This is a genomic window from Sphingobium sp. TomTYG75 (assembly GCF_054771635.1).
Map to the genome: position 1 here is coordinate 2,530,868 of NZ_BSRE01000001.1, position 112,077 is coordinate 2,642,944.

A 112,077-nucleotide genomic window follows, 5' to 3' on the forward strand; every position below is an offset into this window, starting at 1 on the left:
CCCGTCACCGCCACGACATCAGGATAGGATGCGGGATAGGCGGGTGGCGCAGCCGGACCGTCATTGCCGACCGCCGCTACCACCGTAACGCCCTTTTCACGCGCCAGCCGGATGGCTCCTGCCAGCAGAGGATTATCGGGTCCGACCAGGCTTAAGGTGACGACGTTGACCCCGCGCGCCGCCATCCATCCCAGCGCTCGCACGATCGCGAAGGCACTGCCGCCCGCTGGATCATCACCATAAACATCTGCGACCAGCAGCGGCGTACCCGGCGCCGCGCCCCGAATGGACCCGGTTCCACTGATCAAGGACGCCACCGCCGTGCCGTGCGAACTGGCACGAGGCGCGCCGCGAACGAAGCCGCGCTGCTCGACCGCGCCAGTGAGTGACGCGTGACGGGCGACGCCACCATCGATCATTCCCGCCGCTCGAGATCGGACAGGCCCTGTCCCCGCCAAGGCTGCACTCCCCGACTTGGGCGCCGCACCGCCGGGGAAATAGAGATTATCCGCGCTCACCTCCGCCTCTGGTGCGATCGAGCGCACCTGCTTCAACGCGCGGGAGAGGCTCCGGCCGGGCGGCACCGCGAGGCGCGTTAGGGGCAGGTCGATCCCCTCAATGGCCTCGCTTGCCACCGCATAGCCCGCGCGACGCAACGCTTCGATGCTGGTCTGCTTGGCACCCGTCAGCAGGATGACGCCACGCCGCGCGGCCTCTTTCCGATCGTCCAGTTCCACGCTGTCGCCATGCCGTCGCAGCAGATCACCAATCCGTGCCGCTCTCGCCGCCACGAGGCGTTCTGCCAAGCGGGTGGGAGGAACCCTATTCAGCGCGCCTTCCGCGTCGTTGAGCAAGTCCGGAACCATCCCTCCTATCTGCCCCAAGGCCCCATTGGGGGACGGCAACAATTGTGCTTGTGCCGCCGGACCTGTCAGCAGCAGTCCCGCAACGATCCAGGAACGTAGGGCCTTCATCTCTGTCTCTTCATCCTCGACTGGCGCGGAGGCGAATTTTCCGCTCCTTTCGCATCCATAATGAGTCATCGCGAATTTATTTCCGGTAGATATACCTCTTCGGGGATGAAACGAACGGGCACAGCCGTTTCATCCTTGAACAAGTGATGGAGACCGGATGTCGTTCGAAAACGATCTGTTGGCGATCCTCCCCCGGCTGCGCCGCTTCGCCGTCAGCTTGTCGAGGGACCGCGCCGATGCGGACGACCTTTGCCAGGCGGCGCTGGAGCGAGGGCTGCGGGCGCGCCAACAATGGCAGCCGGGGACAAGGTTGGACAGCTGGATGTATCGTATCATGCGCAACCTCTGGATCGATGAAGGCCGTTCGCGGCAGCGCGCCGTGCGGACTTTCGCACCCGAAGAGGCCGGTGAGCATGTTGGCTATGCAGGCGATCAGCATGTGGAGGCGCACGTCATGCTCTCCGACGTCGATCGCGCGATGCAGGCTTTGCCGGATGAGCAGCGCGAAGCCATCGCGCTCGTTCTGGTAGAGGGCCTGTCCTACAAGGAAGCCGCCGAAATTCTGGGCGTGCCCATGGGTACGTTGACCTCGCGCTTGGTTCGTGGACGCGGCGCCCTTATCGAATTGCTGGGAGAAGCAGCATGACCGACATTGATGAAGCCATGCTGATCGCCTGGGTCGATGGCGAGCTGGACGAAATCACTAGCCGCCGCGTCGATCGCGCCGTTGCGGACGATCCTGCTTTGGCCCAGCGCCTGGAAATGCACCGGCATTTGCGGCAGCGTCTTTCCGGTCACTATGCGCCGGTTGAAGCTGAACCTGTGCCACAGGCTATGCGTGCGCTGCTGGAGGAACGGCCGAAGGTCACGCCCATCACCCGTCCCGCGGCTCCCAAATGGCGCAGTTGGGGCATTGGCGGCGCGATCGCTGCCAGCCTTGTCCTGGGTCTCGGCATCGGCCGTTTGTCGAGCGGCCCCGCTGGACCTGTTGCAGTCAGCGATGGCGTTATGGTGGCGAGGGGTGAACTCGCCTCCGCCCTCGAAACACAACTTGCCTCGGCCCAAAAGGACACATCAATCCGCATCGGCCTGAGTTTTCAGCGCAAGGGCGGAGGCTGGTGCCGTAGCTTCGAAGGCAGAGCCCTGTCGGGAGTGGCCTGCCGCGAGGGGGAAGGCTGGCAGGTTCAGCAACTGATTCCCGGCGCCGCCCAATCGACGGATTACCGTCAGGCATCCTCCACCGACGCAAGCATTATGGCGACGGTAAGCGCCCTGATCGAAGGCTCCCCCGCCGACGCGACCCAGGAGGCTGCCGCCAAGGCCAAGGGCTGGCGCTGAACTTCGGACGTCTTTCCGTTCCGGCTAAGTCTGCAAATACCAGCGATCTGTGCCCTCAAGGCCGATCGCCGTCAGTTTGCCGCTGTTCCAGGCACCCGTATCTATCCCTATCCGGTTGGCCTGCTCATCGACTTCGCTGGTGATGCTGTGTCCATGGACCACCATATAGGGATGGGCTTGCCGGTCATGCAGGAACTCACCCCTGATCCAGCGCAGGTCGGCTGCATCCTGCTTCTCTAGCGGCAGACCGGGCCTGATCCCGGCATGAACGAACAGATAGTCGCCCATCACAAGACTATCCGGAAAACCGTTCAGGAAATCGACATGCTCGCGGGGCACATTTTCCAGCATCCATGACGCGATGTCCTTGTCCGTCATCGCTGTGCCGACGCCGGATTCCAGCCCATAGCTTTCAAGCGCGGCCACGCCCCCAATGCGGCGGCAATAGCCCGCATATTGCGCATCGCCCTTCGCGGCGCCGACAAAGACCTCCTCATGATTGCCTTTGATCAGGTGAAAATTCGGGGATGCCCGCCACAAGGATATTGCATGCTCTATGACGGCGGCGGATTGTGGCCCGCGATCCATCAGGTCGCCCAACAGGATGAGATGACAGGGTAGGGGAGCGCGTGCCGAGTCATCCTCATCGATCAACCGCAGCAGTTGTTCGAACAGGTCGAGCCGCCCGTGGATGTCCCCGATGGCATAGACTCGCCGATCGCTGCCTATATCGGGCACGAACGATGGCGCTGGCGACGAGCCGCGGCGGAAAAACTTCAGCATGACTGGCGCCGATCGATATTCATCCTCGCCCTTGTCGCACGTCCCCTAGAGTCGAGGCAATGTGACGCCTTGCTGCCCCATATATTTCCCCGCCCGGTCGGCGTAGCTGACCTCGCACGGCTCATTACCCTTGAGGAAAAGGAACTGGCAGGCCCCCTCATTGGCGTAGATCTTGGCGGGGAGGGGCGTGGTGTTGGAAAACTCCAGCGTCACATGGCCTTCCCAGCCCGGCTCCAGCGGCGTCACATTCACGATGATGCCGCATCGTGCATAGGTGGATTTGCCAAGGCAGATCACCAGCACATCGCGCGGCACCCGGAAATATTCGACCGTCCGGGCCAGCGCAAAGCTGTTGGGCGGAATGATGCAACAGTCGGTCTTGCGATCGACAAAGCTGTTCGCCGCGAAATCCTTCGGGTCCACCACCGCGCTGTCGACATTGGTGAAGATCTTGAACTCGTCTGCCACGCGCGCGTCATAGCCATAGGAGGACAGGCCATAACTGATGCAGCCGTCTCGCCGCTGATTTTCCACGAAGGGCTCGATCATCCCTTGGGAAATGGCCTGCTCGCGAATCCACTTATCCGACAAAATCGACATGACTATTCTTGACTCTTACTGGAAGGATCGTGGCCCAAATCATTGGGTCCGAACGAAAAAGGCAGAAGCTCGGTAACGCTGTGTTGGGCCACGGAATCACCTTCGCTCGCCGCACAATAAATGGCGATGGGCCGCCCCGCCACCTGCTCTGCTTCGTTCAGGATCTGACGGCATCTTCCGCAGGGCGTGACCGGGTCAGCACCACCCCCGACGACCGCGATTGCCTCGACGTCGCCAAGCCTCCCCTGCGCATTGGCGGCTGCCAAAGCCACCGTTTCAGCGCAGAGCGACAGGCCAAAGCTCGCATTTTCGAAGTTCGCGCCGACGACCACCTCGCCATCGGACAACCGCACGGCGGCCCCGACAGGAAAGCGGCTGTACGGAGCATAGGCATTTGCCCTCGCCGCGCGCGCTGCCTCGATCAGGCTTTGGACATCCGTATCAATAGTCATGGCGCGACCACGCCCCATCTAACCGGGCCATCGATGCCATCGATATGACGCATGTCATTCGCCGTCCACATGACCCATCGGCGGGTAGCATAATCAGGCGGGAAGAAGTTTCCATCCAGCCAGAGCGTCCGGTTTATGCCCGACGCGATGTCATATTCTTCCTCGAAAGCCTTTGAAATGTTGAGGAGCACCGGCTTGCCTGCATTGCTCTCAACCAGGTTCACCAGCGTATTGAGTTCAGACAGCACCGCGTCCCGCCCCGGCCGCGCAGTGCAGCCAGGATCAAAATCGAGCCGGATCACCGGGGGCAGGGCGGCATTGTCCCGTGGCACTGTCGTGACAAAGCGTGTCGCCTGACCGGCGGCGCGGCCGCACAGGCTGAATTCCAGCATCGCGCCATAGCGCAAACCGGACGATCGCGCCGCAGACCAGTTCCGCGCAAAGGCGGGGTCGCGGCCCTCCGTGCCCTTGGCCGCTCTTATATAGGCGAAATCGACGCCATTGGCCGCCAGCGTGCCCCAATCGATCGCGCCTCCGTCGGCGGAAACGGCCACCCCCTGAACCGGGTAGACGTCGCGCCCCGGCGCCCAGCGGCAGGCATAGCTCCACGCACCCAACACCAACAGGGCGATGACCAGCGCGCCCGCAAGGATGCGGACCAGAAACCGGCCGGAAGAATGCTGGCGAATGTCCCCTTACCCCTTGATATGCAGCACGCAGATGAGCGTGAACAGGCGTCGTGCCGTGTCGAAATCGACCTTGATCTTGCCCTCCAGCCGCTCGATCAGCATTTCCGCCGCGTCATTGTGGATGGCCCTGCGCGCCATGTCCACCGTTTCAATCTGTTGCGGGGAGGCATTGCTGATTGCCTGATAATAGCTGTCGCAGATCGCGAAATATTCCCGGATCGGGCGCCGGAACCGGCCCAGGCCGAGGATGATCGCCTCCAGCGGCTCGCCATCCTCCCGCTTGATCTCGATCACCAGCCGCCCATCCTCGACGCGCAGCAGCACGCGGTAGGGGCCTGCATAATCATCGGCATGGGTGCGCTGGGGCGCGAAATAATTATCTTCCAGCAGGTCGAATATGGCGATCCGCCGCTCCTGCTCGACATCCGCGTTGCGCCAAAGGATCGTCCGCTCGTCAAGCGTGATGTCGATGATGCGCGGGTCGGTCATGGGTCCATAGTCCCTGCTGCTGCCGACGGCGAAAAGCAAGGGGGAGTTCTCCACAGCTTTGCCTGTCGGGACACAGCTTGCCCCTTGCGCAGAACCCCGGCGAGCGCGATGAGAGGCGCATGGTCGAACTGGTGCAGATTAATCCCGCCGCAGAAGCAGGCATCCCCGAACTCCCGCGCAACGTGGAGGCGGAAGCCGCGCTGCTGGGCGCGCTGATGATCGACAATCGCATTGCCGAGGATGTTCAGCTCAAGCTCAAGGCGGAGCATTTCTTCGAACCTCTGCATGGCCGCATCTATGAAGCCGTGATGAAGCTGGTTGAGCGCGACATGGTCGCCAATCCGGTCACGCTCAAGCCGATGCTGGAGCAGGACCCGGCGCTCAAGGAATTGGGCGGTGTCGGCTACCTCGCGCAGCTCACGGGGAACGGTGCCGCGCTGCTCGGCGCGCGCGATTTCGCCAGCCAGATTTATGACCTCGCACTTCTGCGTCAACTTGTGAATGTAGGGCGAGAACTGGTTGAAAATGCTCTCGATACCAGTGAGGATGTTAATCCGCGCGAACAGATAGAGATGGCCGAAGTCGCGCTCTATAAAGTATCCGAGGGCGAGGGTGAAACCGGCTCCGTCAAAAGCTTCGCCACCGCCACCACCATGGCCGTGCAGGTGGCCGAACGGGCGCTCAACAGTGGCGGTCACGTTTCGGGCATCACCACTGGCCTCAATAGCCTGAATGAAAAGATCGGTGGCCTCCACAATTCGGATCTCATGATCCTTGCGGGGCGTCCGGGCATGGGGAAGACCTCGCTTGCCACCAACATCGCCTATAATGCCGCGTCCCGCTGGATGCGCGACCATGTCGATGGCATCCCGCCTGAAAAGAATATGGGCGCGAAAACGGCCTTCTTCTCCCTCGAAATGTCCGCCGATCAGCTGGCGACCCGCGTGCTTGCCGAGCAGTCGGGCATCAGCGGGGAGGCGCTGCGCATGGGTAAGATCAGCCGCGCCGATTTCCAGAACCTGTCTCGCGCCGCGCGCGACCTTCAGGAACTGCCGCTTTTCATCGACGATACGCCAGGTCTGACCATCGCGGCGCTGCGCACGCGTGCGCGGCGGCTGAAGCGTCGTCATGACATTGGCCTCGTCATCGTCGATTACCTCCAACTGCTTCAGGGCAGCGGCCGGGGCAGCGATAATCGCGTGCAGGAAATTTCAGAAATTTCGCGCGGTCTCAAGACCTTGGCGAAGGAACTTAATGTTCCGGTTCTGGCGCTTTCACAGCTGAGCCGTGCGGTCGAGCAGCGGGAGGACAAGCGACCGCAGCTGTCCGACCTTCGCGAATCCGGCTCGATCGAGCAGGACGCCGACATGGTCTGGTTCGTCTTTCGCGAGGATTATTATGTCGCCGCGAAGGAGCCGGGTAACAAGGAGAGTAGCGAGCATCTTGAATGGGCGCAGGAGATGGAGCGGATCTACGGCCTTGCCGAACTGATCGTCGCCAAGCAGCGTCACGGTTCGACCGGCCGTATCCGTATGAAGTTCGACGCGAAGATCACCCGCTTCTCCGACCTCGCGGACGGCGGCTATATGGGCGATTATGAGTGATCGACCGAGTTCGGCTCTGCTCGAACTAAGGGGCGAGGGCGCTCAACCCGTAATGAGCGCCTGCAACACCAATATAAGACCAATCAGCCCAACCATATAAACCAGCGTCCGCACCACCGGCACGCCCATCGCGTAAAGCGGAAGATAGACGATCCGCGCGCCCAGCCACAGCCATGCGCCGATCGCCGTCAGGTCACTCGTCCGTCCCGCGACCACCACGCCGAGCAGCGCGACGATCGCGATGGGGTAGGTCTCAAGGAAATTCGCCTGCGCGCGCACCAACCGTCCTGCGACAGGCTCCAGCGGTGGCAAGGTCTCGTCCCGCGCGCCCATATTCCATTTCGGCCCATATTGCTTCGTCTTGAAATGCGCCGCCGCAAAAATATGCACCAACAGGAGCACGCAGCTCCACGCCAGTATCTTGAGCTCGATCGCCATGCGGTATCCCCTTTCCACAGGTAAGATGGCTACGTTATCGCCATTCCTGCGCTCGCGCCATGAGGCTTGCTCGACAGAACGATACCGTTCGATTATGCTTGGCGAATACTGATGTCCACTATCTGTGCGACGGCAGGATCGCGCCACTCAAGCTGACGGCGAACGGCGTTATTTCCTCCCGCTGGTGGAGGAAGCGGCCGAGTTCATCCGGCCCGAATGCGATTGATTTTGCGGGAATGAAGGGGGCGGGTGTCGGACCTGGACACTCCATCCCCCAAATTTTCCTTCGCCATGGGCAAAGCATTCTGAATTGAAACGGTTGCGCGCTTCCGCCATCTGGCCAGCATGGCCGAACAACTCCCTGCCACCGTCTTTCTCGTCGGCGCGGGTCCGGGTGATCCGGAACTGCTGACGTTGCGCGCTGCGCGCCTGATCGCGCAGGCGGATGTCATCGTGCATGACGGATTGGTGTCGGCCGAGATATTGGCCATGGCTTCGGCGGGCGCGGAACTGATTTCCGTCGCCAAGCAGCGCAGCCGCCATTCGATGCCGCAAGAGGGCATCAACGCCTTGCTGGTAGAACTGGCGATCGGCGGGCGTAGCGTCGTGCGGCTGAAGGGGGGCGATCCATTCGTATTCGGTCGCGGGGGCGAGGAAATGGAAGCATGCCGCGCCGCTGGCGTGTCGGTCGAGATCGTGCCGGGGATCAGCGCGGCGATCGGCTGCGCGGCGCAGGCGCAGCTTCCCCTCACCCATCGTGATGCGGCGAGCGCGGTGACCTTCGTCGCGGGCCAGTGCAAGGGGCTGACAGAACAGGACTGGTCCGGGCTTGCTGGCCATGGCCGCACGCTGGTGATTTATATGGGCGTGGCGACGGCGGCGGATATCGCCGACAAGCTTATCGCCGATGGCGTGTCGCCTGCCATTCCGGTCGCGGTGCTGGAAAATGGCACGCGTTCCGATATGCGCACGCTGCGCACCCTGCTCGCCGATCTGGGTGACATGGTGGCGCGTGAAAAAGTAAAAAGTCCGGCCCTGATTGTGGTCGGGGAAGTGGCGGCCTATGCGCTGGCGCAGGACGTGCTGGCTGGCTGGGCCACACAGGCGAACAATGGGGCGGAGATGCATTCGTGAAGATTTTGACTGGCAATGACCTTGGCACCGGGGACGTGATCTGGTGGGCGGGCGACGGCTGGTCGCGGCAGGTCGGCGAATCCGTCGATGTAGGCGACAAGGGCGACGAGCTTGCCCGTGCCGAGGAAGCCGCGCTGCGGGTGGTCGCTCCTTATGTGATCGACGCCACCCTGACCGACGAAGGCGTGCGCCCGGCCCATATCAAGGATCGCATCCGTGCCCTGGGGCCGACGGTGCGCCCCGACCTGACGCTTAAACCGAATGACGCCGATGCCGGCAACTGGGTGATCTGACCATGTATCGTTATGACAGCTATGACCAGTCCATCGTGGACGCCCGCGTTGAGGAATTTCGCGATCAGGTGCAACGCCGCCTGGCCGGGCAACTGACCGAGGATCAGTTCAAGCCGCTGCGCTTGATGAACGGCCTCTATCTCCAGCTGCACGCTTACATGCTGCGGGTCGCCATCCCCTATGGCACGTTGAACGGGCCGCAGATGCGCAAGCTGGGCGAGATCGCGCGCAAATATGACAGGGGCTATGGCCACTTCACCACGCGCACGAACCTGCAATATAATTGGATCAAGCTGGCCGACGCGCCCAACATCCTCGCCGAGCTGGCAACGGTCGAGATGCATGCCATCCAGACGAGCGGCAATTGCATCCGCAACATCTCGTCGGATCAATATGCTGGCGTCGCCGCTGATGAGGTGACGGACCCACGCCCTTGGGCCGAGCTGCTGCGTCAGTGGTCGACCTTCCATCCAGAATTCACCTATCTGCCGCGCAAGTTCAAGATCGCGGTGATCGCCAGCGAAGAGGATCGCGCGGCGATGCGGCTGCACGACATCGGCCTGAAGCTGGTGTCGCGCGATGGGCAGATCGGCGCGGAAGTTTATGCCGGTGGCGGCATGGGCCGCACGCCGATGGTCGCCCCTCTTATCAAGGACTTCGTGGCCGAAGATGAGATCGTACCTTATTTGGAAGCGTGCCTGCGCGTCTACAATCGCTACGGCCGCCGCGACAACAAGTACAAGGCCCGGATCAAGATCCTGGTCCATGAGCTGGGCGTCGAGGAATATAAGCGTCAGGTCGAGGAAGAGTTTGCGCATATGCGGGAGCTGGGCCTCAACCCGCCACGTGAGGAACTGGACCGCATCCGGCCCTTCTTCGCCAATCCGACTTATGATCAGGGTCTGAGCGACGAGATCGACCGTAGCGACCCCGCCTTCGCCCTGTGGGTGGACCGGCAGGTCGCGGCGCACAAGCAGCCCGGCTATGCGATCGTCAACATCAGCCTGAAGCCGCGCGGCGGCATTCCGGGCGATGCTTCGGCCGAGCAGATCGAGTTGGTGGCGGACCTCGCCGAACGCCATTCGCTGGACGAACTGCGCGTCACTCATGCGCAGAACCTTGTCCTGCCGCATGTGAAAAAGGCGGACCTGTACGCCATCTGGCAGAAGCTGGACGAGGCCGGGCTGGCGGAGGCCAATCTGGACCTGATCGGCGACATCATCGCCTGCCCGGGCCTGGATTATTGCAGCCTTGCCAATGCGCGGTCGATCCCGCTGGCGCAAAAGCTTTCGGAACGGTTTGCGGACGCTGGCCGTCAGAAGGATCTGGGCGAGCTTAAGGTCAAGATCTCCGGCTGCATCAACGCGTGCGGGCATCATCATGCCGGGCATATTGGCGTGCTGGGCGTGGACCGTAAGGGCGTGGAGAATTTCCAGCTGTCGCTCGGCGGATCGGGCGCTCAGGATGCTGCCGTCGGTCAGATCACGGGGCCGGGCTTTTCGGAGGATGGCGTCGTCGATGCCATTGAGAAGGTCACCGACCTCTATCTCGCTCAGCGTCAGGAAGGCGAGCGCTTCCTCGACACCTATCGCCGTCTTGGCATGAAGCCCTTCAAGGAGGCGATCTATGGTTGAGTTCCTGACTTTCCGCGACGGTGAAGCCGCACAGGAACCCGCCGTCACGGTCGAATCCTTCACCGGCCAGTCCAATTCGACCGCGGTGCGGATCGAGGCGGGCGAGGATGCGCGCGAACTGCTGCCCTATTTGGAGCGGCTGTCGCTGGTCGAGGTGAATTTCCCGGCCTATGGCGACGGGCGCGGCTATTCGGCCGCCCGTATCCTGCGCGAGGCCGGTTATCAGGGCGAACTGCGCGCGGTGGGCGATGTGCTGGTCGATCAGATCAACGCCATGCGCCGCTGCGGCTTCGACAGCTTCCGCCCCGACAAGGCGTTGGACGATGCCGCCGTCGAACGTGCCCTTAATCGCTATGCCGACGTCTATCAAAAGACTGTCGATGGCCGCAGCCCGGTTTGGGCGAAGCGGCAACCGGAGAGTATAGATGGCTGAACCTGCCCGCCAGCTTGACGTAATCGACGCCCGACCTGCCTTCACGCAGGCCGACGCGGACGCGCTGAACGCGCGTTTCGAAGGGGCGGATGCATTAACGATGCTCAAGACCGTCTTTGCCGAAGGTCTGGCAGGCAAGGTGGCGGTTGTGTCTTCCTTCGGCACGGAAAGCGCCGTGCTGCTGGATCTGGTGGCGCGGGCGGATAAGAGCGTGCCGGTGATCTTCGTCGATACGCTCAAGATGTTCACGGAAACGCTGAACTATCGCGATACCCTCATCAGCCGGATGGGTTTTTCCGACAGCCGGTCGGTCACGCCCAATGCGGAAGTGCTGGCGAAGAAGGACGAGACGGGCCTGCGCTGGTCCTATGATCCTGATGGATGCTGCGACATCCGCAAGGTCGAGCCGATGCAGCGCGCCAAGGACGGGCTGGACGCGTGGATTTCCGGGCGCAAGGCGTTTCAGTCCACCACGCGCCAGAATATGCCGCGTTTCGAGGTGGAAGACGGCCGCCTGAAGATCAATCCGCTCGGCGATTGGACGAAGGACGATCTGGAAGCCTATTTCGCGGAGCATGACCTGCCGCGTCATCCTCTGGAAGCGCAGGGTTATCTGTCGGTGGGTTGCGAACCGTGCACGTCGAAGGTGCTGCCGGGTGAAGACCCGCGCGCAGGACGCTGGCGCGGTTGGGACAAGGTGGAATGCGGCATTCACTCGCCCGTGACGCCTGTCCCCGCGCCCGTGGTTGATCCGGAAGACCCGGCTAATCAGCCTGTGTTCTGATAAAATGAGCCGACTTCGATTGGCGAAATGAACAGGGCATCGCGTCGTCCCAGAGGAAGTTGGGATGACGCGATGCTCGGCCGATCCCGTGCGGCTGAGGATGTAAGCTTACGGCTTTCGCTGGCATGACGCCGGGAGAACTCCGCTCAATCCCCCATCCCACTGACATCCACTTCCTTCAGCCCAATCCCGATCGATGCCCGTGGCTGCTCGATTTCCGCCGATGAAACCGGATAGGCGCAATAATCGGCCGCATAAAAAGCGCTCGGCCGATGATTGCCGGAAATGCCTAGGCCTCCGAACGGCGCGGAGGACGAAGCGCCGTTGGTCGGCCGGTTCCAGTTGACAATGCCTGCCCGGATATTCGCCCAAAACTGATTATATTGCTCGGGCGACCCGCCGATCAGGGAAGCCGACAGGCCATAACGGCTATTGTTCGCCTCCGCGATCGCCGCTGGGAAATCGGGAACGCGGATTACCTGTAGCAACGGCCCGAACAGCTCTACGTCGGGCCGTTCCGTCATCGCGGTCACGTCGATAATAGCTGGGCTCAACAACGGCCTGTCTTCCGACAGGCGCACGAGATGCTTTATCGGCCGCCCGCCATGGCTCATCAGATAAAGGAAGCTTTCGGTTAGCTGGTCCGCCGCATGATTGTCGATGACCGGTCCCATGAAGGGGGCAGGGTCGGCATGCGGATGATCGACGATCAGCCGGTCGGCGATCTTCTTGACCTCGCCGATCAGCATGTCGGCCAGCTCTTCCTTGACGATCAACCGGCTCGCCGCCGTGCAACGCTGGCCGCTGGACAGGAAAGCCGACTGCACCACCAGGACGGCGGCGCTGGCGATATCGCCGGTGTCCCAGACGACGATCGGATTATTCCCGCCCATTTCCAGCGCCAATATCTTGCCCGGATTGCTGGCGAACTGCCGATTGATCGCCAGGCCCGTCGATGCCGACCCGGTAAATAGAATGCCGTTCACGTCGGCATGGGCCGCAAGCGCCTTGCCCTCATCCGGCCCGCCCAGCACCAGACGAACCACATCCTGCGGCACGCCCGCCTCATGGTAGAAGCGCACCAGCATTTCGCCCACCGCTGGCGTCTTTTCGGACGGTTTGAACAGCACGCCGTTCCCGGCCAGCAGGGCAGGAATGATATGGCCATTGGGCAGATGAGCGGGGAAATTATAGGGGCCTAGCACCGCCATGACGCCATGCGGTTTGTGCCGCACCGACTGGCGGGCGCCCATCGCCGATTCCAGCCGCCGCTGCCCTGTCCGCTCCGAATAGGCGGCCACCGAAATGTCGACCTTGTTCATCACGGCCGTGACTTCGGTTCGCGCGTCCCAAAGCGGTTTTCCCGTCTCCCGCGCGATCAGGTCGGTCAACACCTCTTCATTGGCGCGCACGACATTGACGAAGCGACGCAGCGTCTCGATGCGATAGGAAATCGGTTGTGCAGCCCAGGAGGGCCACGCCGCCCTGACCCGTGCGACCTCGGCCTCTACATCGCTAGCAGTCCCCTGCCACAACAGTGCGCCAGTGGCGGGTTCAATCGAAGTCAGCGTCGCGGACATACAGCCGATATGGCGGATAACAGCCCATTAGGGAAGCGGCGCAAAACAACTAAAACTCCTCTCCCCTTCCGGGGTCGATGAGAGGCGCGTGACTCTCATCGAGGCGGGGGAGAGGGGGGCGAGCGCAGCGAGCAAGCCCACCGCCTCAAGGCACGTCCGGACGATCCCCCATAGCCTCACCCATCCGCCGAACGGCGGCCACCTTCTCCTGCAACAGCGACCAGTCATCCCCCTCGACAATGGCGCTCCAGATCGCCTCGACCTCGTCGATATGCATCGAACAGGGCGCCGCATCGTTCCAATAGCCATGCTCCCTGCCGCCACTCGCCTCCATCCCCGCGACAGCCTCCCGGAACGCCGCCCAAGGTTCACCGGAATAGTCCGTCCCCTCGCGCGGCTCGCCACCGCGCCAGTCATGGAAAAAGCGATCAATCGGCGTTGCGCTCGCCGCCATGCCATTGACTGCCGCCTGGATCATGGCGTTCGTGTCTTCCGAAGGCACGACGCCCAGCCGCCAGCAGAAGCGACGCACCATTGCCTTCTCAAACAGGTCCGGGAACCGCTCCAGTTGCTCAATCAACGGTTCGGCTTCAACCAGCGGCCTCAGCGAAACAGCCAGCTGCGCCACGTCCCAATGGATCGCCTCTGCTTGTCGCCCAAAGGCATAAAGTCCGGCATGATCGAAATAGGCGGCCGTAAAGCCCGGCTCCCAATTTGGCGTGAAGCGCCACGGCCCATAATCGAAGCTCTCGCCGGTCACATTGATATTGTCGCTGTTCAGCACGCCATGCACGAACCCCGCGACCATGTAGCTTGCCGCCAGATCGGCCGTCCGTTCGACCACGCGCCCAAGCAATTGCGCGGGGGCGTTGTTGCCCGGCTCCTCATCATAGAGCGTCCGCAGCGAATAATCGGTCAGCCGCTCCAACAAGGGTTTGTCGTCGAAATAGGCGGCGCGCTGGAACGATCCAATACGGATGTGCGAATGGCTAAGCCGCACCATCACCGCCGCGCGGGTGGGGGAGGGTTCGTCATTACGCTCCAGCGCCTCGCCAGTCTCGATCAGCGAGAAGGTCTTTGACGTGTTGACGCCCAGAGCCTCCAGCATTTCGGTCGCCAATATCTCGCGAACCCCGCCTTTCAGCGTCAGGCGGCCATCGCCGAAGCGGCTATAGGGCGTCTGCCCCGATCCCTTCGTCCCCAGATCCAGAAGCCGTCCCGCATCGTCGCGCAGCTGCGCGAAAAGGAAACCGCGCCCGTCGCCTATGTCGGGATTGTAGGCCCGGAACTGATGTCCATGATAACGCAGGGCCAAGGGCTGGGGCAGGTTGCCAGGCAGGGGGGCGAATCGCCCGAAATGACGAATCCACTCGTCATCGCTTAGCGTTTCCAACCCCACACTGGCTGCGGCCCGGTCGTTACGGTATCGTAAAATCGTCTGTGGGAAGTCCGCCGGGGCGACCTCATCTGCGAAATCCGGCTGTAATCCGAAGATTTCCTTTGCCGGATTGTATCTGTTTGCTTGCGAGGATTTGTCCATGCGGCGATATGGGGGAGCGGGGCAGGAAGTTGCAACCGCTGGACATTTATTTGAGGGCGCACCGTTGACCAGCTTCACCGACGGCTATTGGTGGTCTCCCGATGGCCTCAGGCTCCATTATCGCGATTATGGCGGGGGCGAAGACGGTCGCCCGCCGCTACTGTGCCTGCCGGGCCTGACCCGCAACGCCCGCGATTTCGAACCGTTGGCCGATCGTCTGGCGGGCGATTGGCGCCTCATCTGCCCCGACATGCGCGGCCGGGCCGAAAGCGCTCAGGCCAAGGACCCGATGACCTACGTCCCGCTGACCTATTTGCAGGACATCAGCCGCCTTCTCGCCGACCTCGCCATCACCCGCTTCGTCGCGATCGGCACCTCGCTCGGTGGCCTCATCACCATGTTGATCGCCGCGACTCACCGCGAGTGGCTGGCGGGCGCGCTTTTGAACGATGTCGGGCCAAAGCTCGAGCAGGGGGGGCTGGACCGCATCCGGACCTATGTGGGCGTTGGCCAATCACATCAAAGCTGGGTCCAGGCCGCCCGCGCCCTCGAAGAGGCGAACCGCGACATCTATCCCCGCTATGGCCTCGAACAATGGCTAGCCATGGCCAAGCGCCTGTACCGCCTCAACAGCGGAGGTCGCGTCGTGCTGGACTATGACATGCGGATAGCCGAACCCCTCCGCTTGGCCGGAGGTGAGGCCGGGGTCGACCTATGGCCCGTAATGTCTTCCTTCCAGGGCATTCCTTCATTGATTCTGCGCGGCGAACACTCCGATGTTATCAGCGCCTCAACAGCCGAACGCATGCTGTCAGATATGGGCTCGAGCGCTGAACTGGTGACCGTTCCCGACGTCGGCCACGCGCCGATCCTGGACGAGCCGGAAGCTGCCGCCGCCATCGACCGCCTACTCGCTCGAGTCCTGTATGGCTGACGCTCATCAGCGGCCGCCCCGGCTTCTTCATGTTCACGGCAGCTTCTCCCTCGGCGGCAAGGAAGCGCGCGCCGTCCGTCTGATGAACCTGTGGGGCAATCGCGCCAGCCACACGATTGTCAGCGCGGCGCCCGAAGCAATGGGCGCCCGATCGGCGATCGCGCCGGGAATAGATGTCAGCTTCCCCGATCCTCCACGGCTCACCGGCCGTCCCGGCCCAGGCCGCTTCCGGGCTTTAGGACGGTTCATGTCCAGTTTTGACCTCGTTCTCACCTATAATTGGGGCGCGATGGATGCTGTCATGGCCCATCGTTTCTGCTCATCCTTTTTCCCGATGCCCCCGCTCATCCATCATGAGGACGGCTTCAACATCGAGGAGGCTGAGCGCCTCAAGACAGGGCGCAACCTCTACCGTCGGCTGGCGCTCCAGCGCGCCCAGGCCGTCGTCGTGCCGTCCATCCGGCTAAACCAGATTGCCCGCGCGATGTGGCATCAGCCTGCGCGGAAAGTGCATTTGATCCGCAATGGGATCGACGTCGCACAATATCTTCAACCCGTTCCCGGCGCCATTCCAGGGCTGGTGCGCTCACCGGGCAAGCTGCTTGTCGGCACGCTGGCCGGTTTGCGCGCGGTGAAGAATATCCCCCGGCTGGTCCGCGCCATCGCGCCGCACCGTGATAAGCTGCAACTGGTGGTCATCGGAGAAGGGCCTGAGCGCGACGCGATCATGGCTGAAGCCGCGCGGCACGGGCTCGATGACATCTGCATGCCCGGGTTCCTGCCCAATCCTTCGTGTTTCATCGGCTTGCTCGATATCTTCGCCCTTTCCTCCGACAGTGAACAATTCCCCATCTCCCTGGTGGAAGCGATGGCCGCGCGCCTGCCGGTGGCGTCAACCGACGTGGGAGATGTCGCTCAGATGGTCGCGCCGGAAAACCAGCCATTCATCGCCTCTGATGAGGCGGCGCTGTCCGACGCGCTAGGACGGCTGGCCGCAAGTTCCGAGCTTCGCAACCGTCTGGGTGACGCGAACCTGCACCGGGCTCAACGCGATTTCGAAGAGGCCGCAATGGTGGATGCTTATGCGACGCTTTATGGACAGGTACTATCCAGCCCCCATATTTTGCGGTAGGGCGCGGCCGTAAATTCGTCATCGGTCGTGAAAGCTGCTATAGAGCGGCCCTTAGTCGACGGGTGACCCAGCAGATGTTGCGCGGGAGATTAGGTTGTTCAAGGGTTTGAAGCCCATCATCTATGGTGGTCGTGAAGTATGGCCGCTGGTCGAGGGCGGGAAAGGCGTGGCCGTCTCCAATCACGCCAGTTCCGGTGCATGGGCCGCTGCGGGCGGCATTGGCACCGTGTCGGCGGTCAATGCCGACAGCTATGATAGCATGGGCAATGTCATTCCCCAGATCTACCACGGTCGTACTCGCCGCGATCGTCACGAAGAATTGATCGCCTATGCCGTCGATGGTGCGGTGGAGCAGGTGAAGCGCGCTTTCGAAATCGCTGGCGGTAAAGGCGCGATCAACATCAACGTCCTCTGGGAAATGGGCGGTGCGCAGCGCGTGCTGCACGGCGTTCTGGAAAAGACCAGGGGCATGGTGGCGGGCGTCACTTGCGGCGCGGGCATGCCCTACAAGCTCAGCGAAATCGCGGCCTCTTATGGCGTGAGCTACCTCCCTATCGTCAGTTCGGGCCGTGCCTTTCGCGCCTTGTGGAAGCGGGCTTACTCAAAGGCGTCTGAATGGCTGGCGGCCGTGGTGTATGAGGACCCGTGGCTGGCGGGCGGTCATAACGGCCTTTCCAATGCCGAGGATCCGCGGGAGCCTCAGGATCCCTATCCGCGCGTCAAGGCGCTTCGGGAAACCATGCGCGAAGGCGGCATATCCGACGAAGTGCCAATCGTCATGGCAGGCGGGGTTTGGCACCTTAAGGATTGGAACGACTGGATCGACAATCCGGAACTGGGCACCATCGCGTTCCAGTTCGGCACACGCCCGCTGCTGACGCAGGAAAGCCCTATCCCCCAGCTTTGGAAGGAACGCCTGACCCAGCTGGAACCGGGCGACGTACTGCTTCATCGCTTCTCGCCGACCGGCTTCTACAGCTCGGCGATCCGTAACCCCTTCCTGCGCCAGCTTGAAGCCCGGTCGGAACGCCAGATCCCGTTTAGCACGGAGCAGGCGGGCGATCACACGCATCAGCTTGATGCAGGCGTGAAGGGCAAGAATTTCTGGGTAACGCGCGGCGACCTGTTGCGCGCGCGCGAATGGGTGGGGCAGGGCCTCACCTCCGCTCTCAAGACGCCGGACAACACGCTGGTATTCGTCACCGAAGAGGAACGGGCGGAGATCCGCAAGGATCAGACCGACTGCATGGGCTGTCTCAGCCAGTGCGCATTCTCAAGCTGGATGGACAGTGAGACCAACTCCACCGGCCGTCTTGCCGATCCAAGGAGCTTCTGTATCCAGAAATCCTTGCAAGAGGCGGTGCATGGCGGGGACCTAGACAAGAACCTTCTGTTCGCCGGACATGGCGCTTACAAGTTCAAGCAGGATCCTTTCTATTCCAACGGTTTCGTGCCGACGGTGAAGCAGCTCGTAGACCGTATTTTGACGGGCGACTGATGGCTGAAATTCAGGGGTTGGCGGTGCTGGAATATCACACGCCACATTTCGACATAATGCGCCCGGGCCAGTTCGTCCTTTGTGCGATTTCGGGTGCACGTATAGATCTTGACGACCTTAAATATTGGAGCGCTGAGTTTCAGGAGGCCTATCGGGGTCCCGTTGAGGCGACCCAGTCCTTCCTGCGTCATCGCGGCTTAGTGACGGCCTGACCGGCGCCGCACTTTTTGTTCCCTTTCCTGGTTTGATGCGTTATCCTGTCCACGCAGGCGACATAGATCGCCGCGTGCGGAAGGATGTCGACGATGTCGCGAATTGATATCTATGGCGATCGGATATGTGTCGTCACCAGCTTCCTCATTGTGGGCTGGTTTATTTACGACATTCTATTTTGATCGAACCTCGGCAACAGCGGCAAGCGTAAGTGACTGCCGTTAAAGCAAAGCTATGTTTCCTTTCAAAAGCGGCATTGTAGAAAGGCGTCGAGCTTAAGGCTCCGCGGCTTTTGAAGGATGACAGCTTGCTCCGCGTCAACAACGGCTAAAGCGCACGGCCCCCATGCGACCACGCAAGGTTTCGTGTTCCTCCGCATAAGGAGAAGACGATGAGCCCTCGACCCATTCTTGCACGCCGCAAACGCCCTGGCGACACAGGGCGCGACATCTACATTCCACACTCATCCTGGTCGCGGAAGCCCAGAGCTACGGCTGATGCCGTGATTGCGCCCGAAGACTTTTGGGCCAAACTCGGCATCTGATCAGCGGAAAACGACGGTCTTTCGACCATTCAGGAGCACCCGGCGGTCAGCGATCCAGCCGACCGCTCGCGCCAGAACCTGCGCCTCGATGTCGCGGCCGATGCGGATCATGTCTTCGGCCGTGGCACGATGGTCGACGCGCTCCACGGCTTGTTCGATGATCGGCCCTTCATCGAGGTCGGCGGTCACGAAATGCGCCGTCGCGCCGATCAGTTTGACGCCGCGCTCATGCGCCCGGTGGTAGGGCCGCGCACCCTTGAATCCCGGCAGGAAGCTGTGATGGATATTGACGCAACGTCCTTCGATCTGTTCCACAAGCTTTTCGGACAATACCTGCATGTAGCGTGCGAGGATCAGATAATCCGATCGTGATCGGCTGAAGACGTCCAGCAAAGCGGCTTCCTGCGTTGCCTTATCTCCGTTCGCCGGAAGCTCATGATAGGGGATGCCATGCCATTCGGTAATCCGGCGCATGTCGGGATGGTTCGACACGACCCCCATGATGTCGATGGCCAACGTCCCTGTCTGCCAACGGTGCAGGAGGTCGGCCAGACAGTGCGAGCCCTTGGAAACGGCGAGCAGCATCCGCGGCTTTTCCTGTGCGGCGGTGATACGCCAGTCCATGCCGAAGCGCGCGCCTACGGCATCGAACTCGCCTTGCAGTTGCTCGGTATCCGTGATCCGGCCATCGGTTGCCTCAAAAGCCACCCGCATGAAGAAGCGCCCCGCTTCCCTGTCGGCATATTGCTGGCTGTCCGTGATGAAGCATCCGCGTTCCGCCAGGAACTGGCTAACCGCTGCAACGATTCCCACACGGTCGGAGCAGACAAGCGTCAGCACCCATGATGGGACAACCGGATTTTTCAAAGGGAGCCTCCGCGAATGATCGGGAAAGCCGTTGCCTTATGCCGCCCCCATGATCAAGCCGTTAAAGGACTTCAACCATTGGCGCTCGTCATCGCGAAAATTCCGGTGGCATTCCCCGCGTCGAATGACAGGTCCAGCAACCCGTTTGCGGGATCGACATCCCGGCTGATGAATTCGTAGAAAGAACCGGGTACTTGCCTCACCTTGTTTCCGGCAAATAGCCGTTCGATTGGGTCTGCGCGAAGGGCGGTCTGCTTCACGCGGCCATTGCGGGAGATTTCGACCTCATCCTTGATCGGCCATCCGTCAGCTTTCAGCCGCTGGGCCAAGGCCGCGACATCCGCCACCCGGTCGGTGGCATGGTTGAAGGCGTTGCCCTCCGTCGCGATCCACGCGGCTTCAGGCGACCGCGATAGCAACAGTTCATAGTCTTCCAACGTGGCAGGATCATGCTGCCGATCGAAGGCAGACACCAGGACCGTCAAGGTCGTCCGCGCATGCTCGAATGGGACAAGCTGTCCAGATTCATAGGCGCGCAATACTGCCCGCGTTTCCGGATCGATCGGATCGAGCGACGTGCCAAAAACGCGCGTCGCGACTGTAGCAAACTCGGCATCAAAACGATCCACATGCAGTTCCGAAACGAAGAATTGAGGAATGTCTTGGGGAGCGTCGGCATGCGCATAGGCGCGGCCGGTCATTTTCAGCCGGTCCAGAGGATAAACCCCAGCCAGCGTATAGCCCAATGGCTTTAGGATACGCGTGAAAGCGTCTTCCCCGGCGGGCAAAGCTCCCGTGGGGCCTTGGGGCAGGCGGATCGTTCTTAGTGCTCCATGATCGAACACCACTTTGCCACCGCTGGCCAACCTGTCCGCCACATAAGCAGCGCCGCTCGGAACCCGTTGCAGCAGGCCGTGAAACAGAATGACGTTCAAGGCCATGGCAAGCGCTGCCCGAGAGACATCAGGGCCGGTTTCCGCCAGCAAAGGCGGTACGATCGTAAGCGCCGCAAGCACTTGCTCCGCAGCACTATCGCCCAGCGTGGCCCTGACCAGCGCTTCTACATTTCCCTGATCGCTATCGACGGCCATGGCGCGCTCCATATCGAATATGGCTTTATCGCGCGCCGATCCGCGACTTCCAAGAGGCAGTGTTGTTCCCTGTCACATTTTCCGGGGCATGCAATCGGCACCAGCTGCCTTGATGGCACTGCATAGCCGAGACGCTTCCGCGTTGTTCGCCAACGGCCCAGCCTGCAACCTGGTCATTGCTCCGCCTTTCACCAAAAAAAGCTGATAGGCCGACAGGCCAGCCACTTTGCCGCGCAGACTGGTCCAAAGCGCGCGCGCGCGGGCTTCTTCGCTAAACGCTCCCAGCTGTACGCGCCAGGGTCCGTTGGCAGCTACCTTGGGCTCTGGCGTCTTGCTGGCCTTAGCCTTTTCAACGACTGGCTTCGGCGTTTGGGCGGCGGCCACGGCGGCCTTGGGCGCATCAGATTTCGGCTTCGGCAATGGCTTGACGGGCGTAGGCTTTTCCGGAGTGCGCACAGGTCGCAGATCGGCGCTCGCCATCGACGGCGCTTCTTCGCGCAGAATGGGCATGGCGGACAGGCGGCCATTGGCTTCCGCCAGCGCCGCTACCTCGTTCTGGCCCATCTCCCGCGCCAGCGCGAGCCCCTGCTGACGTTGATCATCAGGGATATATTTATCCATCTGCTTCAGGCTGGCCGTTGCCTGCGCCAGGCCCGCCGCCGCCGCCCGGCTCATCAGGGCATAGGCGCGGGGCCAGTTCTTGGTCGTCAGATCTCCGTTAAAAAGGGCCGTGCCGACGATATATTGGGCGCGCGGTTCGCCCCGCGCCGCGGAGCGCTGCAGATAGGGAAGGGCGCTCGCACGCTCCCCTTGCTGAAACATCAGCAGGCCGAGATTGTCCTCGGCCCGAACGTGCCCCTGCGCGGCGGCCTTCCGATACCAATCGAGCGCGACGGCCATGTCGGCTTTGACACCACGTCCAAGCTTGTTCGCCTGGCCCATGTTGAATTGCGCATCAGGATCGCCTGCCTGCGCAAGCGGCCGCCAGACGCTGACGGCTTTTTCATAATCACCCTGCTGCCAGGCATCGACCCCGGCTTTTACATCGGCAAGGGCAGGTGGCGCCAGACTCAGCATCGTTGCGGCGGCCAGGATGCCCCAGATGTACTTCATGTGCATGTGCTCCTGAAAGAACAGCGTAGCCCCAGCCTATGAGCGAACAAGGTTAACGCTCGCTTAGCATTAGGATGCGCATTCTTCATACCATGCTTCCTTTTGAAGGATGCGCCGAAGTTAACCAATTTTTAGGTGCCGCCGTGGCAGTCCAATAGGCAATTGGATTTTCTGGGGGAAACGCGCGTGCGCATACTCGCATTGGCATCGCAAAAAGGCGGATCGGGGAAGACCACCTTGTCTGGTCACTTGGCCGTTCAGGCGCAAAGGGCAGGCGCTGGCCCGGTCGTCCTGATCGACATCGATCCCCAGGGGTCTCTTGCCGACTGGTGGAATGAACGTGAGGCCGAATTTCCCGCCTTCGCCCAGACGACGGTCGCGCGTCTTGCAGCCGATCTTGAAATTCTGCGTCAGCAGGGCTTCAAACTTGCCGTGATCGATACGCCCCCGGCGATCACCATGGCCATTCAAAGCGTCATCTCCGTCGCCGAACTGATCGTGGTGCCGACCCGTCCCAGCCCTCATGACCTGCGCGCTGTTGGTGCGACGGTGGACCTGTGCGAACGGGCAGGCAAGCCGCTGATCTTCGTGGTCAACGCCGCTACGCCGAAGGCGCGGATCACATCGGAAGCTGCGGTAGCACTTTCCCAGCATGGCACAGTTGCGCCGGTAACACTGCATCATCGCACCGATTTCGCCGCATCGATGATCGACGGCCGCACGGTGATGGAGGTTGATCCCAACGGCCGTTCGGCGGGCGAGGTCACGCAATTGTGGACCTATGTCTCCGACCGCCTGGAAAAGAATTTCCGTCGCACGGTCTTCTCGGTGCCCAACGGCACGGCGGGGACCAGCGGTGCGGTTCGTCCAGCGACGGGTGGCTTCGGCCGCCGCGTCGTAGGTCAGTAAAGGGAGGGAAGACATCATGGCCGAACCCAAGCCACTCGCTTCGCTGACCTCCGGACTTCTCGCCCGCAAGGGCGCTGCCCAGCCCGCCATGCGCCGCCCCATCATGGGCTTCGGCCATCAGGCAACGGCAGCGCTGCTCCAGGATGATCTGGGCTGGAACGACATGGGCTTCGATGTGACCGAGCCTGAACCGGTCCCTGCCGAACCTCGCGCCGTTGTCGGTCTTACCCCGATGACGCTGCCGCCGGTAGCCGCGCCCATCCCTTCCGTCGTTGTCGAGCGAGAGGAATTGGCCGAGCGCATGGAAGAAGCGGTCAAGACGATCGCTCCCGCCATCCGCACCGGAACCAAAGGCCGCAAGGCCGCCTTCACGCTGCGGCTGGACGCGGATCGGCATCTGAAGCTTCGCCTTGCGAGCGCCGTCGCGGGCCGTTCTGCCCAACAGATGGTGACCGAAGCACTCGATATTTTCCTCGCCAGCCTGCCGGAAATCGACCGGCTCGCGCAGCAACTGCCGCGCGACGAAGCAGAGTAAGAAGGATCAAGCCATGAAGCGCAGCGCTCTTTCCAAGGCGGCACTTTCGTCGCTGATCGTTGGAACCACGATGGTCGGCTGCACCGGCGCGGCATTCCGTCCGTCTGCGATCGCAGCGGCCAAGGAGGATCCCAGCCGTGCGACGGCAGCCATCGACAAGGCGTTGATCAGCCGGGATGGCGTTCGCGCAGTCGCGGCGGCAGAGGCGGCGGTCAAAGCTGCTCCACAAGACGCAAATTATCGGCAGTTGCTGGGCCGCGCCTATATCGCGAGTGGCCGTCTCATTTCCGCCGAAACCGCGCTCACCGACGCAATGACCCTTGGCAATCGCGATTCCCGCACGATCGTCAGCCTCGCCCTGGTGAAGGTAGCGCTTGGGAAGAATGATGCTGCGCGCGAGTTGCTCGCGACCAATTCAGACGTCGTTCCCGCGAGCGACTATGGACTCGCCATGGCAATGGCTGGCGACGCGGCAGAGGGTGTTCGCATCCTGTCCGAAGCCATTCACGATCCCTCGGCCACCGCGCGCACGCGCCAAAATCTCGCCTATGCCTATGCGCTGGCGGGACGGTGGAAGGATGCGCGCGTGATGGCGGGCCTCGACCTCGAACCGCTCGCCGCCAATCAGCGCATCGCTCAGTGGGCGCAGACCGCTGCTCCCGATTTCGCGCAGCAGCGCATTGCCGGTCTGATGGGCATAGCCGTTGATGGCAGCGACGCGGGTCAGCCCGTCGCGCTCGCCCTCGCCACCGAAGCCGCGCCGGTCCAGATGGCAGAGGCAAGTGCGGCCGAAACGCCGACCGCTTCCGTTGCCGAGGAGGTGGCCCCCGAAGCGACGCAGCAGGAACCAGTTCAGCAGGCGGTCGCCTTCACGCCTTATGTCGCTCCGGCGATGCCCATGAAAATATCCCATGCTCCGGCAAAGGCCGCAGGGCTCCGCCAGCAGGCAGTCGCTCGCGCTCCGCTCGCGGCTCGCCCAGCACTTCGTTTCGATGGCAATGGGAACAGCCCGTGGGTCGTTCAACTTGGCGCCTATTCAAACGCTGCGATCGCCAAGGAGAAATGGTACGACATCGCCCGCCGGAACAGCGCGATAGCCGCGTTGCCGGTCCTCACCAGCCAGATTACCGTGAACGGCGTCAGCTATGCCCGCCTTGCGGTCAGCGGCTTTGACGATCGTGTGGAAGCGGCGGCGCTATGCCACGCAATCCGCGCTCGCCGTGGCCAATGCTTCGTTCGGGAAAAAGCCCCCGGCGCGGCGCCGCAGCGGTGGGCGCTGGCATCCAAGCCGCGCCAGTTCGCTTCGCGCTGACTTAACGTCTTTCAGATCGATGACCTCATCCCCTCATGGGGATGGGGTTTGTCGTGTTTACGCTCTTTCGAGACGCTGAAGGGCGTCGCTTCGGTGGCGAGCAATTCATCTCTACAGTCTCAACATAAGAAGCGACGTAGCGATATTCCGGCAAGCGAATATGCGCGCGCTTTGTCCGCCCGCTCGGACGAATTCCGCTATTTTCCGCAAATTTCTAGAGCCGCCCAAGTGGGCGAAAGTGGCTCCCCGAGTAGGATTCGAACCTACGGCCATTCGATTAACAGTCGAATGCTCTACCGCTGAGCTATCGGGGAGCAGCCCGGCTCTCGCTGGGCAGGCCGCGCCTATAGCAGCGAGATTCTTCGGATGGCAAGGACAGAATTGCGAATTTTTTCAGGCGATGAATTGTTCCGCTGCGATCCGGTCATCCAACGTATGTTCGGGGTCGAAAAGGAGGGTGAGAGGCGTCCCTCGATCGATCTGCACCTCGACCTCGGCGACGTCACGGACTTCGCGCTGATCCGCGACCGCGCTAACGGGGCGCTTCACCGGATCAAGCACGGTGAAACGGATCGCCGTGCTTTCAGGCAGGATCGCCCCACGCCAGCGGCGGGGACGAAAGGGGCTGATCGGCGTCAACGCGACCAGGCCCGAACCCAGCGGCAGGATAGGACCATGCGCGGACAGATTATAGGCCGTAGAGCCAGCAGGCGTTGCGACCAGCACGCCGTCGCATACCAGTTCAGTGAGCGCTGTTCGGCCATTTACATGGACTTCCAGCTTCGCCGTCTGGCGCGTCTCACGCAGCAGCGACACTTCATTGATGGCGGGAATCGAAAAGCGTTCGCCATCGACGGTATCGACCGTCATGCGCAACGGATTGACCTTGAAAAGCTTGGCCGCCTCGATCCGCTGTTCCAGCCGTTCCAGCCGCCATTCGTTCATCAGGAAGCCGACCGTGCCAAGGTTCATTCCGAACACAGGCATGATCCGGCGGCTCTCCAGCATGGAATGCAGCGTTTGCAGCATGAATCCGTCGCCACCCAGCGCGATGATCATGTTCGCCTGCTCGAAAGGGACGAAGTCATAGGCGGCGCGAAGCCGTTCCTCGGCGGCCTTCGCAGCTTGGGTGGGGGACGCGAGCAGGGCGCGCCGCGGTTCCTCGGTCATCCGCCCGTTACACTCATGTGGCGGCTAACCGCTGCGGTCGGCGCATCGCCGCCGATGCGAAAATCATGCTTGGCTGGCTTCAAACGCAGCGCACGATCGATCAGCGGTTCGACCGCCCCGATGCCACCTTCACGGAAGGCAGTCTTGAGGTCGACATGATCCTCATGTCCCAGGCACATGAATATCTTCCCTTCGCAGGTCATGCGCATACGGTTGCAATCTGCACAGAAATTGTTGGTCAGGGGCGTGATAAGCCCCAATTTCACACGCATTCCGTCAACCGCATGATAGCGTGAAGGCCCGCCCGTGCGATGCGCGATCGGTCGCAGTTCATGCTGCTGCGGCAGTTGTTCCACTACTTCCGTCAGCGGCAGATAATGATCAGTGCGATCCTCGCCAGTCTCGCCCAGCGGCATCGTCTCGATCAATGTCAGGTCAAAACTCTGCTGATCGCACCATTGGAGCATGGGCAGGATTTCATCATCATTGACGCCCTTCAGCGCCACCATGTTGATCTTGATCGCGAGACCCGCCGCCTTCGCCGCCGCCAGCCCCTCAAGAACCGGCCGGATGTCCCCATTGCGCGTGACATGGGCGAACCGCTGGGGATCGCGGCTGTCGAGGCTGACATTGATCCGCCGCACGCCCGCGTCGAAAAGCGCCTCCGCATGCTGGGCCAGCCGCGTGCCGTTGCTGGTCAACGTCAGTTCGTCCAGCCCGTCGCCCAAATGGCGTCCAACGCGCCGCACGAGATCGATAATGTCCCGTCTGACCAGCGGTTCGCCACCGGTTAGCCGGATTTTGCGTACGCCGCGAGCGATGAAGAGGTCGGCGAGCAGCGCGATCTCCTCCAGCGTCAGCACCTGATCCTTGGGCAGGAAGGTCATGCGCTCCGCCATGCAATAGCGGCAACGCAGGTCGCATCTATCCGTGACCGAAATCCGCAAATAGCTGATCCGGCGGCCCAACGCATCGGTCATGGCCGTGCGCCCAAGATCGGGCTTGTTCATGCTCGACTAGCTAGGCCATGGCAAAGTCCGGTGCAAGCACTGCCGGTTGCAGGAGCGTGAACGGGTCGCTAACGCCTGTCTGCTATATGCCCGCCATGCGCTGTACCCCGGGAGTTTTGATGTGAGCGGTGAATCCGCACTGCATGGACAGCGCAGCCTTTTCATTCTGTCGCCCGGTGACAGGGATGGCTTGTCGCGTGCGGCTGGTCTGGCTGGCTGGCGTGCCATCGCGGCCCGGCGCACGAAGGATGCGCCGCAACGGTTCCTGCATAGCGACGCGCAGATCGCCCTTGTCGACATGCGCGATGCGGCGGACGGAGCCAGCGGCCTCATCGATGCCTTTTCCCCGGCCGTAGAGGCGGGCGGTGGAGCGCTCATCGCCCTGATCGACGCGCAGGCGCTGGGGTCTGTCACGGGACTGCTGGAAGTGGGTGCGACCCATTTTCTCGCCGCTCCATTTTCAACCGATCAGTTGCGGGCGACGCTCGCTTCGGCCCAGCGTCTCGTGGACCGTCTCGGCGGCGGCACGGTGCCTAGCCAGCGTGCCCAGCGCATACGCCGTGGCGACGCGCTATTCTGGGAATTGGAGCGGGGAGGGCGATCCCTGCGTCTCAGCGACAATCTCGCCCGGCACCTCAACCTGGATCGCCAGACGATCAGCCCTGCGCAGTTTGCTCGCTGCCTGCCTCGTGCGGAACGGCGGTCGGTTATTGCGGGCCTGCGCGGCATGATGCGATCGGGTCGGCCAGAATCCTTTGCCCATGCCGCGCCGGGGCGACCGGGCGATCGGCTCGTTCATCATCTCCGCCTGATCGACGGCGTCGTGGCTGCCGATGTTGAGTGGTTGTCTGATATGCATGGGGACGATGCGACCGGCCGGGACGACCTGACCGGCCTTAGCTCGCGGCAGGCGGCGCTTGAGTGGTTGGAAAAGCGTTCCGGTCTTGCCACCACGATCCTCCTGCTCTCGATCAGCCAGTTCGACCGCATGAACGCCGCCTATGGTCAGGTGGTCGGCGACGCCCTGCTCGGCCGGATTGCGAGGAGGATCGAGCGGATGGCGGCAGACGCCGCGCCCGGCGCGATCGTGGCCCGCATCGCCGGGACGGAATTTCTCGTCGGCCTCACGGGCGAGGCAGCCGCGAGCGACCGCGCAACCTTCCTGGCGCGCCAACTAATTGGCGTCATCGTCCGGCCCTTTAGCGCAGGCGATCACCTAATCCGCCTGACGGCCCGCTGCGGCATCGCCCAATCGCGAGCAGACGATGATGCTACCCGGCTGCTACGGCGGGCGGGAACCGCTCTGGCGGACGCACGGGCAGGGGGTGGAGAAGGCATTCGCATCTTCTCGGCCGAAAAACGCAGTCGACAGGTCGATGCCGACCAATTGGAAACCGACCTGCGCCTTGCGCTGCACCGGGGAGAAATCGGCATCGTCTTCCAGCCGCAATATCCGGTAGGGGGCGATCACATGACGGGGGTGGAGGCGCTCGCCCGCTGGAACCACCCTCAATATGGCCCCCTCGGCGCGGGCATGCTTTTCGCGACCGCCGAACGATCCGATTATATGCTTCCACTTTCGGCCCACATCCAGGCCGAAGCGCTGCGTCAGGCGGCGGCTTGGCCCCGGACGCTCTCGCATCTTCGTCTGTCGATCAACGTGACCGCCGCCGATATCGCGCAGCCGGGCTTCATGTCGCAGTTCCTCAACCTCGTTGACGAAAGCGGCTTTCCCCGTTCGCGCCTGACGGTTGAGATCACCGAAAGCGGCCTCATCGAAAATATCGCTGCGGCCACCGCGCTCCTCACCGCTCTTCGCGCGGAGGGTCTGGCGGTAGCGGTCGATGATTTCGGCACCGGCTATTCCAGCCTTGCCTATCTGAAAAGCCTCCCCCTCGACTATCTCAAGATCGACAGCGGCCTGGCCCAGGACATTGCGGGCACTGCGCGTGACCGGATCGTGGTGCGGGGCGTCATCCACATGGCCAAGTCCCTCGGCATGAGCGTCATTGCCGAGGGTGTGGAAACGCAGCAGCAACTCGATTTGCTGGCGCGCGAAGGTTGCGACTATTATCAGGGCTTTCTGCGGTCGGCCGGGATATCCTCCGCTGAACTGACCGCGATGGCGCTGAAGGGCTGAGGCAGCCTAAAAGGCGATTCCGGCCCGGCCGATCAGGGTTGCTCCTGAGTGACGCGCTTCGCCATCGATGCTGCTATTTGCATAACGCACGCCCGCAAACCATTGCCGCTTCAGATAATCGATGCTGATCCCGTGGTCCCAATATGTGCCATCAGGCCGCAGGCGGGCTGCATCTTCCATATTGCGGGTCCGGCCGCTCGAACGACCGACATGCGCCGAGACGGTGAACGGCGTGCCGGGGATACCCGCCGATGCCGAAGCCGAGAGGTAAAGATTATCTCCGCCAATCGAGCTTTGTCGTGGTGCATAGCTGGCGTTGACGTCGATATTTGCCGGGCCGATCAGGAATCCTGCACCGGCTCCAACCTCGCCATATCCCTGTCCCGACGCACCCGGAAACAGGTGATATACCCCTCTCGCAGAAAGCCGCCATGCGCCCATTTGCCGGGCATAGGATGTGCCAAGGTCCACCACGGGATCGGCTCCACGGTGACGGCTGCTGTTCCATAAGGATGTCGCGGCGGCATCGAAGCTCAATCCCTCCGTCGCCTGTATGACGATTGTTCCCCGCACGACCGGGTCGCCATCGCTCCAGCTCAACCCCCGCCTGCGTTCATCGCTTGCCACCTCGGCGGTCGCCGAAAACCGGTCAGCATATTGCGCGAAGGCGGGGGAAGAGGTGGCGGCCAGCATCATTGCCGCCGCCACCGTCAAGCGTGCGTTAGTTTGAGGCAAGATTGCGCACCGCATCCAGCTCGGCCACCAAAGGCGCGCGATCCCTCTCGGCCACCGCTACCAGATGTTCGCGGACCGCCGCTTCATGCTGCGCCATATTGCGTTCACCCGATTGGCGGCCGGGGGTACATGCCCCATGCTCGCTGCCGGAAAAACGCTTGTCATGGGAAACCGTGCGGGCCAGCGCCGGACCATGATTGAGTGCGCGGTCCACGATGACTGTCGCGGTCCACTGGCACCGCTGCATATCGATGCGGTTGGGTGTTCTCGCGCCAACCGTCCTGGTGGCAAACTCGACGCGAGCCGAGTAGGTGGCTTGCACCGGCGTTCCGCCATGGTCGATCTGCACGCTGTGCGTGGCGGCAACCGCTGCCATCGCTACGAAGGTCAAAATCATGTCAATCTCCTTCTCGATGCCGGACTTTGCTGTCCAGTCATCGACGGAGCATTTAGATGGCTGATGTTGCTGTTACTTTGCTGACGCACGACAAAGCGGTGCTGGCGAGAGGCGCAATCTCACGGCCATCCACTGTCAGCTAGCCGACTTCGCCAACCCCTTTGACAATTGCAGCGCTCCGTTCAGCCGCGCCGCCGGGTCTGCCCAGGCGCGATTGACCACGACCTTGCTATCCGGCCGCAACCGCGCCACGCCATTAAGCCGCTGGATATAGGCAACCAGTCCCTCCGGCTTGGGGAAGCGATCTTCGAAGAAGCTGACGAGCGCGCCCTTTGGCCCCACATCGATCTTCGAGATATTGGCCGTCACGCAATTCTGCTTGATCTCGATGATCTTGAACAGATTCTGCGTCGGCGTCGGCAGCTTGCCGAAGCGGTCGATCAACTCCGCCGCAAAAGCCTCCAGCCCCTGCCGATCCTCCACCTCGTTCAGGCGGCGATACAGTCCCATGCGCAGGTCAAGATCGGGCACATAATCCTCCGGTATGAGGATCGGCGCATCGACGCTGATCTGCGGCGAGAAGCTGTCCCGCTTCTCAATCCCGGCGCCGCCTGCCTTGGCCTCAAGGATCGCGTCCTCTAGCATCGACTGGTAGAGTTCGAACCCGACTTCCTTGATATGGCCCGATTGCTCGTCACCCACCAGATTGCCCGCGCCGCGAATGTCGAGGTCGTGGCTCGCCAGCTGGAACCCGGCGCCCAGCGTATCGAGGTCGGACAGCACCTTCAGCCGCTTTTCCGCCGTTTCGGTAATCACCTTGTTCGCAGGCGTGGTGAAATAGGCATAGGCCCGCGCCTTCGACCGCCCCACGCGCCCGCGAAGCTGGTACAGCTGCGCCAGCCCAAACCGATCCGCGCGATGGATGATGAGCGTATTGGCCGAGGGAATATCAAGGCCACTCTCAACGATCGTCGTCGACAGCAGCACGTCATAACGTTTGTCGTAGAAGGCCGACATGCGCTCCTCAACCTCAGTAGCGCTCATCTGACCATGGGCGACGATTGGCTTCACCTCCGGCACTTCTGTACGCAGGAACTCCTCCACCTCGGTCAGATCGGCAATGCGCGGCACGACGAAGAAGCTCTGCCCCCCGCGATAATGTTCGCGCAGCAAGGCCTCGCGGATGACAACCCCGTCCCAGGGCATGATGTACGTCCGCACCGCCAGACGATCGACCGGCGGTGTCTGGATCACGGACAGTTCCCGCAAGCCCGACATCGCCATTTGCAATGTCCGGGGGATCGGCGTTGCCGTCAGCGTCAGCACATGAACATCGGTCTTCAGGCTCTTCAACCGCTCCTTGTGCGTGACGCCAAACCGCTGTTCCTCGTCCACGATGACGAGACCCAGCCGTTTGAACTCCAGCCCCTTCGCCAACAGCGCATGGGTGCCGACGACAATATCGATCGTCCCATCGGCCAGCCCGGCCTTGACCGCCTTCGCTTCCTTGTCCGGCACCAGCCGCGACAGCCGCCCGATATTGACTGGAAAGCCTCTGAACCGCTCCTCGAAATTCATATGATGCTGCCGGGCGAGCAGGGTGGTCGGGCAGATCACCACAACCTGCATCCCCGCCATCGCCGCCACGAAAGCGGCGCGCAAAGCCACCTCGGTTTTGCCGAAGCCCACATCGCCGCACACCAGCCGGTCCATCGGCCGCCCCGCGCCCAGATCCTCGACCACGTCCATGATGGCGCGGTCCTGATCTTCGGTCTCCTGATAGGGGAAGCGATCGACAAAGGCCGGATAGCCCGCGCTATCCGGCTCCGCCACCGTCGCCGCCCGGAGCGCGCGCTCGGCCGCCGTCTTGAGTAACTCACCCGCAATCTCGCGGATGCGCTCCTTCATCTTCGCTTTGCGCCGCTGCCACGCCTCGCCGCCCAGCCTGTCGAGGCTCACCCCCTCGCTGTCGGAGCCATAGCGGGAGAGAACCTCCAGATTCTCCACCGGCACATACAGCTTGTCGCCGCCCGCATATTCCAGCGCCACGCAGTCATGCGCGGCCTTGGCCACCGGTATCTGCGTCAGCCCCTCATAGCGCCCGATCCCATGGTCCATATGCACCACCAGATCGCCGGGCGAGAGCGTCGCCAATTCCTGCAAAAAGGCGTCGGCATTCTTCTTCCGCTTGGCCCGCCGCACCAGCCGGTCGCCCAGCATGTCCTGCTCGGTCAGCACGGCCACATCGGGCGCGGCAAAGCCATGGTCCAGCGGCAGGACGGTCAGCACCGTGCTGCCCCCCGCAGCGATCCCCAGCGCCTCTTGCCAGCTATCCGCCGCCGCGACCCGTTTCAGCCCATGATCGACCAGCAGCCCCGAAAGCCGCTCCCGCGCGCCCCCGGAGTAGCTGGCGATGACGACTTTCTTCTTCGCCCGCTGGAGGGAATCGATATGCTTCCCCACCGCCTCATAGACATTGGCGTTCTGCGCCCGCTCCGGCGCGAAATCGCGAGGCCCATCGACGGCGAAATCGATGACGGAGGCGCTTTCCGGTTCATGAAACGGCGTGGTCGCATGCATCGGCCATTCGCGCACGATGCCGTCCCATTCTTGCTGCTCCAGATACAGCGCCTTCGGCTCCAGCGGCCGATAAGCCCCCGGATCGGACGACTTCGCCTGCACCCGATTGGCGTGATAGTCCCGGATCGCCTCGAACCGAGCCTCCGCCGCGCCCGCCACGCCATGATCCAGCACGACCAGTGTATCGTCGCCCAGATGCTCGGTCATCGGCACCAGCCGTTCCTCGAACAGCGGCAGCCAATGCTCCATCCCTGCCAAGCGCCGCCCGTCGCTCACCGCCTGATAGAGCGGATCGCCGGTCGCCGTCGCCCCGAACGTCTCGCGATAGCGCCCGCGAAACCGCTTGATCGTCTCTTCATCCAGCAAAGCTTCGGAAGCGGGAAGAAGGGTGAAGCCCTCCACACTCCCGCTGGTCCGCTGGTCCGCCGGGTCGAAGCGCCGCACAGTCTCGATCTCGTCGCCAAAGAAATCGAGCCGCAGGGGCTGTTCCTCACCACCGGGAAACAGATCGACTATGCCCCCGCGAATGGCGAACTCGCCCCGGTCATGCACAGTATCGGTGCGGACGTAGCCATTGGCCTGCAACATCTCTGCGAGCCGCGAAATCGCTATCCGCTCCTTGGGCGCGAGCTTCGCCACCAACTGCCGCACGCGGAAAGGCGTCAGCGTCCGCTGCGTCAACGCATTGAGCGTTGTCAGGACAAGCTGCGGCCCCTTGGGGTTCCCCTGCAACGCATAAAGCCCCGCCAGACGCGCCGAAGCCGTCCGCAGCGAAGGACTGGCCCGGTCATAGGGAAGGCAGTCCCAAGCCGGGATTTCGACAATCTCGATCTCCGGCGCAAAATAATGCGCCGTATCTGCCACCGCTCGCATGAGTTGCTCATCCGGCGCGACGAACAAGGCGCGCGAAGGCGCTGCCCGAGCGATGTCCGCGAGCAACCATGGCTGGAATCCCGCCGGAACCCCGGAAAGGGTGATGGGGGAGGAGGCTTTGAGGATTTTCAGAAGGTCGGTCATCTACATCTCAGTCCCCCTCCCGCAAGCGGGAGGGGCTAGGGGTGGGCAATCCAGCAGAGGCGGCGCAGGCCCACCCCGCTGCGACTAGCCGAACCTGTGGCCCGGCAAGTCTCACTGCCCCTCCCGCTTGCGGGAGGGGAGAAGAAGTCACTTCCTCCCAATCTCCACAAAATCCATCTTCACAAACTTGTCCCACATTGGTCCGCGCCATTGCTCGGGCAACGGCAACGTCCCCAAAGCCCAAGCCATGATGTCGGCATCCTGTTCCTCGATAAACCGCTCGAACCAGTCGATCTCCTCCGCGCCCCACTCGGCATGGTAGCGATCGAAAAATCCACCCACCGCCAAGTCCGCTTCCTTGATGCCGCGATGCCAGGCACGGAATTGCAGGCGGCGGATGCGGGGATCTTCGTTCACAATTTGTTCCTTGCGCGGGCATGCCGAATACACCGATCAGATGTTTGCGCATCGTCCCGGCTGGGCTAGATGGCGTCAGATAGCCATGCGACCCGATATCCTCAACCCACTCTTCACCGAAATCGAAGCCCTGAAGGGCGTCGGTCCCGCGCTTGCCAAGCCGCTGGAGCGCCTTGGCCTTGCCCGCGCCGTCGATGTCCTACTCCACCTGCCGGTCAGCTTTGTCGATCGCCGCATGGTGGACGAGCTGATGCTCTCCGACTCAGGCCGGGTCATCGGCATAGAACTCACGCCTACCGACTACCGCGCGTTCGGCAGCGCCCGCGCGCCTTTCCGCGTCATAGCGCAGGACAGGCACGGCAATACGGTCGCGCTGGTCTATTTCGGCCGCAACAGCGCCTGGCCCCGCAAGCTGCTGCCCTTGAACGAACCCAAATTCATCTCCGGCAAGCTGGAGGCCTATGGCGAGAACCTCCAGATCGTCCATCCCGACTATGTCCTGCCGCCGGAGGAAGCCGCCACCATCCCGGCGCGAGAGCCAGTCTACGGCCTTTCCGAAGGCCTCACCAATAACCGCCTGCGCGACCTCGTAGGGCAATCACTGAGCCGCGCCCCAGATCTCCCCGAATGGATCGAACCCAGCCTGCTCGCCCAAAAGGGCTGGCCGACATGGCACGAGGCGCTCACCCGCATCCACGCCGACCCCAGCGATGCCAAGGCCCGCGAGCGCCTCGCCTATGATGAAATTTTCGCAGGCCAACTCGCGCTCATGCTGGTCCGCCAATCCTCCCGCAAGCGCCGGGGCATCCCCATCGAGGGAGATGGCCGTCTGCGCGCCATGCTCGAACTCCCCTTCGCCCCGACCGGCGCGCAACGCCGCGCCTTCGGAGAGATTGAAGGCGACATGGCGCAGCCCGTCCCCATGCTCCGCCTCCTGCAAGGCGACGTCGGCTCGGGCAAAACCCTCGTCGCGCTCATAGCCCTCCTCAACACGGTTGAGGCAGGCGCTCAGGGCGCACTCCTTGCCCCGACGGAAATCCTCGCTCGCCAACATTATGAAACGCTGCGCAAGATGGCGTCGGGTTTGCCCGTAACTATCGCCATCCTCACCGGCCGCGAAAAGGGCAGGGTGCGCGAATCCACCCTGATGGGCCTTGCAGACGGCAGCATCGATATCCTTGTCGGCACCCACGCCATCTTTCAGGAAGCCGTCCGTTACAAAAACCTCGCCCTTGCGGTGATCGATGAGCAGCACCGCTTCGGCGTCGCCCAGCGCATGATGCTTGCCGCCAAGGCCGAGCGCACGCCGCACCTGCTGGTGATGACCGCCACCCCGATCCCCCGGACGCTGACGCTCACCTATTATGGCGAGATGGACGTCTCCCGCCTGGACGAAATGCCGCCTGGCCGCCAGCCGATCCAGACCGTGGTCATGTCCGCCAACCGTCTCGATGAAGTGGTCGAAGCGCTCGCCCGCCACATCGAAACCGGCGGCCAAGCCTATTGGGTCTGCCCCTTGGTCGAGGAAAGCGAAACCAGCGATCAGGCCGCCGCCGAAGCCCGCGCCGAAATGCTGAAAATGCGCTTTGGCGATCTCGTCGGCCTTGTCCACGGCCGCATGAAAGGCCCGGAAAAGGACGCCGCGATGGAGGCTTTTTCCACCGCCCGCACAAAAATCCTCGTCGCCACCACTGTCATCGAGGTCGGCGTCGATGTCCCCAACTCCAACCTGATCATCATCGAAGGCGCCGACCGCTTCGGCCTCGCCCAACTCCACCAGCTGCGCGGCCGGGTAGGGCGCGGCCAGAACCACAGCGTCTGCATCCTGCTGCGAGGCGGAGCCTTGAGCGAAACCAGCCGTGCTCGGCTAGCGCTCATGCGCGAAACCAATGACGGATTCCGCATCGCCGAAGAAGACCTCCGTCTCCGTGGCGCGGGCGAAATCCTCGGCACGCGGCAATCAGGCGAGGCGCAGTTGAAGATCGCCACCCCTGAACATCTGTCCGCCCTGCTCGACAGCGCCCGCGACGACGCGCACCTCCTGATTGATCGCGATGGAGGGCTAGACGAAGCGCGCGGCCAAGCCGCCAGAACCTGCCTTTACCTGTTCGAACGAGATGCTGCGGTGGGATTGCTCCGAAGCGGCTAATTCGCGCGGCCTGCTCAGCGCGCGCAACGCCGGTATCGCCTTGGACCTGCGCTGCGAAGTACGCGAGGCAATGATGTACTTCCTGCGCACCGAAATGCCGGAGGCGCTAGTCCGGCCACGTCAACGGATCGAAGCCGATCAGAGCTTTGAGCAGCTCCTTACCAGGCGGTCTGCCGTGGCGGGATAAGCGACAGCATGGCCTCATAGACTTGCGGATCAATGGGCTGGCAAAACTCCACCCCGACCCGGCCATCCTCTGACCATCGAACGTCGGCCTGAACGTCCTTGACGACGGGCAGCCATATGGCGACCCGTTCCCCAATCGTGATCTCCGCATCGGTGCGGCACATTAAGCCGAGTTCAGAGATGTTGATGACCCGGACGCCATGGGTTCGGCCTCGGGCAGAGATATGGCTGACCATATCCACCAGCACGCGGGGCGTGCGGCGCTGATTGATGGAAGGGTCCCGTGAACGGGCGACCTGGGCGAGGCTTGCGAGCACCGAAGACATGACTGGAGCTTAAGGTGAGGAAGGTGGCGCCTTCCTTACCAGCTTTACTTAATCCGCCTTTAACTCTCTAAAGTTTCAAGCAGTTACCAAGCCATGTTTCTTAGCGCCGAAGCTCACCTTGTCTCCGGGCTTCAGCGCCAGCATGGGGTCGCTCACGACCTCGCCGTTCACGCGAATGGCGCCTTCGGCCAGCTTGCGCCGAACCTCTTTGTTGGAAGCGGCAAAGCCAAGCGCTGAAGTGCCCTGAACAATGGTCAGCCCTTCGGCCCCCACACTGATCGTCGGCAGATTGGCGTCCGAAGCGCCCTCTTCAAAGGTCTTGCGCGACGTTTCTGCGGCAGCAAGCGCGGCATCGGTTCCCCGGCACAGCGCCGTCGCCTCATTGGCCAGAACCTTCTTCGCCTCATTGATCTCAGCGCCCTGAAGCGCGGCCAACCGTGCAACCTCGTCCATCGGCAGGTCGGTGAACAGCCGCAGCCGGTTGGCGACGTCCGCATCCGCCGTGTTCCGCCAGAACTGCCAATAATCATAGGTGGAAAGCTGGTCTTCGTTCAGCCAGACCGCACCACCCACGGTCTTGCCCATCTTCGTGCCATCGGCATTGGTGAGCAGCGGCGTCGTCAGCCCGAATACCTGCGTCCCGTCCACCCGGCGCGCGAGTTCGACGCCGTTGACGATATTCCCCCATTGGTCCGATCCGCCCATCTGCAACCGGCAGTCCGACCGCCGCGACAGCTCCAGAAAGTCATAGGCCTGAAGGATCATATAGTTGAATTCAAGGAAGGACAGCGACTGCTCACGATCCAGCCGCAGCTTCACCGAATCAAAGCTCAGCATGCGGTTGATGGAGAAATGCTGACCGATTTCCCGCAGGAAGGGGATATATTCCAGCTGGTCGAGCCATTCGGCATTGTCGAGCATGATCGCGTCGGTCGGCCCGTCGCCGAAGGTCAGGAACCGTTCGAACACGCGCTTGATGCTGGCGACATTCTCCGCGATCGTCTCGGTGGTGAGCAGCTTGCGCGCCTCGTCCTTGAAGCTTGGATCGCCGATCTTCCCCGTGCCGCCGCCCATCAGGACGATCGGCCTATGCCCCGCCTTCTGCAACTGCCGCAGCATCATGATCGAAACGAGGTGCCCGACATGCAGGGACGGTGCCGTCGGATCAAAGCCGATATAGCCCGGCACGATCTGCTTGGCGGCAAGGCCGTCGAGCCCCTCCGCATCGGTCAGTTGATGGATGTAGCCACGTGCCTCTAGGAGGCGGAGCAGATCGGACGAGTAGCTGGTCATAATGCGGCGCCCTCTAGCATCACGACACAACAACGTCACTCCCCGTCATCCTGAACTTGTGTCTCGATCCATTCCGCTACACAGAATAGAGGAGAGCAAAAGGATCGAAGCGGTGACACACAGCCAACCCATGCTGGCGATCGGCCTCATGTCGGGCACTTCGCGCGACGGCATCGACGCCGCGCTCATCGAAACCGACGGAGAGGGCTTCAGCAATCCCGTCACCTTCCATGCCATGCCCTATCGGGAGGGCTTTCGCATTCGCCTAGCCGAAGCGTGCCAGCGCGCCATGGCGATGGACAAGCCGGGCTTCGAGCCTCTCATTCAATCCGTAGAAGCCGAACTTACCGAGCTTCATGTCGAGGCCGTCACCGATCTCCTCGCGCGCAGCGGGCATATAGCGCAGGATATCGCCGTTATCGGTTTCCACGGTCACACGGTCGCGCATCGGCCGGAATGGCGCTGGACCTGGCAGATCGGCGATGGTGTCGCATTGGCGGGGGCGTTCGGAATTCCCGTGGTCGGCGACCTGCGCAGCGCCGATGTTGCCGCAGGGGGGCAGGGGGCGCCGCTAATGCCTATCTATCACCGGGCCTTGGCGAACGATTTGCGTAAGCCGACCGCCATATTGAATCTGGGCGGTGTGGCCAACATCACCGCCATCGGAAATGATGGCGAACTTCTCGCCTTCGACACCGGCATGGCGAGCGGTCTGATCGACAATTGGATGCAGGCGCATAGCGATCGACCCTTCGACGAAAATGGCGCCACTGCTGCTCGGGGCCAAATCGATGAAGCGCGGCTCGACAGTTTGATGGCAGACCCCTGGTTCGATACGCTGCCTCCCAAGAGCATCGACCGTGAAGCCTTCACCCTCGATGCGATGCATGGCTTGTCGCTTGAGGATGGCGCAGCGACGTTGACCGCGTTCACCGCCAGGGCGGTTGCGCGCGCGCTTGACCATCTCCCATCCCGGCCTTCCGCCATCTATGTCGGCGGAGGCGGCCGCCACAACGCGACCCTGATGGGGATGCTGGCTGCTTTCACCAGCGCAGAGGTACGCCCGGTCGATGATCTCGGCTGGGACGGCGACGCCCTTGAGGCGCAGGGCTTCGCCTATATGGCGGTGCGCCACCTCAAATCCTTGCCGATCAGCTTTCCCGGCACCACCGGCGTTCCCGTCCCAATGACGGGCGGCGTTCTATTCGATCCTGCCTGACGCAGCTTACCGTTTACGCGTCAGTTCCCGCATCCCGTCATCGATGCCCTCAAGCGTCAGCGGATACATGCGCTGGCTCATGATCTCCCGGATCATCCGCGTCGATTGGCTATAGTCCCAATGGTCGCGCGGCGTGGGGTTCAGCCACACGGCAGCCGGATAGGTATGCAGCAACCGGCTCATCCACACCGCGCCGGGTTCCTCGTTCATATGTTCGACGGAACCGCCGGGATAGCTGATCTCATAAGGGCTCATCGCCGCATCGCCAACGAAGATGACCTTATAGTCATGCCCATATTTATGCAGGATATCCCAAGTCGGAATACGCTCTGAAAAGCGGCGCCGATTGTCCTTCCACACGCCTTCATAAAGGCAGTTGTGGAAATAGAAGAACTCCATGTTCTTGAACTCGGTCGTCGCGGCGGAAAACAGTTCCTCGCAAAGCCGGATGAACGGGTCCATTGATCCGCCAACGTCCAGGAATAGCAGCAGCTTGACCGCATTGTGCCGCTCGGGCCGCATCCGTATGTCGAGCCAACCTTGCCGAGCTGTGCCCCGGATAGTCCCTTCCAGGTCCAGCTCATCCGCTGCCCCCTCGCGCGCAAAGCGCCGCAGCCGCCGCAACGCGACCTTGATGTTGCGCGTGCCCAGTTCCTTGCTGCTGTCGAGGTTCTGGAACTCGCGTTTTTCCCAGACCTTGATCGCGCGTTTGTGCCTGCTCTCGCCGCCGATCCGCACGCCTTCGGGATTATAACCGCCATTGCCAAAGGGCGAAGTCCCGCCTGTGCCGATCCACTTGTTCCCGCCTTGATGGCGCCCCTTCTGCTCCTCCAGACGCTTCTTCAGCGTCTCCATGATCTCGTCCCAGCTGCCGAGAGACTTGATCTTCTCCATCTCCTCAGCGCTCAGATATTTCTCCGCGACGAGGCGCAGCCACTCCTCGGGAATTTCGGCCTCAACGCCACTCGCATCCAGCACGCCTTTGAAGACTTTCGCGAAGACCTGATCGAACCGATCGATCAGCCCTTCATCCTTCACATAGGTCGCCCGCGCGAGATAATAGAATTCCTCGGGCCGTTGACCGATCACGTCACGGTCCAGCGCCTCCAGCAGAAGCAGATGCTCCTTGATGCCAGCGGGAATGCCAGCAGCCCTAAGCGCGTCGAGAAAGTTCAGCATCATAATGACGGCCTTGTCTGACAGCCCCGCCATGGATGCAAGGGGCCGCACATGGTTGATCAAATGTTAAGTGTTGCATCGCATCGTTAAAAAGGCACTATTCACAGGCGGGCGGTTTGGGGTGGCACTCCTTGGAAAATGAGCATTTATTGACGGATCTGGGTGAGCGTTCCGGCGACGTTGCGCTGCAATGCAGCGAGACGGCGGGTTTCCTCGGGGAACTTACTCGGCGCATCCAATCCGACTCGCTCCGCCTCTCACAGTTGCAAACCAATATGGAGGCGCTGGCCGTCAGCCAGAATGAAAGCGTGGTGGCGGCTCAGGAACTCAGCCTCACGTCCCGGCGCGCTGCCCGCATCATTGCCGAAGGGCATGAAGCGATTACCCAGTCCCTCGCCCAGGTTGCAGGGCTGGTCGACCATGTCACGGGGCTGGAGGGAAGGCTTCGTCAGTTTCTCGGGGTCATCGAAGCCGTCGGCGGCATATCCGATCAACTCGGCGCGATCGCACGCCAAACGCGGCTGCTGGGCGTCAACGCCGCGATCGAAGCGGCGCGCGGTGGGGAGGCGACGCAGGGCTTTGCTGTCGTGGCCGACGAAATCCGCCGCCTCGCCGGGCAAGCGGGCGAGTCCGCGGCATCGGTCGGTGACAAGCTCGGCCAGCTCGACCGCGACGCGCGCCATCTGATCAGCGGCGTGGAAGCCAATATCGGACGCGGCCGCGACGTCAGCGCCCATATCGACACGTTGAGCGTCACCATGGCGGAAATCGCCTCGCTCGTGACCCAATTTGGCGAGCGTTCCCACGCCATCGTCACCTGCACCGATGAAGCCGACGCCGACGTAGGCGCGTTACGTGCGGGCCTCACGAACTTCAGCGACTCCGCTGCCGAAAGCACCCAGCGCGTCGAAATGGCCAAGGCTCAGCTCGAGCAGCTTGAGGGCATGGCAAACGACATGCTCAACACCGCCGCTCATGGCGGGCATCAGACGCGCAACAGTCGCTACATTGCCTATGCCGAAGATGGCGCGGCAGAAGTGTCGCGCCTGATCAATGACGCCCTGGCAGAGGGTGAACTGACGCCATCGGCGCTATTCGACAGCAATTACCGCCCGATCCAAGGCTCCCACCCGCCGCAATATGAAAATGGCTTCATGGTCTTTGCCGACCGCGTCCTCCGCCCGATTCTGGATCGCCAGACCGGGCAGGATAATGCCATCGTCGGCTGCTGCCTGATCGACATGAACGGCTATCTGCCGACGCACATCACGTCGCGAAGCCAGCCTCAGCGGCCGGGCATGCCGGAATGGAACATGGAATATGCCCGTAACCGGCAGATTTTCATGGACAGCCAGACCCGCCGCGCGCTCGATGGTGAGGGAGACTTTTTCCTTTTCACCTATCGTCAGGACCTTGGCGAAGGCCGCTATCGCGCGCTTCGCAGCGTGTTCGTTCCGCTAATCTTCGAAGGCCGCCGCTGGGGCCTGTATGAGGTCGGCTACCTCATCTGATCCCGTCAGTTCGCTGCACCCTCGCGCACTATGACCTCCCCATTGGCAGCATAGGCAGCAGTCGTCCGCGCCTGGGCCGTCTGAGGGTCCTTGCCATCAATGATTTTGGCGATCTGCCGAGAACTCGGCACGCGGTCATAAACGCCATAGAGCTTCGTCTCGCCGACCGAATGTATCGATAGCTGATAGCCCTTGCCGTCAGCCGCTGGATCGAAGGCAAGCACCGTGCCCGCATCGTCGATCGGCACGATGACCGATCCGCCAGACGCACCCTGCTGCGCCAGAACATCATAGCTGCCTTCGCTAGTCTGCACCTGTCCCCGGATGCAGAAGGACCCGGCCACCTCGCGAACGGCGCGGACATCAGCCGCTGCGGCAGGAAGGGAAGCGGTAAGTTGCGCGTCCCTGTCATCACCCGCCGGGCAGTCCGCGAACCGCGCCGGAGAGACTGGCCGTACCGCAGCCGCATCGTCGAAATGCAAGCTGCCGAGCATGCCGTCCAGCCCTGCCAATACCTCCTTGCGCCGTTCACTCGGACCTGTGACGCGCAGCTTCACGAGCCAGCGTCCGGCCTGCGCAAAAGCTGCTGCCGTGGTCAGCGCCCCGTCGGCCGCATCATCATAAACCGCACGGATCGCGCGGCCACCTTTGCCCTGCAACGGAACGCCTTCATAAGCAGTGCGGCGTGTCTTCGGTCCAAAACGATCCGTCACCGCGCGGTCGGTCATGTAAGCGGCGATCGACGCGTCCGCGTAGCTCGGCAGATAGACGTACAAAGTCGCCTGCACCGCCCCATCCTCCGACAGATATTGGGCATAATTGTCGATGCCCTTGCCGCCATTCGTGACCTCTCCACTCTTGGACAGGGAAAGCCCAGCGATCGTTTGGGGTAGGCTGATCCCCGAAGCGCGCGCGCGAAGGCTCCCATCGCTCGCTACCCACGCTTCCTGCACATCGGCACCCTGCGCCAATGCGGGCACCGGCAAAGCCAAGAGGATCGACAACAGCGACAAGGAGAGTTTTGGCATAGGCATCCTTCCCATTTCACGCCGTCTTGTCGCGGCTCTGAAATTTATCGGGGAAGGTTGAGCGAAACCGCAAGGCTAAGGCAAGCGGCCTTTTACGCGACGGGCGGAATCTGCGCCGGATAATGCGGCAGTTCCGGGTCCAGATGCGCCCAATGCGGGGCTGCCTCCGTCCAGATCACCGCCTGCGGTGCCAACAGGCCCGGATCATCCAGCGCGCCAGCCCTGATGAAAGTCAGGTGCGGCGGCGACTCGGCAATGCTGAACAGGGGTGTTCCGCATTCGGGGCAAAAGCCACGGCGCATCCTGTTGCCGCTGTCGGCGATTCTCTCATGCCAACGAACCTCGCCCTCGCTTTGCACCTTCTCCGTCGGAAAGCAGACATTGACCGTGCCTGATCCCCCGCCCAGATATTGGCACAGCCTGCACCAGCACATGCGCGCCGCCATAGGTTCCGCATCGATCTTGATGCGCACCGCTCCGCACAGACATCCCGCTTCATGCGCCATGCGCGCCTCCGTCATTGCGCCGGGCAGGGCAATCCCAGCCTTTACCGCCCCTGCCGTCGCGCCATGAATGCCAGACGTTCGAACATCATGATATCCTGCTCATTCTTCAGCAGGGCGCCATGAAGCGGCGGAATGGCCTTGGTCGGATCGCGATCCTGCAAAATCTCCAGCGGCATGTCCTCGTTGAGCAGCAACTTCAACCAGTCGAGCAACTCGCTGGTCGACGGCTTCTTCTTCAGCCCCGGCACATCGCGTATCTCGTAGAAGAGGTCGAGCGCCCGGCTCACCAGGATCTTCTGAATGCCGGGAAAATGGACATCGACAATGGCCTGCATCGTCTCCCGGTCGGGGAATTTGATATAGTGGAAGAAGCAGCGCCGCAGGAAAGCGTCAGGCAGTTCCTTCTCATTGTTGGATGTGATGACCACCACCGGCCGTTCCTGCGCCGCGACCGTCTCGCCCGTTTCGTAAACGTGGAATGCCATGCGATCGAGTTCCTGCAACAGGTCGTTGGGAAACTCGATGTCAGCCTTGTCGATCTCGTCGATCAGCAGCACGGGCAGGGTAGGGGAAGTGAAAGCCTCCCACAGCTTCCCCTTGCGGATATAGTTGCTGATGTCATGAACGCGCGGGTCGCCCAGCTGGCCATCGCGCAGCCGTGCCACCGCATCATATTCATACAGGCCCTGATGCGCCTTGGTCGTCGATTTGACGTTCCATTCGATCAGTGGCGCATCCAGCGCCTTGGCGATTTCCTGCGCCAGCACGGTCTTACCGGTCCCCGGCTCACCCTTCACTAGCAGCGGGCGGCGCAGCAGCACCGCAGCGTTGACCGCGACCTTCAGGTCGTCGGTGGCGACATAATCTTCCGTACCTTCAAACCGCATGAATCTTCGCTTTCCTCTACTGCCACCCGAGTAGGGAAAGCGGTCCAGCGCCGCAATCGGTTATTCCTACGGCCTCTGCCGCCGAACCTCGGCACGCGCTTTCAGCAGGTCCCAAAGGCCACGCTGCTGGCTGAGCAGTTGCCGCGCGCCAAATTGTATGGCCCGATCGGCCGCTCCGTCGCTGCCGATCGCTCGCGCTACGGCAAAGGTCTGCGCCCGGTCGGGAAGATCGGATGGAGAGGGTTCAAGCCCCACGCGAATCGCCGCCATGTCGAGCACGTCGCGTACAGCTTGCCAATCCAGCACCAGCGCCATGGCTGCCCCCATGGCGCATCCGCGCCTGTCCGATTGAGCCAGCATATCCAGCGCATGACGTTGCTGGCTGACGATCGTCTCACAGTCGCTCTGCCCCGCCGTGCTGGGTATCGGGCCTAGCGCCACCGCAACTTGAGTCAGATAGGCCCGCTCCCGCGCAAACGCCTGCCCCGCCTGGACTAGCCAGCCCCGAGCCGCGCTGTCTGCCGATCGGTTCGCCGCGTGATCGATGACGCCGGGATGACGCCCGTGCAGCAGGCAAAGATAATGCGCGGCATCGGCGAGGTCCGGCAATGTCAGGACAGCATCACGGCTCATGATGGTCCTTGCGCTGCTTGCATGAGCATGAGCGGCCGTTCCATCAGCCGCCACCAGCGCCTCGATCACCTGAGATATGTCGCCTGTCGCCAAGCGTGTAGCTGCTTCGTTCATGATAACCCCTGCGGCCGCCGCGCCAGTGTGTCTGTTGCCACGACCATAGGAAGTTGAGGTAAAAGAGCGGTTTATGAGACGAAAAAAAGGGCGGCCCTGAAGCCGCCCTTTCGGATCAATCACCGTGTCTCAGACCCTATTGGTCGAGGAAGCTCCGCATTTTCCGGCTGCGGCTCGGATGCTTCAGCTTACGGAGCGCCTTCGCCTCGATCTGGCGAATACGTTCGCGGGTCACGCTGAACTGCTGGCCCACTTCCTCCAGCGTGTGATCGGTGTTCATGCCGATGCCGAAACGCATGCGCAGCACGCGTTCCTCACGCGGCGTCAGCGAAGCGAGAACGCGGGTGACCGTTTCTTTCAGATTCGCCTGAATTGCCGCATCCACCGGGATGACCGCATTTTTGTCCTCGATGAAATCGCCCAGATGCGAATCCTCCTCGTCGCCGATCGGCGTTTCGAGGCTGATCGGCTCCTTGGCGATCTTCATCACCTTGCGCACCTTCTCCAGCGGCATGGAAAGGCGCTCGGCCATTTCCTCCGGCGTCGGTTCGCGGCCCTGCTCATGCAGGAATTGGCGGGACGTCCGCACCAGCTTGTTGATCGTCTCAATCATGTGGACCGGAATACGGATGGTCCGCGCCTGATCCGCGATCGACCGGGTGATCGCCTGCCTGATCCACCAAGTCGCATAGGTGCTGAACTTGTAGCCGCGGCGATATTCGAACTTATCGACGGCCTTCATGAGGCCGATATTGCCTTCCTGAATAAGATCAAGGAATTGCAGGCCACGGTTCGTATATTTTTTAGCGATGGAGATGACGAGGCGGAGGTTCGCCTCGACCATTTCCTTCTTCGCGATCCGCGCTTCGCGTTCGCCCTTCTGCACCATGTTGACGATACGGCGGAACTCACCCAGCGACATGCCGGTCGCCTGCGCGATTTCACTGACCTCGGTACGGATGCGCTCGACGGCGCGTGCTTCGGCTGCCGCAAAAGCCGCCCATTTCTTGTCGAGGCCCTGAACCTTGTCCAGCCAGGCGTCGTCCAGTTCATGGTTCACATAGCGGTCGAGGAAGTCCTTGCGGCTGACCTTATGCCGTTCCGCCAAACGCAGCATCTGCCCGCCCAGCGCGGTCAGGCGACGGTTATAGGCATAGAGCTGATCGACCAGATATTCGATCTTCTGCTGGTGGAACTGGACGCTCTCGACTTCGGCAGTCAGCCGCTCGCGCAGCTCCTGATAATCGTCCTCGGCCTTCTGGCTCAGCGTTTCGCCATTGGCCATCGCGGCCATGCGCGATTCCTGCGCACGCGAGAAGGCGCGGAAAATCTCCGTAATGGTCGCGAATTTCTCAAGCGCCATTGGCTTGAGCGTTTCTTCCATCTGGGCGAGGGAGAGGGTGTTGTCTTCCTCTTCTTCCTCTTCCACGCGCCGGGCACGGCGTTCGGTCAGGCCGTCCTCATCCTCGTCGGAATCGGCTGCCTCTTCCTCGGGCTCCTCCTCTTCCTTGAAGCTGGGGCCAGCGGTTTTCTCGCTGATCTCGCCGTCATCGTCCTCGGCGCCTTCCTCCAGATTCTCGGGCGCCGGGTCCTTGGAAAGCATCGCGTCGAGGTCCAGGATCTCGCGCAGCTGCATCTCGCCATTGTTGAGGGCGGTAGACCATTCGATGATCGCGTTGAAGGTCGTCGGGCTTTCGCACAGCCCCAGGATCATCGTGTCGCGGCCGGCCTCAATGCGCTTGGCGATGGCGATTTCGCCCTCGCGGCTGAGCAGTTCCACCGCGCCCATTTCGCGCAGATACATGCGCACCGGGTCATCGGTGCGGTCGACCGTTTCCTTCTTCTTTTCGGTGACGAGCTTGGGCGCGCCTTCTTCATCGCCCGAATCATCTTCGGCGTCCTCGGCATCTTCCCGTTCGCGCTGCTCGTCGCCGTCCTCGCTGGCTTCCTCATTCTCGACGATGTTCACGCCCATTTCGTTAAGCGCGGCCATGATATCTTCGATCTGCTCGGAGGACATCTGGTCCTGCGGCAGGGCGTCGTTCAACTCGTCATAGGTGATGTAGCCGCGCTTCTTGGCGCGCGCGATCAGCTTCTTGACCGAAGCCTCATTCAGATCGAGCAGCGGTGCATCGCCGCTATCCACATCCTCGCCCGCACCCTTGCCTGTCGCCTTGCTCGCCATTTATTCGCCTTAGCTCCATCATCCCGCCGGGGGACGATCTATCAAACAATATCTTCGGACTGCGCCAGTTCCGCCAGGCGCTGGTCATGATCCATTTTCAACCGCTGGATCCGCTGCTGCTCGGCAAAGGTTTCCTCGTTAAGGTCTTCCCTTGCCCGCCTCGTCGCCTCCGCCAGCGCCGTCTCCAACTCCGGTCCCTGCGCCATCACCCGGATAGCCTCCTCCAGATCGCGCTGAACGCGACCGGGATCGGTCTTCATCCTGCTGGGGGTGAATGTGAACGTGTCGGCCCGGAGCATCCCCTTCGCCATATTATACACTTCACCTTGGCCCAATATGGTAAGGAGGCCCTCTGTTTCAACTGTTTCTTGTCGGAACGATGCGGCAATCATCGTCCGCATCAGTTCGCCCAGCGCCGAATCGCCGATATGCAGCGCAGAAAGCATCTCCCGATGCATCATTATCTGCTCGGGATGCCGCAACAAACTCGCCAGAACCGCGCGCAGCAGCCGCTGCTCCATGCCGCTGACGCCGATCGCCCGCGCCTCGTTCCCGACGGGGGGCAGGGGGGGCTTCCAGTTTCCGCGCCGATCGCGCTGCCACCCTTGCCGGGTGCCCGTCCCACGCTGATGCCGGGGCGCGTTCGCCTGCGTCTGCCGCGCAAAAAACAGCGCATTATAACGCTCACGGAAAATCTGCACATAATGCGCCCGCACATCGGGATGCGCGATCGCGTCCGTGATTGTGCGCAGCCGCTGCTTCAGCGCCGCCCGCTGCTCGGGCGTATCCAATGGCGCTGCCTTCTGCTCATAAGCCCACAACCGCTCCACCAGCGGTTCGGCTGCATCCAGCACCCGCTCCATCGCTCCCGGCCCCTCCGCCCGGATCAGATCGTCCGGATCCTGCCCCGCAGGCAGCGTCGCAAAGGCCAAACTCATCCCCGGCCGCAGCAGCGGCAGCGCCCGCACAGCCGCCCGTATCGCCGCCTTCTGCCCCGCCGCGTCGCCATCGAAGCACAGCACCGGCACATCCACCATCTTCCACAGCCGCTCGATCTGATGCTCCGTCAACGCGGTCCCCAGCGGCGCCACCGCCTCGCCAAAGCCCGCCTGCGCCAGCGCGATCACGTCCATATAGCCTTCGACCACGATCACCCGCCCGCTCTGGCGGCTGGCAGGGGAGGCGCGATCGATATTGTAAAGCGTCCGCCCCTTGTCGAAGAGCGGCGTGTCCGGCGAGTTCAGATATTTAGGCTCGCCAGTGCCAAGAATCCGCCCACCAAAAGCGATCACCCGCCCGCGAATATCCCGGATCGGCAGCATTAGCCGCCCCCGGAAGCGATCATAGCTCTCGCGTTTCTTACTTTTTCCGCCGTCCGGCTCGGCGCCATCCGGATCGATCAGCAAACCAGCCTCGATCAGCATCGGATCACCAAATTCCGCCAGCGCGCCTTTCAGCTTGCCCTTGGAATCCGCCGAATAGCCAAAACCAAAAGCCCGCCGCGTAGCCTCACTGATCCCACGCCGGACAAGATAATCCCGCGCCTCCGCACCCTCGATCCCGCCAAGCTGCGCCTCGAACAAAGCCTGAGCCGCCGCCATGACGTCATGCAGACCCTTCGCCTGCTCCGCCCGCTTCGCCGCACGCGGATCGGGCGCGGGCACGTCCATGCCCGCCGTCGCCGCCAGTTCCTTCACCGCCTCCATGAAGGGCAGGCCGCGCTGGTCCGTCATCCACCGGATCGCGTCCCCATGCGCCCCACAACCAAAGCAGTGGTAGAAGCCCTTCTCGTCGTTGATGGTGAAGCTGGGCGTCTTCTCATTATGAAAAGGGCAGCACGCCTTATACTCGCGCCCTGCCTTCTGCACCTTCACGGTCCGCCCGATCAGCGTCGACAGCGAAGTCCGCATGCGCAGTTCGTCAAGAAAGGCGGGCGAGAGGCTCATGTGTCTAAAAGCCCCTCCCTTCCAAGGGAGGGGTTGGGGTGGGTGATCTTCTGCCTCTCCGGCAACGCACGCGCCCGATCAAGAATGACGCTCAATACGCCTTCAAGATTGTCCCGAACCTCCCAGTTGGAAAAACGCAGCACGACATATCCTTGATGAGCGAGATCGAAGTCCCGATCCCGGTCCTTCCGTGCATCGTGCAGATCATCATCTACCTCAATGATCAAACCGATCGAGGGACAAAGAAAATCGCAAATATATGGCTCGATGACTGCCTGCCGCCGGAATTTGAACCCGGCCAACTGCGACGCCCTCAGCGCGCCCCACAGCCGCCGCTCATAGTCGGTAGGTTCTCGCCGCATGTCGCGCGCATATCGGCCTAGCCTTGCATTGATGCGTAGCGCCATCACCCACCCCAACCCCTCCCTTCGAAGGGAGGGGCTATATCATGTCAGCTAAGCGCCGCCTTAACCAGCCCACTGGCCTTGCTCATATCAATCACCGACCCATGCCGTTCCTTCAGCACGGCCATGACCTTCCCCATATCCTTGACGCTGGCCGCGCCAACTTCCGCCTTGATCCCCTCGATCGCAGCGCGCGTCTCATCCTCGCTCATCTGCTGCGGCAAAAAGCTCTCGATCACGCCCAGCTCGGCCTCTTCCTTCGCTGCCAGCTCGTCACGCCCGCCATTGCGAAACATCTCGATCGATTCGCGCCGCTGCTTCACCATCTTCTGCAGCACCTCGACAACGACCGTGTCGTCATCCGGCACATTCGAAGCCGTGCGCAATTCGATGTCCCGATCCTTCAGCTTCGCCATGATCAAACGCACGGCGGCCAGGCGTTCCTTGTCCCCCGCCTTCATGGCTTCGACCTGGGCGCTCTTAACCTGCTCGCGAATCATGGCGATACGAATCCTGTTCTGCCGGAAAAGACCAGATATAACGCCAAAAGAGATTTTTTACAGTGGTTGACCGCGGGGCCTCACAAGCATAGGTGACCGGCCGTTTAACCCGCTGCAGACGGGTTCCCGCAAAAAGCATAAAGGACGCTAAGACCATGGCTGATGCCAAGACCCTCACCGTGCCCAAAGGAGCGACAGGGGTATTGGTTTTCGCTGATGGATCCGCGGTTTTCGGGCGCGGCTTTGGCGCCGTCGGTGAAGCGGTAGGCGAACTCTGCTTCAACACCGCCATGACCGGCTATCAGGAAGTGATGACCGACCCCAGCTATGCCGGGCAGATCGTCACCTTCACCTTCCCGCACATCGGCAATGTTGGCACGAACCTGGATGACGTCGAAGCGGACAACCCCTTCGCCCTCGGCTGCGTTGTGCGGCAGGACGTGACGGAGCCCAGCAACTTCCGCAACGTCGAACCCTTCGACCAGTGGATGAAGGAAAATGGCCGCATTGGCCTCTCCGGCGTAGACACCCGCGCGCTGACCCGCATGATCCGCCTGAAGGGCGCGCCCAACGTCGTCATCGCCCACGATCCGGAAGGCAATTTCGACCTCGCCGCCCTAGCGAAAAAGGCCGCCAACTGGCCCGGCCTCGAAGGCATGGACCTCGCTATCGAAGTCACAGGGAAAGAAAGCCGCCTCTGGAAAGACGGCGTGTGGAAGCTCGGCCACGGCTACGGCAAGGATGAAGCGGGGCAGGAACGCCCCCATGTCGTCGCCATCGACTATGGCGCAAAGAACAACATCTTCCGCAACCTTGTGAAGGCAGGCGCCCGCGTCACCGTTCTGCCAGCCACCGCCACCTTCGAACAGGTGATGGAACAGAAGCCCGACGGCGTCTTCCTCTCCAACGGCCCCGGCGATCCCGCCGCGACCGGCGAATATGCCGTCCCCGTGATCCGCCAAGTGCTGGAAGCCGACAAGCCCGTCTTCGGCATCTGCCTCGGCCACCAGATGCTGGCGCTCGCTGCCGGCGCCAAGACCGTCAAGATGCACCAGGGCCACCGCGGCGCCAACCACCCGGTCAAGCGCCTGTCGGACGGTCTGGTAGAGATCACCTCGATGAACCACGGCTTCGCGGTGGACAGCGAGACACTGCCCGCCAATGTGAAGCCGACCCATGTCTCGCTCTTCGACGGCAGCAATTGCGGCATCGAACTGACCGATAAGAAGGCCTTCTCGGTCCAGTACCACCCCGAAGCCTCGCCCGGCCCGCAGGACAGCTTCTACCTGTTTCAGCGCTTCGTAGAGGGGCTTAAGTGAGCCTCAACCTGCCCCCCGTTGACGAAGCCCGCCTTGCGCAGGAGTGGGAGGCGGACAAGGAAGTCCTCGCCAACCTCGCAGCCAATGGCGATGTGGCGCGTTTGGCGCGTCCGGTCGATGTCAGCTTCAAGGGCAGCGAAAAGGATTTCGAGCGCGTCCTGACCATCGCCAGCCAGTTCGGCTTCGTCGAACTGGACCGAGAAGAGGATGAGGATGGCGACCTGTTCCTGTTCCTCGAATGCGTGCAGCCGGTCGATGAGCAGTCGATCCGGGCGCTGACCAAGAAGTGCCTCCAGATCGAGATCCTCTGCGGCGTCGAATATGACGGCTGGGGTTGCGAAGCCCGGACGGGGGGCGTGCATTGATGGACTACGACGATTTCGCAGAGCGTTTTCTCGCGGCCCTATATTTAGAAACCGAGACGGCTGGGGGCTCGTATCATGACGCTGGCAAGCTGATCAAAAAATACGGCCTTACCCCTCGGTCCAATTGGATTGATCGGATCACCGACGATTGGGAAGGTTCCTATTTTCGGGAAGTTTCAAAGGTGTTGGGCGGCTACGAAGGATGGAGCTTCCGCATTTCAGCCCTCGGTGCGAAAAAAGTGGAGGAGAATTTCTCGGACCTTGATGAAATCCGAGAGGCTCTGATCGGTACCGAAGAAGAAGCGAGAGCACCATCCGTTGACAGCACCCAATGGACAGGTCTGCTTGCTCAGTTCGCTCTGGACGAACACAAAAAGGCTGAGCTTTCCAATCTTCTGACAAAAGCTGAGTTGGAGCTAGATACTTTAGGCGCAGGTAATAGCGAAAAGGCTATGGCTCGCGCTTACATCGTGGCGGCTAAGGCGCTTGCTGATGCTCCGGAACCGCCAGCCGATATTATCTGGGAGTTGATAAACCGTGCCAATAGCTTGGCAGGCATCACATCCCTTTTCGTCTCGATCATTGCCCTCTTTCAAACGGTTGCTCACTAATGCCCAAACGCACCGACATCTCCTCCATCCTCATCATCGGCGCTGGCCCGATCATCATCGGCCAGGCTTGCGAGTTCGACTATTCGGGCACGCAGGCGGTGAAGGCGCTCAAGGAAGAGGGCTATCGCATCATCCTGGTGAATTCCAACCCGGCCACCATCATGACCGACCCGGAATTTGCCGACGCGACTTATGTCGAGCCGATCACGCCCGAAATCGTGGCGAAGATCATCGAAAAGGAACGCCCCGACGCGGTCCTCCCGACCATGGGCGGCCAGACCGCGCTCAACACCGCGCTGGCGCTGTTCAACGACGGCACGCTGGAAAAGTTCGGCGTCCAGATGATCGGCGCGGACGCCGAAGCCATCGACAAGGCGGAGGACCGGATCAAGTTCCGCGACGCCATGGACAAGATCGGGCTGGAATCGGCCCGCTCGCGCATCGCCCACACCATGGAAGAGGCGATGGAAGCGCTGGAGTTCACCGGCCTGCCCGCGATCATCCGCCCCAGCTTCACCATGGGCGGCACCGGCGGCGGCATCGCCTATAATCGCGACGAGTTCATGAACATCGTTCGCGGCGGGCTGGATGCGTCACCCACCACCGAAGTCCTGATCGAGGAATCGCTCCTCGGCTGGAAAGAATATGAGATGGAGGTCGTCCGCGACCGCAACGACAATGCCATCATCATCTGCTCGATCGAAAATGTCGATCCGATGGGCGTCCATACCGGCGACTCCATCACCGTCGCGCCAGCACTGACGCTGACCGACAAGGAATATCAGATCATGCGCAACGCGAGCATCGCGGTGCTGCGTGAAATCGGCGTGGAAACAGGCGGTTCGAACGTGCAGTTCGCGGTCAATCCGAAGGATGGCCGCCTGATCGTGATCGAAATGAACCCGCGCGTTTCCCGTTCCTCGGCGCTGGCGTCGAAGGCGACCGGCTTCCCGATCGCGAAGGTCGCGGCGAAGCTCGCCGTCGGCTACACGCTGGACGAGATCGAGAACGACATCACCGGCGCGACCCCGGCCTCGTTCGAGCCAACCATCGACTATGTCGTGACCAAAATCCCGCGCTTCGCCTTTGAAAAGTTCAAGGGCAGCGAGCCACTGCTCGGCACCGCGATGAAGTCGGTGGGCGAAGTGATGGCGATCGGTCGCAACATCCATGAATCGATGCAGAAGGCTCTGCGCGGGCTCGAAACGGGCCTCTGCGGCTTCGACGAGGTCGCGCATCTGGTGGGCGCGCCCAAGGATGACATCGTCGCCGCGCTTGCCTCACCGACGCCTGACCGTCTGCTCGTCGCCGCGCAAGCCCTGCGCGAAGGGCTGACCGTCGCCGAAATCCACAACATCGCCAAGTTCGACCCATGGTTCCTGGAGCGGATCAAGGAAATCATCGACGCGGAAGCCGAAGTGCTGGCAAACGGCCTGCCGCAGGACGCGGACGGCATGCGCCGCCTGAAGTCCATGGGCTTCTCCGACCAGCGCCTTGCCCATCTGGCGCTCAAGTCGGCCAATCTGCGCGGCATGGAACGCGGCATCGCACGCGGTTCGGGCCTGATCCACGAAGCGGTCAAGGCTATGACCGGCGGCGTCACTGAAGGCGAAGTGCGCAGCCTGCGTCACAAGCTAGGCGTGCGTCCGGTCTTCAAGCGCATCGACACCTGCGCCGCAGAGTTCGAAGCGAAGACGCCCTACATGTATTCGACCTACGAAGCCCCGCTGTTCGGGGAGGCGGAGAATGAGGCGCAGCCCAGCGACCGCAAAAAGGTTGTCATCCTTGGCGGCGGACCCAACCGGATCGGGCAGGGGATTGAGTTCGACTATTGCTGCGTCCACGCCTGCTTCGCGCTGTCGGACGCGGGCTATGAGACGATCATGATCAACTGCAACCCGGAAACGGTTTCGACCGATTATGACACGTCCGACCGCCTCTATTTCGAGCCGCTGACCGCCGAGGACGTCCTCGAAATCCTGAGCGTCGAAATGTCGAACGGCACCCTCGCAGGCGTCATCGTCCAGTTCGGCGGCCAGACCCCGCTCAAGCTGGCGCAGGCGCTGGAAGATGCGGGCGTACCCATCCTCGGCACATCGCCCGACGCGATCGACCTAGCCGAAGACCGCGAGCGTTTCGCCGCCCTCATCGACAAGCTGAAGCTTAAGCAGCCCGCCAACGGCATCGCCCGCAGCCGTGAGGAAGCCATCGCCGTGGCCAACCGCATCGGCTACCCGGTCCTCATGCGCCCGTCCTACGTCCTTGGCGGCCGCGCCATGGAGATCGTCGATGGCCAGGCACAGCTTGAGGAATATATCGCCACAGCCGTTCAGGTGTCCGGCGACTCCCCGGTGCTGATTGACCAGTATCTGCGCGACGCGACCGAGGTGGACGTGGACGCGCTCTGCGACGGCGAAGACGTGGTCGTGGCCGGCGTGCTCCAACATATCGAAGAAGCGGGCGTCCACTCCGGCGACAGCGCCTGCTCGCTACCGCCCTACAGCCTTTCCAGCGACGTTATCGCGGAAATCGAGCGTCAAACGGACGTTCTCGCCCGCGCCTTGTCGGTCCGCGGCCTCATGAACATCCAGTTCGCGGTAAAGGACAACATTGTTTACCTAATCGAGGTAAACCCCCGCGCCAGCCGCACCGTCCCCTTCGTAGCCAAGGCAATCGGCACCCCCATCGCCAAAATCGCCAGCCGGGTCATGGCCGGAGAGATGCTTCGCGACCTCCCCAAAATCGACCGCAATTCTATAACTCATATTGCAGTTAAGGAAGCCGTCTTCCCCTTCGCCCGCTTCCCTGGCGTCGATCCCGTCCTCTCGCCCGAAATGAAAAGCACCGGCGAAGTCATGGGCATCGACAGCGATTTCGCCACAGCCTTCGCCAAGGCTCAGCTTGGCGCTGGCACCGTCCTGCCAAAGAGCGGCACGGCCTTCGTGTCCGTCAAGGACAGCGACAAGCCGGTAGTGCTGCCTGCGGTGCAGAAGCTGGCAGGGCTGGGCTTCACCATCGTCGCCACTGGCGGAACTGCGCGCTATCTGGAAGAGCAGGGCATCGCGGTCCAGCCAGTGAACAAGGTGGCGGAAGGCCGTCCGCACATCGTGGACAAGATCACCGATGGCGACATCGACCTGATATTCAACACCACCGAAGGCTGGCAGTCGCTGAAGGACAGCAAGGCGATCCGCACCAGCGCGCTGCGTGCCAAGGTGGCCAGCTTCACCACGGCGGCAGCATCAGTCGCTGCGGCCGATGCGATCGAGGCTCTTCGAGGCCATGCCCTTGAAGTGCGGTCGCTCCAGTCCTATTATCCCGTGTCGCAAGCCTGATCCCCTGCACAAGGAAGCACGCTGCGGGTGGCTCCGAGTTGGAGCCGCCAAAGGGAAGTTTTGACGAAGGATTTGCAATAATGGCGACCGTCGAAAAGATGCCGATGCTGCAAATGGGCTATGACAAGCTCAATACGCAGCTCCGCGAATTGAAGGCCGAACGGCCTTTGATCGTGGACGCCATCGAGGAAGCTCGTGCCCACGGTGACTTGTCCGAAAATGCGGAATATCACGCGGCTAAGGAACGGCAGGGGCAGGTTGAAGCCACCATCGCCGATCTCGAGGACAAGCTGTCGCGCGCCCAGATCATCGATCCCAAATCACTGTCGGGTGACAAGGTCGTGTTTGGCGCGACCGTTACCTTGCTGGATGAGGATGAAAAGCCGGTTCGCTACCAGATTGTGGGGCAGGCGGAAGCCGACGCGAAGCTTGGCATGATCAGCTACAACAGCCCGCTGGGACGCGCCCTTATCAGCCGTCAGGTCGGGGAAGAAATTGAGGTGTCGGTTCCGGCAGGCGACAAATTCTACCTGATCGACAAGATCGAATTCATCTAAGCCGGTGAAACTGCCATCGGGCCGAATGACAAATGGGATCGCGGTGATCACTTTCGCCGCCTTCCTAATATTGTCTCTGACTGGCCAGGTGGACACCGCCGCCATCCTCGGTGGCTTTATTCCGGCCAGGATTGACGATCCTCAGCTTTTTGCAGGCGTAGTTGCTGTACCTGTGTGGCTGACGCCCCTCAGTTGCACGCTGATCCATGCGGGTTGGCTGCACATTGGTTTTAACCTGTTGATGCTGGTCTTTTGCGGGCGGCAGGTCGAGCAGGTGCTGCAAATGCGTGCGGTCCTGATCCTCTATATCGCCGGTGCCTATGGCGCGGCTTTATTGCAATGGGCGGCAGGACCCGCTTCGCCTAGCCCCATGGTTGGCGCAAGCGGCGCCATATCGGCCGTTCTCGCGACCTATGCTCTACTCTACGGCCAGCGTACGGTACGGCGGATCGGCCCGTTTTCCGCCAACTTTCTGCGCGTGATCTGGCTGGCCGCTGGCTGGATCATCCTTCAACTTATGATCGGCATCGCATCGTCGCGTGGCGGCTTTGGCGATCTTGGTCAAATCGCCATAGCCGCTCACATCGGAGGCTTCCTTGTAGGCTTGGTGCTGACCCGTCCCTTGCTGCTCTGGCGATTTCGCAAAGGACCACGGCCAATCGTGTGATGGTTCAGGCTGGCGGCAAATCCGGTTCCAGCAGGCGATGCAGGTGCACGATCACATAACGCATTTCGGCGTCATCAACGGTTCGCTGTGCCGCACCTCGCCATGCATTCTCAGCAGATGCATAGTCAGGAAAGACGCCGACCACATCAATTGAGTTCAAATCTTCAAATTCAAGCGTCTGCGGGTCCGTAACGCGTCCGCCCATAACGAGGTGGAGTTTGCTCATAATATAATCTGTCTCCCTTGGAAGGAGTGGTCACCTTAGCAACGGCTCCACTCCTGTCCAAGGCTTCGTCACGAAAGCTACCGCTTTCGAACGTTTCGGCGGTCAGCGTTTCGGTAATCGGGCTTTGAGCGCCTCGCTGACAGTGTCGATTTTGCTGGCGACGAGTGACACAAGGTCATCAGCCATGCGCGAGGCAGTTCCCGTGATATCTGCAGAAGCGGCAGCATCGCGAGCGGAAGCGGCGGTCTTGGCGGCGCTATCTTGCGCATTGTGCAGGACGTCAGTTGCACCGGCCTTGATATTCTCCGCGCCTTGGGCGGCGGCCGCGCTAGCTGCCATGGCCGCTTCCACGACGCGGCTCCCCGCAGTCATGGCAATAGCGGGAAGAGCCTTCATCGCCCGGCGGCTCTTGGGGAACAGCCAGGCTACGACGGCTCCAGCAGCCACTGCGCCAGCGACGGCGGCGACAGGGTGCTCCTGAACGATCTCATTGGCTCGAGCCGCAACCCGCTGAGTGCGATCGCGCATATCGCTATAGGCGCCACCCGCGCGTTCGCGGCCGGTCTGGATCAGCTCAGCGGCATTTTCCCGAGCCTTCTCTGTAGAATCCCGGAATTTGCCTGTGGCAGTTCCGGCAATGTCGTTCGCTGCGTCGCGCACGCGAGTGATCTGGGCATGAATATCAGCCATAGTCAGTCTCCGCTCTTTCCGGGTTACGGTTAGTAATCCGAACGTATGTCCGTTTGAAAAGTGCCGAAATCGGATTGCGGAAAAGATAGATCAGCAAAGCCGCCCCTGTCGCTCCAACGGCAATCGGCTGCTCTTGAACCTTGGTCGATACATAGGTGCGACCATTGGTGATCCCTCTTGCCGCCTTCTCTTTGAGGTCATGCTTCAGCCGTCCCGGCGCTATGCGATCCTTCGCTGCCGACAGACTGGACAGAAACCGAGCCTTCCGTTGCTCGGCATCAATCGCGGCCTGCCGATATTTTTCGGTTCCATTCATGCCTTGATGGCCCTCCGCATGCGCGAGATCCTGGCCTTTGCGAGTAACAGCAATATGGCAGCGATGAGCAACGCTGCGCCAAACACCGCCAGCGCCGACCAGCCTGCTCCCAGATGGGGGCTAAGCGCCATTACGAGCCCCACCAGAAATGCGATCAGGCCCGCGAAGCTGAGCATGACGCCAACAATTGCGAAAATCGCAGCATCTCGAACACCAGCACCAGCTATGCCGACGCGCAGCTTCTGCCGCTCTATCTCCGCATCGGCATAGGCTCGACCGTCCGTGTACAGCTTGGCGAACGTCGCGCGAACGCCGTCCTCCTGCTCATGCCCGGCTTCGGGGGGCTCTGCGATCAGACTAGGTTCGTCGGTCAAAAACCCCTCCGCCCCAGCTTCGGGGCTTTTGCGTGATTGATGGTACGTCGGGTTCAAGCCTTGTCGTCTGAACCCTTGGCCAACCGCATCAGGACGAAGCCGACCACCGCTGCCGCGCCGATTGCCACAGCTGGGCTTTTGCGCACGAAATCGCGCGCTTCGGTCATCAGTTGATCGACGTCCTTGCTGTCCAACGTGTCGGCGGCTCCGGCTACCGCTTCGGCCGCCTGCCGTGCATAGTCTCCATATTGCGGACCCAGCTTCGCATCGACAGTTCCGGCCGTGTCCGTGATCAGCTTGGCAAGGCTCTGCATCGCGGTGCCAGTCTTGTCCTTGGCAACGACCGCTGCGGACATGGCGGTCTTGGTTGCCTGATCTTTCAACGGGTCAATATGCGTCTTCCAATCGACGGTGTTGAACTTATCAGCTGCCGTCCGGGCGGCCTTTTCCGCCTGTGCCTTCAACGGTGCGATCTGTGCTGCCCAGCCATGCGAAGCAGCACCGTTGCCTGGTTTAGCGGTCGGTGCGGGCCGCGTCGCCGCCGTCTTGACCGGAGCGGGCGCGGTGGGTGTCGCTTCACGGGTCTCAATGGGCTTTCCCTTGGTGGGATTCGCCGGTGTAGCCTTCTTGGCGCGCTTGACGGGCGGGGTTTCCGGGGTGTCGGCCATCGTCCTATGTCTCCTCAGATTTTGTGGGGTCGCGATGCGGGCGAATGGATATCCGTCCTCAATGCTCGCGGCGGGCCACAGTTCCGTTGCCGTTACTAATTTGAGCATCGGCATTTTTCGAGTCCATGCAAGCCCTGCATTGCTAATCCTGAAGGCGCTGTCTAAGCGGGGCGCGATTTCAAGGCGCATTGCAGCATTCAGGGAGCGACCATGACCGCCATTCTCGATATCCACGCTCGTCAGATCCTCGATAGCCGGGGCAATCCCACTGTCGAAGTCGATGTCATGCTGGAAGATGGCAGCTTTGGTCGCGCGGCGGTTCCCTCCGGCGCTTCGACGGGCGCCTATGAGGCGGTCGAAAAGCGGGACGGCGACAAGAGCAAATATCTCGGCAAGGGCGTGCTGGCAGCGGTGGCGGCCGTCAATGATGAGATTGCCGAACAACTGATCGGCCTTGATGCGGAAGACCAGGCAGAGGTCGATGCGACGATGATCGCGCTCGACGGTACGGAAAATAAGGGGCGTCTGGGCGCGAACGCCATTCTGGGTGTCAGCTTGGCCACAGCGAAGGCCGCTGCCGATGCTCGGGGTCTGCCGCTCTATCGTTATGTCGGCGGCGTCTCGGCTCATGTCCTCCCGGTGCCGATGATGAACATCATCAACGGCGGCGAACATGCCGATAATCCGATCGACTTCCAGGAATTCATGATCATGCCCGTCGGCGCGGAAAGCATCGCCGATGCGGTTCGCATTGGTGCGGAGATCTTCTACACGCTCAAGAAGGGGCTTCATGACAAGGGGCTCGCCACTTCGGTCGGTGACGAAGGCGGCTTTGCACCCAACATCGCCTCCACGCGTGACGCGCTCGACTTCATCATGCTGTCCGTGGAAAAGGCAGGGTACAAGCCCGGCGATGACGTGGTGTTGGCGCTGGACTGCGCCGCAACGGAGTTCTTCAAGAACGGCAAATATGAAATCTCCGGCGAGGGTTTGTCGCTGAACCCGGTCGAAATGGCCGATTATCTGGCTGCGCTCTGTGCCGACTATCCGATTAAGTCGATCGAAGACGGCATGAGCGAGGATGATTTCGAAGGCTGGAAGGCGCTGACCGACAAGATCGGCGGCAAGGTGCAACTGGTTGGCGACGATTTGTTCGTTACCAATCCCAAGCGTCTGGAGATGGGGATTGGCAAGGGTCTTGCCAACTCGCTGCTGGTGAAGGTGAACCAGATCGGTTCGTTGACCGAGACGCTGGCGGCAGTCGATATGGCTCACCGCGCGCGCTACACTGCTGTCATGTCGCACCGCTCCGGCGAAACCGAGGACGCAACTATCGCTGACCTCGCGGTGGCTACCAATTGCGGTCAGATCAAGACAGGATCGCTGGCGCGGTCGGATCGGCTTGCCAAATATAATCAGTTGATCCGCATCGAAGAGGAACTGGGTGACGTCGCAGTCTACGCCGGCCGTTCCATCTTCCGCTAAATTCATTTCAACAACCGGCCGCAAGTTAACCAGTTTTTGCTTGCGGCCGGCTCCGGCCTGTGATTCAACTGTTCCATGGCGCACATCGCGAAGCTCCGCATGTTGTTATTTTCGGCGTTCGGGCCTGCTATTGCGGTTCTGCTGTTGCTGTTCTTTGCCGGATATGTCGTGCTTGGTTCGAACGGGGTTCTTGCGTGGGGGGATTATACTCGCCAGCTACACCGTTCGCAGGCCGAGCTTAAGTCGGTTGAAGCGCAACGGAATGAGCTTCGCAACCGCGTAGACCTGCTCAACCCGCGCCGCGTCGATCCCGATTTGAGCGACGAATTGATCCGTCGGCAACTCGGTGTGATCCACCACGACGAAGTAATCGTGCCGCTCAACTGAGCCACAACGTCGCATGGCGTTATTAGGCGGGCTGTGGCGTTGCAATCCGGGCTGGTCTGCCGCTATATCGGGCTTCCTTCCATCCATCACCAGGCAAAAGGATAAGAGCCTTGGCGAAACCAACGACGCCGCGTCCTTCGCGTGCAAAGGCAAAGGCACAAAGCCCTGCCAGCGCGGATCACAACCGGCCTCGCCCCGAAACTCCTTCGGATTACAAGGCCACGAAGGAAGAGTTGCTGGAATTCTATCGGCAGATGGTCCTCATCCGCCGCTTCGAGGAAAAGGCGGGCCAGCTTTACGGCCTCGGCCTGATCGGCGGCTTTTGTCACCTTTACATAGGCCAGGAAGCTGTAGCCGTCGGCATCCAATCCGCGCTCAAGCCTGGCAAAGACAGCGTTATCACCGGCTATCGCGACCACGGCCACATGCTCGCCTACGGGATTGATCCCAATGTCATCATGGCTGAACTGACGGGCCGTGAAGCTGGCATTTCGCGTGGGAAGGGCGGTTCGATGCACATGTTCAGCGTCGAGCATAAATTTTTCGGCGGACATGGCATCGTAGGCGCTCAGGTATCGCTGGGTGCGGGCCTGGGTTTCGCGCATAAATATAATGGTGACGGCGGTGTTTGCGTCGCCTATTTCGGCGACGGGGCTGCCAACCAGGGGCAGGTCTACGAGAGCTTCAACATGGCCGAGCTGTGGAAGCTGCCGATCATCTTCGTGATTGAGAATAACCAGTACGCCATGGGCACGAGCGTCAATCGCTCCTCGGCGGAAGATCAGCTTTATCGTCGCGGCGAAAGCTTCCGCATTCCCGGCATCCAGGTCAACGGTATGGATGTGCTCGCTGTGCGCGGTGCCACGGAAGAAGCTCTCAAATGGGTGCAGGGGGGTAACGGCCCGATCCTGCTGGAAATGAAGACCTATCGCTATCGCGGCCACTCCATGTCCGACCCCGCCAAATATCGCTCGCGCGAGGAAGTGCAGGCGATGCGGGACAAATCTGACCCGATCGAGGGCGCAAAGAAATATCTGACCGACGCCGGTGTGAGTGAAGACGAACTCAAGAAGATCGATCAGGACATTCGCAAGGTCGTGAGCGATGCGGCGGACTTCGCCGAAACCTCGCCCGAACCGGACATGTCCGAACTCTATACCGACGTGCTGGTGGAGCAATATTAATGGGTATCGAAATCAAGATGCCGGCGCTCTCTCCCACGATGGAGGAAGGCACGCTGGCCAAGTGGCTTGTGAAGGAAGGCGACGAAGTCCGTTCTGGCGACATTCTTGCCGAAATCGAAACGGACAAGGCGACCATGGAATTTGAAGCGGTCGATGAAGGAAAGATCGGCGCGATCGTCATTCCTGAAGGCACCGAAGGGGTGAAGGTGGGCACTGTCATCGCCACGATGGCGGGCGAGGGCGGTGAAATCGCTGCTCCCAAGGCTGATGCGAGTGCGCCCCCGGCAAAGTCCGAAGCTGCTCCCGAAGCACCCAAGAAGGCGGAGAGCGGTACAGCCAAACTCGCGTCGGAAGCGAAGGCCAGTGTTGCTGACCCCGCTCTTCCCGAAGGCACCGAATATGTGAAGACGACCGTCCGCGAAGCACTCCGCGACGCCATGGCCGAAGAAATGCGTGCCGATGAGCGCGTTTTCGTGATGGGCGAAGAAGTCGCCGAATATCAGGGCGCCTATAAGGTCACGCAGGGCCTTCTCGAAGAATTTGGCGACCGACGGGTTATCGATACCCCGATCACCGAATATGGTTTTGCAGGCATTGGTGCTGGCGCAGCGATGGGCGGTCTGCGTCCCGTGGTCGAGTTCATGACGTTCAACTTCGCCATGCAGGCGATCGACCACATCATCAACTCGGCGGCCAAGACCAATTATATGTCGGGCGGCCAGATGCGCTGTCCGATCGTGTTCCGTGGCCCCAATGGCGCCGCGAGCCGTGTAGGCGCCCAGCATAGCCAGAATTATGGTCCCTGGTATGCGGCTGTCCCTGGGCTGATCGTCATCGCTCCCTATGACGCTGCCGACGCCAAGGGCTTGTTGAAAGCAGCGATCCGGTCAGAAGATCCGGTAGTCTTCCTTGAAAATGAGCTTGTCTACGGCCGCAGCTTCGATGTGCCCAAGGTCGACGATTATGTTCTGCCGATCGGCAAGGCCCGCATCATGCGCGCTGGCAAGGACGTGACGTTGGTCAGCTACTCGATCGGCGTGGGCGTCGCGCTGGAAGCTGCCGAACAACTGGCGGCAGAAGGTGTCGATGCCGAAGTCATCGACCTGCGCACCCTACGTCCGCTCGATACGGCAACGGTGCTGGAAAGCCTGAAAAAGACCAACCGCATCGTCGTGGTCGAGGAAGGCTGGCCTGTCTGCTCCATCGCCTCCGAAATTGCGGCGGTCGTGATGGAACAGGGCTTCGACGACCTGGACGCCCCGGTACTACGCGTGACGAACGAAGACGTGCCGCTGCCCTACGCGGCGAACCTTGAAAAGGCCGCGCTCATCGACGCGGCTCGGGTGGTCGCTGCGGTTAAGAAGGTATGTTATCGATGAAGGGCGAGAGGAGCGGCGTCGAGCCGCTCCTCTCCTTTCTCCAGAAAATCGATCCCTTACGAATATTGATTAGGCCGATAGTCAGTCGCACATGATTGCCTAGATGCTCCCGGCTGAGATCAGCAGCACGCCGGTGATCGCTGCAAACGGTATCGTTGCAGCAGCCACAATCGGCAGCGCGTTACCTGCCTGGTTGTGATAAAGCCGCATTAAAATGAACAGCGCTCGCTTGATCCTGTCCCTCATATTATCTCCCACCCGTGCTCATCGGCCCACCCAACCGGGTTACGTGCTGCTTGAAATGATGAAGTTTCAATATCCGAGAACTGATTAAAATGCCGATAAACTCTAGCGGCCGGTATATGCTTCATGAATGACCAGGCGGAAGATCGGCCCTCGATATTAGCGACGTTACTTAGCTCCTATGCGGGGCGCGACAACCCGCGCCACCGCTTGCTATGGGCTTTGGACGCACGTCTTGGTCGTGTCGTGGCTACCACGACAGAAGCGATGATCGGTCAGTTGCGGCTTGCATGGTGGCAGGAAGCGTTGACCGATCCAGTGGGCATGAAGGGCAGGGGTGATCCGCTCGTCGATGCGTTACGCGCGGCTGGCGAAGCTCCACCGATGGGCCTGACAGCATGGCTTGATGGCTGGGAAGCGCTCATCGCCGACGATGATCTGGATGCTTATGCGATCGGAAGAGGGGGAGGGCTGTTCCAATCGCTCACGGGTGAAGCAGAAGTCCCGGATTGGCTGATCAAGGCAGGGGCCGCATGGGCGCTTTGGGATTTTTCAGGCCATGTCAGCAGCCCTAATCTCGCCGCCAAGGCGATCGATCTTGCCCGGCACAAGCTTTTTTCATGCGATCCGGTCTGGCCTGCATCATGGCGGCCAATGCGGATTGCCTATGGCTTGGCGCAAGGGGACATCAGGCGGGGTAAGGCCGCTCCTAACCGGTTGACTCCCGGCCTATATCTTCGGCTATTGCGCGTCGCGTTTAGTGCGCGTTGAGGGGGAATTTCGTGGGACGTATCATGGCTGGCGCCGGGGCTGCGCTGCTTCTTGTGGCGGCAGGGCTTTTCTGGTGGCAAGGGCGCGCGGCCAGCAGCGCTGCGCCGGAGGCCATAATCGCTCCACCGCCGCCGCCTGCGATAGACGCATTGCCAGAGGGAAATCCCGACGCCGTTGGCAAGGCACCTCCCTCACCCGGAGAGGCTAGTCCGCAAAGCCGCGAGCAAAAGCGCTTCGGCCGCTATGATCGGAACCGTGACGGCTTTATCACCCGGATCGAGATGCTGGGCAGCCGGGTCAAAGCGTTCAAGGCGCTCGACAAGGACAAGGACAACCTCCTTTCCTTCGAGGAATGGGCAGTCGCCACATCGGATCGGTTTGCCAGCGCTGACGCTAATGCGGACGGGAAGCTGACCCCTGCTGAATTTGCAACGACCGCGCCCAAGCGAACGGCGAAACCGAAATGCCGTTGCTGAACAAGAGGGCGCTCAGTTCATTTCAAACTGACTAAACCACTGCGCCAAGGAAGCGCGGGCGCGAGCAGTATAAGCCTCCTTGCGCTGTTTCTTCTTCACATCGTCCAGGGTCGGGAAAAGCCCGAAATTCACGTTCATCGGCTGATAGTCCGCCGTCGCGATATTGCCCGTGACGTGACCCAGCAATGCCCCAAGGGCCGTATCCCCAGGCGGCGGGGGCATGTGCTGGCCAAGCAGTTCGGCAACGGCGAAACGCCCGGCCAGCAGGCCTATGGCCGCACTTTCCACATATCCTTCGCACCCGGTCATCTGACCAGCGAAGCGGATGTGCGGCGCGTTTTTCAGGCGCAGGGTTGCGTCCAGCAGTTTGGGGCTCTGGATGAAGGTGTTGCGGTGTAGCCCGCCCAGTCGCGCAAACTCGGCCTTCTCTAGGCCGGGAATGGTGCGGAACAGGTCAACCTGCGCACCATGCTTGAGCTTTGTCTGGAACCCAACCATGTTCCACAGCGTGCCCGACGCATTGTCCTGCCTCAGTTGGACGACGGCATAGGGCCAGCGGCCGGTGCGCGGATCGTCTAGCCCCATTGGCTTCATCGGGCCGTGCCGCAACGTTTCGGGGCCTCGGGACGCCATCACCTCGATCGGCATGCAGCCTTCGAAATAAGGCGTGTTCGTTTCCCACTCTTTGAATTCGGTCTTCTCGCCGTCGATCAGTCCCTGCACAAATGCCTGATATTCGTCCTTCGTCATCGGGCAGTTGATATAATCCTTGCCCTCGCCACCGCCGGGGCCGATTTTGTCCCAGCGATTGGCCATCCAGCATTTGTCCATGTCGATGCTGTCGAAATGCACGACGGGCGCGATGGCGTCGAAAAAGGCGAGGTGATCCATGCCCGCCGCGACACCGATGCTCTCCGCGAGCGCTGGTGCGGTCAGCGGCCCGGTGGCGACGATGGTCATCCCTCCGCGCGGCAACTGATCGATGCGCTCCCGCACGATCTCGACATTGGGATGATCGGACAGGGCGCGGGTGACGCCATCGGAAAACACATTCCGGTCGACGGCCAGAGCCGATCCGGCGGGGACCTTTGCGGGTTCGGCCTGCGCCATGATGAGTGAGTCCAGCCGCCGCATTTCCTGATGCAGCAGGCCAACGGCGTTTTTGTCCGCATCGTCCGACCGGAAACTGTTGGAGCAGACGAGTTCGGCAAGGCCGTCAGTCTGGTGCGCCGGGGTCATGTCGCCACCACCCCGCATTTCCGACAGGCGCACCTTCACACCAGCCTGCGCCAGTTGCCAAGCCGCTTCCGACCCGGCGAGTCCGCCGCCGATAATATGCACCTGGTAATCTCTGACTTCGTCCATTTGTCCGTCCATGCGTTGGTGGCTGGCGTTTAGGTCAATTGGCGGCAAAAGGAGAGCGCAAAATGATCGACCATATCGGCATCGCCGTGAGTGACGCGGGACGGTCGCGCGACTTTTACGACGAACTGCTTGGCGCGATTGGGCTGCGGCGTTTGGTGACCATCCCGGCGGCGGATAATGAGCGCGGCGGTGAGACGCACGGCTATGGCCGGGACGACGACGCCTTCTTCTGGATCGGCGACAATGAAAGGGTGCGTGAGGGCATCCATGTCGCCTTTCGCGTTGAAAACCGCGCGCAGGTTCATGCCTTTCACGCAGCGGGCCTGCGTGCCGGTGGGCGGGACCATGGCGCGCCGGGCCTCAGGCCGCATTACGGGCTAAACTACTATGCTGCCTTCATCCTGGACCCGGATGGCATCAACGTGGAAGCCGTTTGTCACGCGGAGGTCGATTTGAGCGCCGCCGAGCATAAATCTTAAACCTGTCGCAGGCAGCGCTCGCGGCGGCGAGCCGCTGCCTGCATTCTATCGATCAGCCCGCTGCAACACTGTTCGCGGCGGACAGCACGGCCTGAACCGAGGCAGTCGCGATGTCCGTATCGGTGCCGATGCCGAAGACCGTGCGGCCGTCGGGCGTGCGGCATTCGACATAGGCAGCAGCGGCGACGTCCGTCCCAGCCCCGATCGCATGTTCGCTATAGTCGGCGACCTCCAGATCGACGCCGAGGTCATCGCGCAGCGCGGCCAGTACCGAGGAGATGAGGCCGTTGCCGCGCCCGGAAATGGAGCGTTCGCCGCCCTTGTGCGCGATCTTGCCGGTGAAGATGCGGTCGCCCGCATGGCCGGTCTCATTATAGTCGATCAGCGTGTAGGGCTGGTCGCCGGAGAGGCGGTAATGATCCTCGAAGGCGGTCCAGATGTCGGCGGCGTTCAGTTCGCGGCTCGACTGGTCGGCCAGCGCCTGCACAACCTTGGAGAAGTCGGCCTGCATCCGCTTGGGCAGCTTCAGCCCCTTGTCCTGCTGGAGCACCCAGGCGACGCCACCCTTGCCGGACTGCGAGTTGACGCGGATCACGGCTTCATAGTCGCGGCCCAGATCCTTGGGATCGATCGGCAGATAGGGCACGTCCCAAATCTGGTCGTTGCGGGTTTCCTGAACGGCGAAACCCTTTTTGATCGCGTCCTGATGCGATCCGGAAAAGGCGGTGAACACCAACTCGCCCGCATAGGGATGACGCGGGTGGACGGGCAGCTGATTGCAATATTCGACGGTCTGGATGACTTCGTCGATGTCGGAGAAATCCAGCCCCGGATTGACGCCCTGCGTGTACATGTTGAGCGCGACGGTCACGAGGTCGCAGTTGCCGGTCCGCTCGCCATTGCCGAACAGACAGCCTTCGACACGATCCGCGCCCGCCATCAGGCCCAGTTCGGCCGCAGCGACGCCGGTGCCGCGGTCATTATGGGTGTGCAGCGAAATGACGACGCTGTCGCGGCGTGAAATGTTGCGGCACATCCATTCGATCTGGTCGGCATAGATGTTGGGCGTCGCGGCCTCGACCGTGGCGGGCAGGTTCAGGATCAGCGGGCGTTCCGCCGTGGGCTGGAGAATTTCCATCACGGCTTCACAGCATTCCAGGCTGAAATCCAGTTCGGCGGTGGAGAAGGTTTCCGGCGAATATTCGAAATGCCAGTCGGTGTTCGGCTGCTTCGCTGCATTGTCGCGCAGCAGCTTGGCCGCGTTGATCGCGATATCCTTAATCTGCGGCCGGTCCATCTGGAACACGATGTTACGCCAGGCGGGTGACACGGCGTTATAGACATGGACGATGGCCTGCTTCGCACCGCGCAGGGATTCGAAGGTCGTGGCGATCAGGTCATCGCGGGCCTGCGTCAGCACCTGCGGGAACACGTCATCGGGGATCGCGCCGTCACGGACCAGGCCGGAGATGAAGTCGAACTCGGTCGCGCCCGCCGAGGGAAAGCCGACCTCGATCTCCTTGACGCCGACCCGGACCAGCAAGTCGAAGAAGCGGCGCTTCTTTTCCGCGTTCATCGGGTCGATCAGCGACTGATTGCCGTCGCGCATGTCGGTCGAGAGCCAGCGCGGCGGCGAGGTGATGACGGCGCTCGGCCATTGGCGGTTGGGCAGGTCCACTTGCGGGAAGGGACGGTATTTCTGCGAAGGGTCGGTCAGCATCATGGGAAGCTACTTCTTTGCAAACGGGCGGCCCCTATTTGAAACAAAGGCGCGGCCTGCCCGGTGGAACGACTATCTGCTTGGATATGCCCTTAGGCGGATTGCTGCGTCATTCAAGCGAAGAGCAGCAGAAAAGCCACGCCTAAGGGCGTGTAAGTCGTAGCAGGGGAAGAAGCGCGCGCTGCATGATGTACCTGCCTTAACCGTTTTCGTGGCTCCGCGTCCAGCTTTTGTTGTGGAAGGCGTTTGGAAGAAGGTTCATTTACCTCGCCATCCCAATGATCCATCCCATCGCGAGGCCCTCATGTCCCTGACCAACCTGCTTATACCGACCTACAGCCAGATGCTGAAAGCTCTCTCTGGCTGGCTCGACAAGGCTGAAGGGCAAATGGGGGGCGATGCGGCCAACGCGCTTCTGTCCGCGCGACTTGCTCCCGATATGTTTCCGCTGTCCACCCAGATCCGGTTCGCTTGTGTGCAGGCTTGGGAAGGCGTGTTTCGGCTAAAGGGAGAGGAGTTTCCCATATCGATTCAGGCTCTTCTGGACGAGGGCCGGAACGCGGAGGAAAATCCCGGCTCGATTGCTAGCGCAAAGGCCAGAATTGAAGAAACGCTCGCCCTGTTGGACGATCTCGCTCCCGATGCGCTTGATACCGACCCGCAAAGCCCGATCGAGCATGCATTGCCGATGGGCATCATTTTCGACTTCACGGCCGAGCAATATGCTCGCGACTGGACGTTGCCCCAATTCTACTTCCACGTCATGACCGCCTATGCGATCTTGCGCAACCAGGGGGTGGAGTTGGGCAAGGCGGATTATATCGCGCATATGTTCCCATATATACGGCCGGGAACAATGCCGACCGGCTAAAGCCCATAGTCACGCGGGGCGGCTACGCCGGTCCCAAGTCGGATAGGATTTATTCCGGGAACGGTCCGGGTGATGACGGCTCATCACCCGGACCTGACAGCTTACTTCTGAAAAGCGGCGACGATCTTCAGTTCCACATTATCGCCGACCATCGGGACGCCGTAACCCATATTGAAGTCGCTCCGCTTGACCGTTGTGGTCGCGACAAACCCTATATTTTCCTTGCCGCCTGCCATGGCCGGAGCCTTGCCCGCGCCGTAGAAGTCAGCATCGAGCGTCACCGGCTTGGTGACACCCTTGATCGTAAGATTTCCGGTGATTTCTGCGCTGGTCGCGCCATCGGGCTTCACGCTCGTGGAGACAAATGTCGCCTTTGGAAATTTGGCGGCATCGAAAAAGTCTGCCTTCATCAGATGTTCGTCCAGCGCGGTGATGCCGGTGCGGACATTGGCGATGGGGACTTCGATGGAGACCTTTGCAGCGGCCACATTTTTGGGGTCCAGCGTCAATGTGCCGACCGGGCCAGAGACGATGCCGAAATTGTTGGAGAATCCCATATGGTCATAGGCGAAGGCCACCTGGGTGTGACCCGGATCAACCTGATAAGTGCCGCCGGTTACGCGGGCCGGGTCCTTTGCGCCGGGCGCGGCGGGCATCTGCTGGGCGATGACGGCGCCGCCGGTCAGGGCCGCAAGGGCCGCAGCGGAAATCAGGAATTTACGCATGGATGGGTTCTCCAGAAGCAGTCAAGGGACGCGCTACCATAGCGGCGTCCCTTGATTGTTCCAGAGGCGTAACCGGAAACGGAGAGTTACCGGATTGAAATTCCGGGCTGCGCGCCTGTTCCGTCATCCCAGCGCAAGCTGGGATCTCAGCAGAAGGTGCGCAACGAGGCCCGAGACCCCAGCTTGCGCTGGGGTGCCGAAGCTGGAACCTTAGTTCTTTTCCTTGTCCACCAGCTTGTTTGCGCCGATCCAGGGCATCATCGCGCGCAGCTTGGCGCCGGTTTCCTCGATCGGGTGGCGCTGGGCAGCGAGGCGGCTGGCCTTGAGTTCGGGCTGACCGGCGCGATTGTCGAGCACGAAGTCCTTGACGAAGCGGCCCGACTGAATGTCGGCCAGGACGCGCTTCATTTCCTTCTTCGTTTCTTCGGTGATGATGCGCGGGCCGGTCTTGATATCGCCATATTCGGCGGTGTTCGAGATCGAATAGCGCATGTTGGCGATGCCGCCTTCATACATCAGGTCGACGATCAGCTTCAGTTCGTGGAGGCATTCGAAATAGGCCATTTCCGGGGCGTAACCAGCTTCGACCAGCGTTTCGAAACCCGCCTGGACCAGCGCGGTCGCGCCGCCGCACAGCACGGCCTGCTCGCCGAACAGGTCGGTTTCGCATTCCTCGCGGAAGTTGGTTTCGATGATGCCCGAACGGCCGCCGCCGACGCCGCTGGCGTAGGACAGGGCGATGTCATGGGCGTTGCCGGTCGCGTCCTGCGCGATGGCGATCAGGCAGGGCACGCCGCCGCCGCGCTGATATTCGCTGCGGACGGTGTGGCCGGGACCCTTGGGCGCGATCATGATCACGTCCACGTCCTTGCGCGGTTCGATCAGGCCGAAATGCACATTGAGGCCGTGCGCGAAGGCAAGCGCCGCGCCGGGCTTCAGGTTCGAGTGAATGTCGTCGGCATAGATGGCGGCCTGATGCTCGTCGGGGGCGAGGATCATGAGGACGTCGGCCCATGCGGCGGCTTCCGCGTTCGGCAGGACCTTAAAGCCTGCGCCTTCTGCCTTCTTGGCGCTCGCCGAGCCGGGGCGCAGCGCAATGGCGACTTCGGCAACGCCGCTGTCGCGCAGGTTCTGAGCGTGAGCGTGACCCTGCGAGCCGTAGCCGAGGATGGCAACCTTCTTGCCCTTGATGAGGCCGATGTCGGCGTCGCGATCGTAATAAACCTTCATGTTTCCAATTCCCTCAACCGTGCCATTGTCCTCGCCCCGGCACGGGGAGAGGATACGAAATCTCGGCTCGGCGAAGCCGGGCCTAGATGAAGTTGGAGAGGGGCTTTTCGCCACAGTGAGGGCGCTGCCCCCTCTCCAGCTGCGACTAGGCGGCAAAGCCGCCAAGTCTCGCTTCCTCTCCCCTGAAGGAGAGAGGATATTCAGTTCAGTTCGGCTCCTTGCCGCGGATCAGGCCGACGACGCCGGTGCGGCCGACTTCGACCAGGCCGATCTGGCGCATGAGGCCGACGAAATTGTCGATCTTGTCAGTCGTGCCGGTGATCTCGAAGATGAAGCTTTCGATCGTCGTGTCCACCACCTTGGCTCGGAACACGTCGGCAAGGCGCAGCGCCTCGATCCGGTCTTCGCCGGTGCCGGTGACCTTCACCAGCGCCAGTTCACGCTCGACGAAGGGGCCGTTGGCGGTCAGGTCCGTCACCTTGTGCACCGGCACCAACCGATCCAGCTGGGCGATAATCTGGTCGATCACCTTGGGTGGGCCATTGGTGACGATGGTGATGCGGCTGATCGCATGATCATGCGTGATGTCCGCCACCGTCAAGCTGTCGATATTATATCCGCGCGCGGTGAAAAGCCCCGCGATGCGAGCAAGGATACCCGCCTCGTTGGTGACCGTCAGCGACAGGACGTGCCGCTCGCTATATTCTTCCTGAATGTGCATCAGATGCTTGTCCCGTTGTCCGGTTCTTTTTCGCGCTCATGGCGCTCGGAAATCATGCCCGTAAAGGCGTAGTGCCAGCTGCCATCGTCGCGATGAGCCATGCGAACCGGAAATCCGGCAATCGCATCGAACATGCGGCTCAGATGTTCGCCCACATAGCGCGGGCTGATCAGCAGGCGGCCTATCCGGCGTTCGTGAAAATCGAAGCCCTCATCCAGGTGAACTTCCCAATCTTCATTCTCCGGATCGCTATGATCCACGGTCCAGCCTTTCAGCTCGGCCGTGCCGCTTATCCGTTCGAAGTCAAAGGGTTCGCTCACATGGATGCGGAGCTTCAGATGCCCAGTCACGCCATAACCCTCACACCAAAGCCTTTGCCTCGTCCGACATGATACCAGCGACCTGGCTGGGGTCGAGCAGCATGTCGGTATGCGCCGCGCCCGACGGGATCATCGGGAAGCAGTTGGAAAGCTTCGCCACGCGGCAGTCCACGATGACAGGGCCGGGTGTGTCGATCATCTGACGAATGCCTGCCGCCAGCTCCTGCGGCTCTTCGATGCGGATGCCGGTCCAACCATAAGCTTCGGCCAGCTTCACGAAGTCCGGCAGGCTGTCCGAATAGCTGTTGGAATAACGGCTTTCATAGGTCAGTTCCTGCCACTGGCGAACCATGCCCATATATTCGTTATTGAGGATCAGCACCTTGACGGGCAGCCGATATTGGCTCGCGGTTCCCATCTCCTGAATGTTCATCTGGATCGAGGCATCACCCGCGACGCAGACGACCAGGCTGTCGGGATTGCCGACCTGCGCGCCGATCGCGGCAGGGAAGCCATAGCCCATGGTGCCGAGACCGCCTGAGGTCAGCCACTTGTTCGGTTCTTCAAAACCGAAATGCTGCGCAGCCCACATCTGGTGCTGGCCGACTTCGGTGGTGATGATGACGTCATCGGCCGACTTGGAAGCCCGGTAGAGCTCCGCGATCGCCTCCTGCGGCATGATCTCTTCGCGGCTCTCCGGATAGGCCAGGCTGTTGCGCGCGCGCCAGCCTTCGATCCTGGCCCACCACTCGCTGAGGTCCACAGCCTTGTGACCATGGGTTTTCCACGCAGCGATCATGTCCGTCAGCGCGTTGCCGACGTCAGCAATAACCGGAAGATCGATCTCGACCGTCTTGTTGATCGAGCTGCGGTCGATGTCGATGTGGATCTTCTTGCTGTTCGGCGAAAAGGCATCGAGACGGCCGGTGACGCGATCGTCAAATCGCGCACCGATGCAGACGATCAGGTCCGCCTTGTTCATCGCCCAATTGGCTTCATAAGTGCCGTGCATGCCCAGCATGCCCAGCCATTGCGGCGAGGAAGCGGGGAAGGCGCCGAGACCCATCAAGGTCGAGGTAACAGGTGCACCAGTCAGCTCCGCCAGCTCACGCAGCAGGATCGATGCCTTGGGACCCGAATTGATGACCCCGCCGCCAGTGTAGAAGACCGGCCGTTCTGCCTTGGCCAGCATTTCGACGGCCTGAGCGATTGCAGACGCATCCGCCTTGGTTTGCGGCTTGTAACTGGCATGCTCAAAGCCAAGCGGACGGGAATAGGGCGCGGTGGCGACCTGCACGTCCTTGGGAATATCGACGACAACCGGGCCGGGGCGGCCCGTGGTGGCGATATGAAAGGCTTCGTGGATGACGCTCGCCAGCTTGGCGGGCTTCTTCACCAGATAATTATGCTTTGAACAATGGCGCGTGATGCCGACCGTGTCAGCTTCCTGGAAGGCGTCAGTGCCTATCAGCGGCGTGCCGACCTGCCCGGTGATGACGACCATCGGGATGGAATCCATCAGCGCATCGGTGATGCCGGTGACCGCATTGGTCGCGCCGGGGCCGGAGGTGACGAGAACGACGCCGGGCTTACCGGTCGAACGTGCATAGCCCTCCGCCATATGGGTCGCGCCCTGTTCGTGGCGGACAAGGACGTGGCGGATCTTCGGATGATCGAAAAGTGCGTCATAAATGGGTAGCACCGCGCCGCCCGGATAACCGAACACGACCTCGACCCCCAGGTCGATCAGGCACTCAACCAAAATGTCCGCGCCGCTCTTTTCGGCCACGATGAAATCCTTCCACTGGATGCAGGTTGCGCCCTCTGCTCCAGATAAGGCGCGAAGGCAAGGTGGGTGCCTCTATTAGACATAAAATGGCTAGTCAATAGCTATTTACGTAATTTAATTACGATTTCAGACGAAAAATTGTCATCAACAGAGCGTGTTTCCCTAGTCCAACTGGCCGGGGGCTGGCGCGAAAACCAGGTATATTGGCGTTTGGCATATTGCCGGGTCGCAATCCGGCCGCGCTCCAGCATGGTGCTGCGGTCAATATCACCGGCAAGCCAGCTCGCAATTTCAGGCACACCGATAGCGCGCATGACAGGAAGATCGGGCGAGAGGTTGCGTGCGAGCAGGGCCTCTACTTCGGCGACGGCGCCACCCTCAACCATCTGCTCGAAGCGTTGGTCGCAACGTGCGATCAACCAATCGCGCGGGGGCAGCAGAATGAGTGGTGAAAGGCGGATCTGTTCGCCGATGCCTCCGACCTTTCGTTGCTGCCAATAGGCGAGCGGCTGGCTTGTCGAGCGCACCACCTCCAATGCACGGGCTACCCTTGTGCTATCGGTAGGCGCCAGCCGCGCGGCAGCTGCCGGGTCCTCGATTGACAATGCGGCATAGGCGTCCGCAACGGGCATGGCGCGGACAGCGGAACGAATGGTGGGATCGATGTCCGGCACCGGAGCGATACCATCAAGCAATGTGCGCAGGTAAAGCCCCGTGCCACCGACCAGGATGGGCAGGCGTCCTTCCGCATGCGCCTTGCCGATCTCCTCTCGCGCTTCTGCCGCCCACCGCGCAGCCGTACAGGCCTCCGCCCCGTCGATATGGCCGAAAAGGCGATGCGGGATGTCACCCATTTCCGCCTGACTTGGGCGCGCGGAAAGGATCTGGAGATCGGCATATACCTGGCTGGCGTCGGCATTGATGACGATGCCGTTGGTCGCTTGGGCCAGCCGGAGTGCCAGCGCGCTCTTGCCGCTGGCGGTAGGCCCGGCAATAAGCGCGACGCGGGGGCGGGATTCGCCCATAGATGTTTCAGGAGTGTCCATGTTCGTCGCAACCTTAGTGGCAAGTGCGGCCTTGAGTCAGCGGGATATTGAAGATGCCGTGGCTCGGCTGGCGACGGCGGGCTGCGCGCCGGTGGATAGCAAGTGGCTGGATGAGGGCAAGGCTGCCGATATTTTCTTCGGCGGTGATGCTGTGTTGGCCCGCGCGGCGCTAACCGGGATCGGCGACAGGATCGATGTCATCGTTCAGCTTGCCGAGGGGCGCGAGAAGAAGCTGCTGATCGCGGACATGGACTCCACGATGATCACGGTCGAGTGCATCGACGAACTCGCCGATTATGCGGGCATCAAGCCGCAGATCGCCGATATCACCGAGCGGGCGATGCGCGGCGAACTGGATTTTGCGGGCGCGCTGCATGAGCGCGTCGCCTTGCTCAAGGGTCTCGCCGATGAAGCGATCGACCGATGCCGGACAGAGCGCGTAAGGATCATGCCGGGCGCGGGAGCACTTGTCCGTACAATGAAGGCGAGGGGGGCTGAAACCCTCCTTGTATCCGGCGGCTTCACCCGCTTCACCGGACCCGTGGCCGAGGAAATCGGGTTTGATCGTGCGGTGGCGAATGTTCTGGAGATTGCTGATGGAGCGCTGGTTGGCACGGTAACGCTGCCGATCGTCGATGCCTCGCGCAAGCGTGCGGAACTGGAAGCTGCGATCGAAGCAGGCATTGATCGGGCATTGACGCTCGCGGTGGGTGACGGCGCCAACGACATACCTATGATCCAGGGCGCGGGGCTTGGCGTTGCCTATCATGCCAAGCCCAAAACGCGGGAAGCAGCCGCTGCGGAGATCGTCCATGGCGACCTCTCGGTACTTCTGTATGCGCAGGGCATCTCTTCGGCAGAATGGGTCCAGGCGTAGTCGCTCTCAGACAGCGATCGGAATGGCATCTGAGGTCAGATATGAACAAGCATCCACAGCGCCATCGCAACCATCATGACGTTTTCCGTCAGGGAGACGAACCCCAACGGTACGTTGCTGCCGCCGCCGACGCAGGCGCATTTCAGTTCCCGCTTGTCCATATAGACAGCCTTGAACACTGATACCGCGCCGATGCCGCCAATGAACAGCGCGACGGGGATGGAAAGCCAAGGCAGAATGCCGGTCAACATCAGCACGCCTGCGCCAAGCTCCAGAAACGGATAAGCCTTCCCATAAGGCACATATTGGCGGGCAAGCAGGTCGTAGTTCAGGAACATGGTGGCGAACCGGTCCACATCCTGCAGCTTCAGCATCGCGAGCAGCATCATCGTGACAGCAATGAAACTTTCGACGGTCATGACACTGATCAGCGGCATCGCGGTCAGCCAACTGATCGCGAGCGCCAACAGCGCGCCGACCCCAAAGACAGCGAGGACCGGGACATAGCTGGTGGCTGACGGATCAGCGACTGTCAGGCCGAAGAACCGGCGCAGATCGTCATGGCCGCCGACTCGTTCGCCATCGATGAAGATTTGCGGCGTCTTCTTGACGTCATGCGCCTGTTTGAACGCCTCTGTTTCCTCACGGCTCGTGAGCCGGTGATCCTCCACATCATAACCCTTGTGCCGCAATAACCAGCGCGCCTTGAGGCCATAGGGGCAAACATGGCCGGGCATCACCATCCGATAGAGGACAGCCGTTCGCGGCAAGGCGGTCGTTGCTGTTGCGCTTGTCATCTCATCGCTTTCTCTTGGACACTATCATTCTGCGCCCCATATGGGTTCCGTACCATGGTCCGGAGTCAAGCATGGCGATGACAATTTCTGGTTTGGCGCGCGCTGGTGGCGTGGGCGTGGAGACCGTGCGCTTCTATCAGCGGCGCGGATTACTGGAGACGCCGGATCGGGGCGGCAGCGGACTGACGCGGGGCGTCCGTCGTTATGATGATCAGGATGTGCGACGTTTGAAGTTCATACGCTCGGCGCAGGCGGCGGGGTTCACGCTGGACCAGGTTGGCGAGCTGTTGCGACTGGATGCCGGACAAGACAGGGCGCGTGCCAGGGAACTGGCGGCCGGGCAATTAGCTGCACTGGACGTGAAGATCGCCGAACTCCAGGCGGCGCGCGATTCGCTAAGGCGGCTCGCCAGTGCATGTCACGCATCCGATGAGGGGCCTTGTCCCATCATCTCGGCTTTCGAGGAATAGTTCGCTACCCGAACGGTGATCAAAACCCAGCCATCAACCCGTCGATCGCCCCTTGCAGGATGTAACTCGCCGCCAGCTTGTCGACCAACTCGCCCCGCCGCGCACGGCTCGCATCTGCTTCCAGCAAGGTGCGCGTAACCGCCTGCGTCGACCAGCGTTCGTCCCACAACAGGATCGGCAGGCCAAGATCCGCAATGTTGCGGCCGAAGGCACGGCTCGCCTGGCTGCGTGGACTCTCGCTGCCATCGAGATTGAGTGGGAGGCCGATGACGACGCCCTTCACCTGCTGCTGCTCCATGAAAGCGGCGAGCGCGACCTTGTCCTTGCTGAACTTCCCACGTGCCACCGTGTGCGCCGGACTCGCGATGGACCAACCCGCGTCGCACAAGGCAAGCCCGATCGTTTTCGTGCCAACATCCATGCCGAGCAGGCGGCCGCCGTACGGCAGCGCCTCGCGGAAGGCCGCGCGGTCGGTGGTGAGCAGCGTGCTCATTTCTTTAGGAAACTCGCCACCCGCTGGCGCGCATCTTCCCGAACGTCACCCCAGAACAGTCCATAGTCATAGACGTGATAGTTATTGCCCGGCAGCGTGAACGGCCCCATGTCCACCGGCTCCCCGATCATCAATATGCCGCTGCTATCACAACGGGCTGGAACTACGCCTTTCAGCAGCCGCGGCGCTTTGCCTTCATCCCGGCCATCGATCGTACCGAGATTGGCGCTTGCCGGAGCAGCCCCGTTGAGGGTGCCGGTGATGGGATTGGTGCAGAGCATATGCGTGCCCTTGCGAGGGCGGCCCGTAAAACCGCGCAAGCGCTCGAAACTTTCCACAATCGGAGCCGGATCAGCAGGCTCGGCATAGCTTTGCCAGCTGACAATGCACCGCGCCTGATCGCGCCGGGCGCAGGCGGGCAGGCCGAGGGCGGGCAAATCCGCCTCCACGGATACCGGCCAGCCAACGGCATAAACGGCCACGATGCGGGAAGCGACAGGCGTCCCCGCAACCTGATCGCGCAGCAACTGGAGCAGGTGGCGCGACCCTTGGCTGTGCCCTGCAAGGATCAGCGGACCCTTGGGATTGGCTTTGAGAAACGCCGCAAAGGCCTGGCGCACATCGCGGTAGGCGGCCGCCAGAGCCTGTTCGCCAGCAGGCTTGTCGGTTAGGAATGCGCCATAATTGGCCTGCCGATAGCGGGGCACCCAGACATCGCCGATCGCGTTGAAGGCGCTCGCCTGTCCCTGCACGAAACGCCGCGCAGTTGTCAGCGCATCCTTGTCGTCCAGTCGCATGTTCCAATGCGCGCCGCCGAAAGCGGTGATGTAGGAAGTCGGATGGATGAAGAACACAGCCGCCTTCTGGGTGACCGCTTCATCCTTCTGTCCGGTGGGTTTCCACAAAGCCGGATTGCCTTGCGCGATGTCTGGCCTAGCGATCCACATCTTGGGATCATCATAGGCATTGGCCGGAAGCGGAGCGATCGGGGTAAAGGCTTCTCGCGGCACCATGACCGCGCGGATCAGCTGCATCCCCCAGATGCGGTAAACCAGCAATGCCGCAAGGACCAGCACGATAAGGCTGGCGACGACATAGAGGAACTTGCGGGCCAATGCTTTGCTCTCCGCCGATCGCCAGGACCCCCATGGCCTGCGTCGAACGGCGCCTGTCTGGCGCAGGCACCCCTCATGCGCAAGTGCGGACTTGAAGCGGACGTGAGCGGGTGGTAGCGGCGGCCCATGTCGATAGACCTTCAGACCGTAAAGAAGATCGCCAGCCTTTCGCGCATTTCGGTGACCGAAGCCGAAGCCGAAGCAATGGTGCCTGAACTCAACAACATCCTTGGCTGGGTGGAGCAGTTGGGCGAGGTGGATGTGACCGGCGTAGAGCCGATGACCGCCGTCATCCCCAACAAGCTGCGCCTGCGCGAAGACGCTGTCACCGACGGCAATGTCCGCGACAAGGTGCTGGCCAATGCGCCGCAGGCTGAACATGGCTTCTTCGCCGTGCCTAAGGTGATCGAATGATGAGCAATCTGACTGACCTGACGGTCGCGGAAATCCGCGATGGCTTCCGCGCTGGCAATTTTTCAGCGCGGGAAGTGGCAGAGGCGTTCAACGCCAATGTCGCGGCTGCCAAGGCGCTGAACGCCTTCATCGTGGAAACGCCGGAAAAGGCGCTGGCATCCGCCGATGTCGCTGACAAGGCAAAGGCCGCGGGCGAAGCGCTCAAGCCGCTGTCGGGCGTGCCGATCGGCATGAAGGACCTGTTCTGCACCGAAGGCGTGCAGACGACCGCCGCCAGCCACATGCTGGAAGGGTTCAAGCCAACCTATGAATCCACCGTCTCCAAGAAGCTGTGGGACGCGGGCGCGGGGATGTTGGGCAAGCTCAACCTTGACCAGTTCGCCATGGGCTCATCCAACGAGACCAGCTATTTCGGCAATGTGATCTCGCCCTGGCGGCGGGGCGGCGGCGACAATGCCGCGCTGGCGCCAGGTGGATCGTCAGGCGGCTCCTCGGCGGCGATCTCCGCCCGGCTGTGCCCGGCGGCGACCGGCACCGACACGGGCGGGTCGATCCGTCAGCCTGCCGCCTTCACCGGCATCAGTGGTATCAAGCCGACCTATGGCCGCTGTTCGCGCTGGGGCATCGTGGCCTTTGCCTCCTCACTGGATCAGGCCGGGCCGATGGCGCGGACGGTGCGCGACAATGCGATCCTGCTGGAAACGATGGCGGGCTTCGATCCCAAGGATTCGACCTCGCTCGATCTGGCCGTGCCGCAGTGGGAAGCCAACCTGACGAGCAGTCTCAAGGGCAAGAAGGTCGGCATCCCCAAGGAATATCGCCCCGATGGCTTGAATGCGGAAATCTCCGCCATGTGGGATCGCGGCATCGATTGGTTGAAGGACGCAGGCGCCGAGGTCGCGGAGGTATCGCTTCCCCACACCAAATATGCGCTGCCAACCTATTATATCATCGCACCTGCCGAGGCTTCCTCAAACCTCGCCCGCTATGACGGCGTACGCTACGGCCAACGCGACCTTCCCGATGGGGCGGGCCTCCAGGACATGTATGCCGCCACCCGCGCCTTGGGGTTCGGGTCGGAGGTCAAGCGCCGCATCATGATCGGCACCTATGTGCTGTCTGCGGGCTTCTACGACGCCTATTATACGCAGGCGCAGAAGGTGCGGGCGCTGATCGCGCGCGACTTCGATCAGGCTTTCGAGAAGTGCGATCTGTTGCTGACGCCGACCGCGCCTAGCGCCTCCTTCGCGCTGGGCGAGAAGCAGGCCGATCCGCTCGCCATGTATCTGAACGACGTCTTCACCGTGCCTGCCTCGCTCGCTGGCTTGCCCGCGATGGCGGTGCCGGGTGGGTTGGATGCGCAGGGCTTGCCGCTGGGGCTCCAGATCATCGGCAAGGCACTGGACGAGCAGACCGTGCTGAACGCGGGCCTGGCGATCGAGGAACGCGCAGGCTTCACGGCTCGGCCGGAAAAGTGGTGGTAATCAGTCCCGTCATGCCAGCGCGGGCTGGCATCTCAGGCGAGGTTGAACAACATACGAGAAAGATCCCAGCTTCCGCTGGGATGACGGTGTAGAAGATGACCGAGACAGCATACCGCATTCAGGGCGCAACCGGCGAGTGGGAGGTCGTGATCGGCCTCGAAGTCCATGCGCAGGTGACGAGCCAGGCGAAGCTCTTTTCCGGCGCGGCGACGGCATTCGGCGCGGAACCCAACACGCAGGTGTCGCTGGTTGACGCGGCGATGCCGGGCATGCTGCCCGTGCCCAATCGCGAGTGCATCCGTCAGGCGGTGCGCACCGGCATGGCGATCAATGCAAAGATCAACAAATGGTCGCGCTTCGATCGCAAGAACTACTTCTACGCCGACTTGCCGCAGGGCTATCAGATAAGCCAGCTTTACCACCCGCTGGTCGGCGAAGGCGAGATCGAGATCAATCTCGATGAGAAGAACCCCGACGCCGCGACCAAGCGGATCGGCATCGAACGCATCCATGTCGAACAGGATGCGGGTAAGCTGATGCACGACCAGCACCCGACGCGCTCCTATGTCGACCTCAACCGCTCGGGCGTCGCGCTGATGGAGATCGTGTCGAAGCCCGACATGCGCTCACCGGCCGAGGCTGGCGCCTATCTGTCGAAGCTCCGCACGATCCTTCGTTATGTTGGCTCGTGCGATGGCAATATGGATCAGGGTTCGATGCGCGCCGACGTCAACGTGTCGGTGCGCAAGCCCGGCCATGAGTTCGGCACGCGAACCGAAACGAAGAACGTCAACTCCGTCCGCTTCGTCATGGCGGTGGTGGAATATGAGGCCAGCCGTCAGGTCGATGTGCTGGAAGCGGGCGGCAAGGTCGTTCAGGAAACGCGCCTCTACGATCCGGACAAGAATGAAACGCGGTCCATGCGGTCCAAGGAAGATGCGCATGACTATCGCTACTTCCCGGACCCGGACCTTCTACCGCTGGAACTGGAAGACGCCTTCCTGGAGGAATGCCGCCAGTCCTTGCCCGAACTGCCGGATGCAAAACGCAGCCGCTATGAGGAGCAACTGGGTCTTTCGGCTTACAATGCCGCCACGCTGACCGCTGACGCCGACACGGCGCGCTGGTTCGAAGCCTTGCTGGCCGAAGCCGCGCGTATCCAGAAGAAGAGCGAGGGCGAGGTTGCCAAGGCTTCGGCCAACTGGCTGCTGTCCGAACTGTACGGCGCTCTCAACCGCCTCGGGAAGAGCCTTGAGGACAGTCCGGTCGGCCCCGAAGAGGGCGCGGAACTGCTCGCGCTCGTCGCCGATGGCACGATCAGCGGCACCATCGCCAAGCAGGTGTTCGAGATCATGCTCGAAACCGGCGATCGCGCGCCGAAGATCGTTGAGGAAAAGGGCCTGAAGCAGACCAGCGACACCGGCGCGATCGAAGCTGCCGTGGCCAAGGTCCTTGCCGACAATGGCGACAAGGTTGAACAATATAAGGCGGGCAAGGAAGCCTTGTTCGGCTTCTTCGTTGGCCAGACGATGAAAGCCATGCAGGGCAAGGCCAATCCCCAGGTCGTCAATGACCTCGTCCGCAAGGCGCTTGCCTAAATCGAAGCCCACTGTCTAAACCCCTGAATGGAAAGCGGATGCGGGGGCGCTTCCGTCCACAGGGGGTAAAACATGAAGCTACGCGGGCTGATCGCGGGACTTGCACTGTTGGCGGCCTGCGCGCCGCTGAGCGTGCAGGCCGAAACGCTGACCAACGACATGGTCGTGTCGCTCGTTCAGGCGGGGTTGGGCGATGACGCCGTGATCGCCAAGATCAAGGCGTCCGCCGGTCATTACGCCCTATCGACTGACGATCTGATTGCCCTGAAAAAGCGCGGCGTGCCCGGTCCGGTAATTGCCGCCATGATCCAATCCGGCGCTGAAGGCGCGGTTTCGTCCAAGGCCGTTTTCTCCGCCGACTCGCCTGATCCGCTGGTCCCGCATCCATCCGGCGTCTACCTGGCAACCGACGCGCGCATGGCGCGGATCGATCCCACGACGTCGAACCAGAGCAAGACCGGCGGCATATTGGGCTATGCCTTTACCGGCGGCATCGCTTCGCTCAGCATCAAGGCGGTGATCCCGAACATCACCGCGCGGGTCCGCACCGGTCGATCGCGCCCGACATTCTATTTCTACTTCGATGAGGCGACGCGCGGCCTTTCCCAGTCAGGCGGCGGCTCATTGTGGCTGTCGGGTCCGGCAAGCGCCATCACCTCCCCCAATGAATTCAGCCTCATCCGGTTCGAGGTGAAGAAGGATCGTCGCGAAACACGCGTGGGCAGCATGAATCTGGCAGGGGCCAAGGCAGGGGTGATGGACAAGGACCGCATCCCCTTCGACTATGAACAGGTGACGCCCGGAGTGTTCAAGGTGACGCCCTCATCGGACCTGCCCGCGGGCGAATATGGCTTCCTCTATTCGGTGAGCGCGGGCGCTGGCCCCGGCATGTGGGGCAACGGCACGGGCTCGGCACGGATTTTCGATTTCGCCGTCCACCCGTGAATGAATGGGACGCCGCCTGAGGAGCAAGCGGCGTCCCGTCCATAAGGCTGTCCCGGGGGGCAAGACGGCCTCATGGCTGGTCTGGCGAGCAAGGAGGGGGCGCGCCCGCCAGCGTTCACTGGCATGACGGCACCACAGGAACTTTCCCGTAACCGCTCGCGTCAAAAAGCGATGTCCATTCCAACCCTTATCGTCCGTGGGCGCATCGGCGTCACATAGTCGCCGCGCAGATTAAACGGCGTGCCCAGCGAAAAGCGGTTGCCGTGGCTGTCCAGCAGATTGCTGAGCGATAGCGACAGTTGCAGCGGCCCACGCGAAACGCTCGCGCTGATTGCCGTATCGACATAATCACCTTGGTCGCGCCCAAGGATAGGACCAACGCCCAGCCGCGACTTGCCGACATATCTGGCGGACCCGTTCAGGTGCAGGGTCATATCGCCGCTCAACCGGGCTCGATAATCAATCGCGATCCGGGCGCCGAGGTTGGCGACATTGGGCAAAGTCATCGACTTGTCTGCGGCCACCAGCGCCTGCACATAGGGCGTGGCCCTTTTGAGCCGACTGTCGTTATAAATAAAACTGCCATCGATGCTCAGCGTCGGGAGCGGCCGTACAATGATGCGGCCTTCGACGGTAAATATGCGCCCGTCACCAATATTGGCCGTGGCTGGCAGGCCGATCCTGTCGATCACATCCGCCTGAATATCGCGCCAGTCCGTATAGGCGAAATTCCCGCTGATCGCGACCAGTTCGCCGCCGGAAACGCCCTTGCGAAATCCGAACTCCAGCGTCGATGCCCGGTCGTTGCTGAACCGCCTCACATGCTGGTCATCCACCGCCAGCCCGCCCGGCCGAAACCCTTGCTGATAACGGGCGTAGAGGGTCAGGCCCGGAATCGCATCGCTCAGCAGGGAAAGGGACGGCAGGAAGATCGTCTCATGCCGCTTCGCCTCTGCTTCTGCTCGCGCGATATCGGCACTGGCCAGCAGAGCGACCGGATCGACTGCCTCGCCTGACAGGCTGCTGTTCGTCAACCGACCGCCCAAGGTGGCGACCAGCCCTGCCACGGGTTCAAAGGACGTCTCGCCAAATATCGTCGCTTCCCGGATGCGATTGCGAACTCCGGTGGCGACTGCCGGAGTGCCGCTGCCGTATAGCGGGACGCCCGGAATGATCTCATCCTCCACGAAGCCAGGGCCGAAGGAAGCCAGCGACCGGCTCAATCGCGATACGCTTTCCAGATAGGAGAGGCCGACGACCCAGCCGAGGCCATTTTCCCTGTCCCGCGTCAGGCGGTTTTCCGTCGAAAAGATGGAAACCCGATTATGCTGGGTGAACAGCGCAGGCGGCGTGGAGGGCTGCGTCGCGTCATAGCTTTCGGTCAGACTGTTACGGACATAGCCGGTCGACGACACGAAGCGCAGATCATCCCATTGCCTCTCGATACGCACATTGCCCAGCGCATAGTCAGAGGACGAGGGTTGCGCCAAACTGGACCTCCGGTCGAGGGGACCCGCCGTCCGATCGGCATATTGCGCATCATCCCCGTTGATCCGCTGGTAGAGCCCCGTGAGGTCGATCACCCAATCCTCATTGGGCGCAAAGCGCAGGGCGGCGCGGCCACCATATATATCCGTTCGGTTGACGTCATTGCGTCGGCGCTGGAGGTCATCGATATAGCCGCCCTCCCGGACGCCGTAGCCGACAACGCGCAGCGCCAGCCGTTCCGGGACGATCGGGACGTTCAACGTCGCGGAAACATCACCTCCCGGATCGCCATGCTGAGTGAAGCTTAGTCCGGTGGACAGCTGCCCGCCGATCCGTGCCAGATTCGGCGGATTGGGCACCAGACGGATTATCCCGCCCAGCGACCCCGCACCGTACAGCGTGCCCTGCGGCCCTTCCAATACTTCGACGCCCTGCATGTCATAGAGGCGCAGGTCAGGATCAGGCGCCGCATAGTTGAGGCGCATGTCGCCAAGATATTGCCCTGTGGTCGCCTGCGTCGGACCAGCGATGGCAGAATCGGCGATCGCGCGCAGGAACAGCTTGTTACGGCCCGGACCCGCATGGGTGGAACTCAGGCTGGCGACCCGGCTCAGCAGAGTTGCGGTGCCAGCCGCCGCTTCCGCGCTGGTGAGCGGGGCATAGTCCAGGGCTTCCACGACGCCGGGATAGCGGGGCAACGGGACGTCGCGCTTGGAGGCTGTGACGACGATCTCGGCGGACGGCGGCGGCTCGGGAATTGCTGACCTGGCGCGGGCGGCAACGGCCGGCGCAGGCGTCACAGGCGCGCGGACGATGCGCCATGTGCTGGCGTTTATCCGCTCGGCACGAGCATTGGTCCCGCGCAGGAGTCGGCGCAGGGCCGTCTCAACCGACAAACGGCCTTCGATCGCGGGCGTGGCAAGCCCTGCGAGCGACTGGTCCGACATGCCGATAGAGGCGCCCGTCTGACGGCCAAGCACGACGACAGCTTCGCCCAGCCGGGACGGGGCGATGCTGATCATCTGCCTGTCCGCAGCGTTCGCCGGGGATGTGGCTGCAACGGCTAAGGCAGTGACGATAAGGACGTCAGCGGAGCGAGCCATCCTCTTCCTTCAGCAGCCATCCGTCACCTTGTCGCACGGCCGAAAGACCCATGAGCGGAGCGGCGGCTGCGAAAAAGCGCGGCAAGTTCCGGTCCAGCCGGATCGTGCCCGTAAACCGCGTGCCGCCTGCCGCAGGCGTCGTATCCAGCTTCACTCCCAGCGATCGTGCGATGTCCGCGCTGATCTGCGCCACCGGCATATTATCGTAACTCAGCCGCCCTTCGCGCCAGCTTGCCACGCTATCGGGCGCGATGGTCATAAGGCGGACGCCGGTTGCGTCGCTGGACAACCCTCGGCCTGCGGGCAGGGCGATCGCCTGCCTTTGCGGATCGAAGATCACCTTGCCCTCCGCAACGCCGATCCGTGTCGCATTGCCGCTATGGACGATGTTGAAGATGGTGCCCGCATCCTCGAACACGGCTTTGCCCACGGTTACCCGGAACGGATCACTGCTGTCATGATGGACGGTAAAGGCGGCCTCGCCGCCATCGAGCGCGGCGAAGCGATCATTCTCATGATCGAGGCGCAACGTCGAACCACCGTTCAGGTCTATGCGCGTGCCGTCGTCCAGGACGATGTTGCGCACCTCACCCGGACGGGTGGTTACGGTATAGATGTCGCTCCTCGTCCAGTTGCCGATGGAGACGGCCGCCACGATTGCAGCGGCTATCGCACCTGCTGCAATCCAGCGTCCGGGGTGCGATCTGGGCGTCCCCGGATCATTAGCGGCGGCACGCGTGGCTTCGGGGGTCGCCATGATGACATCGAGTCTGGCATCAACCGCTACCACGGCATCATAGGCTGCTGCATGCGCCGGATCAGCCTCCAGCCAGACGGTGAAGGCGTCCCATTCGACAAAATCGGGATCGCGCGTTCGGATAACCCATCCGAGCGCCTCCTCGTGAAGCATGGCATTCGCCCCGGTCATATATTGCCCCTTACCGGGCGAGACGCCGCCACGCCGATCATTCCGTATCCAGCCTCTGCTTGAGGACGGTCAGCGCGCGATAGGCCTTCTGCAAGTCCTTCTCCACAGTCGTCAGGCTGACCCCCAGTTCCTCGGCGATCCCCCGCTGTCCGACGCCTTCGATCCGAAATCGACGAAACACCAGTTCAACGCGTGGCCCTAGCTCGCGCAGCACCTCCTGCGCATTCTCCACGATCTCGGCCAGGATCAACCGTTCATCAACGGCCATGTCCTCGCCCGGATCGGCCATGAGGCCGCCAGCGCTCTCCGCCCAATCCTGCTCCCGCTTTCCCCGGCGCGTGCTGGAACGATAACGGTCCAGCATCAGATTGTTGGCCGCGCGATACAGATAGGGCAGGGGGTCAGCGACTGGACCAACATCCCTCGCTTCCAGCTTCATCCACATGTCCTGCATCAGATCCTCTGCATCGTCCCCCGCGCCACGCGCGCGCAGGAAGCGCAGCAGCGCGCCCCGGTTCGCCAGAAATATCGCAGATAGGCCGCTGGCCATGCCGTTGTGGGTCCAGTGCAGGTGAGGCCGCCCGAAATAGATGGCTCCACAGGTCTTTGGCAATGGACAAGCGAATAGCCACCGCCGGGATTGTTCTCAAAGCGCCACTGCTCTAGCGCAAATCGGGTGAGTGACCGGAGGCAGGATGCAGGCGACCACGCAGGCTGACGTAAGGGCAGCGACGGCGACAGGCATGAATCCGGAGAAGTTGGATCTGCTCGCCACATCGCTGCACGAAAAATATGTAGCGACCGGCAAGCTGCCTCATTTGCGTCTGCTTGTCTCGCGCGACGAGCGCGTTCTGCTGTCGCATGTCAGTGGCGTCGCACGCGCCAGCCAGGAACTGCTTGAGAAAGACTCGCTGTTCCGGATCGCGTCGATGACGAAGCCGGTCACATCGGTCGCTTTCATGATGCTGGTCGAACAGGGGCTGGTCGGGCTGGACGATCCCGTGACGGATGTCCTGCCGGAATTTGCAAATCTCTCCGTGGGACTGGATCGGACGCCCTTAAAACAACCGATGCGAATGATCGACCTGCTCCGCCATACGTCTGGGCTGACCTACGGCCTCCAGGGGCAGACGATGATCGACGCCGAATATCGTAGACTGGGGCTCGACGAGTTTCAGCAGAAGCGCACTTCCGACGACTTCATAGCGGCATTGTCCCAGCTACCTCTGGAATTTTCTCCCGGTGAGCGCTGGAATTACTCGGTCGCGACCGACGTTCTGGGCGTGGTGGTCGAACGGCTGAGCGGCCTTGATCTGGACAGCTTCTTCACACATCGCATCTTCCGTCCACTCGGGATGACCGACACGTCCTTCGAGCTGCCTCGCGAAAAGGTGGAACGGATGACGGACGCGTGGCAGCTGCGCGCCGATGGCGACCTGTCGCTCTACGATCGTGGCGCCCGCAGCGGTTGGCGGCGAAATTTAAAGCTGCGCTCCGGCGGAGGCGGTCTCATATCGACCGCGAATGACTATCATCGCTTTGCCCGGATGTTGTTGCGGGGCGGTGAACTGGACGGCACGCGCTTGCTCAAACCGCAGACCGTAGCCGCCATGCACGCTAATCACCTTCCAGGCGGGGGCGATCTTGCCCGCCATTCCTTGTCCTTGTTCAGCGAGGCGGATTATGCGGGGGTAGGTTTCGGGCTGGGCTTGGCCACCGACCTTGCGACCCGAGAATATTTTTGGGGAGGCCTATTCTCCACCTTCTTCTTCATCGACCCCATGGAAAAAATCATCGGGTTGCTGATGACGCAGCATCTGCCGTCGAACAACTATCCGATCCGCCGGGAACTGCGCGATGGCGTACGGGCAGCGATTGCGACCCGCAAGGCCTGAGCAGATGAGATCCGCTTCATCTCGCATCCACTCAAACCGAAATTTGCGCCTTCATGCATTCCCGCTATGCTAGGCAGCGGGGGATGAAATGCACAGAATGAGGCACGAGATTGACCGTCAAGGGTAAGCCGATGCTGAAGGATGTAGGTGATCGTCCGCAAACCTATTCCAGCCCCGCCATCATCGAACGGCGCAAGCGCATTCTGCAAGAAACGCGAAAAGTAATCGCTGAACAGGGCATCGCCGCCTTCAGCATGAACGAGATTGGGCACCGCGCGGGCGTTGCCAAGCGAACGCTCTACAATGCGTTCCAGACCCGAGAACGGATGATCGCGGCGGCGATCCAGGAATATTTCGACGAATATGTGAGCAATCTCTCCTATGTCAGCGCCCCTGGCACGATGGAGCAGAATATCGAACGCATGATTTCGGTCCTTCAACGCAACGCAAAACTGCGGAATTACGTTAAGGCGGTCATGTCCCTCTATTTCAGCTCCGATGTCGACCACGATATCTGGACCGCCATCCACGCGCCCGCCGTCCATCATAATCGCAGCTGGATCGCAGCGCTTGAAGCGAAGAAGCAGCTTCAGCCATGGGTCGATGTCGATAAGCTTGTTGATGATCTGGTGCGGTTCGAATTCGCGACGATCAACGAATGGGCGCAGGGCCGCATCGCCGACGATGAAGTCGTCGTCCGGCTCGTCAGCAGCTATCTCGGCTGCCTCTCGGGCGCGCTGAAAGGCAACGCTCGCAAGGATGTAGAGACGCTTCTTAAGGACATCGCTGAACGCGGCGTGGATGCGATCCCTGTTCCCCATAGCGCAAAGGCGATAGCAGCTTAGACTTCTGCTTCCGGTTTACGGGGCAGAGACAACGACTTTCAGCCAAACCTTCCCCACGCTACTGGACCGTGAAATTGCGAGGCTTGCCCAAGGACGGGACGACAAAAAGATCAAATGGCGCCCAAAACCGCGCCGCGAATATTGGAGAGTATGTCTGATGCAAAATGAACAACTGGCGACGATCGCCGTGCTGGGCGGAACCGGCAAGGAAGGCGGCGGGCTCGCGCTGCGCTGGGCGCACAAGGGGCACAGGGTCATCATCGGCAGTCGCACGGCCGAACGAGCAATGGAAGCCGCGGCGCAGATGAACGAGGTGCTTGGCGACAACCGGGTCACCGGCGCCCCCAATGCAGAGGCCGCCGCGCAGGGTGAGATCGTCGTTCTAGCCGTCCCCTACGCCGCGCAGCAGTCCACCGTGCAAGAGGTCGCAACGGCCTTGGCAGGCAAGATCCTCATCGACGTCACCGTACCCCTGATGCCGCCCAAGGTAAGCCGCGTACAGCTTCCCAATGGAGGATCGGCGGTGGAGGCTGTGCAGAAGATGCTGGGCGAGGGCGTTCGCGTCGTGTCCGCCTTCCAGAATATCAGCGCCCATCATCTCACCAAGCTGGACGAAGATGTGGAATGCGACGTTCTGGTTTGCGCTGACGACCCCGACGCCGCTGATCAGGTAGTGGCACTGGCGCAGGAAATCGGCCTACGCGCCTGGAACGCCGGACCGCTCTGCAACTCCGTCGTGGCGGAAGGGCTGACCTCCGTCCTCATCGCGCTGAATCGCAAATATAAGGTCCCGGGTTCGGGTATCCGGATCACGGGCGTCTAAGGAGAAAGCGCGGCTCGCCATGTCAAACCGACGATGGCGAAATATGGTGAGCCCTGCTGGATTCGAACCAGCGACCTACTGATTAAAAGTGTCAATAACTATCTGATTTATATGTATTATTGTGTTCCATCCGGTAGTGTATCGCATTGAAAATGCACATCTTCAGTGTAGTAATGCGTAGCAATCAATATCAGCGTGTTTGATCCAATTGCATGCCTCCAATGCCCCAAAAATGTCCTCTTGGGCACGGGGTGCAGCCTTGGTCGCCTCCCTAATTGCGGCCCTAAATTCTTATGGCACATCGGGAGGGGAGGAATCCGCCATTTCGGTGATCTTTGCGAGGGTTTCCGCTGTGTTGATATAAATCGTTTCCGGCCGCCCAAGATGCAAATAGCTTATGGTACTGGATGAAGCGATCGCGACATGGATTTCACGATCAAGTCGATCCTCTGGGATGCCTTTCTCGATTAGGGCGAGGCGAAGGTGATGGAACGGATCATCAAAATTCAAATCCACTATTCCATGCATCTCGTGATGCAGATCAAGTGATTGGCTAAGTAGGCCCACAGCCTCTAAATGTCGGAGAATGTCGGTTGTAGCTTGGCGACGGAGCATGCCGGAAACTACCTCGAGCCATGTTAACGACCGTTCGTATAGGCCGATTGCTGCAGGGATGTAGGTCGACACGCGATATAGCAGACGGGACGCAAAAATCGCAGCGTGTGATGCATGGAGTGGAAATACAGATCCCAGAACAGAGCGGCATCCCAGAGCAAGGAAACCATTGGCGACTGTCGCGTGGTTGCGATCTGCGGCATGGGTATCGCATGCGCTCAGGATTACAATTGGCGGTATGCGATACAGCTCACCTCGAAGGCTCCACACGTCGATAGAAGTGTCACCGAGCCAAAGTACCCCAGGTTCATCGGGGTTATGCGACCCGTGTCCATCAAACAGCATCATCATGCCTTCGAAGCCATTGATGGCGTCGATTAATTCTTGGCGAGAGGTAACGCGGACCCATTTGATCCGGATGCTATCTCGCCACTTCTTCCCGAAGGCTTCAAACGCGATGCGGAATGGCTCAGCGATAACATCCCCTTCGGGCAAGCCGCTCACGATCAGGATGTCCCGGAAATCCTCGGGTGTTGCTTGGATCGGGACTGGGCTGGAAAGCGTGTCGATAAAGGCGTTGCCAGGGGTGACGGGAATGCGGGAAACATTGTACCGTAACCCCAGTGGAATGCCCCGTATGTCCAGCCATTCAACATGAGCATCGGCGATGACCCGAACGCCGTCTCTGGAACGTTCAACGAGCGGCATAAATTCATTTGGAAACCCGCCGGCAATAGCGCGCTGAACGCCGCGGAATAACTCACTTCGCTTTAGCTTCTCTGGCCGGGTTGAACGATAATGCTGAGCGAATTGACGCACGACACCGCGCGTACGGTTCATCCTGTTGGGTAGCCTGACAACAGCTCCAATTTCCGAGGCTGCGAGGCACCCAACCGCCTCTGTTCCTAGCCATACTTCCCTCTGCCTTATTCCCATTATGGGATTTGGGGTAGGGGTCTCGCCATTCCTCAAGGCATCATCAGAAATGCCAAGGAGAGCATTCTTTTGCGCTTCGGATGATATTTCAAAACTATAACTTGATTGCTTCTCCAAAATACGGAGCGTCGCTTGATAGTTTCGGCGTAGATTTCGATCGAGCTTTGAGGGCAAGGAAAAGCCTGATTTTAGATCGTAAGTTGCAGGGCAATATAGATTGAGATCTGGCGTGCGCGGGTAAATCAAATTTGCTACGCTTGAGGGGGTGGCATCCCGCTCATCAAAAATCGCGTTTGTTGTAAGTACAATCTGTTCGATATGTGCCGGTTCTCCTTCAGCATGTCGTTTGAACCGTTCTGCTCCAATTTCTTTGAAGCCGCATGGCCTGAGAGCTGCTGCATTCGGAAAAATGGTCCCATGGCCGCCAATCTCAAAGGGGAGTTTTCGCGCCGCTGGTTCGACCCATGAGGAGATTGCGGCTTCCGCCTCATCAATGCCTGTGACGATTCCCAATTGGCGAAGTTCATCGCAAACTACGAGGAAGCGTTTGCGTAAAGATTCGAAGGATAACTCGGAATATTTGATAGTTGCGGCGGGATCGTCCGCTACGAGAGTTACAGGCCCAGGGCAACTTGCTAACCAATCTTTATAGTCAACGACCTTTTCGTTCCTATCGAGAACGATTACTGTGAACGCGGCTTGGAGCGGCAAAGGATGTGAGCGCAAAGCGCGAGGAGACTGCCCGTACCAATTTACGGGAGCTTGGCCCACGATTCGCCTAGCGATCCGATACGGCAATACATCAGGCGTCAGCTCGAAGATGTCCGTGGGCATATCCTGGATGAAGCGTAGGAGTCCGCTGTTTTCGCAAAGGCTGAATGCGAATCCTTGAAATGGGGTTGCATCTTCCGGTTTGCCGTCGGGCACACTCATCAGGAAACGAATTTTCGGGTCGATCATTATTTGTGCCGTATCCATCTTTATTGTAACGCATCCAAGAATTCAGAGATATGATCTATGTGTAAAAATTAAAAAAGGAGATCAAGCGATCATTGCTTGATTCACGAAATTACGTGCTTCTTTGAAACCAAGAAAAAGTATCTTTCAAGATGGTCGTCGCACAGATCCATCATTCCGATCTAAAGAACCCCCCGGTGATATTGTACATTATTCATGTAGCATTCTAGATGGACAGGAATTTTTCTGAATTATGCGGTATGGGGTGGATTATTTCTTTGAGGAATGAGAAAATTGATGATTATTAGGTTGCCATCGAAAGGTTGGCAACAGTGCGTAGAGTATTGTCAAACAAGTTTCTGGAAACTGCAAAAGCCGGGGCAAAGCGGGTCGATATCCGTGACACGAGCTTTCCCGGTTTCGGAGTTAGGATTACGACGCGAGGAAAAAAGACCTTCGTCTACAACTATCGTTGGGGAATTGAACAGCGACGCCAGGTACTTGGGACGTTTCCTGCAACGCCGTTGGCGAAAGCCCGCGAAAAGGCGATGGATATTCAACGGCTGCTCGAAGATGGCATTGATCCGACACAGCAGCGCCAGCGGTTGATCACTAGCGTTGAAGAGGCAGTTGTGACTTTCATCCGCAGCTACGCCCAGCCTCGCAATAAAAGCTGGCGTGAGGCTGAACGCATCTTGACTCGCGAACTGGTCAGCGTCCTCGGCGGGCGTGATATCCGATTGATCACCAAGGCGGACATATTGGGCATCGTTGATGCCGCCAGTGAACGTGGCGCGCTCTATCAGGCGAACCGCATCCAAGCCCATACGCGCAAGTTCCTCAGTTGGTGTGCCCAGCGAGGTTTGATCGATGCCAATCCGATTCTCGGCATCAGCGCACCCACCCGGGAGCGTGCTCGTGACAGGGTTTTGTCGGATGATGAGGTTGCGCGCGTCGTCAGGTCGGCGAAGGCGGAGCCGTTCCCTTTCGGGCCATTCGTTCTGCTGCTGCTTGCCACCGCACAACGACGCGGGGAACTCGCGGAAATGCGCTGGAGCCACATCGATCGGGTGACGGGAATTTGGGAAATACCGGCAGAATTTTCGAAGAACGGCAGGGCGAACACCGTGCCGCTGTCTCCATTTGCCATCCGCGTTCTCGACACGGTGCCGATGCTCGACGCCTGCGATTTCGTGTTCAGTACCAATCGCCGCACACCCGTGAGCGGGTTTTCGAAGATGCTGCGGCGAATATCCCAAGCGTCGGAGACATCCGGCTGGCGACTGCATGATCTTCGTCGCACGGCGGCATCCGGCATGGCGAGGGCGGGCGTTGCACCGCATGTCGTCGAGAAGGTGTTGAACCATGTCAGCGGCACAATCGGCGGTGTCGCGCTGGTCTATAATCGCTATGGTTACACCGATGAGAAGCGCGCGGCGCTGGAGAAATGGGGGAGCTTTTTAAGTGAGTTCGACTGAAACCCGCCGATACATATCGCTGCGTGAGGCTGCGAATATTGTTGGTCCGCGTTTCTACAAGGCATGGAGCGATACTGATCCGGATGCACTGGGTCGTGCTCGTGAGATTGATCCTGAAGCTCATGATAGGGCCGAAGCCGTTCAGTATTTGCTGAAATCTTATATCGTTGATGGAGATATTACTGCGTACCAAGATCCTCCCCCCGATGGGTCTGGACGTCCGGTGATCGACATTCCTGCCAAGTGGTATGAGGCGGCTTCGTTCAATATTTGCATCAGGACCAGCCGCTTCTTCGTTTTCACAGATGCGTGGGAGCCCATTTACATCAAGCCTCGGCAATTGCTGGCCCATCTCCCAAAGATCGCCGGTCAGCGAAATCCGGGTCGCTACCACGCTAAGGATGTCATCCATGCGGCGTGGAAGATGGCCTTGAGCCAAGAGGCGGTTCCGACCAAGGCGGAATTAACCCGGCTTTTGATCGACTGGTGTGCGGAAAAAGGTCTCTACCCCGACCCGACGACGTTTGACGATATCACCGCTGAGGTCGTGGGTTTTTTGAACGAGAACAAAACAGAACCGAGAGTTAGTGATTTCAATCCGTCCCACGACCTACCGCCGAATCCCGCATAACTGTTTCGGCTCCTTCGAATGTGAGGAGCCGAAATATGCAAAATCCACTTGTTATCGACACCGACGGGCTACGACGCTGCGGCATTCGTGTGGCGCGATCCACACTTCTCATTTGGGAGAAAAAGGGGCTGTTCCCCCGACGCTTCCGCATTGGGCAAAAAATATTCTGGAATCTGCGCGAAGTCGAAGACCATCTCGCCCGCCTCGCTGTGGATGCGCAGCGGTGATGCCGTGGCGCTACCGGCCGCTAACGACCGGAAAAGCAAGTCCCACTGCCACCGAGGCGGCAAGCCGGTTCCTTGCTGATCTGTGGGATTATGACCCCCGCGCATATACCTTCATTGGTACCCGTCGCGGTGATCGTTGGAAAGATCACGCGATCAGAGGTAACAGGGGCGCGAAAATCGCCGCGATCATCGCTGCACATCCTGCTGATCGTTACGACATCTATTTTTGCCCTAACGCCTTTGCCGAACCATACAGGCGCACAGCGCTCGCATTGCCTAGCCGTTGTGCCTGGTGTGATATCGATGATGCCGATCCCGACGTCTATGATCCTCAGCCCAATATCCTTTGGGAGACATCGCCGGACCGCTTTCAGGGGATTTGGTTATGGCGCGACGTTTCGCCGGGCGACATTGCCGAGCAAGTATCGCGCAACATCTGGGCAAAGGATGGCGGCGACAAGGGGGGCTGGTCGGTTACCAAGATGCTGCGCCTTCCGGGTACTATCAACCACAAGCCGCAATATCGGAAACCCATAGTTACCCTACAGGTCTATGATCCTCGTCCCCAGAAGCTGCCTAGGTCGATTCTTTCGATCCCGACCGGAACGCCTACAAAAGGCGAAGAAAATGTCGAAATCACCGGCGTTGATCCCTACAAAATCATGCGGCGTTATCGGCGCAAAATGGGGCTTCGGGCAGGCGCGTTGATGACCGCCACGCGCGTTATGAGGCCCGATCGGTCGGGCGCGGTCTACCTCATCGTCGTCGGCATGATCGAGGCGGGCGCAGAGGATTCCGAAATTGCCGCCGTGTTGCTGATGAATCCCTACTTCAACTCCAAATGGGGTACCGACCTAGTCAAAGCCGAGGACCAGATACTTCGCATCCGGGCGCGACTGGAGGCGGGTCAATGAGTGCCGATCCGAAAAAGATACGCCTTCGGCTGACCGGCAAGGACCGTGGAAGGGAGTTGCAATCCGCCATCGTGGAATGGGGCTTGAGGGGCATGTCGAAGTCCCAGGCCAAAAAGATGGCCAGATCTTTTGACAACGCCGCAAACGCACCGCCCCTCACGGATGAGGAATTTGCCGAGGCGGTCGAAAGGGCTTGGTCAGAGGTCCGGCAGATCGCGAAGGAAGAGCATTTCAAGGACCTCGCGGATTTTGAAACGCTACCGGTCGAATATCTGATCGAGCCTCTCTTGCCGATCGGCGTCACATCGATCCTTGATGGCAATCCCGGCATGGGCAAGTCGTTTCTCAGCCTTGGCATGACGGCTGGGGTTACGAGAACAGGCAAGTTCGGCGAAATGCCGGTTGCCCGTAAAGGCCGGGTCCTATTGCTGAATGACGAGGACGATCCCAGCCGCGTGCTGCGGCCGAGACTCGAAGCGATTGGTGCGGATATCGATAAGATCAGGGTAATCGATAGTGCCTTCACTCTGGACGAGGAAGGCGTCGATATACTGCGCCGGGAAGTCCGCAGCCACGATCCGACATTAGTCGTCATCGACCCGCTCACAAACTTTATGGGCGGCGGTGTCGATATGTACCGGCCCAACGAAGCCAACGCCTTCATGCGTCCTCTGCACCGGTTGGCGAAGGAATTCGACATCTCCATCCTGATCGCGCGGCATTTGCGCAAGCAGGCGTCCGACAATGCGATGCACATGGGGCAGGGATCAATGGCCTTCGGCGGAGCTGTTCGCTCAGGTATGATCGTCACACCTCACCCAACACGGGCCGACTGGCGTGTGCTAGCGCATTACAAGAGCAGCTATGCGAAAGAGGCGGGATCAGAGGCGTTCGAGATTTGTACGCCTCCCAAGGGTGGCGCGGCGCGGGTCGTATGGCACGGGCCGGTCGAGATGTCGGCCAACGAACTGGTGACGCAATCATCGGTGCAGGATTCGGTGCTCGACCGGGCGATCCGCGCGCTTGAGGACTATCTTGCCCCCGGCCCCGCCAAGGCGCGGGAAGTTATTGCCGCTATGAAAAAGAAGGGGGTGCAGGAGCGCACGCTGGACCGCGCCAAGAAGAAGTTGGGCGTCGTAAGCGGCAAGGGGCCGGGTGCTAAATGGGAGCTGCCGGACTGAAAGGGCGCCAAATGTGCATATATACGACGTTGGCGCTCTTTCGAGCGGGTGGTGCGCACATTAGAAACTGGCCGGAATGCACCCATGGATCGGTCGGCCAGTCTAGGGCAAGGGACGTCCGGTTTGGTTGTCAGTCTGGATGGGCGGTTGTCAGCGCCTTGCGCGCCTCTTCCAGCGCCTTCGAACCCGGCGTCCATGACCATGGCTGCCTAGCGACATGCTCCTTGCCGAGGCTCGGATACTGCTTCGTTTGCTTGGCAGCCAGGCGGAGCAGCATCCGGGCATCGCGAGGCGGTACCTGCATTTCGCGGGCAAGTTGGTCGAGCGTGACCATTTCCGCTTGGGGGTTAGCTGATGCAGGCTTGGCGACGGTATCGCTCTTTGTCGCTGCGTTCGGCGCGGTGGTCGGCTTTGCGGGTGCGGTCGTCGTCATGTCGGTCATCTCCTTTGTTTGGGACCGACATTTCTATTAAGACGGGTCCGGAAGGCGTGTCAGGAGAAATCCTAGAAATCCCAGTCGATTTCATGAGCGGGATCGAGAATGATGTTTTTCCGTCGGTGAAGAGATATTCGTCGTCATCGCTGCCGATCTCGAACGTATAGCGGTGCCCGTCCACATCGATATGGATAATCTCGCCGGGCGTGTGGATCACTTCGATCATTGCGCCGGGAAATAGGGCCTGCGCATGGGATAACAGGTGTGATCGGTCGAGCGGTTCGTTGTCGTGCATGATGGTCTCCTTTCGTTGACCATCTTCCCAATAAGATCATGGGTGTTTCGACGTCAGGAAAAATCCCGCGTGAGACCCGCTGATTTCCGCATGGATGCTGGTGCACGGTATCGTGCAATTCGGGGAGGACCCGCTGATTTAAAATGAGGCTGAGTGGTCGGCATGGATTTCGCCATTGCGCGATCTCGGATGGGTCAACGCCCCTCACCGGGTATCCGTTGGGAACCAGACCGATCGATCCGCTTTCGCAGCCGGTCCTGCCAGAGATCGCGAGCCAGTGATTGCGCATCTTCCAGTCTGTCGATCATTGCAGCACGCTTGCGGGCTTTCGGGCGCGTCCGGTCTTTACCGCCTATCAATTTCCGACGCAGCGATATGACACGGCGACGAACGCGGGTCAGGTGGGTCATATTCTGCGAAGCATATGAGAGGCGGTGCGCTTGCCGTGATGCGAATTGACCATCGGCGTAATATAGCACCTCGCAGCGATGCCCCATGACAGGGCACAGGAAATAATGTCGAATGCCATCAAAGCCTGACGGCACCGCGTCGATCATGATGCGCTGCGTGATGGCGTCATCGAGCATGTCGGCTGTTATCGCCATCGTGCAATACGCCCCGTCGCTCAAATCGATACGCAAACGCGCCGTAGGTCGCTCAGGATCGCCGGTTGACCAGCATATCGTATCGATGACGCACTCACCCGGTCGAGCGACGCCTAGCCGCCGCAAAATACGAATATCGAGGGCCAAGGCATCCTCGATGTCACCTATATGCGTTGAACGCCGTGCGCCAGAGCCAATGCCGCCCATCGTCGTCTCCTTAATCGGAGCGAATTTACACTGTTTTTTTGCCTATCTCAGGCCCGTCAAATCCCGGTCTATGTCTCTCAAGATCAAGCTTTTCTGCGAAATTCTACGGGAAAGACAGGTTGGACAGGGTTTCTGTTGAGTTTGATCGCCCGCTATCTCATACAGGTGATGGAACCGCCACGCACGGTTCTGGGGCGTAGTAACCCCTAACGCATCGGTTGGTGCTGCCCGACGCAGCCCGCACATCCTTGACCCTTATGGTCGGGGAGCCTGCGGCGCATGTCCAGGGCTTCCCAGCCTAAAGGTCGTAGGGACCGGATGCGTTCGGTTTACTAACTCCCCGATCACCAAGGATCAGGTGTGAAGTCGAAGCGGGGGCGTACCGCGATCGGCTTCCGGGGGATGAACATGAAGAATTATGCATTTGTCAGCCTAGCGCTGATGTTGACCGGCTGCGTATCGATGGGCACGAACTACGATCCGAACGCAGTCGCACAGCTTCAACCGGGGATGTCCAAGGAAGATGTGACCGCCCGGTTAGGCAAACCCAACTCGATTTCCCAATTTCCGGACGGCAGAGTCCAGCTTGGATGGGTCCATTCGACGGGATCGATGTTTGGAGCCAACGCGCGCGCAGTATCTTTGATATTCGATGCGAACGGTAGGCTGCTCCAAACCGTGAACCAAAATCAGATCGAGATGAAGTGATGCAGAGGCTTGCGATATTGATAGCGGCGGTCACCAGTTTGGGCGCATTTTCCCTGACTGCAATGGCCGCCCCGCCCACGGGGTTGAACGCTCCCGTCCAGCCTTCGACGCCAACGGTTGGCTCAGAAATCAAACGCGGTGCTGACGCTGCAGATCGGTGCGGTACGCTATACACCATGCCGACCAGCGCAGACGGATTTGCTGCCTGTGTAGATGCACGCCAATCGGCCAACCGTCAGAGCGCCGGTGTCGGCTACGAAGCTTTTGATATTGGTCTTTATTTCATGGCGAAGGCGAATATCGGCGTTGCAATCGACATACTCAGCAAAGCGGGGCGGGACGTCGCTGTGCTACGGGCAAGAATGAACCTCTATGAAGTTCGTTACCGGCAGGCACGCGATAAGCTGAACCTGACTGATGCGGAAGCAGAGAAGGGAGCCTACATCGGCGGTATGTGACCCGGAACGCTGCGCGGCTATGCGCTGGAAATGGAATATGGCGGCGTTTGATATCTGATTGGGATGAAGGGCGCCCGAGACCATAAACCAATGAGTTGCCGTTGAAGGCATTCGATCGGGTTTTGATCTGTCGGACGAGGTACGAGCTGAGCGTGCGACCCAAAGAAGTTTGCGTTCCTTTGGCGCCGTCAATCTTGGAAGACGATTGTTTAATGCGCGGAGGACATGCAAGAACAGGTATGTGACATATGTTGACCGCACACTTTGGTTTGAAGACCTTCAGGGGCACAAGGCAATCGGTGAAGGAGAGCTACTCCGTCGCCCCGAATCTCTGGTTGTGCTGGGCGAACCGGGAATGGGAAAGAGCGAACTGCTTAAGAAGCTCTCGATTGAAGCTGGCGTAAACCGAGTCACTGCCCGTCAGTTCATCAATCGCCCTGATCCTCGCTCCCTCGTTGCCAACGGTTCGCCCATCATCATTGATGCTCTTGATGAAGTCCCCGCTCGTGGAACAGGAGATGCGGTTGACTTGGTTCTCCAGCAGTTGGGTCAGCTCGGATATCCTCGTTTCATCCTCTCGTGTCGCGTTGCCGACTGGCGATCAGCGACTTCTGTCGCGGCGATCCGTGAGCAATATGACGAAGCCCCGCTTGAGGTGCATCTAGAGCCGTTTACTCGGGAGCAGCAGATTGAAATTCTCGCTGGAAAGGTCGGCTTCGAGCGAGCGAAAACGCTCATGGATCATTTCGAGGCCTTTGGCCTTGAGATTCTGGGAAACCCGCAAACGATCGAGCTGGTTGGTCGCCTTCCAGAGGGGCAAAAGCTTCCCGAGAGCAGCGGTGCACTTTTCGATTTCGCGGTTGAAGCACTTAGAAAGGAACATCGTGAAGGTGCGGGCGAGCTTCCCGGCCCTGAGGCGCGGGATGCGGCAGGTGCCGCCTTTGCTGGCCTGATACTGGCCGGAAAGTCACGCATTTCGCGCAAGGCATCCGCGAACATCATTGAGGATGAGGTCACACTCGTCGATCTTGGCAGCCTCTGCGACGAGCACTTGGAAGTGGCCATACGCACAAGGCTTTTTGCGGGTGCAGGGGATGGAGATCTAACGTACTGGCACAGGCGGGTAGGTGAGTTTCTCGGCGCGGCTTGGCTCTCGAAGAGAGCAAACACCCGCAGCAAGCGCAAACGGCTGCTGGAACTATTCCGATCTCGTGGCCTCGTCCCAGCAAACCTTCGTGGTTTGCATGCTTGGCTTGCCAGAGATCCTAATCTTGCAATCGAAGTGATCGCCACCGATCCGATGGGTGTCATCGAATACGGCGATGCGGATGAACTCAACGACAAACAAGCAAAGGAGTTGTTTGACGCGCTTGAGCGACTTGCCGAGAGGAACCCTTGGTTCAAGGGGTGGAATGACGTCCGAGCTCAAGCTCTCGTTGCCCCGTCGCTCCAGAATCGAGCCGAGCGGCTTTTGAGTGATCGCGCAGCGCCATATCACCTTCGTGTGCTAATCGCAGACCAGCTCAACAATGCATCTGCGGCAGAGCGATTTCGAGCAACCTTGCGAACTCTCCTGTTGGACCCACACGAGGATTTCTACATCCGGCGTCGAGCCGCTTCAGCGGCTTCTCATCTTGTCGGTGAGGATTGGGATGCCACTTTGAGAGGCATCCTCGAACATAGTAGCCGCAATTCTGGGCGGCTGGCGTTTGAATTAATCGAGTTGGTTGGTGTCGAGACCTTTTCAGACCAACAGGTCGTAGAGGCGCTTCTCGCCCACGATGGTCTGCTCTTTTCCGCAGTTCCGCGAGAACCTGCGTCCAGCACGCTATTGAGCTTCTGGAGGTTTGAGAAACGCGTTCCGGATGAACGCCTAGAAGGGCTGCTCGACAAGCTCACCGAATACACCGCAGAGCTCCTTCCTAAGAACGCTGGGATCGATGAAAACCAGTTAATCGACCTTGCCTATTCGCTCATTCTGCGTCGTCTCGAGGCCGGTCCCCTTGATCCAATTCGCGTGTGGAACTGGCTAAAGCCGTACGAGGAGCAACATTCTTACCGACGCGATAACGAAAAGACGCTCGGAGTATGGTTTGCCGAAAACGACGAAGTTCGTCGTGCGATCCAGCGACATGTTATATTTGACGAGAGCGAGGGAACTGTATGGCGTAAGGCGATGAGGCTGACGCGGAGATCGGCTGGTTTGATGCCCAACGACGAGGACGTCGTGGCCTTACTTGAGAGACTCGATCCGAATGATCGCAGCATTGAAGTTTGGCGAGAAGTCCTACAGCTCGTTCACCACGATGGCGATAAAGGGAAAACTGCCCGAAAGGCCGCGCTGCCGTTCGTGTCACATAATCCACAGATGGTGAAGTGGCTTGATCGCCTTGCGGTACCTAAGACGCCCGAGTGGAAAATCAAACAGGATCGGCGGCAAGAGCAGAGGAGACGTAAACAGGCTGCAAAGTTTGAGGAGCACCGTCGTGATTATCTTCGGAATGTTGAGAAAGTGCGTGAAGGGCAATTCGGCTTTGTCCATGCTCCTGCCCAAGCCTACTTGAAAATGTTTCGGGACGTTGGGGACGAACTGCAACCGCATGAACGGATCGCTCAATGGCTAGGCGAGGAGGTTGCCGCTGCCGCCCATGAAGGTTTCGAGCGGTTTCTCACGCGCAAGCCCCACACGGTGACTGCACCGAAGATTGCCGTGGGCTTCGCCAAAGGGACACGCTGGTATGCAAGCGACATCATTATCGCCGCTCTAGCTGAACGAATCAGGACGTATGCGGAGCCGTTTGCCGCCCTTAGTGAGGAGCGACTAATGGCTGGCCTCTTCACCCTTTGGCACACGCGGATGGACGATCATGCGGGCATTCCAGAAATGGAGGGTTGCCTCGAGGAAGAAATCAAGGGTCGTGGAGCTTGGGAAAGAGCGATCCGCATCTACATTACACCTCAGCTGAAACGGCGGAAGGAGCATGTTGATCGGCTCTATCAGCTGATGCGCATGCATGATCAGACAGGGATCGTGACGAAGCTGGCGGCTGAATGGCTTCAGGAATGTCCCGATCTACCGGCTGTACCAGAGGCCGAAATGATCGACCGACTGCTCATCTCTGGGCGCTACGAAGAACTTCGAGATATCGTATCCAAAAGGTTGGAGCTGGATCTCGACGATGAGCGTCGAAGAAACTGGGACGCGGTGCAGGTCATCGTTGATTTTGATGCCGCGCGCGCGCGTATCGGTGATGCAGTTGAGACAGAGCTACTTTGGCACCTGCGATCTAGGGCTGGTGATCGCCGGAGCGGCGATCATGCCTCAGCCGCGCTCCTTCCCTCACAGCGAACATGGATTATATCTCGGTTTAGAGGGGGGTGGCCAAATAGAGAGAGGCCAAGCGGCACAAGTTCCGGTGATGAAAATTATTGGGATGCTTCTGACTATCTCAAAGGCCAGATTTCTCGGCTCGGTGAAGACACATCGTCAGAGGCGGTAGCCGCAGTTGCTGTACTCTCCGATGCGGAGAAGGACGGCTACACGGACTACATTCGTGTGGTAGCGGCGGAACAACAACAGAAGCTAGCGGAACAGACCTACGATTGCCCTTCCCTCGTTGACCTGAGGACAATCTTGGACGCCGGTCCTCCTATCGACTCTGCCGATCTCCGGGCAGTCCTAGTTGACGGGTTGGAGACTGTCCAAGCTTGGCTACGCGGCAGCGACATTGACTGGTATCGCGGCTTCTTTCGCGATGATGGTCGCCACAAGGGGGAAGAGCATTGTCGAGATGAGCTAAGCAAGATGCTGCGCGCCGTCGAGCCGGACCTCGTATATGAGCCTGAAACGCATCTGGCGGACGACAAGCGGGTTGACATTATCGCTCGTGCGGTGGCGGATATTATCCTCCCAATTGAGGTAAAAGGACAATGGCACGCCGACCTTTGGACGGCAGCCGACAAGCAGCTGGGCCACCTCTATTGCAACGACTGGAGAGCCGACCATGGAATCTATCTCGTCCTATGGTTTGGTCCTGATGTGTCACTCACCAAGCCGCCAGAGGGCGTCCAGACACCCCGGTCCCCCGAGGAGTTGCAGGCGGCTCTGACGGCGACGAGCAAGGAAGCCCAAGCAGGCAGGGTCACAGTCGTGGTATTGGATTTAACCCGCCCTAATCCATGCTAACCGATCCACCGGTCGACATCGTTGAGGCGCATGAACTTCCCGGTCTTGTTGCGAGCGTGGAGACATATGTCAGCCCTAGCCGCTTAAACACCACATCGGCTATAGCGCAGCCTCCAGCCGTTCCACTCAACCGAATGTGGCATCGTGGGAGGCTTGAGCCAAGTCTCTTCGCTGAAACACCTCAACGTAGCGGTCAGTGGCGTGATGAGTTTCTCAAAACTAACCTTCCGCCTCTTGGCCGGGGCCTAATATCACCAAGCCAAGGATTCGAATTTTGGCGGTGGCTAGCCACGCAAAACGGAATGGACGAAGACGGAATCCAGAAAAGGAGCGGACTGAATCGCGAGATCTTCAACCGCCTCATCCAAATAGGAATCCGATGCGATTTACTCTTTCGGTTACCCTTATGGGATGCTGATGCTTCACTGAAAGTCAGCAGCTATCTATTATACTGGACCGACCCTGGCATCTTACACCAGCTTGTCGGTCTGAACGAACCATTGCTTGTAGATTGGTCCGGCCGACAGACAGAGCGGGAGAGGCAGGACCGCCAGCTCATCCGAGATTCGAGTTGGGAGGGATTCGCCGTATCGACTCTCTTGCGTGCAGGAGGCAGCCGGACGATTGGGAAATACTGGCGGGTGGAAGACGAGCCAAAGGGTGAGATCGATCTCATCTTAAACTGGAGCCAGCCGCGAGAGGTATGGGCAATCGAAATTACGCTTGGGCGCCGAAAGGAAGTTCGTGCAGCATTTGACCGTGGCTGTGGAGAAACAGAGGCGACTCGTGCAATGGTCTTGTTTCCCGAAGATTCCGGAGGGCTGAGCCTCAAAGGCTCGCAATCCGTGAGCATTGCAGTAGAAAAGTTAACCTTAAACCAAGCTCTGGCGGCGGTGATGGACGGCCCCTGAGCGCATCATTTAGCCATCTCGTGGGCGGTTTGACACCCTGTCTGGCATATGCGTTCTGTTCGAAATGACGTCTGACAACAAATCTGGCGTATCCGATAGGATTCCGACCTCTGCTTTCGAGAGTGGCGGCAAGTGGCTGGCCGACTTTAGCGTCTTTGATGTTAGAAGGGGATGGCCGTAACGAAGCGCAAAGTTGCCGGAGGCTTCTCAACCGAGCGACAGATATTCGCGTAAAATGGGCTTCGGCAATCTGATGCCCCATTGATACCCCGACCATTAAGCATAAACTCGCGTTCATGCCTAAGCCATTGAAAATATGGTGAGCCCTGCTGGATTCGAACCAGCGACCTACTGATTAAAAGTCAGTTGCTCTACCGACTGAGCTAAGGGCCCTCTCGTGCGAGGTCCGCACGCACTAGAGGCCGTTATGCGACTGGTCAACCTCTAGGGCGCAGCAAAACTTGTGCTTTTCGCAACCTCGCCCGCAGCTGCCGGATGGACAGGCCGGAAACCGGGTCTCGCCAAGCCGGTGCGATCGCGCAAAGCGGTGACAGCACGAAATCGCGCGCCCGAAATGCGGGGTGCGGAATGTCCAGCGTCCTGCTCTCCCAGCGCCCGCCGGACCACAGGATGATATCGATATCGATGCTGCGCGCTCCCCAGCGGCGATGGCGGCGCCTGCCGAGGCCCGCCTCAATCATCTTGAGCGCGCTTAACATTGCTTTCGGTGGCAGGTCGCTCTCGATCAACAAAGCGCTGTTCGCATATTCCCGCAACGAAGGCCCGATCGGCGATGACGTCAATGTCGGCGCCATCGCAAGTACCCGGCCAACACGCCGCAAGCGGGCCGCAGCTTCCTGCACCAGCATCTTGGGCGTCCGCTTCCCCGACAGCGGTCGGTTCGACCCTAGTGCAAGCGCGTAAAGATGAAGAGTGCTTGTCTTGACCATCGCACTGCGCCTAACCGCTACGCATGACGCTGCAAAGCCCCATAGCTCATGCGGAAGCTCCGCTCGATTGTCCGCTCTGCCCGCGCCTCGTCGCTTTGCGCGAGGAATGCCGGACCCAGCATCCAGACTGGTGGAACGCTCCCGTGCCTGCCTTCGGCGATCCGCTCGGCCGCATCGTCATCGTCGGCCTGGCTCCCGGCAAGCAGGGGGCCAATCGCACCGGCCGGGCGTTCACTGGAGATTTCGCTGGCAATCTTCTCTTCGCGACGCTGCTGAATGTCGGCCTAGCCCAGGGCACCTATGAGGCTCGGCCCGATGATCAGCTCGTCCTGAACGACGCCATCATCCTCAATGCCGTGAAATGCCTCCCGCCGCAGAATAAGCCCGTACCGCAGGAAGCGCATAATTGCCGCATATTCCTGAAGTCCGCCGTGGAAGCACTGCCCAACGCACGGATATTCATCGCGCTTGGCGAAATCGCGCATCAATCTGTCGTGAAGGTGTTAGGCGGCAAGCTCCCAAAGGCCCGCTTCGCCCATATGGCGGAACATCGCATGCCCAGCGGCAAGATCGTCATCGACAGCTATCACTGTTCCCAAAGAAACATAATGACTGGCCGCCTGACGAATGAGATGTTTGCGGCCGTTTTCGAAAGGGCGGTGACGCTGCTCTGACGCGGGCTGCTCAGCTTATCAGATAGTCGAGATAAGCACCTTCCGGCGGCCCATCCATCGCGTCCATCATTGGCCCGAACAGCCCCTTGTCCAGCATCGGCCCCGCCGCCTTGTGCGCATCGACATCAGCCCAGCGCTCGATAAAAATGAAGCGGCGTTCATTCCCCTGGTCGCGCAGCATCTCGACACCCTCGCAACCCGGAAGCGGGCGGACGGCGGCGGCAAGCGCGCGAAGGGCGCTTTCCAGCGCGGCGTCCGATCCCTCTCGGGCGTGCATCACATAATGGCGTGCTACCGTCATGGCGTCATTCTCCCAATCAGATGTCTTGTGCGATCCGCGAATAGAGCTCTGGCCGCCGGTCGCGGAAGAACCCCATGCCTGCCCGATGCTTGCGCGCCTGAGCCAGATCGATCGTGGCGACCAGCGCGCCACTGTCCTTTGCGTCGGCTTCCGCCGCGAAATCGCCCCACTCATCGCTGATGAAGCTGTGGCCGTAGAATTTCTGGCCTTCCTCGTCGCCAATCCGGTTCGCCGCGATGACCGGCATACAATTGCTGACGGCATGGCCGATCATCGCCCGGCGCCACATGCGGCTCGTGTCCAGATCCGCATCATAGGGTTCAGATCCGATCGCGGTAGGGTAGAAGAGCAGCTCGGCCCCCATCAGCGCCATGACCCGCGCCGCCTCCGGATACCATTGGTCCCAGCAAATGCCGACGCCGATCGTGCCGTAGCGCGTCTCCCACACCTTGAATCCGCTATTGCCGGGACGGAAATAATATTTTTCCTCATAACCCGGCCCGTCCGGAATGTGGCTCTTGCGATAAACGCCCATGATCTCGCCTTCATCGTCGATCATCGCGAGAGAATTATAATGATGCTGGCCGTCGCGTTCGAAAAAACTGGTGGGGATATAGACGCGCTCCGCCTTTGCCACCTTGCGCATCTCGGCCACGGCGAGATGTTCGCCGATCGGCTTGGCATTGGCGAACAGGGCCTCATCCTCGACCTTGCAGAAATAATGCCCTTCGAACAGCTCGGGCGGCAGGACGATCTTCGCGCCCCGTGCCGCTGCCTTCACCACATGGTCCGACACCATGGCGACATTGTCATCCAGATCCTCTGAAAAGGCGAGCTGAAGGGCGGCAACGGTGACTTTGGTCATATCCTCGGTGGTCCTAGAGGCGAATGCCCAATCGGGCGGTGATGGCGACGGTTGCGAGATAGAGAAGGATCGTCATTGCGCAACCGGCGATCAATGCTGGGGGAAAGGAAATGCCCCGCCGCAGCAGCGCGGGGATCAGCAGGAACATGGGCACGGACGGCAGGACATAGTAAAAGGTCGCCTCTGCATGCCGCGCCATATTCTCGGCATCGGGCCTGTCATTCCACAGCCATATCATCCCCATCACCGAAATCAGGGGCAGGGACGCGATCAACGCGCCCAGCGCCGGATAGCGCCGGGATACGACAGAAACGATGGCGATGATGACGCCCGACAGTAGCGCGCGTATCGCCAGCATCCCGCTCATCATGCCGACGGCATCTGCTGGCTGCAACAATGGAAACTGCCGCCGCCCGACAGGATGGCGTCGCTGCGGAGCCCGATGATCTCCCGACCGGGGAAGAATGGCTTTATCGCGTCCAGCGCCGCCTGATCATTGGGCTGGCCGTAGACGGGCACGATGACGGCAGCGTTGCCGATGTAGAAATTCATGTAACTGGCCGGGATCACTTCGCCATCCACCAGCACGCGGCCGGGGGAGGGGATGGACGCCACCTCGACCCCAAACGCCTTGGCGCGGGCGCGGGCATCGGCATAGATGGCGGCGTTGGGATCATCATCCGTGCTTGCTTCGGGCAGCGCCAGCACCCCCGGAGCAACGAAGCGAGCCAGATTATCCACGTGGCCGTCCGTATGATCGTTCAGCAACCCGTCGCCCAGCCACAGCATGTCGGACAGCCCCAGCGATCCCGCCAGCAGCGTTTCGATCTTGCCGCGATCCAGGTCAGGGTTGCGATTGGGATTGAGCAGACATTGCTCGGTCGTCACGAACAGGCCAGTGCCATCCGTGTCGACGGCGCCGCCTTCGAATATCCAATGCTGCGAGGATGTCGCCAACCCGGTGGTCGCGGCCAGACGCGCACCGATATCTTCATCGCCCGGCATCTGATATTTGCCGCCCCAGCCATTGAAGCCGAAATCGACCAGAGCCCGCTCGTCCCCGCGCATCACCGCGATCGGCGCCGTGTCCCGCAGCCATACGTCGCCCAGCTTTTGGACGACGATCGTCACATCCGGTCCAGCCAGCGATCGCGCCACTGCCGCGTCGCCCTCATTGGCGCAGACCAGCCGCACCTCTTCACCCCTGCCATCGGCATGAAGCGCCCTGGCAAAGGCAGCTATCTGCACCCGCGCATCTGCGAACGCGTCCGGCCATTCCTCCGGATAAGTGGGAAAGCCGATCCAGGTCCATTCATGCGGCGCCCATTCGGCAGGCATACGGAATGTCATCGGCTTTCTCCTGCTGAGATGACGTTGTCCCCTGCGCTCTACAGGATTGCGGTCGGTGTGACAGCGCCAAATTCAACAGCGTCAGCCCATTATCTGCGCCGCCCACTGGTCGAGCAACTTGAATCCAAGGGCTACCTCGAAACTCAATCCCGCATATGTATCCTGACGCCAACGGACCATGGCATCCCGCTTGCCCAGCCCTTCCACGATGACCTGCACCTTCATGTTTTCCCGAAGCCCTGCCTCGTCGAGGACCTTGATCCCGAACAGCGAAATGTCCTGCATCATACAGGAATGCGTGCCGGTGATAGCGGATACGGTAATAGGCATGACGATGTTCAGCCGAACGGCTTCCCGTTCGCTGCGACCCTGCCTCTGTTCCGCGATGATGGTCGAAATGGCGATATGCTCTTCGAACAGCAAAGACACATGATCGCCCATGTTCATGCCGACGACAGCCGAAACGGAAAAACCGTTTCGCAGCCCCAGCGTGACGCTTTCGCCCGCCGTCATCGGCAGGCTCGTGCGCACGAGTGCTTCACGCGGTGACAGCGAATGGACGACGCACAGGCATTCCTTGTGCGCCGTCACCAACTTGCCGACATGCAAGATTGTGACTGACTTGTTGACTTCCACGACCCATCCCCATTTTTTTATCGTTACGTGTCCGATTCTTCGGACATTGTGGTCATAGGGATCAAGTTTCCGTAAGGGAAATAATTAACCGGCTGGCCTTGTTGGATAATTGGGCAGCGCGCAGCTGGATGTTCTGCATCGGATCGGGTGAAAAATAGCGTGTCGGTCGCGCTTAATGATGCTGATTGCTGACTCGACTTTTGTCCCGGATCGCGCGGAATTCGTCCCCTGCCATCCAGTTCGGCCACTCGGTGGTGTTCGCCAGTGCCCTGCCGACCTCGTAGTAAAGTTTGAGGTCAGCCTTCACGCCGCTCCAGTCCCATTTTGGATCATATTCGTCCTTTGGACTGTGGTAACGATGTTCCTCATAATCCTTGGCCGCTGCGGCGCCCGCTTCAATTCCGCCCCTCGCCAGGTCTTGCCCGCCTTCGAAATAGAGCATCGGCACGCCATGTTTGGCGAAACTGAAATGGTCGGATCGGTAGTAGAATCCTTTTTCCGGTGTGGGCTCCAGGCTGGCTACACGCTTCTGCGCGGCCAGGGCACGATCCAGATAGGCGTCCAACTGCGATTTGCCCTTGCCGATCACTACGACGTTTTTCGCCAGCCCTGCCATGCTGAGTGCGTCCATGTTGACGCCGCCCACTGTCTGCTTCAGCGGAAAGACGGGGTGGTTCCCGTAATAGGCTGATCCCAGAAGCCCGGACTCCTCGGCTGTCACCGCCAGGAACACCTGACTACGCGCGCTCGGCCCAGCTTTCACATTCGCCTCCGCCAGCGCGACCAGCGCTGCCGTCCCGGTCGCATTGTCGATGGCGCCGTTGCAGATGTCGTCGCCATCGGGCGCGGCCTCGCAGCGACCCAGATGGTCCCAATGCGCCGCATAGAGCACATATTCATCAGGTCGCGTCTTGCCCGGCAGCAGAGCCACGAGATTCTTGGACATGTGCTTGCGAATGGCATTGTCAAAGGAGACGCTCGCCTTGATGCCCTTCAACGGCACTGCCTTGAACCCGCGCTTCTTCGCCGCCGCGCTCAATGTATTCAGATTAAGGCCTGCGCTCGCCATCAGCGCGGCAGCCTTGTCCTTCTGCATCCAGCCGATAGCCGCCGATTGTTTTGCATTGCCGTCCGCGCTGTCCGCGACATGCTGTGCCCCTGTCCAACTCGATTGAACGACGTTCCAGCCGTAGGCGGCGGGCATAGTGTCATGAACGATGATCGCGGCCGCCGCGCCCTGCCGCGCGGCCTCTTCGAATTTGTAGGTCCAACGGCCATAATAGGTCATGGCGCGGCCCTTGAACGGCCCGCTCACGGTTGGGCTCTGATAATCCGGATCGTTGACCAGAATGATGACCGTCCTGCCTCGGACGTTCACCCCGGCATAGTCGTTCCACTTCTTTTCAGGCGCTTTGATGCCATAGCCGACGAATACGACCGGGCTATCCTTGACCTCGATATGCGGCGCAGCCGTGCGGTAGGTGGCGATCACCATCTGCGATCCATAATCGGCCGAA

General features: G+C 60.8%; 112 protein-coding genes, 2 tRNA genes and 1 pseudogene (2 of these 115 only partly in view). 53 read left to right on the top strand and 62 right to left on the bottom strand.

Features of this window, described 5'->3' with window-relative positions; translation table 11 throughout:
- Window positions 1-974, bottom strand: the 5' portion of a protein-coding gene (locus tag ACYU81_RS12805; protein WP_460987928.1) for a S8 family serine peptidase. It extends 262 nt beyond the left edge of the window; only the first 974 of its 1,236 coding nucleotides appear in the window; its start codon is at window positions 972-974; the stop codon falls past the left edge of the window.
- A 157-nt stretch (window positions 975-1,131) separates the two neighbouring features.
- On the opposite strand from ACYU81_RS12805, the gene ACYU81_RS12810 reads away from it, so the two are divergent.
- Both ACYU81_RS12810 and ACYU81_RS12815 read left to right on the top strand, forming a co-directional pair.
- A complete protein-coding gene (locus tag ACYU81_RS12810) occupies window positions 1,132-1,620 on the top strand; it encodes an RNA polymerase sigma factor (RefSeq protein ID WP_460987930.1) in 489 nt (162 codons plus the stop codon).
- Window positions 1,617-2,312 (top strand): anti-sigma factor family protein, encoded by a 696-nt coding sequence (locus ACYU81_RS12815; protein WP_449472088.1) that lies wholly within the window; start codon window positions 1,617-1,619, stop codon window positions 2,310-2,312. Before ACYU81_RS12810 ends, ACYU81_RS12815 begins: the two co-directional genes overlap by 4 nt.
- 24 nt (window positions 2,313-2,336) lie before the next feature.
- Here ACYU81_RS12815 and ACYU81_RS12820 read toward each other — a convergent pair whose 3' ends face one another.
- From ACYU81_RS12820 to ACYU81_RS12840, 5 genes are all read right to left on the bottom strand, one after another.
- Window positions 2,337-3,095, bottom strand: a complete 759-nt coding sequence (locus ACYU81_RS12820; protein ID WP_460987931.1) for a metallophosphoesterase family protein — start codon at window positions 3,093-3,095, stop codon at window positions 2,337-2,339.
- 45 nt (window positions 3,096-3,140) lie between these two features.
- Window positions 3,141-3,695, bottom strand: a complete 555-nt coding sequence (gene dcd, locus ACYU81_RS12825) for a dCTP deaminase (RefSeq protein WP_449472091.1) — start codon at window positions 3,693-3,695, stop codon at window positions 3,141-3,143.
- Window positions 3,696-3,697: 2 nt separating this feature from the next.
- A complete protein-coding gene (locus ACYU81_RS12830) occupies window positions 3,698-4,147 on the bottom strand; it encodes a cytidine deaminase (RefSeq protein WP_460987932.1) in 450 nt (149 codons plus the stop codon).
- A complete protein-coding gene (locus ACYU81_RS12835) occupies window positions 4,144-4,770 on the bottom strand; it encodes a glycoside hydrolase family 25 protein (protein ID WP_460987933.1) in 627 nt (208 codons plus the stop codon). Before ACYU81_RS12835 ends, ACYU81_RS12830 begins: the two co-directional genes overlap by 4 nt.
- A 72-nt stretch (window positions 4,771-4,842) precedes the next feature.
- The gene (locus ACYU81_RS12840) at window positions 4,843-5,325 is read right to left on the bottom strand and encodes a UPF0262 family protein (RefSeq protein WP_460987934.1); all 483 of its coding nucleotides are present in this window, start codon (window positions 5,323-5,325) and stop codon (window positions 4,843-4,845) included.
- A 119-nt stretch (window positions 5,326-5,444) separates the two neighbouring features.
- On the opposite strand from ACYU81_RS12840, the gene ACYU81_RS12845 reads away from it, so the two are divergent.
- Window positions 5,445-6,929 carry a replicative DNA helicase gene (locus ACYU81_RS12845; protein WP_196226296.1) on the top strand — a complete coding sequence of 495 codons (1,485 nt, stop codon included), beginning with the start codon at window positions 5,445-5,447 and terminating at the stop codon, window positions 6,927-6,929.
- A gap of 42 nt (window positions 6,930-6,971) precedes the next feature.
- Here ACYU81_RS12845 and ACYU81_RS12850 read toward each other — a convergent pair whose 3' ends face one another.
- Window positions 6,972-7,367, bottom strand: coding sequence for an MAPEG family protein (locus ACYU81_RS12850; RefSeq protein WP_460987935.1), 396 nt, complete (start codon window positions 7,365-7,367; stop codon window positions 6,972-6,974).
- A gap of 345 nt (window positions 7,368-7,712) precedes the next feature.
- Between ACYU81_RS12850 and cobA the strand changes: the two genes are divergently transcribed.
- The 5 genes from cobA to ACYU81_RS12875 are packed head-to-tail and all read left to right on the top strand — an operon-like array spanning window position 7,713 to window position 11,645.
- Window positions 7,713-8,501, top strand: a complete 789-nt coding sequence (gene cobA, locus ACYU81_RS12855) for a uroporphyrinogen-III C-methyltransferase (protein ID WP_460987936.1) — start codon at window positions 7,713-7,715, stop codon at window positions 8,499-8,501.
- Complete coding sequence (locus tag ACYU81_RS12860) at window positions 8,498-8,794, top strand: DUF2849 domain-containing protein (RefSeq protein WP_449472101.1); 297 nt, start codon at window positions 8,498-8,500, stop codon at window positions 8,792-8,794. The genes cobA and ACYU81_RS12860 overlap by 4 nt, the downstream gene beginning before the upstream one ends.
- Before the next feature lie 2 nt (window positions 8,795-8,796).
- Window positions 8,797-10,428 (top strand): nitrite/sulfite reductase, encoded by a 1,632-nt coding sequence (locus ACYU81_RS12865; RefSeq protein ID WP_460987937.1) that lies wholly within the window; start codon window positions 8,797-8,799, stop codon window positions 10,426-10,428.
- Window positions 10,421-10,861, top strand: coding sequence for a DUF934 domain-containing protein (locus ACYU81_RS12870; RefSeq protein WP_460987938.1), 441 nt, complete (start codon window positions 10,421-10,423; stop codon window positions 10,859-10,861). Before ACYU81_RS12865 ends, ACYU81_RS12870 begins: the two co-directional genes overlap by 8 nt.
- On the top strand, window positions 10,854-11,645 hold the full coding sequence (locus ACYU81_RS12875; RefSeq protein WP_460987939.1) for a phosphoadenylyl-sulfate reductase: 792 nt from the start codon (window positions 10,854-10,856) through the stop codon (window positions 11,643-11,645). Before ACYU81_RS12870 ends, ACYU81_RS12875 begins: the two co-directional genes overlap by 8 nt.
- A 146-nt stretch (window positions 11,646-11,791) precedes the next feature.
- On the opposite strand, the gene astD is transcribed toward ACYU81_RS12875, so the two are convergent.
- Both astD and ACYU81_RS12885 read right to left on the bottom strand, forming a co-directional pair.
- On the bottom strand, window positions 11,792-13,225 hold the full coding sequence (astD, locus tag ACYU81_RS12880) for a succinylglutamate-semialdehyde dehydrogenase (RefSeq protein ID WP_449472108.1): 1,434 nt from the start codon (window positions 13,223-13,225) through the stop codon (window positions 11,792-11,794).
- Window positions 13,226-13,370: 145 nt separating this feature from the next.
- The gene (locus ACYU81_RS12885; RefSeq protein ID WP_460987940.1) at window positions 13,371-14,765 is read right to left on the bottom strand and encodes a protein adenylyltransferase SelO; all 1,395 of its coding nucleotides are present in this window, start codon (window positions 14,763-14,765) and stop codon (window positions 13,371-13,373) included.
- A 64-nt stretch (window positions 14,766-14,829) separates the two neighbouring features.
- On the opposite strand from ACYU81_RS12885, the gene ACYU81_RS12890 reads away from it, so the two are divergent.
- From ACYU81_RS12890 to ACYU81_RS12905, 4 genes are all read left to right on the top strand, one after another.
- Entirely contained in the window at window positions 14,830-15,699 is an 870-nt protein-coding gene (locus tag ACYU81_RS12890; RefSeq protein ID WP_460988189.1) for an alpha/beta fold hydrolase, read from the top strand.
- A complete protein-coding gene (locus tag ACYU81_RS12895; protein WP_460987941.1) occupies window positions 15,692-16,831 on the top strand; it encodes a glycosyltransferase family 4 protein in 1,140 nt (379 codons plus the stop codon). The genes ACYU81_RS12890 and ACYU81_RS12895 overlap by 8 nt, the downstream gene beginning before the upstream one ends.
- 94 nt (window positions 16,832-16,925) lie before the next feature.
- Window positions 16,926-18,329 (top strand): NAD(P)H-dependent flavin oxidoreductase, encoded by a 1,404-nt coding sequence (locus ACYU81_RS12900; protein ID WP_460987942.1) that lies wholly within the window; start codon window positions 16,926-16,928, stop codon window positions 18,327-18,329.
- Window positions 18,329-18,541, top strand: a complete 213-nt coding sequence (locus tag ACYU81_RS12905; protein WP_460987943.1) for a DUF2093 domain-containing protein — start codon at window positions 18,329-18,331, stop codon at window positions 18,539-18,541. Before ACYU81_RS12900 ends, ACYU81_RS12905 begins: the two co-directional genes overlap by 1 nt.
- Window positions 18,542-19,086: 545 nt before the next feature.
- On the opposite strand, the gene purU is transcribed toward ACYU81_RS12905, so the two are convergent.
- From purU to ACYU81_RS12920, 3 genes are all read right to left on the bottom strand, one after another.
- Complete coding sequence (gene purU / locus ACYU81_RS12910; protein ID WP_460988190.1) at window positions 19,087-19,926, bottom strand: formyltetrahydrofolate deformylase; 840 nt, start codon at window positions 19,924-19,926, stop codon at window positions 19,087-19,089.
- Between the two features lie 98 nt (window positions 19,927-20,024).
- The gene (locus ACYU81_RS12915) at window positions 20,025-21,044 is read right to left on the bottom strand and encodes a 2-oxoadipate dioxygenase/decarboxylase family protein (RefSeq protein ID WP_460987944.1); all 1,020 of its coding nucleotides are present in this window, start codon (window positions 21,042-21,044) and stop codon (window positions 20,025-20,027) included.
- A 72-nt stretch (window positions 21,045-21,116) separates the two neighbouring features.
- Window positions 21,117-22,163 (bottom strand): SPOR domain-containing protein, encoded by a 1,047-nt coding sequence (locus ACYU81_RS12920; protein WP_460987945.1) that lies wholly within the window; start codon window positions 22,161-22,163, stop codon window positions 21,117-21,119.
- A 180-nt stretch (window positions 22,164-22,343) separates the two neighbouring features.
- Here ACYU81_RS12920 and ACYU81_RS12925 point away from each other — a divergent pair, with 180 nt between their 5' ends.
- From ACYU81_RS12925 to ACYU81_RS12935, 3 genes are read left to right on the top strand one after another with little or no spacing between them, the layout of a single operon-like run.
- Complete coding sequence (locus tag ACYU81_RS12925) at window positions 22,344-23,066, top strand: AAA family ATPase (protein WP_449472118.1); 723 nt, start codon at window positions 22,344-22,346, stop codon at window positions 23,064-23,066.
- A 16-nt stretch (window positions 23,067-23,082) separates the two neighbouring features.
- A complete protein-coding gene (locus ACYU81_RS12930; RefSeq protein WP_196226278.1) occupies window positions 23,083-23,601 on the top strand; it encodes a hypothetical protein in 519 nt (172 codons plus the stop codon).
- A gap of 13 nt (window positions 23,602-23,614) precedes the next feature.
- Entirely contained in the window at window positions 23,615-24,913 is a 1,299-nt protein-coding gene (locus tag ACYU81_RS12935; protein ID WP_460987946.1) for an SPOR domain-containing protein, read from the top strand.
- 239 nt (window positions 24,914-25,152) lie between these two features.
- Here ACYU81_RS12935 and ACYU81_RS12940 read toward each other — a convergent pair.
- The 3 genes from ACYU81_RS12940 to moaA form a co-directional block, all read right to left on the bottom strand.
- A tRNA-Asn gene (locus ACYU81_RS12940) sits at window positions 25,153-25,227 on the bottom strand.
- Between the two features lie 79 nt (window positions 25,228-25,306).
- Window positions 25,307-26,083: an NAD kinase gene (locus ACYU81_RS12945; RefSeq protein WP_449472121.1), complete on the bottom strand. Its 777-nt coding sequence runs from the start codon at window positions 26,081-26,083 to the stop codon at window positions 25,307-25,309.
- The gene (gene moaA, locus ACYU81_RS12950; RefSeq protein WP_460987947.1) at window positions 26,080-27,093 is read right to left on the bottom strand and encodes a GTP 3',8-cyclase MoaA; all 1,014 of its coding nucleotides are present in this window, start codon (window positions 27,091-27,093) and stop codon (window positions 26,080-26,082) included. Before moaA ends, ACYU81_RS12945 begins: the two co-directional genes overlap by 4 nt.
- A 121-nt stretch (window positions 27,094-27,214) precedes the next feature.
- Here moaA and ACYU81_RS12955 point away from each other — a divergent pair, with 121 nt between their 5' ends.
- The gene (locus ACYU81_RS12955) at window positions 27,215-29,233 is read left to right on the top strand and encodes a putative bifunctional diguanylate cyclase/phosphodiesterase (protein ID WP_460987948.1); all 2,019 of its coding nucleotides are present in this window, start codon (window positions 27,215-27,217) and stop codon (window positions 29,231-29,233) included.
- 6 nt (window positions 29,234-29,239) lie between these two features.
- Here the strand turns inward: ACYU81_RS12955 and ACYU81_RS12960 are convergent, their stop codons facing one another.
- The 4 genes from ACYU81_RS12960 to ACYU81_RS12975 form a co-directional block, all read right to left on the bottom strand.
- On the bottom strand, window positions 29,240-29,929 hold the full coding sequence (locus tag ACYU81_RS12960) for a TorF family putative porin (RefSeq protein WP_460987949.1): 690 nt from the start codon (window positions 29,927-29,929) through the stop codon (window positions 29,240-29,242).
- Between the two features lie 25 nt (window positions 29,930-29,954).
- Window positions 29,955-30,365, bottom strand: a complete 411-nt coding sequence (locus ACYU81_RS12965) for a hypothetical protein (protein ID WP_460987950.1) — start codon at window positions 30,363-30,365, stop codon at window positions 29,955-29,957.
- A gap of 135 nt (window positions 30,366-30,500) precedes the next feature.
- Window positions 30,501-33,962 carry a transcription-repair coupling factor gene (gene mfd / locus ACYU81_RS12970; protein WP_460987951.1) on the bottom strand — a complete coding sequence of 1,154 codons (3,462 nt, stop codon included), beginning with the start codon at window positions 33,960-33,962 and terminating at the stop codon, window positions 30,501-30,503.
- 147 nt (window positions 33,963-34,109) lie between these two features.
- The gene (locus ACYU81_RS12975) at window positions 34,110-34,379 is read right to left on the bottom strand and encodes an FAD assembly factor SdhE (RefSeq protein ID WP_460987952.1); all 270 of its coding nucleotides are present in this window, start codon (window positions 34,377-34,379) and stop codon (window positions 34,110-34,112) included.
- Between the two features lie 85 nt (window positions 34,380-34,464).
- Here ACYU81_RS12975 and recG point away from each other — a divergent pair, with 85 nt between their 5' ends.
- Window positions 34,465-36,528, top strand: a complete 2,064-nt coding sequence (gene recG / locus ACYU81_RS12980; RefSeq protein ID WP_460987953.1) for an ATP-dependent DNA helicase RecG — start codon at window positions 34,465-34,467, stop codon at window positions 36,526-36,528.
- A pseudogene (locus tag ACYU81_RS12985) lies at window positions 36,515-36,715 on the top strand (mechanosensitive ion channel family protein); the annotation flags it as partial. The gene recG and the pseudogene ACYU81_RS12985, both read left to right, overlap by 14 nt.
- Here ACYU81_RS12985 and ACYU81_RS12990 read toward each other — a convergent pair.
- Together ACYU81_RS12990 and tyrS are read right to left on the bottom strand one after the other, a co-directional pair.
- Window positions 36,687-37,040 (bottom strand): PilZ domain-containing protein, encoded by a 354-nt coding sequence (locus ACYU81_RS12990; RefSeq protein ID WP_449472133.1) that lies wholly within the window; start codon window positions 37,038-37,040, stop codon window positions 36,687-36,689. The pseudogene ACYU81_RS12985 and the gene ACYU81_RS12990 sit on opposite strands and share 29 nt — an antisense overlap.
- 75 nt (window positions 37,041-37,115) lie before the next feature.
- Complete coding sequence (gene tyrS / locus ACYU81_RS12995; protein WP_460987954.1) at window positions 37,116-38,333, bottom strand: tyrosine--tRNA ligase; 1,218 nt, start codon at window positions 38,331-38,333, stop codon at window positions 37,116-37,118.
- A 130-nt stretch (window positions 38,334-38,463) separates the two neighbouring features.
- Between tyrS and ACYU81_RS13000 the strand changes: the two genes are divergently transcribed.
- On the top strand, window positions 38,464-39,552 hold the full coding sequence (locus tag ACYU81_RS13000; protein ID WP_460988191.1) for an anhydro-N-acetylmuramic acid kinase: 1,089 nt from the start codon (window positions 38,464-38,466) through the stop codon (window positions 39,550-39,552).
- Between the two features lie 6 nt (window positions 39,553-39,558).
- On the opposite strand, the gene ACYU81_RS13005 is transcribed toward ACYU81_RS13000, so the two are convergent.
- Entirely contained in the window at window positions 39,559-40,734 is a 1,176-nt protein-coding gene (locus ACYU81_RS13005; RefSeq protein WP_449472135.1) for a vWA domain-containing protein, read from the bottom strand.
- A 128-nt stretch (window positions 40,735-40,862) separates the two neighbouring features.
- Between ACYU81_RS13005 and ACYU81_RS13010 the strand changes: the two genes are divergently transcribed.
- Window positions 40,863-42,242 (top strand): methyl-accepting chemotaxis protein, encoded by a 1,380-nt coding sequence (locus tag ACYU81_RS13010; protein WP_460987955.1) that lies wholly within the window; start codon window positions 40,863-40,865, stop codon window positions 42,240-42,242.
- Between the two features lie 5 nt (window positions 42,243-42,247).
- Here ACYU81_RS13010 and ACYU81_RS13015 read toward each other — a convergent pair whose 3' ends face one another.
- The 8 genes from ACYU81_RS13015 to ACYU81_RS13050 form a co-directional block, all read right to left on the bottom strand.
- Window positions 42,248-43,270: a hypothetical protein gene (locus ACYU81_RS13015; RefSeq protein ID WP_460987956.1), complete on the bottom strand. Its 1,023-nt coding sequence runs from the start codon at window positions 43,268-43,270 to the stop codon at window positions 42,248-42,250.
- A 92-nt stretch (window positions 43,271-43,362) separates the two neighbouring features.
- A complete protein-coding gene (locus tag ACYU81_RS13020; RefSeq protein WP_460987957.1) occupies window positions 43,363-43,776 on the bottom strand; it encodes a GFA family protein in 414 nt (137 codons plus the stop codon).
- 41 nt (window positions 43,777-43,817) lie between these two features.
- Window positions 43,818-44,663, bottom strand: coding sequence for an AAA family ATPase (locus ACYU81_RS13025; RefSeq protein WP_460987958.1), 846 nt, complete (start codon window positions 44,661-44,663; stop codon window positions 43,818-43,820).
- A gap of 66 nt (window positions 44,664-44,729) precedes the next feature.
- Window positions 44,730-45,410, bottom strand: a complete 681-nt coding sequence (locus ACYU81_RS13030; protein ID WP_460987959.1) for a DUF6975 family protein — start codon at window positions 45,408-45,410, stop codon at window positions 44,730-44,732.
- Window positions 45,411-45,546: 136 nt separating this feature from the next.
- Window positions 45,547-47,595, bottom strand: coding sequence for an RNA polymerase sigma factor RpoD (gene rpoD / locus ACYU81_RS13035; RefSeq protein ID WP_449472144.1), 2,049 nt, complete (start codon window positions 47,593-47,595; stop codon window positions 45,547-45,549).
- 41 nt (window positions 47,596-47,636) lie between these two features.
- Window positions 47,637-49,541, bottom strand: coding sequence for a DNA primase (gene dnaG, locus ACYU81_RS13040; protein WP_460987961.1), 1,905 nt, complete (start codon window positions 49,539-49,541; stop codon window positions 47,637-47,639).
- Window positions 49,538-49,948, bottom strand: a complete 411-nt coding sequence (locus ACYU81_RS13045) for an endonuclease domain-containing protein (RefSeq protein ID WP_460987962.1) — start codon at window positions 49,946-49,948, stop codon at window positions 49,538-49,540. The genes dnaG and ACYU81_RS13045 overlap by 4 nt, the downstream gene beginning before the upstream one ends.
- 44 nt (window positions 49,949-49,992) lie before the next feature.
- Entirely contained in the window at window positions 49,993-50,445 is a 453-nt protein-coding gene (locus ACYU81_RS13050; protein ID WP_449472148.1) for a GatB/YqeY domain-containing protein, read from the bottom strand.
- A gap of 155 nt (window positions 50,446-50,600) precedes the next feature.
- Between ACYU81_RS13050 and carA the strand changes: the two genes are divergently transcribed.
- The 6 genes from carA (at window position 50,601) to ACYU81_RS13080 (ending at window position 57,299) form a co-directional block, all read left to right on the top strand.
- Window positions 50,601-51,764, top strand: a complete 1,164-nt coding sequence (gene carA / locus ACYU81_RS13055) for a glutamine-hydrolyzing carbamoyl-phosphate synthase small subunit (RefSeq protein ID WP_460987963.1) — start codon at window positions 50,601-50,603, stop codon at window positions 51,762-51,764.
- Window positions 51,761-52,129 carry a ribonuclease E inhibitor RraB gene (locus ACYU81_RS13060; RefSeq protein WP_460987964.1) on the top strand — a complete coding sequence of 123 codons (369 nt, stop codon included), beginning with the start codon at window positions 51,761-51,763 and terminating at the stop codon, window positions 52,127-52,129. The genes carA and ACYU81_RS13060 overlap by 4 nt, the downstream gene beginning before the upstream one ends.
- Window positions 52,129-52,740, top strand: a complete 612-nt coding sequence (locus ACYU81_RS13065; RefSeq protein WP_460987965.1) for a hypothetical protein — start codon at window positions 52,129-52,131, stop codon at window positions 52,738-52,740. The genes ACYU81_RS13060 and ACYU81_RS13065 overlap by 1 nt, the downstream gene beginning before the upstream one ends.
- A complete protein-coding gene (gene carB / locus ACYU81_RS13070; protein WP_460987967.1) occupies window positions 52,740-56,075 on the top strand; it encodes a carbamoyl-phosphate synthase large subunit in 3,336 nt (1,111 codons plus the stop codon). Before ACYU81_RS13065 ends, carB begins: the two co-directional genes overlap by 1 nt.
- An 80-nt stretch (window positions 56,076-56,155) precedes the next feature.
- Window positions 56,156-56,632, top strand: a complete 477-nt coding sequence (gene greA / locus ACYU81_RS13075) for a transcription elongation factor GreA (protein ID WP_449472156.1) — start codon at window positions 56,156-56,158, stop codon at window positions 56,630-56,632.
- Between the two features lie 25 nt (window positions 56,633-56,657).
- A complete protein-coding gene (locus ACYU81_RS13080; RefSeq protein WP_460987968.1) occupies window positions 56,658-57,299 on the top strand; it encodes a rhomboid family intramembrane serine protease in 642 nt (213 codons plus the stop codon).
- Window positions 57,300-57,303: 4 nt separating this feature from the next.
- Here ACYU81_RS13080 and ACYU81_RS13085 read toward each other — a convergent pair whose 3' ends face one another.
- From ACYU81_RS13085 to ACYU81_RS13105, 5 genes are all read right to left on the bottom strand, one after another.
- Window positions 57,304-57,525 carry a DUF4170 domain-containing protein gene (locus tag ACYU81_RS13085; RefSeq protein WP_196226255.1) on the bottom strand — a complete coding sequence of 74 codons (222 nt, stop codon included), beginning with the start codon at window positions 57,523-57,525 and terminating at the stop codon, window positions 57,304-57,306.
- Between the two features lie 102 nt (window positions 57,526-57,627).
- Complete coding sequence (locus ACYU81_RS13090; RefSeq protein ID WP_460987969.1) at window positions 57,628-58,215, bottom strand: hypothetical protein; 588 nt, start codon at window positions 58,213-58,215, stop codon at window positions 57,628-57,630.
- A complete protein-coding gene (locus ACYU81_RS13095; RefSeq protein ID WP_460987970.1) occupies window positions 58,208-58,531 on the bottom strand; it encodes a hypothetical protein in 324 nt (107 codons plus the stop codon). Before ACYU81_RS13095 ends, ACYU81_RS13090 begins: the two co-directional genes overlap by 8 nt.
- Complete coding sequence (locus tag ACYU81_RS13100) at window positions 58,528-58,905, bottom strand: phage holin family protein (protein ID WP_460987971.1); 378 nt, start codon at window positions 58,903-58,905, stop codon at window positions 58,528-58,530. The genes ACYU81_RS13095 and ACYU81_RS13100 overlap by 4 nt, the downstream gene beginning before the upstream one ends.
- A gap of 53 nt (window positions 58,906-58,958) precedes the next feature.
- Window positions 58,959-59,573 carry a hypothetical protein gene (locus ACYU81_RS13105; RefSeq protein WP_460987972.1) on the bottom strand — a complete coding sequence of 205 codons (615 nt, stop codon included), beginning with the start codon at window positions 59,571-59,573 and terminating at the stop codon, window positions 58,959-58,961.
- Window positions 59,574-59,783: 210 nt separating this feature from the next.
- On the opposite strand from ACYU81_RS13105, the gene eno reads away from it, so the two are divergent.
- From eno to ACYU81_RS13125, 4 genes are all read left to right on the top strand, one after another.
- A complete protein-coding gene (eno, locus tag ACYU81_RS13110; RefSeq protein ID WP_460987974.1) occupies window positions 59,784-61,058 on the top strand; it encodes a phosphopyruvate hydratase in 1,275 nt (424 codons plus the stop codon).
- A gap of 75 nt (window positions 61,059-61,133) precedes the next feature.
- Complete coding sequence (locus tag ACYU81_RS13115) at window positions 61,134-61,445, top strand: FtsB family cell division protein (RefSeq protein ID WP_196226249.1); 312 nt, start codon at window positions 61,134-61,136, stop codon at window positions 61,443-61,445.
- Window positions 61,446-61,555: 110 nt separating this feature from the next.
- The gene (pdhA, locus tag ACYU81_RS13120; protein ID WP_460987975.1) at window positions 61,556-62,629 is read left to right on the top strand and encodes a pyruvate dehydrogenase (acetyl-transferring) E1 component subunit alpha; all 1,074 of its coding nucleotides are present in this window, start codon (window positions 61,556-61,558) and stop codon (window positions 62,627-62,629) included.
- The gene (locus ACYU81_RS13125; RefSeq protein ID WP_460987976.1) at window positions 62,629-64,008 is read left to right on the top strand and encodes a pyruvate dehydrogenase complex E1 component subunit beta; all 1,380 of its coding nucleotides are present in this window, start codon (window positions 62,629-62,631) and stop codon (window positions 64,006-64,008) included. The genes pdhA and ACYU81_RS13125 overlap by 1 nt, the downstream gene beginning before the upstream one ends.
- Before the next feature lie 99 nt (window positions 64,009-64,107).
- Here the strand turns inward: ACYU81_RS13125 and ACYU81_RS13130 are convergent, their stop codons facing one another.
- Window positions 64,108-64,254: a hypothetical protein gene (locus ACYU81_RS13130; RefSeq protein ID WP_460987977.1), complete on the bottom strand. Its 147-nt coding sequence runs from the start codon at window positions 64,252-64,254 to the stop codon at window positions 64,108-64,110.
- A 243-nt stretch (window positions 64,255-64,497) separates the two neighbouring features.
- Here ACYU81_RS13130 and ACYU81_RS13135 point away from each other — a divergent pair, with 243 nt between their 5' ends.
- Complete coding sequence (locus ACYU81_RS13135) at window positions 64,498-65,022, top strand: hypothetical protein (protein WP_460987978.1); 525 nt, start codon at window positions 64,498-64,500, stop codon at window positions 65,020-65,022.
- An 11-nt stretch (window positions 65,023-65,033) separates the two neighbouring features.
- On the top strand, window positions 65,034-65,498 hold the full coding sequence (locus ACYU81_RS13140; protein WP_449472174.1) for an EF-hand domain-containing protein: 465 nt from the start codon (window positions 65,034-65,036) through the stop codon (window positions 65,496-65,498).
- A gap of 12 nt (window positions 65,499-65,510) precedes the next feature.
- Here the strand turns inward: ACYU81_RS13140 and trmFO are convergent, their stop codons facing one another.
- The gene (trmFO, locus tag ACYU81_RS13145; protein ID WP_460987979.1) at window positions 65,511-66,863 is read right to left on the bottom strand and encodes a methylenetetrahydrofolate--tRNA-(uracil(54)-C(5))-methyltransferase (FADH(2)-oxidizing) TrmFO; all 1,353 of its coding nucleotides are present in this window, start codon (window positions 66,861-66,863) and stop codon (window positions 65,511-65,513) included.
- Between the two features lie 62 nt (window positions 66,864-66,925).
- On the opposite strand from trmFO, the gene ACYU81_RS13150 reads away from it, so the two are divergent.
- Complete coding sequence (locus ACYU81_RS13150; protein WP_460987980.1) at window positions 66,926-67,342, top strand: VOC family protein; 417 nt, start codon at window positions 66,926-66,928, stop codon at window positions 67,340-67,342.
- A gap of 52 nt (window positions 67,343-67,394) precedes the next feature.
- Here ACYU81_RS13150 and leuA read toward each other — a convergent pair whose 3' ends face one another.
- On the bottom strand, window positions 67,395-69,065 hold the full coding sequence (gene leuA, locus ACYU81_RS13155; RefSeq protein WP_460987981.1) for a 2-isopropylmalate synthase: 1,671 nt from the start codon (window positions 69,063-69,065) through the stop codon (window positions 67,395-67,397).
- Window positions 69,066-69,366: 301 nt separating this feature from the next.
- On the opposite strand from leuA, the gene ACYU81_RS13160 reads away from it, so the two are divergent.
- Window positions 69,367-69,933: a DUF1993 domain-containing protein gene (locus ACYU81_RS13160; RefSeq protein WP_460987982.1), complete on the top strand. Its 567-nt coding sequence runs from the start codon at window positions 69,367-69,369 to the stop codon at window positions 69,931-69,933.
- Between the two features lie 101 nt (window positions 69,934-70,034).
- Here the strand turns inward: ACYU81_RS13160 and ACYU81_RS13165 are convergent, their stop codons facing one another.
- The 6 genes from ACYU81_RS13165 to miaA form a co-directional block, all read right to left on the bottom strand.
- Window positions 70,035-70,658 (bottom strand): YceI family protein, encoded by a 624-nt coding sequence (locus tag ACYU81_RS13165; RefSeq protein WP_460987983.1) that lies wholly within the window; start codon window positions 70,656-70,658, stop codon window positions 70,035-70,037.
- Between the two features lie 210 nt (window positions 70,659-70,868).
- Window positions 70,869-71,888 carry a ketol-acid reductoisomerase gene (gene ilvC, locus ACYU81_RS13170; RefSeq protein ID WP_460987984.1) on the bottom strand — a complete coding sequence of 340 codons (1,020 nt, stop codon included), beginning with the start codon at window positions 71,886-71,888 and terminating at the stop codon, window positions 70,869-70,871.
- A 205-nt stretch (window positions 71,889-72,093) separates the two neighbouring features.
- Window positions 72,094-72,609 carry an acetolactate synthase small subunit gene (ilvN, locus tag ACYU81_RS13175; RefSeq protein WP_449472186.1) on the bottom strand — a complete coding sequence of 172 codons (516 nt, stop codon included), beginning with the start codon at window positions 72,607-72,609 and terminating at the stop codon, window positions 72,094-72,096.
- Entirely contained in the window at window positions 72,609-72,959 is a 351-nt protein-coding gene (locus tag ACYU81_RS13180; RefSeq protein ID WP_460987985.1) for a hypothetical protein, read from the bottom strand. The genes ilvN and ACYU81_RS13180 overlap by 1 nt, the downstream gene beginning before the upstream one ends.
- Window positions 72,960-72,969: 10 nt before the next feature.
- The gene (locus ACYU81_RS13185) at window positions 72,970-74,718 is read right to left on the bottom strand and encodes an acetolactate synthase 3 large subunit (protein WP_460987986.1); all 1,749 of its coding nucleotides are present in this window, start codon (window positions 74,716-74,718) and stop codon (window positions 72,970-72,972) included.
- Between the two features lie 101 nt (window positions 74,719-74,819).
- Window positions 74,820-75,764, bottom strand: coding sequence for a tRNA (adenosine(37)-N6)-dimethylallyltransferase MiaA (gene miaA / locus ACYU81_RS13190; protein WP_460987987.1), 945 nt, complete (start codon window positions 75,762-75,764; stop codon window positions 74,820-74,822).
- Here miaA and serB point away from each other — a divergent pair.
- The gene (gene serB / locus ACYU81_RS13195) at window positions 75,763-76,641 is read left to right on the top strand and encodes a phosphoserine phosphatase SerB (protein WP_449472193.1); all 879 of its coding nucleotides are present in this window, start codon (window positions 75,763-75,765) and stop codon (window positions 76,639-76,641) included. The two genes, miaA and serB, sit on opposite strands and share 2 nt — an antisense overlap.
- A gap of 35 nt (window positions 76,642-76,676) precedes the next feature.
- Here serB and ACYU81_RS13200 read toward each other — a convergent pair whose 3' ends face one another.
- Window positions 76,677-77,438, bottom strand: a complete 762-nt coding sequence (locus tag ACYU81_RS13200; protein ID WP_460987988.1) for a MauE/DoxX family redox-associated membrane protein — start codon at window positions 77,436-77,438, stop codon at window positions 76,677-76,679.
- Between the two features lie 71 nt (window positions 77,439-77,509).
- Between ACYU81_RS13200 and ACYU81_RS13205 the strand changes: the two genes are divergently transcribed.
- Window positions 77,510-77,908: a MerR family transcriptional regulator gene (locus ACYU81_RS13205; protein WP_460987989.1), complete on the top strand. Its 399-nt coding sequence runs from the start codon at window positions 77,510-77,512 to the stop codon at window positions 77,906-77,908.
- Window positions 77,909-77,927: 19 nt separating this feature from the next.
- Here the strand turns inward: ACYU81_RS13205 and ruvX are convergent, their stop codons facing one another.
- Window positions 77,928-78,401 (bottom strand): Holliday junction resolvase RuvX, encoded by a 474-nt coding sequence (gene ruvX / locus ACYU81_RS13210; protein ID WP_460987990.1) that lies wholly within the window; start codon window positions 78,399-78,401, stop codon window positions 77,928-77,930.
- Window positions 78,398-79,516 carry a DUF3089 domain-containing protein gene (locus ACYU81_RS13215; RefSeq protein ID WP_460987991.1) on the bottom strand — a complete coding sequence of 373 codons (1,119 nt, stop codon included), beginning with the start codon at window positions 79,514-79,516 and terminating at the stop codon, window positions 78,398-78,400. Before ACYU81_RS13215 ends, ruvX begins: the two co-directional genes overlap by 4 nt.
- Window positions 79,517-79,642: 126 nt before the next feature.
- Here ACYU81_RS13215 and gatC point away from each other — a divergent pair, with 126 nt between their 5' ends.
- From gatC to ACYU81_RS13235, 4 genes are all read left to right on the top strand, one after another.
- On the top strand, window positions 79,643-79,930 hold the full coding sequence (gene gatC, locus ACYU81_RS13220; RefSeq protein WP_196226230.1) for an Asp-tRNA(Asn)/Glu-tRNA(Gln) amidotransferase subunit GatC: 288 nt from the start codon (window positions 79,643-79,645) through the stop codon (window positions 79,928-79,930).
- A complete protein-coding gene (gatA, locus tag ACYU81_RS13225; protein WP_460987992.1) occupies window positions 79,930-81,414 on the top strand; it encodes an Asp-tRNA(Asn)/Glu-tRNA(Gln) amidotransferase subunit GatA in 1,485 nt (494 codons plus the stop codon). Before gatC ends, gatA begins: the two co-directional genes overlap by 1 nt.
- Window positions 81,415-81,509: 95 nt before the next feature.
- Entirely contained in the window at window positions 81,510-83,012 is a 1,503-nt protein-coding gene (gatB, locus tag ACYU81_RS13230; protein WP_460987993.1) for an Asp-tRNA(Asn)/Glu-tRNA(Gln) amidotransferase subunit GatB, read from the top strand.
- 72 nt (window positions 83,013-83,084) lie between these two features.
- Window positions 83,085-83,957, top strand: coding sequence for a hypothetical protein (locus ACYU81_RS13235; RefSeq protein WP_460987994.1), 873 nt, complete (start codon window positions 83,085-83,087; stop codon window positions 83,955-83,957).
- A gap of 161 nt (window positions 83,958-84,118) precedes the next feature.
- Here ACYU81_RS13235 and ACYU81_RS13240 read toward each other — a convergent pair whose 3' ends face one another.
- From ACYU81_RS13240 to ACYU81_RS13250, 3 genes are read right to left on the bottom strand one after another with little or no spacing between them, the layout of a single operon-like run.
- Window positions 84,119-86,548 carry a TonB-dependent receptor gene (locus tag ACYU81_RS13240; RefSeq protein WP_460987995.1) on the bottom strand — a complete coding sequence of 810 codons (2,430 nt, stop codon included), beginning with the start codon at window positions 86,546-86,548 and terminating at the stop codon, window positions 84,119-84,121.
- Window positions 86,532-87,458 carry a FecR family protein gene (locus tag ACYU81_RS13245; RefSeq protein ID WP_460988193.1) on the bottom strand — a complete coding sequence of 309 codons (927 nt, stop codon included), beginning with the start codon at window positions 87,456-87,458 and terminating at the stop codon, window positions 86,532-86,534. Before ACYU81_RS13245 ends, ACYU81_RS13240 begins: the two co-directional genes overlap by 17 nt.
- Before the next feature lie 55 nt (window positions 87,459-87,513).
- The gene (locus ACYU81_RS13250) at window positions 87,514-88,026 is read right to left on the bottom strand and encodes an RNA polymerase sigma factor (protein WP_460988194.1); all 513 of its coding nucleotides are present in this window, start codon (window positions 88,024-88,026) and stop codon (window positions 87,514-87,516) included.
- 145 nt (window positions 88,027-88,171) lie between these two features.
- Here ACYU81_RS13250 and ACYU81_RS13255 point away from each other — a divergent pair, with 145 nt between their 5' ends.
- The 3 genes from ACYU81_RS13255 to npdG all read left to right on the top strand — a co-directional run bounded on the left by ACYU81_RS13255 (window position 88,172) and on the right by npdG (window position 91,039).
- Window positions 88,172-89,371 (top strand): serine hydrolase domain-containing protein, encoded by a 1,200-nt coding sequence (locus ACYU81_RS13255; RefSeq protein WP_460987996.1) that lies wholly within the window; start codon window positions 88,172-88,174, stop codon window positions 89,369-89,371.
- Window positions 89,372-89,481: 110 nt separating this feature from the next.
- The gene (locus ACYU81_RS13260; RefSeq protein ID WP_460987997.1) at window positions 89,482-90,216 is read left to right on the top strand and encodes a TetR/AcrR family transcriptional regulator; all 735 of its coding nucleotides are present in this window, start codon (window positions 89,482-89,484) and stop codon (window positions 90,214-90,216) included.
- 157 nt (window positions 90,217-90,373) lie between these two features.
- Window positions 90,374-91,039: an NADPH-dependent F420 reductase gene (gene npdG, locus ACYU81_RS13265; RefSeq protein ID WP_460987998.1), complete on the top strand. Its 666-nt coding sequence runs from the start codon at window positions 90,374-90,376 to the stop codon at window positions 91,037-91,039.
- A gap of 291 nt (window positions 91,040-91,330) precedes the next feature.
- On the opposite strand, the gene ACYU81_RS13270 is transcribed toward npdG, so the two are convergent.
- Entirely contained in the window at window positions 91,331-93,550 is a 2,220-nt protein-coding gene (locus tag ACYU81_RS13270; RefSeq protein WP_460987999.1) for a CHAT domain-containing protein, read from the bottom strand.
- A 341-nt stretch (window positions 93,551-93,891) separates the two neighbouring features.
- On the opposite strand from ACYU81_RS13270, the gene ACYU81_RS13275 reads away from it, so the two are divergent.
- The 5 genes from ACYU81_RS13275 to ACYU81_RS13295 all read left to right on the top strand — a co-directional run bounded on the left by ACYU81_RS13275 (window position 93,892) and on the right by ACYU81_RS13295 (window position 97,978).
- Window positions 93,892-95,025: a tyrosine-type recombinase/integrase gene (locus ACYU81_RS13275; protein WP_460988000.1), complete on the top strand. Its 1,134-nt coding sequence runs from the start codon at window positions 93,892-93,894 to the stop codon at window positions 95,023-95,025.
- On the top strand, window positions 95,012-95,656 hold the full coding sequence (locus ACYU81_RS13280) for a hypothetical protein (protein WP_460988002.1): 645 nt from the start codon (window positions 95,012-95,014) through the stop codon (window positions 95,654-95,656). Before ACYU81_RS13275 ends, ACYU81_RS13280 begins: the two co-directional genes overlap by 14 nt.
- A gap of 35 nt (window positions 95,657-95,691) precedes the next feature.
- Window positions 95,692-95,883, top strand: coding sequence for a helix-turn-helix transcriptional regulator (locus ACYU81_RS13285; protein WP_460988003.1), 192 nt, complete (start codon window positions 95,692-95,694; stop codon window positions 95,881-95,883).
- A 272-nt stretch (window positions 95,884-96,155) separates the two neighbouring features.
- Complete coding sequence (locus tag ACYU81_RS13290) at window positions 96,156-96,797, top strand: DNA-primase RepB domain-containing protein (RefSeq protein ID WP_460988004.1); 642 nt, start codon at window positions 96,156-96,158, stop codon at window positions 96,795-96,797.
- A 116-nt stretch (window positions 96,798-96,913) separates the two neighbouring features.
- On the top strand, window positions 96,914-97,978 hold the full coding sequence (locus ACYU81_RS13295; protein ID WP_460988005.1) for an AAA family ATPase: 1,065 nt from the start codon (window positions 96,914-96,916) through the stop codon (window positions 97,976-97,978).
- 130 nt (window positions 97,979-98,108) lie between these two features.
- Here the strand turns inward: ACYU81_RS13295 and ACYU81_RS13300 are convergent, their stop codons facing one another.
- The 3 genes from ACYU81_RS13300 to ACYU81_RS13310 form a co-directional block, all read right to left on the bottom strand.
- Window positions 98,109-98,312, bottom strand: coding sequence for a hypothetical protein (locus ACYU81_RS13300; RefSeq protein ID WP_460988006.1), 204 nt, complete (start codon window positions 98,310-98,312; stop codon window positions 98,109-98,111).
- A 13-nt stretch (window positions 98,313-98,325) separates the two neighbouring features.
- Entirely contained in the window at window positions 98,326-98,709 is a 384-nt protein-coding gene (locus tag ACYU81_RS13305; RefSeq protein ID WP_460988007.1) for a hypothetical protein, read from the bottom strand.
- A gap of 194 nt (window positions 98,710-98,903) precedes the next feature.
- Entirely contained in the window at window positions 98,904-99,521 is a 618-nt protein-coding gene (locus tag ACYU81_RS13310) for a hypothetical protein (RefSeq protein WP_460988008.1), read from the bottom strand.
- Window positions 99,522-99,929: 408 nt separating this feature from the next.
- Between ACYU81_RS13310 and bamE the strand changes: the two genes are divergently transcribed.
- From bamE to ACYU81_RS13330, 4 genes are all read left to right on the top strand, one after another.
- Window positions 99,930-100,229: an outer membrane protein assembly factor BamE domain-containing protein gene (gene bamE / locus ACYU81_RS13315; protein WP_460988009.1), complete on the top strand. Its 300-nt coding sequence runs from the start codon at window positions 99,930-99,932 to the stop codon at window positions 100,227-100,229.
- Between the two features lie 176 nt (window positions 100,230-100,405).
- Entirely contained in the window at window positions 100,406-100,687 is a 282-nt protein-coding gene (locus tag ACYU81_RS13320) for a hypothetical protein (RefSeq protein ID WP_460988010.1), read from the top strand.
- Window positions 100,688-100,928: 241 nt separating this feature from the next.
- The gene (locus ACYU81_RS13325) at window positions 100,929-104,873 is read left to right on the top strand and encodes an NACHT domain-containing protein (RefSeq protein ID WP_460988011.1); all 3,945 of its coding nucleotides are present in this window, start codon (window positions 100,929-100,931) and stop codon (window positions 104,871-104,873) included.
- Window positions 104,874-105,175: 302 nt separating this feature from the next.
- On the top strand, window positions 105,176-105,784 hold the full coding sequence (locus tag ACYU81_RS13330; protein WP_460988012.1) for a DUF4143 domain-containing protein: 609 nt from the start codon (window positions 105,176-105,178) through the stop codon (window positions 105,782-105,784).
- A gap of 317 nt (window positions 105,785-106,101) precedes the next feature.
- Here ACYU81_RS13330 and ACYU81_RS13335 read toward each other — a convergent pair.
- A tRNA-Lys gene (locus ACYU81_RS13335) sits at window positions 106,102-106,177 on the bottom strand.
- Between the two features lie 44 nt (window positions 106,178-106,221).
- Window positions 106,222-106,734: a 2-amino-4-hydroxy-6-hydroxymethyldihydropteridine diphosphokinase gene (gene folK, locus ACYU81_RS13340; protein ID WP_460988014.1), complete on the bottom strand. Its 513-nt coding sequence runs from the start codon at window positions 106,732-106,734 to the stop codon at window positions 106,222-106,224.
- A 23-nt stretch (window positions 106,735-106,757) separates the two neighbouring features.
- Between folK and ACYU81_RS13345 the strand changes: the two genes are divergently transcribed.
- Window positions 106,758-107,408, top strand: coding sequence for a uracil-DNA glycosylase (locus ACYU81_RS13345; protein ID WP_460988015.1), 651 nt, complete (start codon window positions 106,758-106,760; stop codon window positions 107,406-107,408).
- 10 nt (window positions 107,409-107,418) lie between these two features.
- Here ACYU81_RS13345 and ACYU81_RS13350 read toward each other — a convergent pair whose 3' ends face one another.
- From ACYU81_RS13350 to ACYU81_RS13375, 6 genes are all read right to left on the bottom strand, one after another.
- Window positions 107,419-107,709, bottom strand: coding sequence for a putative quinol monooxygenase (locus ACYU81_RS13350; protein WP_460988016.1), 291 nt, complete (start codon window positions 107,707-107,709; stop codon window positions 107,419-107,421).
- A 16-nt stretch (window positions 107,710-107,725) separates the two neighbouring features.
- Window positions 107,726-108,574 carry an N-carbamoylputrescine amidase gene (aguB, locus tag ACYU81_RS13355; RefSeq protein ID WP_449472218.1) on the bottom strand — a complete coding sequence of 283 codons (849 nt, stop codon included), beginning with the start codon at window positions 108,572-108,574 and terminating at the stop codon, window positions 107,726-107,728.
- Between the two features lie 13 nt (window positions 108,575-108,587).
- Entirely contained in the window at window positions 108,588-108,941 is a 354-nt protein-coding gene (locus ACYU81_RS13360) for a DUF3147 family protein (protein ID WP_460988017.1), read from the bottom strand.
- Window positions 108,941-109,924, bottom strand: a complete 984-nt coding sequence (locus tag ACYU81_RS13365; protein ID WP_460988019.1) for an agmatine deiminase family protein — start codon at window positions 109,922-109,924, stop codon at window positions 108,941-108,943. Before ACYU81_RS13365 ends, ACYU81_RS13360 begins: the two co-directional genes overlap by 1 nt.
- A gap of 81 nt (window positions 109,925-110,005) precedes the next feature.
- Window positions 110,006-110,560, bottom strand: a complete 555-nt coding sequence (locus ACYU81_RS13370; protein ID WP_460988021.1) for a PilZ domain-containing protein — start codon at window positions 110,558-110,560, stop codon at window positions 110,006-110,008.
- Between the two features lie 172 nt (window positions 110,561-110,732).
- A protein-coding gene (locus tag ACYU81_RS13375; protein WP_460988022.1) for a M28 family peptidase crosses the window boundary here: on the bottom strand, window positions 110,733-112,077 show its 3' portion. 311 nt of this gene lie beyond the right edge of the window; the window shows 1,345 of its 1,656 coding nt (coding positions 312-1,656); the start codon falls outside the window, past its right edge; it ends in the stop codon at window positions 110,733-110,735.

What these genes read in the sequence shown, in the direction of transcription:
- ACYU81_RS12810 (WP_460987930.1), top strand. Translation starts at nt 1,132, where the DNA reads ATGTCGTTCGAAAACGATCTGTTGGCGATCCTCCCCCGGCTGCGCCGC.
- ACYU81_RS12815 (WP_449472088.1), top strand. Translation starts at nt 1,617, where the DNA reads ATGACCGACATTGATGAAGCCATGCTGATCGCCTGGGTCGATGGCGAG.
- ACYU81_RS12820 (WP_460987931.1), bottom strand. Translation starts at nt 3,095, where the DNA reads ATGCTGAAGTTTTTCCGCCGCGGCTCGTCGCCAGCGCCATCGTTCGTG.
- dcd (WP_449472091.1), bottom strand. Translation starts at nt 3,695, where the DNA reads ATGTCGATTTTGTCGGATAAGTGGATTCGCGAGCAGGCCATTTCCCAA.
- ACYU81_RS12830 (WP_460987932.1), bottom strand. Translation starts at nt 4,147, where the DNA reads ATGACTATTGATACGGATGTCCAAAGCCTGATCGAGGCAGCGCGCGCG.
- ACYU81_RS12840 (WP_460987934.1), bottom strand. Translation starts at nt 5,325, where the DNA reads ATGACCGACCCGCGCATCATCGACATCACGCTTGACGAGCGGACGATC.
- ACYU81_RS12845 (WP_196226296.1), top strand. Translation starts at nt 5,445, where the DNA reads ATGGTCGAACTGGTGCAGATTAATCCCGCCGCAGAAGCAGGCATCCCC.
- ACYU81_RS12850 (WP_460987935.1), bottom strand. Translation starts at nt 7,367, where the DNA reads ATGGCGATCGAGCTCAAGATACTGGCGTGGAGCTGCGTGCTCCTGTTG.
- cobA (WP_460987936.1), top strand. Translation starts at nt 7,713, where the DNA reads ATGGCCGAACAACTCCCTGCCACCGTCTTTCTCGTCGGCGCGGGTCCG.
- ACYU81_RS12865 (WP_460987937.1), top strand. Translation starts at nt 8,797, where the DNA reads ATGTATCGTTATGACAGCTATGACCAGTCCATCGTGGACGCCCGCGTT.
- ACYU81_RS12870 (WP_460987938.1), top strand. Translation starts at nt 10,421, where the DNA reads ATGGTTGAGTTCCTGACTTTCCGCGACGGTGAAGCCGCACAGGAACCC.
- ACYU81_RS12875 (WP_460987939.1), top strand. Translation starts at nt 10,854, where the DNA reads ATGGCTGAACCTGCCCGCCAGCTTGACGTAATCGACGCCCGACCTGCC.
- astD (WP_449472108.1), bottom strand. Translation starts at nt 13,225, where the DNA reads ATGTCCGCGACGCTGACTTCGATTGAACCCGCCACTGGCGCACTGTTG.
- ACYU81_RS12885 (WP_460987940.1), bottom strand. Translation starts at nt 14,765, where the DNA reads ATGGACAAATCCTCGCAAGCAAACAGATACAATCCGGCAAAGGAAATC.
- ACYU81_RS12895 (WP_460987941.1), top strand. Translation starts at nt 15,692, where the DNA reads ATGGCTGACGCTCATCAGCGGCCGCCCCGGCTTCTTCATGTTCACGGC.
- ACYU81_RS12905 (WP_460987943.1), top strand. Translation starts at nt 18,329, where the DNA reads ATGGCTGAAATTCAGGGGTTGGCGGTGCTGGAATATCACACGCCACAT.
- ACYU81_RS12915 (WP_460987944.1), bottom strand. Translation starts at nt 21,044, where the DNA reads ATGGCCGTCGATAGCGATCAGGGAAATGTAGAAGCGCTGGTCAGGGCC.
- ACYU81_RS12920 (WP_460987945.1), bottom strand. Translation starts at nt 22,163, where the DNA reads ATGCACATGAAGTACATCTGGGGCATCCTGGCCGCCGCAACGATGCTG.
- ACYU81_RS12930 (WP_196226278.1), top strand. Translation starts at nt 23,083, where the DNA reads ATGGCCGAACCCAAGCCACTCGCTTCGCTGACCTCCGGACTTCTCGCC.
- ACYU81_RS12935 (WP_460987946.1), top strand. Translation starts at nt 23,615, where the DNA reads ATGAAGCGCAGCGCTCTTTCCAAGGCGGCACTTTCGTCGCTGATCGTT.
- ACYU81_RS12945 (WP_449472121.1), bottom strand. Translation starts at nt 26,083, where the DNA reads ATGACCGAGGAACCGCGGCGCGCCCTGCTCGCGTCCCCCACCCAAGCT.
- moaA (WP_460987947.1), bottom strand. Translation starts at nt 27,093, where the DNA reads ATGAACAAGCCCGATCTTGGGCGCACGGCCATGACCGATGCGTTGGGC.
- ACYU81_RS12960 (WP_460987949.1), bottom strand. Translation starts at nt 29,929, where the DNA reads ATGATGCTGGCCGCCACCTCTTCCCCCGCCTTCGCGCAATATGCTGAC.
- ACYU81_RS12965 (WP_460987950.1), bottom strand. Translation starts at nt 30,365, where the DNA reads ATGATTTTGACCTTCGTAGCGATGGCAGCGGTTGCCGCCACGCACAGC.
- mfd (WP_460987951.1), bottom strand. Translation starts at nt 33,962, where the DNA reads ATGACCGACCTTCTGAAAATCCTCAAAGCCTCCTCCCCCATCACCCTT.
- recG (WP_460987953.1), top strand. Translation starts at nt 34,465, where the DNA reads ATGCGACCCGATATCCTCAACCCACTCTTCACCGAAATCGAAGCCCTG.
- ACYU81_RS12990 (WP_449472133.1), bottom strand. Translation starts at nt 37,040, where the DNA reads ATGTCTTCGGTGCTCGCAAGCCTCGCCCAGGTCGCCCGTTCACGGGAC.
- tyrS (WP_460987954.1), bottom strand. Translation starts at nt 38,333, where the DNA reads ATGACCAGCTACTCGTCCGATCTGCTCCGCCTCCTAGAGGCACGTGGC.
- ACYU81_RS13000 (WP_460988191.1), top strand. Translation starts at nt 38,464, where the DNA reads ATGCTGGCGATCGGCCTCATGTCGGGCACTTCGCGCGACGGCATCGAC.
- ACYU81_RS13005 (WP_449472135.1), bottom strand. Translation starts at nt 40,734, where the DNA reads ATGATGCTGAACTTTCTCGACGCGCTTAGGGCTGCTGGCATTCCCGCT.
- ACYU81_RS13015 (WP_460987956.1), bottom strand. Translation starts at nt 43,270, where the DNA reads ATGCCAAAACTCTCCTTGTCGCTGTTGTCGATCCTCTTGGCTTTGCCG.
- ACYU81_RS13020 (WP_460987957.1), bottom strand. Translation starts at nt 43,776, where the DNA reads ATGGCGCATGAAGCGGGATGTCTGTGCGGAGCGGTGCGCATCAAGATC.
- ACYU81_RS13025 (WP_460987958.1), bottom strand. Translation starts at nt 44,663, where the DNA reads ATGCGGTTTGAAGGTACGGAAGATTATGTCGCCACCGACGACCTGAAG.
- ACYU81_RS13030 (WP_460987959.1), bottom strand. Translation starts at nt 45,410, where the DNA reads ATGAACGAAGCAGCTACACGCTTGGCGACAGGCGACATATCTCAGGTG.
- rpoD (WP_449472144.1), bottom strand. Translation starts at nt 47,595, where the DNA reads ATGGCGAGCAAGGCGACAGGCAAGGGTGCGGGCGAGGATGTGGATAGC.
- dnaG (WP_460987961.1), bottom strand. Translation starts at nt 49,541, where the DNA reads ATGAGCCTCTCGCCCGCCTTTCTTGACGAACTGCGCATGCGGACTTCG.
- ACYU81_RS13045 (WP_460987962.1), bottom strand. Translation starts at nt 49,948, where the DNA reads ATGGCGCTACGCATCAATGCAAGGCTAGGCCGATATGCGCGCGACATG.
- ACYU81_RS13050 (WP_449472148.1), bottom strand. Translation starts at nt 50,445, where the DNA reads ATGATTCGCGAGCAGGTTAAGAGCGCCCAGGTCGAAGCCATGAAGGCG.
- carA (WP_460987963.1), top strand. Translation starts at nt 50,601, where the DNA reads ATGGCTGATGCCAAGACCCTCACCGTGCCCAAAGGAGCGACAGGGGTA.
- ACYU81_RS13065 (WP_460987965.1), top strand. Translation starts at nt 52,129, where the DNA reads ATGGACTACGACGATTTCGCAGAGCGTTTTCTCGCGGCCCTATATTTA.
- carB (WP_460987967.1), top strand. Translation starts at nt 52,740, where the DNA reads ATGCCCAAACGCACCGACATCTCCTCCATCCTCATCATCGGCGCTGGC.
- greA (WP_449472156.1), top strand. Translation starts at nt 56,156, where the DNA reads ATGGCGACCGTCGAAAAGATGCCGATGCTGCAAATGGGCTATGACAAG.
- ACYU81_RS13080 (WP_460987968.1), top strand. Translation starts at nt 56,658, where the DNA reads ATGACAAATGGGATCGCGGTGATCACTTTCGCCGCCTTCCTAATATTG.
- ACYU81_RS13085 (WP_196226255.1), bottom strand. Translation starts at nt 57,525, where the DNA reads ATGAGCAAACTCCACCTCGTTATGGGCGGACGCGTTACGGACCCGCAG.
- ACYU81_RS13090 (WP_460987969.1), bottom strand. Translation starts at nt 58,215, where the DNA reads ATGGCTGATATTCATGCCCAGATCACTCGCGTGCGCGACGCAGCGAAC.
- ACYU81_RS13095 (WP_460987970.1), bottom strand. Translation starts at nt 58,531, where the DNA reads ATGAATGGAACCGAAAAATATCGGCAGGCCGCGATTGATGCCGAGCAA.
- ACYU81_RS13105 (WP_460987972.1), bottom strand. Translation starts at nt 59,573, where the DNA reads ATGGCCGACACCCCGGAAACCCCGCCCGTCAAGCGCGCCAAGAAGGCT.
- eno (WP_460987974.1), top strand. Translation starts at nt 59,784, where the DNA reads ATGACCGCCATTCTCGATATCCACGCTCGTCAGATCCTCGATAGCCGG.
- ACYU81_RS13115 (WP_196226249.1), top strand. Translation starts at nt 61,134, where the DNA reads ATGGCGCACATCGCGAAGCTCCGCATGTTGTTATTTTCGGCGTTCGGG.
- ACYU81_RS13125 (WP_460987976.1), top strand. Translation starts at nt 62,629, where the DNA reads ATGGGTATCGAAATCAAGATGCCGGCGCTCTCTCCCACGATGGAGGAA.
- ACYU81_RS13130 (WP_460987977.1), bottom strand. Translation starts at nt 64,254, where the DNA reads ATGAGGGACAGGATCAAGCGAGCGCTGTTCATTTTAATGCGGCTTTAT.
- trmFO (WP_460987979.1), bottom strand. Translation starts at nt 66,863, where the DNA reads ATGGACGAAGTCAGAGATTACCAGGTGCATATTATCGGCGGCGGACTC.
- ACYU81_RS13150 (WP_460987980.1), top strand. Translation starts at nt 66,926, where the DNA reads ATGATCGACCATATCGGCATCGCCGTGAGTGACGCGGGACGGTCGCGC.
- leuA (WP_460987981.1), bottom strand. Translation starts at nt 69,065, where the DNA reads ATGATGCTGACCGACCCTTCGCAGAAATACCGTCCCTTCCCGCAAGTG.
- ACYU81_RS13160 (WP_460987982.1), top strand. Translation starts at nt 69,367, where the DNA reads ATGTCCCTGACCAACCTGCTTATACCGACCTACAGCCAGATGCTGAAA.
- ACYU81_RS13165 (WP_460987983.1), bottom strand. Translation starts at nt 70,658, where the DNA reads ATGCGTAAATTCCTGATTTCCGCTGCGGCCCTTGCGGCCCTGACCGGC.
- ilvC (WP_460987984.1), bottom strand. Translation starts at nt 71,888, where the DNA reads ATGAAGGTTTATTACGATCGCGACGCCGACATCGGCCTCATCAAGGGC.
- ilvN (WP_449472186.1), bottom strand. Translation starts at nt 72,609, where the DNA reads ATGCACATTCAGGAAGAATATAGCGAGCGGCACGTCCTGTCGCTGACG.
- serB (WP_449472193.1), top strand. Translation starts at nt 75,763, where the DNA reads ATGTTCGTCGCAACCTTAGTGGCAAGTGCGGCCTTGAGTCAGCGGGAT.
- miaA (WP_460987987.1), bottom strand. Translation starts at nt 75,764, where the DNA reads ATGGACACTCCTGAAACATCTATGGGCGAATCCCGCCCCCGCGTCGCG.
- ACYU81_RS13200 (WP_460987988.1), bottom strand. Translation starts at nt 77,438, where the DNA reads ATGACAAGCGCAACAGCAACGACCGCCTTGCCGCGAACGGCTGTCCTC.
- ACYU81_RS13205 (WP_460987989.1), top strand. Translation starts at nt 77,510, where the DNA reads ATGGCGATGACAATTTCTGGTTTGGCGCGCGCTGGTGGCGTGGGCGTG.
- ruvX (WP_460987990.1), bottom strand. Translation starts at nt 78,401, where the DNA reads ATGAGCACGCTGCTCACCACCGACCGCGCGGCCTTCCGCGAGGCGCTG.
- gatC (WP_196226230.1), top strand. Translation starts at nt 79,643, where the DNA reads ATGTCGATAGACCTTCAGACCGTAAAGAAGATCGCCAGCCTTTCGCGC.
- gatA (WP_460987992.1), top strand. Translation starts at nt 79,930, where the DNA reads ATGAGCAATCTGACTGACCTGACGGTCGCGGAAATCCGCGATGGCTTC.
- gatB (WP_460987993.1), top strand. Translation starts at nt 81,510, where the DNA reads ATGACCGAGACAGCATACCGCATTCAGGGCGCAACCGGCGAGTGGGAG.
- ACYU81_RS13235 (WP_460987994.1), top strand. Translation starts at nt 83,085, where the DNA reads ATGAAGCTACGCGGGCTGATCGCGGGACTTGCACTGTTGGCGGCCTGC.
- ACYU81_RS13240 (WP_460987995.1), bottom strand. Translation starts at nt 86,548, where the DNA reads ATGGCTCGCTCCGCTGACGTCCTTATCGTCACTGCCTTAGCCGTTGCA.
- ACYU81_RS13245 (WP_460988193.1), bottom strand. Translation starts at nt 87,458, where the DNA reads ATGCTTCACGAGGAGGCGCTCGGATGGGTTATCCGAACGCGCGATCCC.
- ACYU81_RS13250 (WP_460988194.1), bottom strand. Translation starts at nt 88,026, where the DNA reads ATGGCCAGCGGCCTATCTGCGATATTTCTGGCGAACCGGGGCGCGCTG.
- ACYU81_RS13255 (WP_460987996.1), top strand. Translation starts at nt 88,172, where the DNA reads ATGCAGGCGACCACGCAGGCTGACGTAAGGGCAGCGACGGCGACAGGC.
- npdG (WP_460987998.1), top strand. Translation starts at nt 90,374, where the DNA reads ATGCAAAATGAACAACTGGCGACGATCGCCGTGCTGGGCGGAACCGGC.
- ACYU81_RS13270 (WP_460987999.1), bottom strand. Translation starts at nt 93,550, where the DNA reads ATGATCGACCCGAAAATTCGTTTCCTGATGAGTGTGCCCGACGGCAAA.
- ACYU81_RS13285 (WP_460988003.1), top strand. Translation starts at nt 95,692, where the DNA reads ATGCAAAATCCACTTGTTATCGACACCGACGGGCTACGACGCTGCGGC.
- ACYU81_RS13295 (WP_460988005.1), top strand. Translation starts at nt 96,914, where the DNA reads ATGGCCAGATCTTTTGACAACGCCGCAAACGCACCGCCCCTCACGGAT.
- ACYU81_RS13300 (WP_460988006.1), bottom strand. Translation starts at nt 98,312, where the DNA reads ATGGTCACGCTCGACCAACTTGCCCGCGAAATGCAGGTACCGCCTCGC.
- ACYU81_RS13305 (WP_460988007.1), bottom strand. Translation starts at nt 98,709, where the DNA reads ATGCACGACAACGAACCGCTCGACCGATCACACCTGTTATCCCATGCG.
- ACYU81_RS13310 (WP_460988008.1), bottom strand. Translation starts at nt 99,521, where the DNA reads ATGGGCGGCATTGGCTCTGGCGCACGGCGTTCAACGCATATAGGTGAC.
- bamE (WP_460988009.1), top strand. Translation starts at nt 99,930, where the DNA reads ATGAAGAATTATGCATTTGTCAGCCTAGCGCTGATGTTGACCGGCTGC.
- ACYU81_RS13320 (WP_460988010.1), top strand. Translation starts at nt 100,406, where the DNA reads ATGCCGACCAGCGCAGACGGATTTGCTGCCTGTGTAGATGCACGCCAA.
- ACYU81_RS13330 (WP_460988012.1), top strand. Translation starts at nt 105,176, where the DNA reads ATGGACGAAGACGGAATCCAGAAAAGGAGCGGACTGAATCGCGAGATC.
- folK (WP_460988014.1), bottom strand. Translation starts at nt 106,734, where the DNA reads ATGGTCAAGACAAGCACTCTTCATCTTTACGCGCTTGCACTAGGGTCG.
- ACYU81_RS13345 (WP_460988015.1), top strand. Translation starts at nt 106,758, where the DNA reads ATGACGCTGCAAAGCCCCATAGCTCATGCGGAAGCTCCGCTCGATTGT.
- ACYU81_RS13350 (WP_460988016.1), bottom strand. Translation starts at nt 107,709, where the DNA reads ATGACGGTAGCACGCCATTATGTGATGCACGCCCGAGAGGGATCGGAC.
- aguB (WP_449472218.1), bottom strand. Translation starts at nt 108,574, where the DNA reads ATGACCAAAGTCACCGTTGCCGCCCTTCAGCTCGCCTTTTCAGAGGAT.
- ACYU81_RS13360 (WP_460988017.1), bottom strand. Translation starts at nt 108,941, where the DNA reads ATGAGCGGGATGCTGGCGATACGCGCGCTACTGTCGGGCGTCATCATC.
- ACYU81_RS13365 (WP_460988019.1), bottom strand. Translation starts at nt 109,924, where the DNA reads ATGACATTCCGTATGCCTGCCGAATGGGCGCCGCATGAATGGACCTGG.